Raw genomic sequence first — 115,343 nt, 5'->3', positions numbered from 1 at the left:
AGTGGTTCCCGTGGTTGTCCCCGTTGTAGTACCTGTTGTTGAAGTGGCAGGAGATGCTTGTCCACAACTTGTTGTTACACTCGTGTCTACTTCTCCATTGAAAGGGTATAAAGCAGGGGTACTATCATCTAAGATGCTGAGAGCTGCATTATTATCATTTTTGAGGCATCCCCAAAAAAAAGGAACAAGAACCAATAGAATTGAGATCAGTCGGAGCATACCATCCAATCGTCCCAGGAATTCCGAATTGGGTCAAGAGGATTCAGAATTTCCTTGGGAAAATTGGTGGAAATTCTAAGGTTGGCAAATGAGGTTTCCCATCGGTCTAAGTTCTGTGTTTTCGATCCAGGGACCACGTTCGATTTATGTCTATTCCCTACTCATTGGCTTACTTTCAGGTTTTGGAGCCTATGGATTCAACTGGGCACTCACTTGGACAGAATCCTTTACCTTTGGGAATTTGATTGGGTATGACCCAGGGACACCTGCCGGGGATTTGCATTTCCACTCTGTCGAGAAAGTAGGGGAAATTTCCGCTCTTTGGATTCTGTTTTTGCCTGCCATTGGTGGTCTCCTTGTTGGTATCATTACCAGCTTTTTCTGTCCAGAGGCACAAGGAGGAGGGACAGATTCACTCATCCATGCTTTCCATTTTAATGAAGGAAAAATTAGCACCAAAGTCCCTTTTTATAAAGCACTAGCCACCATACTTACGTTAGGCTCAGGTGGTTCAGGGGGGAAAGAAGGACCAACTGCTCAGATTGGGGCTGGTTTTGGATCGAGTTTAGCAAACCTTTTGGGTGCAGGTGCCAGAGCAAGGCGAACACTGATGTTAGCTGGAACAGCTGGCGGACTTGGAGCCATTTTCCGAGCACCGTTAGGTGGTGCCATCACAGCGGTTGAGATGGTATACCAAGAAGATATTGAAAGTGATTCACTTGTACCTTGTATTCTTTCATCCGTAACTGCTTATCTTACTTACACGAGTATCGCGGGAAGTGGTTCAATCTTTTCTGTTAAAGAATATAGTTTAAATGATTACCGTCATATTCCCCTCTACATTGTTCTTGGACTTTTGTGTTATGTTGTGGGTTATTTTTTTGTTAAGGTATACCATTGGGTACAGGATATATTTTCCAAACTCCCTTTACCAAATTTTTTAAAGCCTGCGTTTGGTGGACTCATCGTGGGATGTATCGCTTTATTATTTCCTGAGGTGTTAGGTTCTGGATTTGGACTCATCCAAAGGATGATCAATGGAGAAGTATTAACCTCAACTAGTTTTGGTTTTTCTGGACCGTTTTTTTTACTCGCAGTTGCCATCTTTAAAGTTTTTTCCACTTCCCTAACGGTAGGATCAGGAAGTTCCGGAGGATTACTTGGGCCTTCCTTTGCCATAGGAGGTATGTTAGGTGCCTTTGTTGGAACAATGGCAAGCGTATTATTTCCTGAACTCAATATCATCGTTTTCCCGTTTTTACTCGTTGGTATGGGTTCATTTTTTGCAGGTGTTGCAAGAGCTCCGATTGCCGGAATGATCATGGTTTGTGATATGATTGGAAGTTATGAATTACTCCCTGCACTTATGATTGTTGCGATGATTGCTGTGGTTTTATCGCATAAAATTTCGATTTATCGGAATCAAATTAAAAATCGTTTTTTATCTCCTTCTCACCATTGGGATATGAACCAAGATATTATGGATCGGATTCGCATTCAGGACCATTTTACGGAATTCAGAAAGTATGCAATGGTTTCGGAACATCTATCCTTAACTCAATTGCAAACCAATGCTCCTGGTATCCAAGCAAGTGATTTTATACTATTAGGATCCAACGAAGAATATAAGGGAATTGTCTCACTCAGAAAAAATAGAATACTTCCAGAATATGAAGCAGAGCTTAAAAATTTAATCACTTGCGGAGAAATTGTACAGGATGTGCCTCCAGTGTGTCAAAAAGATACATTGGGGAAAGCACTTCGAATCTTATTAGAATATGATGTCGACAAACTTGCTATAGTTGAAGAAAATAGATGTCTAGGATATTTACGTTATATTGATTTATTCAATGCCTATCAAAATGAAGTGAAAAATAAAAATAAAAAATCAAAAGCAGTATGAGTAATTTCAAAAATTCGTTTCATCATAAAATTCTAAAATTCACATCTAATTCTTACCTGATTTGTATTTATATTTTAATGATAACCTTATTTTGCAATTGTTTTGGTACTGGGCAGGTGGTAGAAAAAAAACCAGACCAACATGTGAAACCAATCGTGATTCCTCCTCAATATCTAAAACCAATTGTAGGTAGAGTGGAGTGGGTCGAGTTTCCAAATTGGAAATTGAAACTTAGAGCAAGAATTGATACAGGTGCCCTTTCTTGTTCCATCAATGCTGTGAACATTGAAAGAGTGGTTGAGAATGGTGAAACCTTTATCTTGTTTGATACCTTTGTAAATGAAAAACCAATTCGATTAAAAAGTAAGTTTGTAAAGGAAGCAAAAGTGACTAGTACTTCTGGGGTTTCTGAAAAACGGATCATGATCAGTGAAGTCATCAAAATCGGAAAATACAAAGAAGAAACTATGATCAACTTAAATGATCGCACAAATCTAAATTATCCGATCTTGATTGGTAGGAATTTTTTACGCGGTAAATTTTTAGTGGATGTGTCATTGTCACATCAATTAGGGGATTAACTTGGATCGTAAAACCTATATCACAATTGTAATCCTCATTATCTTACCCATACTTTCTATTTTATATAAGTTAAATGTTGCGGAGTTGTCTCTTTTGCCAGTAGCAGTAGATGATACCGTCAATTTACAAGTTGTTATTTCTCCAAAGGAAAATGTTGCCATCTCTGAAGTTGTATTTCCAATTCCAAAACAATTTGTTCAAGCTAAGGTATTAAAATCGAATACCAAAACCGATGATTTGGATTTTCGCGTACAAAAAAAACAGTATGGACATTTGGGAATCTGGGAAGGGGAGGATTGGAATTCACCTATAGGTTATTATGCAAAAATCAAAATGTTACCTTATGAGAACAAAGATCCCGAACCTGAAATTCCAACTCCATCTAAAAAAACTGTAACAAAAGAACCTTATTATCTTTCATTAAAACAATTTTCTACTGATGAATTGACATTAGCAAAAAAACTTTATGAACAAATTCATCCTTATGATAAAGATAATGTTGCCTCAGCAAAACAAATTTATTATTTTATCTCAGAAGAAATTATCAATTCCTATAAAGACATCACTTTATCTGATACCATTCGATTGAATAGTGGAAATGCTTATACCCAATCCTTACTTTTTTCATTACTGTGTCGTATGAGAGGGATACAAGCACGCACTGTTGCAGGATTTGATTTGAACAAACAATCCGAAAAAGACAACAAAAACAAAATCACATTTTGGAATGAAGTAAGGTTTCATGGGAAATGGTATTTTGTATCCACTTATAAAAGTATCTTTGCAAGTTCGGTAACGGGTTACCTACCACTTTGGAAATCAGTGGAAGAAAAAAGAAATTTAGGTGAAGATCCAGTAACGTTCCGTTATACGGCCTATATTACCAAATCAAATGTAAATCGATATAATTTTAAAGAATATAGTGAAGAGATAGCTTCAAGTAATAGTTTTCTAAGATATTACTCTCTATATAGTTTGCCAACACCATTACAAAACTTGTTTCGATTGGTGATATTAATTCCAATTGGAGCACTTGTGTTGTCCATTGCAAGGAATATGATTGGAATTCCCACATTTGGAATCTTTACTCCTATCTTACTTGCTATGTTTTTTTATGAAACAAATCTATGGTTTGGAATTGGGTTTTTTCTTTTGATGATTGCCCTTGGTTTCTTTGAAAGGTTTGCCCTCGACAAGTTTTACTTACTAGCCGTACCTAGATTGTCTATATTACTCACAATTACTGTTCTTACATTAATACTTTTTTCAATTATCAATGAAGAGATTTCTGTTTTTAACCAAATGAGTGTTACCTTATTTCCGATAGTGATCACTACCATATTTGTAGAAAGATTTTCAATTATGATCATTGAAGAAGGAGTGATGAATACTTTGGTTACTTTGTTAGGAACCTTGGTCATCGCGCTCATCAGTTATATGATATTTTTCTTTGGTTCCTTGCAGATAATATTTTTTACACATCCAGAGTTACTACTCATTGTCATTGCGATTCAAATTTTACTAGGTTTGTATAAAGGCTATCGTATTTCCGAACTCTTTCGATTTAAGGAAATTTTTAAATCGTGATTTCCATTTTCAAAAAATTTGAATCAGCAGGAATTCTTGGAATCAATCGAAGGATCGGCGAATTCATTTTACCAAACAATCCACGTGAGTTTTATCCACTCGTTGACGACAAATGGAAAACTGCAGAACTCACGAGGCAGTTTCACGTTCCCATGCCGAAACATTATGGTGTCATTGATACCTTTGGTGGAATCCAAAAGACAAAAGACTTAGTCAAAGACCATCCTGGATTCGTGGTCAAACCAGCAAATGGTGGGATGGGAAATGGCATTTTAGTCATCACTTCGTCTGAAACATCGGAACACGGGAAAATTTTATACCAGAAATCAGATGGAAAGTTTTTACAAGAAAAGGAATTAAACCATCATATCTCTGGAATTTTATCTGGATTGTATTCCCTTGATGGAAATTCAGATACATGTATTTTACAAGAACGTTTGGAATGCCATCCATTTTTCCAAGAGATTTCATTTCGTGGGATTCCTGATATACGAGTCATTGTATATTTAGGTTATCCTGTTATGGCAATGTTACGTTTGCCAACAAAGGAATCAGGTGGTAGAGCAAACTTACACCAGGGTGCATTGGGTGTTGGAGTAAATTTATCAAATGGTACTCTTACACATTCAGTTTGTAACGACAAACTCATTGAAATCCATCCTGACACAAAACAGACATTAAGCGGTCGTATCATTCCTCATTGGATTTCAATCTTAGAGATGTCTTCGCGGTGTTATGATCTGTCTGGTCTTGGGTATTTGGGTGTAGACATTGTTCTCGATGAAACAAGGGGTCCTTTATTGTTAGAAATGAATGCACGACCTGGGCTTGGGATACAAATTGCAAACCGAATGGGTCTTGTTGGGAGATTAAAATTAGTGGATAGGATTCGAAATTCGGCGGATGGACCAAAGGAACGAGTCCACCGAATCTTGGATGAAATGAACTAGGCTGTTTGTTTTGCTGTTTGGAAAACTGTTCGATTGAGAAGAGCCATTGCTCCGAAAAGAATTCCAGAATACGCGAAATCACCTAAAATTGAGTTTTGAAAAAATGGGATCGCCATCACAAAACATTCTCTGAGACCAGATACATTCAAACTATACATCCCACTTGTTGCCCAAACAGCAAAGTTTGTCACAACAAAGAAAACAACGGAACCAATCAAAGTGTAACCAAATGCTTTTGAAACGGAAGTTTTGATTTGTTTTCCAAACAGAACAGAGAGAACCATAAAACCGTAAACAACTGGCATTAGGTCGTGGAATCCAAGGTATAAATCAGAAACAAACATCGCAAGGATGGGAACCACTAGGGCTAACTTTCTGTCAGTCAAATAAGCACCAGAAAAAAGAGAAACAGCCAAAACAGGCGTAAAATTGGGAGGGTGCGGTAAAATACGACTTAGGACAGTGGCAATCACCATCAGGATGGCAACAGAAACTCGAGATTGGAACATAGGGATAGACTCGTAAAGGGGGGGGGCTTTCGCAAGATAAAATTTGCGTTTGCTTCCTTGGTAGATCGGGAAAAAATACAAAGAGTGAACCCTCCCAATTTTGATTCACCGATCCAAAACCTACTCAAACTTACGAGTGACCTTCGTAGCCCTGAAGGTTGTCCTTGGGACAAAGAACAAACCCATTTGTCTGTTATCCCTCATTTACTAGAAGAAACCTATGAAGTGGTTGATACCATTGAACGTGGTGATGATACCCATTTACGAGAGGAATTAGGAGACTTACTTTTCCAAATCACCTTCCACAGCCAACTGGCAATGGAACGAGGGGCATTTTCATTTGATGATGTTGCAAATGATGTCTTTCAAAAATTGGTGTACCGCCACCCTCATGTGTATGGAAACAAACAAGGAATTGGTTCGGGTGAAGAAGTTCTCACCCAATGGGACCAATTAAAACAAAAAGAAAAAGAGCAAAAAGGAATCGATAGTGCGGATACAAGTATCCTTGCAGGAATTCCGAAAGCACTCCCTGCCATCCAACGATCCGAAAAAATCCAATCTAAAGTCACCAAACATGGATTTGATTGGCCAACAGTATCAGGAGTGTTTCAAAAATTCCAAGAAGAAATTGGTGAATTAGATGTGGAACTCCAAAAACAAGGTTCTCTCCATTCTAAGAAATTAAAACATGATCCACACATTGAAGACGAGTTAGGCGACCTTTTCTTTTTACTAGTGAACTTATCTCGAAAACTCTCCATTGATCCAGAAACTTGCCTTCGCCGTGCCAATGAAAAATTTGAGTCTAGGTTTCGTACTTTGGAAGGACTTGTCGAACAAAATGGAAAAACTGTAAAGGACCATACATTAGAGGAACTGGATCGGTTTTGGGACCAAGCTAAATTGCGATTAAAAGAAGAAAAAACTAAATAGAATCTTAAATGTGGTTTCAAAAATATCTCTGACAAAATAACAAAATCGAAAATAAAAAAAACAATCCATGAACTCAATTGACTTAAACGATTTACCGATTTTAAAAGAATTTTCGATCATCGCCTATAAGTGGTTATCTGAGCAATATCCAAATTCGGATCACAAAGAAAATTTTGATCCTAGTTCTGAACTTGTTTTCCCAATTCGATGGAAAACCAACATTGAAACTGGGGTCTTTGAATGGGTAGTCTCTGATATGGGATCCATTACACTCAGGTTAGGTGGAATGGAGGGCAATCGTCGTAACCCAGCACCCATCTTTTATTTGAGCCTTCTGAAAAAAGAGGGAGTGGGATTCCAATGGGCCGATCCCGACGGGAATTTTGTATCGTTCCCTGATCCGTCTATTTTAAATGATATCAAATCTCGAGTGTTATTGTACTTAGATTCTGTATCTTAAATGAGAAAGAAAAATGGAACTGAGTGCAGTTGTATTTGGATTCAGTCTCGTAAATCTAGGAAATCAAGTGTAGTTATTTATTTTTAAATGCCAAATAAAAAAATTGATAATTTTCTTTTTGATTATAATGCACTTAGACATTCCTAGTGATATATACGCATCGATTAGTAAAAAAGAATGTGATGTTTTTCACAAGGGTGTTTTCTCTTATAGTGTCGATATAGGCGAATTGATTGTTGTGAGAAATGAATTGGAAGAGGTGAGTTATCGAGTGTATCCTGATAAATTCATCAAGTCGTCTATTAGGTGGATTTCTTCTTGTGTTGCAGAGTATAAAGTATTGGAAGTTAAAGACGAATTTTTTAATGCAAATTTCGTGAAAAAGTTATATAGTTCAAAAAGTTTCCTACATATTACGGAAGTTTTCACTGATGGTTACTCTTATAAATTATCTGATAGTAAATTACCAGAGGTGTATTATGGGAAGGCTAAATTTTACAAGAAACCTGTTGGGACTCAATGAAAACCTTTTAGGAGTTTGAAGTTCACAGCCTACAACGTAAGCTGTGATGTTTTTACTAGAAACGATTGGGCAAAGTTTTAAGATTCTTTTGCTTCGATTCCCACTTTTTTTTCAATGTTCTCGATTCGTTTGAGCCATTTGTTTAGGTTCACAATGTTTTTGATATTCACGCGGTATTTTTGGAACTCTGGGAATGTAAGTCCTAAATCCCAACCCACATATACATCTTTTGTTTTTGGAGAAGTTCGTAAACTTGATCCACCAGCGATGATGGTTCCTTCAACAAGAGTTATGTGGTCACTAATGGCACAAGCGCCACCAATGATTACATGGTTCCCTAAAGTGACACTACCAGCAAGACCTGATTGGCCAGCGATGATTACATGGTCTCCCACCTTACAGTTGTGAGCAATGTGAACCATATTATCAAACTTACATCCGTTTCCAATCGTAGTATCAGCTAGTGCACCTCTATCAATGGTACAATTACTTCCGACTTCTACATCATCACCAATGACCACACGTCCCACTTGTGGAATTTTATTGTGTTTTCCTTCTGCAAAAACGAAACCAAATCCGTCCCCGCCAAAACTAGAATTTCCAAAGACAATGAATCGTTTTCCAACAATGGTATCATCAAAGAAGACACAGTTTTTTCCAATCCTTGCACCATCACCAATTTGAACACGATCTCCAATTTTGACACCGTCTTCAATGATGCAGTCGTTTCCGATCACACTGTCTTTTCCAATGGTTACAAAATGTCCGATGTCTGTATTCGATCCTACCTTCGCAGTAGGATCAATGGCAACATTTGAACTTCGTTTTCCCGAAGGTTGTTTTTCTGGAAAAAATAACCGAATGATCTTTGCAGTTGCGAGTTCCACTTTCGGAACAACGACAATGGCTTTATCACTAAGAGAGTCTGCAGTTTCAGATGATACAACAAGTAAAGATGCTTTTGATGCTTTTGCTTCATTGACAAAGGTTTTAGAAGCAACAAAGGAGATATCAGTTGGCCCTGCAAGTGTCAACGATGTGAGGCCAGTGAAGTTAACAGCAGAGAGGGTTTCGGAATTTAAAAATTTTGCTTCTGGAAGAAGTGTTTGGAGTGTAGTTAGATTGATTTGAGTCATCTCCGATTCCTTATCATTGGATTTAAGACAAGGAATCAGAGAGGTTAAAGTTTGGCTAACACTATTAGGTAGTTTTATCCAACAAAGTTTTGGTTATCCTTCAATTTTGTGTGCAATGACATCATCTAAAGAGAACGATCCAGCTCCTTTGATGATTAATGGAATCGCAAGACCCACTGCAAGGATATGGTATTCATAACCGTAACCATTATTGTTTACAAAAAAACCATTTGGTAAGTGTACGAGCACTGCTGCTACAACCATAGTGGATGCAATTCCAAACGCTGCGAGGCGAGTGAAAAGTCCAAGGATGAGTCCAATCGCGCCAAAAAATTCTGCAACGATGGCAAGAACTCCAAAAATGTAAGGGATCCCTAAACTTCCAAAAAATCCCATCGTTCCTTCGAATCCGTATCCACCGAAAGATCCGAGAACTTTTTGAGCTCCGTGTGGGAAAATGACGAGACCGAGTGTCACACGAAGGATCGTGAGAGTGATGTCTTTGTTAGTAGCGAGCAATTTGTAAAACATAGAACCTCTTATTGCTAAATAGTTTAATATCAAACTACTTAATGATAGGGAAATGGGTCAATCTAAAATTTAGAATTTTTTCTAAGTTTTTTCGTACACGAGAAAGATCTCGTTTCCTTTGGCAAAATGTTGTTTTAAGGTCCAATTCTGTTTGTCAAAACCTGGAAGTTCGGAAGTCCGATCGGCAATCCCTGCAAGGCCTGTTTTTCCAATGATGTAAGGCACAACTGTGATATAAATGCGGTCCACAAGATCCGCTTCCAAAAAGGAAAAATTGAGTTTAGGGCCACCTTCGAGCAGGACATTTTTGTATCCTTTTCGTTTGAGGATCCCTGTCACTTTTTTCGGGTCAATGTCATCGGAATCCAAAGCAAAGATCTCAGCTTTGTTCTCTAAACTGGTTTTGATTTCTTTTAAATTGGATTTTGTACAGATGATGAGTGGGATGTGGTCGGATTCCTCAAAGACATGTTTGTCAGGAGGAAGGGTTCCTTTTCGGACAAGGATGACAGGCCGTGGGTTTAAGGCATTGGGAACTGCACGGATTTTAACGATGGGGTTGTCATTGATGATGGAGTTTTTTCCAATGAGGACTGCATCGGATTGAGAGCGGTAAACGTCCATTTGGGTTTTGTCTTCCGAAGAAGTGAGGCCATACCAACGGCCATCGGGGCGAACAACCTTTCCATCCAAGGTCATTGCCATATTAATCGATAATTTCATGAAATTTTCCTCCGAGAGAGATTCTGCAATTCGCGCTGGAGGATGTGGTAGACCTGCATTGAACAGGTCCCGCAGCCGGTAGAGGCTCTTGTTGTTTCTCTAATTTGTTCCATGGTTACGGCACCCGCATGGATGGCACGGACTAAATCTTCTTCCGTCACCATTCGACATAAACAGACCCGTTTTGGTCTCATTAGGGAATTTAAATCGAAAGGATCCATACCTGAACTAATCATTTGACAGATTTACGAAAGGGAGGGAAACTCTTTAATTACTTTCAACCAAGGAAAATTCTGAAACCCTCTATGTCCCAAGACAAAAACCCGGAAGCCAAAAAGAAAAAAAACCGTGAAATTTTCGGATGGTGTATGTTTGATTTTGCGAACTCATCCTATACCACAGTCATCATCAGTGTCGTTTATTGTGAAATTTTCACAAGACTCGTCGTACCGGCAGAAGTGGGATCGGACAATCCGTTCCGTATCGGGAATACTCTCTGGGCATGGGCACTGGCAGCATCCTATTTATTTGTAGTTGCAACAGGTCCCATTTTTGGTGCCATCACAGACTATAGTTCTAAGAAAAAATTATTCCTTTTCCTAAGTTACGTTGGTTGTGTTGTCGCAACCTTTTTACTCTATTATGTCGAACCAGGAATGATTTGGCTCGGAATGGTGCTTGTCGCTTTCTCCAATTTTTTCTTTGCTTCAGGCGAAAACTTTGCATCCAGTTTTTTACCCTTCCTTGGATCCAAAGAGGATCTAGGAAAAATATCTGGATACGCATGGGGGATTGGTTACTTCGGTGGGATTGGATCCGTTGCACTTGCTACCACACTTGGTGATTATACCTTAGATAATTTCGATAACCTAAAGTTAGTGGGTCCTTACACTGCAATTTTTTTCTTAATCGCAGCGATTCCTACATTTTTATTCTTAAAAGAACCACATCTCCCACTTGGAGTATCACATAAGGTAAATTATTTTAAAATTGGGAAAGACCGAGTGATCCAAACTTTAAAGGATGCAACTCACTTCAAAGATTTGATGATCTATCTTGTTTCCTTATTTTTTACAATGGCGGCACTTGCGATTGTCATTTCGTTTGCTTTCATTTATGGGTCTCAAGAAATTCATATTGAAGCAGAACACAAACAAGCAATGTTTATCTTCATCCAAATTTCTGCTGCAATTGGTGCACTTGCGTTTGGTGTGATCCAAGATAGTATAGGTGCTAAAAAAACCTTCAACCTTACTCTTGTTTTGTGGCTTGTGACTTGCGGATTAATTTATTACGTTCATGACCTTACAACATTTGCGAATGGTGTCCTTGGTAAAAATTGGACAGTTCAGTGGGTGTTTGTTTTTATTTCTTCTCTTGCGGGAATGGGGCTTGGATCCACACAATCTGCTTCAAGGGCACTTGTTGGTATCTTTAGTCCAGAATCAAAATCAGGAGAGTTTTTTGGGATGTGGGGACTTTCCGGTAAAATTGCGGCTGCTTTAGGACTCTTTTTGTTCGGTTATATCCAAACTTTGGTGAGTTTACGAAATGCCTTTCTCGTTGTTGCTTTCTTTTACTTTTTATCACTTCTCATTAACTTATTTGTAAATGAAGAAAGAGGAGTTGAGGCGGCCAACCGTTTCCAAGAAAAAACATGATTGTAGAAGACGAGGACGATTTTGAATTACACCAGAGCCAAAGAAATTTGGCTCTCGCTACCATCGATGAATTGATGTTAACGAAAATGGATTTGTTAGATGCCGAGAAAAAAGTCCCTCGTTTTATCAATAATGCTTTGTCTTATTTAAAAAGGAAGTATGTGACCGAGGAGCAGACGATTTCGCAGCTCCTCATGAGTCGAAGGGAAAAACAACAATCTTGAGGTTTTGTATTTAGATTTTTTTAATTTTAGTTCGTGTTATAATCCAAAATTTTTGTGATCATTTGTTTTTGATCCAATTCAATACTACGTAATTTAAAAGCAGTTTGTTTTGATATTTTACGTAACATCTTTTTGTAAGACATCATAATGTGTTTTTGTTTGTCATAAGGAAGTGGATCTTTTTCGTCATTTAACACCATTGCAATGTCAGCTTCTGAAGTTTGTACAGGATCATTTGGCCAGATGGTATCAGAAGTTAAAGATCGAAAGTACTCCAATCGAATATCAGAGTTGGTATCCAATTTTGCTTCTCCCTTTTCATCTTTCTCAGGACTTTCTGATCTTGGAGATGGGTTAATGAGGCGACGCATTTCTTTGACATGGATGGTTCCATCTGCATTCACTCTACGGAATGCTAAAATGATTTTGTCTAAGTCGCTAAAATCCTCTTTGGGATAAATATATGCAATTCCATCATATAAAAAAACAGTAGGAAAATCGATGTAGGATTGCCCTTGTGGAAGTTTGATTTCCAAATACGGTTTTCCATCTTTATCTTTTTTATATAATTCTTTGTGTTCCTGCGGAGTTTGTGCTAAGTATTGTGCTGCCGTTTTATCGACACCTAACTCCTGTAATTTTTTCATCTTACGAAGGTTTTCAATGATACTCGCATGTAGGGTATCAATTTCGTTGTCTCCAAACCCATTTTTCCTTTGTAGGTCGATTTGTTTTTGGGACTCCCTTTCCTTTAAAGTGGCGGAAGCTGGTTTTTCTGCAAAAACTGCAGTCATTCCTAAAAAGTAACAGAGAAGAATGGAAAATCGTAGCATCATGACATACCTCTAGATGTTGTCCTTTATAGTATCGAATCTTTCTGTGTCGATTCTTGAATGGAAGTGAGTTAGATTTTTATTTGAGAAAAAAATCGCAACATGGCCTGGAATAGGTCATCCTCTGCTTCTTTTGCCTTGGGGATGAGGCCAGACAATTGGATATAACCATGTACAAGGGATGGAAAATGCCTTTCTTCCACTTTGACACCAGCGGTTTGGAGGTGTTTGGCATAAGTTTCGGCCTCTTCTCGCAAAGGATCAAAACCAGCAATTCCGATGTAAGTGGGGGGCAGTCCCTTTAACTCTTTGGTTTCCGCTAAAACTGGTGAATTCTGAATGAGAAGTCTGTCCTTGGTTTGGGGTAGATAATTTTGGATGAACCACCGCATAAGGGACTTTGTTAAGACATAATTTTCACCAAAGAGTTCATAGGTATCGGATTCTTTGGAAGTATCAAGCATAGGATAGAGTAAAGCTTGGTAAATGGGAGCTTGGACGTTGTTCTTTTTGGCACGTAAACAGAGAGTAGTGGCAAGAAGGGCTCCCGCACTGTCCCCACAGACCGCAATGGCCTTAGGAGAGCCGCCAAAGATATAGGCAGAATTGCGGACATATTGGTAAGCAAGCCATGCATCTTCATGGGCAGCAGGATAAGGGTGTTCCGGTGCTAACCTGTAGTCCACAGCAATAACGATACTTTTTGTATAATGAGACAATTTGCGACAGAACGAATCATGTGTCTCCAAATTGCCGATTGTGAGTCCACCACCATGGAAAAAAAGAACGGTTGGTAAGTTTCTCTTCTGTGGATTTGCATTGTACACACGGATAGGAATAAATGAGGCACTAGGTGTTGGGATGAGTTTGTCTTCAATATGAGCGATGGGAAATTCCGCTTCTTCAAACAATTTCATTTGGTCCCTATAGTGTTTTCGCGCTTTTTCAGGACTCATTTGTTCCATTTTGGGAAGGAATTTCGCAATGTTACAAGCTAGCGCACAACGTGGATCCAAAACATTGGTTTCGTTTGTGTTGTTCTTTCGTGCGAGAGTGGATATCCAATTCTCAGGTAAGGAAAAGACAAACTGTGCGACTGATTTTTTGATACCTAACATTAAATAACCGATAATCTTTCTTGTAACATTCTATAGATTAAAAACAAACCATAACTATCTAATTTGCAGTAAGCTATCAAATCCTCCAAAACACGTTTTTTTTCTTCGGCTGTCACCTGCTTTTTTATCAATCTCAAATATTGGTAATTGGCATCTTGTCCTTCTCGGATTGTAAGTCCAAAATGGCTTTCGTCACTAAAACAAGGTAGGATTTCCTTCAGAGATGCCTTCCCATTTTGGCCAGGATGGTAAATCCAAAGTTTTTTAAATGGCAAAGCAAGGTCGATAAACATCGATTTGATTGAATCCCAAAACTCTAAGTACTCGGGGAAGACGGTTGCTGATTCTTGGATGATCAATTTTTCAAAAAAATCATTAAACGAGAAGATGGTAATGCCTTTTGGAAGGTCATTTTGTAGATGTTCCATTACATTCTTTCTAGGATCACTTCCCAAATCATCATGTAAGTACGTTTTGTGCGTTAAAGTATCAGTTTCCTGGTCCCAAATGTGAAGCGAATATAAATAGGGGATGTGTTGGAAGGGTTTTGTCACTGGATAAATCGGGAGATAAGGATTGATGGATTCAAAATCAAGGAAGGCAACAGATTTTGTCACATTAGATAGGTACAGTGAAAGTGCTTCTGTATCAAAATGAACCTTTCCTGAACGATGTGACTCTTTTTGAATTTTTTGGATGGGTGAAAGTTCTGAATCAGGGACAGACTCGTACGAACTGTACCCTAATTGAAACCATTGTTTTGCCAACTCAGAACTATCGCGGTAATCAAAAATTTCCTTCGCAGTTTCTTTTCCTTTTGCACAGTGGGAAGGTGACAAACATGTCTTTAAGGAACGGCAACTCGGTTTGTTCTCAAGAAATGAATAAGGAAAACTTCCTTCGTTTCCAGTTTGGATGGTTTGCAAAAATAGATTCCACTCTTCTTCTCTGACACCAAACTCTGATTCCATTCGGGATGTTACATCATCAATGAGTAAATATTCTTCCGATGGAATTTCACCACCTTTATACACAAATTTAGTTTGGATCCGAATGAGTTTAAATCCAAGGACGCGGTAACCTAAACCTTCTACCAATTTTTGGTAAAAGAAAAAGGACCGAAGGATGTCTTGTTTGATGGAACCAATCGGACGAAAATCCCAAAGGATCCAACCATCTCTCTCTTTTTCGTATTCCATCAATTCGACACTACCCACAAAGTTTTGGAATCGAAGTTGGGAACCAAAATGTGAAATATTTTGTTTTAAATAATCTGATGATAACTCAATCGACTCCTCTCTGTTAGTCGATTTTTCAACAGTAGGTGTGCCAGGAAATAATCCTTTGCATAATGAAAGAAAATCTCCCCATTCTAAATAACCACCAAAGGATGCGGTATTTGGTTTTTGTATGACTCCATCACGGATCAAATGGAACGCATTTTGGCATTTAAGAGCTTGTAAGTATAATGATTTTGTAATAGGAGTCAAAGGGTTATCAAACGAGTTGGTATAAATTTTCCCATTCACTTACATACTTGGCAAATGTAGATTTCCATTCGGTACTACATTCAACTAATGCTTCTGGTAAGATTACAAAAAATTGAAACAAAGCATTTTGGTTTGTTGTTATCACTTTGTATTTGTTTTCAATGTTTTCGTAATTTGCACCTTCCAAAAACGACTTCCATCTCTCTTCATAATTCTCATGGATCGTGAAATTGATTTCTGTTACTGGATGGACTTTTAGAGAAAGAGGATGAAAGTTTAAATCTTCCTTTGTGATTTTCAAATTCGAAAAAAACTCTTCTTTGGTTTCTTTTTTTACAGTGATTCTGGGAAGGATAAAACGTCGTAGAGATTTTTTACCTCGGTCATAGGCTAACACATAAAAGTCTGTTGTGTTTTTTCGGATCAAACGGTATGGCTCAATGGTTCTTTCTTTTTCATCATAACCATATACAATGGTAATTGCTCGTTTGTCTTTGATGGCTTGCAGGATTTTTTCTGTGTTGGTTGTATCAACTGCATTTTCATCAGAATCAATTGATACTACTTGTTTTGTTAGATTGGGTATCAAATCCAAGTGATGTGAAAATAGTTTTTGTGACAAACTAATGAGTTCTTTTGATAACTCAGAACTAAATAAAACTTTGGATAAATACTCTAATTCTTCTTTGGAAAATTTTAATGAGCGATCAATGGATTCTTTTTCAATGTAATAGGGAAAAAAGTCTTCAGATTGGTATCCATATTGAGCGACTTTGATATTAAATCCAAGGCTCTTTAATTGGTTAAGGTCACGGTATAATTTTTTTCGATCCGATTCGATGTCTTCGTTTTTATAAAAACGTGGCATGATGGTTCGAAATTTTTGGAAACTAATTCCCTTTGGTTCACGTAAAAGGTTGAACAACAAACTAAAAAGGCGAACCTCAGTTTCGTTCATTTTTTTTACTTCAATCATGGGAAATTCTTCAAAAGAAGCCATATCTTCCCAAAAAGTTTGTTTTTTTGATTCCGAAAAGTAGAAAATGAAAAAAATTGGAAAAGAATGCGTTTCATCGGCCCAATCATTTGCCTCGTATTGACAGTCAACTGTGCTACCTATTGGAAAAATCGGAAAAATGATCTGAAAGATATTGTGACCGTAGGAGCTGAAACTCCGATGTATGGAGCAGCTGTTAAAGTAGGACCACTTCCCATTGGATTTGTTTTCCAAGGTGGTGAATCAGAAATGGGAAAACGCGATTTAGGTCGTGGTGTTGGAATCAGAGGTGGAGAAATAGGTGGGTATCATTCCCAACAACTCGTCTTTGGTATCTTAGGTGGAGAAAGTTTCCATTCAGGTTCTCCCGTTTTAGATGCTAAAGGTAATTGGCTTGTGGATAAAAAAGGTATCCCGCTCACGAATGATGAAAGGTCCAATTTAAAAAGTTATAAAATGAGATATTATTCTTATTTTTATGATCCCGTCAAAGATAGAAAGGTAAGAAAAAAAGAACACTTTAGGCGAGAACTTACGAAAGACATAGTTGCAAGCACGGGACAAAAAGATTTTTTAATTTACCTTCCCAAAGAAGATTTAAAACCATTTGGTTATCCTCCCGGTTATTCATGGAATGTCGAAGTTGTTGGTGGTGTGTACGGAGGAGCAAGAGTAGGATTTAATATTGCCGAAGCTTTTGATTTTCTGTTAGGTTTTACAACTGTTGATTTGTTAGATGATGATGTGGAAGGAAAGGAAAAACCAAGTTTCCCTGGTTTTCCATTCCCAGCCCCAACCGACCAAGAAAACGAAGAAGAATCGGAAGGACCTTAATTCAATTATAGTTTGAAGTCTTTTGCAGTGATTTTGTTTTTAGGATCAAATGTTAACTTTAAAAACTTCTCAACTGTTTCTGGTTTTTCTTTGAGAGTGTAGTATTGTTCTGGAACATCACGGTCTTCTGCAAAGTACCAAGTCATGACAGTTCCACTTGGATCAATTGATTTTTCAGTTGGTTTGCCAAGGACTGCTTCTGTTTTCACCAATCCATCACCTACTTTGATCATATCAATTTCAAGTTTGCGAAGTGCAGTGTGTGGGTGAACTTTTGTGCTTCCTGCTTGTACTTTGTTTCCTGAGGAACAAGCAACAAGGAATAACACGGATGTAAGTGTACTAAGGATCAATAATCGTTTGAACATAAACCTTTCCTAAAATGGATTCGGAAAAATTCTACAGGATTGGATCTGGATTGGCAAGTGTAATCTTTTCTCTTTCTTCATCGATTCGGTTGATTTTACTCAAAATCTTTTTAAAAAATGGAATTGTCATAAAAACAAGTCCAATCTCTAAAAATCCAAAAAAGAAGGAAAGGGCAGAAAAACTGTATTCTTGGGGTAAGAGGGAATTAAAAACTGACTGCATTTGCACAGAAACAATGGGACCTAACATAAACCCAAGGGAACCCACTCCCGTAAATGCCGACATAGTGGTGGCTGTGAGTCCAGGTTTTGACATCTTACTTGCAAGCATCATCGAAGGTACAAACATCACACCAGCTCCAACTCCACAGATGAGTAAAAAAATGAATAAAAACCAATAATCATTAGTTGTTCCTGATAGTCCTAAAAACACACCGTATATGGTGGAGCCAACTAAAACGAGTGGCAAAACGCCTGTTTTGCGAGACAATAAGGCTGAAGGATAGGACAATAAACTCATCGGAAAAAGCACAAGTCCCAAAAACACACCTAACATCCCTGGGTGAAAAGCTAATGTTTCCCTCAAATGGATGTTAAATGAGGAAATGATAAATCCAACAGTAAATCGATCGATAAAATTAAATAAAAAGGGAACAAATAAGAATGGGTTCTCTAATATAGCCAATTTTAAATCATATAACTTAAAATCTTTTACTTTATGAATTCCTTTGTCTTTTAACATGAATAAACTCATGATTCCAACAAAGACTAATATACCAGATCCAACATAAAAAGGTAATAAAGGATTACTCCTACCTAAAATTCCAAGAGGCATTCCAAATGCTCCACCAAGGGATAAAAACATACCGGTGATTCCCATCAGAATTCCTTTGCCATAATAACGTTTATTTTTAGGATCATTCTCCTGGTCAGCAGCAGAACTTAAAAGTAATCCAATAATGAAGATGTGGGATGCTCCTTCTAAAAAACGAAGGAATAAAAATAAACCCATATCCGTAACGACAGTTAAAAGATAAAATAATCCTGCGTCCAAAAAACAGAATAAACTGATGAAGTATTTTCTGTTTTTAAAACGATCAGAAATGATTCCCGCAACAGGAGCAAATAAAAAAGAACCTAACATGGGTATGCTTGTGAAATAAGCAACTTCCCAGTTGGATCCGAGCAAACGATCTTTTACGATGTCTTTGACAACGGGCACAATCATTGTGACCGGCAACATCGATAAAAATACTAAAGTTACGAGTGTATACGGGAATCCCAAAAATTAACCTGCTGGTAGAAGAGTTTGGTAACGTTCCATTCCAATATTTTGTTTTAGATCGGAATCAAGTTCCATAAACAAAAATTTATTCAAATCAAACGTAGTTTTAGCTTCTTCTAGTAGTTCTGTTTTTTGTGAATCATTCAAAGGTAAGGTATCCAAATTTTGGCGATAAATTCCTTTAAATGCCATTAGATCTTCGATCTCTGGAAATTCATAAAAAGCAGTTCCTTCATTCCCTTCCAGACCAAAAGTTTTTGCCACTACTTTTTTAATTGCCTGACCACCAGATAAATCTCCCAAATAACGCACGTAAGCTTGTGCGACTAAAAGTTCAGGTTTGGAATTTGCAATTTTGCGAATATGATCGATGTAGTTTTGAGTCGCTTTGGAGACTTCACCACGAAGTTTTGTGCCAAACTTCTTTTGAAAACTGGAGATATCCTCTAAAAGGGCTTTTTCACGAAAAAGGGTTGGGAAGTACAATTTGGATAGGATGGGATTGTCTTTATTTTGGCGGTAGAGGTCTTCCATGACTTGGTACACTGCATGTAAACTTTCCAATTGGTAGGTGTAGGTTTGTGCGTCCAATCCCCCTCGGAAAATCGCACGGATGTAAGGTACTTTTTCCGTTTCCTCGTGTTTTTGTGCCGTCCCCTCTCGTAACATCATTGCAACTGACATAATGACTCCTTATCTCTGTATGTGAGAATCAATCTCATATATGACACTTCCCTGACAATTGAGAGAACTGTCAAAGAGATTTATAAGGAGTCTTCTTGGATTGTTGACTTCCAGAATTCGAGTGGGGTGGACTTTCTTTGTTCTGGGTAGAGGAAATAAGAGAGGAAAAAAATCAGGATCGAAACAACAATCCCGATGGTGGCAAGGACTACGTCTTTTCCCACTTTACGGAAGGTATCCAGGTAAGGGAGGTCCTTATAGGTGATGACATTTAAAATGATCTCACGTCCCGCGAGGAGGCCAAGGAAGGCCCAAGTGGTGGACATTGGGATATTGCTAATTGCTTGGAAAAAAAATAACAAACTTCCATACACCAAATCGACGATTGTTGCTGCCTTTGCCCATTGGATATCGGATTTTTCAGAAACCACTTGTTGGATGGTGCCACCATTAGTTCGGATGATCACAAGAAGGGCAAAGATTAAAATGAAAACGGCAACAAGGAACTCAATGATTCCTAATTGTCTAGGAAGGAAAACTGCGATATTGGCTGTGTCCTGGAAAAGCCATGCAACCCAAAGGTACATCGTCGATAACCATTGTAAACGTGACCAACGCCTTTCGGAAACAGGGTCAGGTGTGTGAACCTCATGGTATTCATGTGGGTCAACTTTGACAAGAATGGCCCATACTACAATGGCAACGAGGAAGGCAAGTCCATACCCAAAAAAGGATTTGGTTAACATTTGGTCGATGCTTTTGCCACCAAACAAACCTAAGACGAGAAATGTTGTGGATACAGGTGCTCTAAGCCTTGTGATGACAACGAGTAAAACAGGTGCTAGGAGTTGGAGTAAATTGAATTCTGTTGTTTCGGGGATAGAATCCAATCTGTGAAAGTGGATTTCTCCGCCATGGAAAAACCAGGCAAGTAAGTGCACAAAAAATAAAAGACCACCGAATACGAGGATCTTATGGAGCCAATGGACTGACTTTTTACTTTCGATAAAGGTCCCGATGGTTTGGACTGCATCATTTCCTGCCACAGAGAATGATGCAATCGCGAAGGAAAACCATCCGAGATAATACCGAGGAATGCCCAGGAAATAACCAGCTGTGATCCCTATCACTAAAACGAAGGTAAAAACGAAAAATCGAATTTGGTCTTGTTTTGTTGGGTGCTGGTAATCAATTTCCTGGTTTTGGCTCATGCATTCATATAGTGTTTCGCATATCTCTCCGTAATTTCCTTGCGGTCGAAAAGAATGAACACGTCTGTAGTACCAAAAACAGAATCCAGTGCAGGAATTCCACAGATTTTAGCACCCACTCGGAGGTATCCTTTCAAAAGTGGAGGGATATTTTTGGAGATTGATTTAGGATCTTCTACATGAAAATTTGCATCAAAACCTGGGAGAACGTAGTCAGGGTTTGGATACACGCGAAATTCTTCTGGTGCAATCGCATCTTTTGCTTTTAAAAATCCATAAGACTGTGATGCAACAGATGCATCAGTAGAGTGGATGGAACCACAACCCATGAGATAACGCACATTATGTTTGTTCATGAACTCTGCAAGGCCTTGCCATAATAAAGATATTACGGAACCATCTCGGTATTCAGGGTGAACACAAGAACGTCCTACTTCTGCTATTTCATCTGGTAGGTTGTAAATAGATGTGATATCAAATTCGTTTTCGCTATAAAAACCGATTCCGTTTTTAGCATTTTGACGAGTGAGGATTCGATATGTACCAACGATTTTTTTATCTTCTGTCGATTTATCGATTACGATTAAATGGTGGCAGTATAAGTCATACTCATCACGATCTTTTCTGGTTGCAGAAGATTGTGGCAGACCTTCTCCCATTTCTAGATTAAACACTTCATAACGTAACGCAAGTGCTCTTTCGATTTCAAGTTGGTTTTCTGCTAAACGAACTTCTAAGATTCGTTCTGTTTTACTGATAGTATTTGGTTTCATAGGATTTGTTTTCCTCTTTTTTATCTATCTGTTACGCTAAAGGATCTCGGTTACGAATATGTGACATTCCAATGAAATTCCAGGAAAGAATGTAGAAATGGATTCATTACAATTTGGTGACACACTTCACTCTTAAAGGAGACAACCTAATAGAATGGTTCTCTTTTTAAATAAAGTAAAGAAATTTAATTCTAATTCGGATCGAAAAAACGGGTAAACTATACTGAACAGTTTTGCGATTCTTTCTTTGCATCGTAAAATCTGAAAGAGTCTAGTAATGAATACTTCAATCTTAAGGATTCAATATTTGTTTGGATTGGAACCGCCAAATACCCGTTCCATGAACATGGCTTAGAATCTGAATTGGACACTGTAAAACCAGGATGGAATTTCTGGTTGATCACAAGGAATTGTCCTTTGGGGAGAGGGCCAAAGGTAAAACTGTCTGGTTCCCAGTTTGTGGGTTTGACTGATTGGAGGGATGGACTTAGAAAAAATTCTCCATGGTAATTTTTGGAATCATAAGTATCATTCAAAAAGTTATAAGTAAGGTTTTCATAAATGTCATTGATCGATACATTTGCTCTAAGTGCCGGTAACATCCTGGAGTCAGAGCCATAATCAGGAAGAGAACTGATTGTGATCGGATAACTTTCCTCATTATGAATGGATTCAGAAGGAGGTTGTAAGATAAAAATTTCATCCAAATACTTAGTATTCATTTTTCGTACATCGAGTGTGTGAATGAATAATAGGATTAATAGTGAAATGGAAACATAGGTTTTAAATTTTGGACGAATCAATTCCAAAATTGAATCTAAACAGTTTACCAAACACCACCCATACAAAAAAACTACGCTGAGACTCCACCTGGGATACACTCGTTCCTGGGAGTAGATAGGTAAGTGTTCTAAAAGGTTTGCGGGGGAAAAGATCGAGGTTTTACCTAACATGATCCAAATCGTAATTCCAAGTAACCCTAATACAAAATAAAACCGTCGTTTGGTGAATAATAATAGTGGAAACGCATAAAAAGGAATTTGGCCAAGATAGTTCCCGTATTCCCAATAACGGTATTGCATTTGTGATAAGGATTGGGAAAGCAGTGGGTGTTGGGAAGTTCCAAAGAAGATAGGATATAAATCAGAAATGGATAGTGGGAATTGATCGGGAACAAAATACCTTCCTACTTGGTGGACAAATAAAAACATAGGAATCCATTTAAAGGAAAGAACAACAAGAATCAATAATACTACTTTAGAAAACTGGATAAATGATTTTGTTGGATTGCTTGATTTGTAAATTTCCCAACCACTTAAGAAAAATAATAAAAAAGTAATTTGTGTGATTGTATAAATCGCACCTTCAGATAACAAAATATAGGCGATAAGGATGACAACAAAGGAAATCCACTTGCTTTTATTTTGAATGGTGTATAAAAAATAAAAAACAAACGCTGGCAAAAACAAACCTTGGACTTGGTTCATATGTCCAGCATAGAATTTTTGAAAAAAATACCCTGAGAATTGAAAAAAACAAACAAAGATTGTTGTCGTGAGTTTTGAAGATTTGTTATATAATTGGAAGGAATGGTAATTGAATCCTCCTGCGAGTACAAAATAAAATATGTAACTTAGTTTTAAAGCAGTAAGGCTTGGAAATAGAATCGCAAGAAGATGTGTGAAACTTCCTAATTTACTCGAAGGATTTTCCCAAACAGGAAAACCAGCTCCATAATACGGATTCCATAGTGGAAAACTACCAAAGTCTAAAAACGATTTCCGTAAAAACTCAACATGAAATGTATACAAGTCCCAATCAAAACGACCTAGTAAATCGTTTGATTGGAAAACAATCGAAAAGTTCCAAAGGTAGACAACAAAAAAGAATAAAAGGCCTAAACTCGACCTAATGTGCTTCATCCCAATTTCCACCAAACTTCCCTTGTGCGACAATTGGAACTTTGAGTTTCATTGCAGATTCCATTTCTTCTTTTGCCATTTGGTAAAATTCTTTTTTTTCTTTCGGATCTACCTCAAATACGAGTTCATCATGCACTTGTAATAAAAGTTTGGATCGAAAGGATTCTTTTTTGATTTTTTCATGGATCCGAATCATAGCCAATTTGATCATATCGGCCGACGTCCCTTGGATTGGGGAATTGATCGCAACTCGTTTGGCACCTTCACTTACCATTTTATGGGTAGAGTGGATATCGGGAAGGTAACGCCTACGACCAAGTAAGGTTTCTACATATCCATTTTCTTTGCAGAACTCAACAATCTCTTCCATATAAGTGGCAACACCTTTGTAAGCGGCAAAGTATTTTTCAATAAACTCTTTTGCTTCTTTTCGGCTGATTCTCAAATTATTAGATAAACCAAAAGATGTAACACCATAAATCACAGAAAAATTCACCACTTTTGCTTTGTTTCGCATATCGGGAGTTACTTGGTCTTCCGAAACTCCAAAAATACCTGCTGCTGTTCGTTTGTGAATGTCGGCTCCCGATTTGTATGCATCAATCATATTGGGATCATTAGAGAAATGAGCCATGATGCGAAGTTCAATTTGACTATAATCAAGGGAAAGGATTTCAAAACCTTTTTTCGCAATAAACCCTTTCCGTAACAACCTTCCTTCTTCATCTTTGATGGGAATGTTTTGTAAGTTTGGATTGGTAGAAGAGAGTCTTCCCGTTGCTGCAATGGTTTGGTTATAACTTGTGTGGATCCGATTGGTTTTTGGATTCACAAGTGTTGGCAATGTATCCGTATAAGTGGATTTTAATTTTGAGAATTTACGAATTGCCAATAAATCATCGATGATGGGATGAGTACCTTGTAGAGATTCTAAAACCGAATGGTCAGTTGAATACCCTGTTTGCGTTTTTTTCTCAGCAGGCAGTCGTAAGTCTTCAAATAAAACTGTTTGCAATTCTTTTGTTGAATTAACATTAAACTGTCTTCCCGCATAAAAATGAATGTTTTTTTCATGTTCTTTGATTTTGGTATCAAAGGTAACTGACAATGATTCGAAGTATTTTTTGTCTACGGCAATTCCTTCAAATTCCATATCAGCCAATGTAAGTAGTACTGGCATTTCCATTTCATAAAACAGTTTTTTATGTATGCCTTCTTCCATTTTAGGTGCAAGAGTATTATGAAGTTGTAAGGTAATGTCCGCATCTTCACAGGCATATTCGGATACTTTGTCTGGATCAATATCGTAGAGATTTTGTTTCTTTTTTCCAGTGCCAACTAACTCTTCGTAAGTGATAGTTTTGTAGTTTAGGTAATCGACTGCCATATCGTCCATATTATGGCGTCGTTCTCCTGGATTTAAGAGATAGGAAGCAAGCATTGTATCAAAGTAAATGCCTTTTAATTCAATCCCATAATTTCTAAATACAAGGAGATCGTATTTAATGTTTTGGCCTAATTTTTTCCATATTGAATCCTCTAACATCGGTTTGAGTATCTTAAGTGTTTCTTCTGCTGAAGGGAGAAGGTGGCTGTAAATAGATTCTGAATGCGAAAATGCAATGTAATAAGCAACACCTGGTTCTTCTGAAAAAGAGATACCAAGTATTTCTGCCATCATCGGGTCTTGTGAGGTTGTTTCAGTATCGATAGATAATGGTTTTTTAGGGTTAAGTTTTGAGATGATCTTTTTTAATTCATCAATGGACTGAATTCGTTTGTATGACTTTTTGGCGACAACTGCAGTCGTGGAAACAGCAGATTTTCCTTTTTTGGATCCATCTGAAGAAACTTCTGTGATTGTTTCTTTTTTTCCTTTCGATGATTTTTTGGCCGCAGGAGATTCTTCTTTTGTATCAACATCACTTACAATGGGAATCCCTGCTTGTTTTGCTAAATCACGATGGAGGACATTGTAACCTTCATCCTTAAAATACTGAACTTTTTTGGGGTCATGGTAGTTTGGTAATTTTAGATCCGACTTTTTGATGTCTAGTTTGAGATTGGTTACAATGGTTGCCAGTTTCCTGGATAAAAATGCATTTTCTTTTTCAGCAATGAGTTTATCGATAAGTGATTTGTTTTTGACCTTATCAATTTTTTTGTAAATGGTTTCTAAATCTCCAAATTCTTGGATGAGTTTTGCGGCACCTTTTTCTCCAATCCCTTTTACGCCAGGAATATTGTCAGAAGCATCACCTAGAAGTCCCATATAATCAGGAACTTGTTCTTTTGTGATCCCAATATTTGCCTTCACCCACTTGGGATCTATTTTTTCAAATTCAGATACACCCCGTTTCCCACGTAACATGTGTATGTTTTTGTCTAATACTTGGTATAAATCTTTATCACTTGAAAGGATGACAATCTCTTCAAATTCTTTCCCAAATTTTTTGCATAAGGAACCAATGATATCATCTGCTTCGATTCCATTGATTTTATACATGGGAAATTCCAACGCTTGTAACATTTCATAAATTTTATGAATTTGAGGTTTTAAATCCTCTGGCATAGGTTTTCTATGCGCTTTGTATTCTTCATAAAGATCGTTTCTTTCTAACCTTGTGCCTGGATCAAATGTGAAAGCAATATGGGTGACATGTTCATCTTGGAGCAGTTTAAATAGCATCCTCCAAAATCCAAAAATAGCACCACTGGGTAATCCAGTTTTGGAATTGGTTAGATTCGAAGCTGCAAATGCAAAATAAGCCCGAAAGGCAAGTGCATGCCCATCAATGATTAATAGTCTCCCACTCATTTGCCTTCTCCGTATAAGGAATCACCTAAAAAGGAATAATAAATCAATTTAGTTTTATCGATTGTTTTTGTAACAGAAAATCGTTTAACAGAAGTTTTATTGAAGTTTCCGAATTGCTCCCTTAGGTCTTCTGAAGAAACAAGTTTGTCTAGACCTTGGGCAATCACTTCTGAATCTCCCACAGGGCAAACAAATGCACCTTCGTTATGATCCAACATCTCTCCAATCCCACCACCATTGGTTGCGACAATAGGCAAACTACAAGCCATTGCGTCTAAAACAGCAGTCCCAAGTCCTTCTTCCTTTGACGTGAGTGTAAATATATCGAATAAGGAAAGTAAGGCGGGAATATCCTTTCTATATCCAGTGAAAATAATCTTATCATTTAGGTTTAAACTTTCGGTGAGTGTTTTTAGTTTTTTTTCTAGTTTCCCTTCGCCCACAATTAAAAGCCGAAAATCCAAATTTGTTTTCATCTTAGAGATGGCATGTATTAAGGTTTCTTGGTCTTTGTGGTCAACAAGGGCAGCCACATTTCCAATGATCACCGCTTTTTTGGGAATTTGAAACTCTTCACGTAAGTATTCATGTGCAGTGGGTTTTGAAAATCGTTTGAGATCAATCCCAGAATAAACAGTGATGATCCTTTCTGGAGCAATTTTGCTACTGATCATTACTTCTTTAATTTTTTGAGAAACGGGAAGGTAATAATCGTTAGCTGGGTGTTGGTATTTCCATCTGGAGAAAAAACTAGTTTTTGGTTTAAAATCCACTCTCCTTGATACGATGAGAGGAATATTGAGATGGTTTCGTTTGGCTAGCAATGCTAATGTATGTGCATGTGCAGTATGAGTGTGGATTAATTTGATATTTTTGGATAAACAGAGAGATCGAATATTCTTATATGCTTTTCTGTCCCATTCTCCACGCATCTCAATGGGAACAAATTCGTATCCATTGTCTTTACATTTTGTTTCGAGTGGAGAACCTGGTTGACCCACTACCATTTGTGGGATTTTGTAATTTGCCAAACCTTGAACGAGATAATAAAGCTGTTGTTCTCCACCGCGCCATTCGCGAGAAGTGTTGATATGTAGGATCAAATTATAAGTGTTTGGAACGGTCGTATTCGAGAGCGACGATGGATCCCATAACTTTGAATCCAGCAGGTGCTTCGTCTACCATTCCTTCTCCGTGAAACATTACTTTAACGGAGTCCATCATGGCATTGATTATTTTCAATCCTTTTCCCATGTTCTTATGTTTTTGGCCGGAACCATTATAAGGAAGGGTTTCTGGTTTTTTGCTTTGGTGGTTTTTGATGTGATCGAGGAAGGTTGAAAAACATTGGGATTGGTTGGAACGCAAAAGTTCTTTGTCATTGTCTGGAACGGGTGACTCACCCGATAAACCTGATCCATAATCCAAAATGTACAAAGTGAACTTTGCAGAATCAATCCGCCAACGGCAGATGATGGTCTCATCACAGTCACAAGATACATTGGCAGCAACGGCATTGGTGAGTGCTTCGTCGGCTGCGAGTTCAATTTGCATGATGTTGTCAGAACTGAACCCATTGTCTTCTAACGTTCGTCTTAATTCACAGCGGAATTGTTTGACAGAGGACATATCGGGAGGCAGGAACATGGCGTATGAACCTGGCGAAGGGCTTAACAGATAGGGAATCACTTCAGATGGTGCTGTCAATGGCCGCCTTTTCCTCTCTCTCATCATATTACACGATACGAAGTGAGAAAAAAAGTCAAAAATACCCGAAAACGGAACGTCTGAGTAAAAAATTTACCTAAGTGAAATACCTAAGGAACCTGCCAATTGTTCCATACGTTTGACCATCTTCTCTTGTCCCAGTAGGCTAAAGAGGATAGGAAGTTCCAATCCATGTGACTTACCTGTCGTGATCGCACGAATTGGCATAAAAAGAGTCCTTCCTTTTTCGCCAGTCACTTCGCCAACTTTTGCCATTATTTCTTTGTATGTATCAGGAGTGGTGAGAGAACTTCCTTTGACCATATGGTAAAAGTGAGTGACGACTTCTATTCCTTTGCCTTCGGACACCAATTGTTTGGCTTCGTCATTTTCGAAACTGACATTCTCTAAAAAGAATTCTTCAATGTAAGGAGGGGCTTGGATGAGTCTGTCCAAATACACACGAACCGAATCCAAGATGGAAAGGAGTTGTGGGTTCTCACCTGACTTATACGCGTCAGGGATTTGGCAGTCTTTTAAAAATGGTTCGAGTGCTTTGCCAAGAGTTTCAATTTTTGCATCACGGATGTACTTATTGGACATCCAATTGAGTTTTGATTTTGGGTTTAGGTATTCAGCAAGGCCAAGTAAGGAAAGTTTATTGAAGTCGACAGTTTCTTTTTCTTCTTCTTTGAGTTTTTTGAATACATCGAAGGTTGCAGGAGATTTCGAACAACGTTCCACATCAAAGACAGAACACAATTCATCATCACTCATGTATTCTTTTCCGTCGGGGGAAGTCCATCCAAGGAGTGCCATGTAGTTCCGCATCGTTTCACTTGAGTATCCTAAATCACGGAACGCAAGGACAGATGTGGCACCAGCTCGTTTGGATAGTTTTTTACCATCTGTTCCAACAATTTCGCTGGCATGTGCAAATCGTGGGAGAGGGAAGCCAAATGCTTCAAAAATTAAAATTTGTCTTGGTGTATTGGAAAGATGGCCAACACCTCGGATTACATGAGTGATGTTCATCAGTGCATCATCGATCACCACAGCATAGTTATACGAAGGGAATCCATCCGACTTTACGATGATAAAATCACCAATGAGTTTTGATTCAAACTTTACTTTGCCTTGGATCATATCATCTACGATCACAATTTTGTGAGGTGTTTTGAACCGAACTGTAAAGGGAGTTTTTTTCTCTAGTTGTGAATGAATTTCTGCGTCACTTAAATCAGAACATTTTCCATCATAGATGTAAGGAATCCCCATTGCATCTGCTTGTTTTTTTTTGCCTTCTAGTTCATCTGCCGTACAAAAACATCGATAAGCTTTTTTTTCTTGGATGAGTTTGTCTGTGTATTCTTTGTAGATATGGATTCGTTCTGATTGAGTATAAGGCCCGTTAGGTCCACCAACTCCAGGACCTTCGTCCCATTCCATTCCTAGCCATTTGAGTGATTCTAAGATGATTTTGAAGGATGCTTCTGTGGATCTGTCTTGGTCTGTGTCTTCGATCCGAAGTAAAAATTTCCCTTTTTTTGCCTTTGCATATAAATAATTAAATAGAGCAGTCCTTGCTCCACCAACGTGGAGGAATCCGGAAGGGGATGGGGCAAAACGGGTACGAACTTCTGTCATTTGATTTCCTCTTTGAGTAAAAAATCTCCCAATCGTTTGTATCCAAATGGTTCTTTGGTTTTGGTAGTGAGACCATTGGTATAGGGAGGAACAAAAAATAATTGCAGATTGTTTTCTTTATAAATGGGTTTGAAAAAAAGTTTGTCCGGTTCTGATTCATTCCATTCATAACTAAGTTGGTGGTAGTCGTAGTTTGTGGAAGTATGTTCCGTAACAATCGTTTGGTTGTTGATTTTGGTGTATGTGCTGGAAGATGTAAAAAATTGATTGGAACCAAGATTGTGAGACCAACGATTTTCTCCACCAATTTCAGAACGATTTCCTTCTTCTAAAAGGATTCCCGTATCTCCATTGAGTTCAAACACTTCCATCTCATCGATGACAAACTTATTTTCTTTATAAGCGATTTGGTTTTCGAGAAGTGTTTCGATTGTATTTCCCTTCACTTCTTTGAAAAAAGATTCCTTATAAACAAAGACAATTTTTTTCTCAAGTTTATCTCGTTGGAATTTTCCAACTTTGCGATTCCAAATAAGTTTGTAGGATTCAACAACGTCATTCCCAAATTCTGCATTGATATTGTTTGAAAAATTAGTGTCGTAAGCAATGAAACTGAACTCAATTTTTTCTGCATATCCACTGGATTTGCCTGGTTCCCATTGGATACAACGGTAATGAGAAGACCCATCTTTGAAGAAAGTGGAACTCATTTTTCGAGGTGATTTGAGGAATAAAACGGAAGCAGGAATTTCGGATTTAGGATCTCTCGAAAGGAGAGAATTGACTGTTTGGCAACTCCACCCAGAAAAAAAAATCAAGAACCAGATTAGCCAATGAAAACGGGAGTATTCTTGAGTTTGTGGGGACATAGATAGGTGCGTATCGCCAGTCTAAAAAGGGAAAACCGCTTGACAAGTCAATTCATCGCACCCCTGTGTCATTTGGAACCATGAAGAACGAAGAACAGTATCCGAAACGCCCCTTTGAAGACCAAGTTAACGATGACCAAAGGAAATACTCCCGCTATGTATGCGATTCGAGAGCCATTCCACAAGAAATTGATGGCCTAAAGCCTGTTCAACGACGCATTCTTTGGGCGATGTGGAACTCTGATGCGAGAAACCGTCATACCAAAACAGTAAAAGTAGCGGGTCTTGCGATGGGATACCATCCACATGGAGACAGATCGATCCAAGATGCCCTTTCCCAAATGGCACAAGACTTTGCATTTGCAAACAACTATCCTTTGGTTCATGGGGAAGGAACTTTTGGTGACGTACTTGATCCCAATGCAATTGCATCTCCCCGTTATACAGAAGTCAAACTTTCTGACTTTGCCAAAGACTTAGGATTTTTTGAAAGTTTACCTGACATTGATTATGTCAAAAACTACGATGAAACAGAAGATGAACCAATTCATTTTGTTGGAAAGGTTCCTGTTGTTCTCTTAAATAACATCCAAGGGATTGCAACGGGATTTCGTTGTTTTATTCCAGCACACAAACTCAGTGACGTCATTGATTCTCAAGTCACGTATTTAAAAACGGGCAAACCGAAAAAGATCACTCCATGGTACAAAGGGTACGGTGGAGAGGTAAAAATGTCCAAAAATGACAATGGAAGCACTGTCATGTCTACTACATTTGGTTTCAAAAAAGAAGATGGGAAATTGTTTTTAGTAGATTCTCCCATGAACTGGAACCGTGAAAAGGTTGTGAACTACTTAGATGATTTAATCGAAAAGAAAGACAATTGGTTAAAGGACTACATTGATCATTCCAGCCAAACGTTTAAAATCGAACTTGTTGCTAAAAAAGGCGAAGAACCTTCCGAGAAAGAAATCAAAGAACTTTTCTCCAAAGAAAACAATGAAGTATTAACCATCAATGTCATCACACATGAAGGAAAACTTCGTAATTTTGTTCCAGAAGAAATCATCAAACGTTTCTGTGATTTCCGAAAAACCCATCTCATCCGCAGATTCAAACGACTTGCTGGGTTAGAAAAAGAAAAAATTGATCGGAACTCCGAACTCATTCGATTCATCAAAGAAAAATGGAACGAAAAAGTAACAGGCATTAAATCGAAAAAAGAATTCGAAGAAAAGTTAAAAGCTGCCAAATTCGTTTACTTCGAATGGTTGAGTTCCATTCCCGTTTACCGTATGACTTTGGAAGAAGTTCGTAAATGTGAAGAAGCCATTGTAGAAGCAAAAACCAAATACACTGAGTATACGGCTTTGCAAAAAGATGATAAAAAACTCACAGGATTTATGACTGATGAGTTGGATGAACTGAAGAAAAAATGGGATCCGAAATAGATAATTATGGCTCAAAAAACTGAAAAAACCTCAGGAAATTCGCGAAATTTTAAGAAATTATCGAACGTAGAACACGTTCGTATGCGTACAGGAATGTGGCTTGGGCAAAACTCCCTTTCCACATTTGAACAACATTTTTTTACCAAAGATAACTCTGGTAAGTATGATATTGTACACGAAGAACTTTCCGACATCCCAGCCAAACTGAAATGTTTGGATGAAGCATGTATGAACTGCGTGGATGAATACAGAAAGAACTTAAACGACAAATCCATTCCCGAAAAAGATAAGATGAACAAACTCATCATCCAATTGTCAACGGATCGCAAACGTGTGACCATCCAAGACAATGGACGTGGTATCCCTGCCGACAATGCTGAAGGAGTTTACCTCCACTTGATGTATGGGGAAAACTTTGACGACAAAGTGAAAGAAGACCATGTTGCCGGACAAAACGGGGTGGGGATTTCACTTGTAAGAATGGTTTCCTCTTTTTTCCGAGTGAAAACCATTAACGGTGGAAAAGCTTACAAAAAAATGTTTAGCATCCATGATGATGTGAAAAAGGTCATCCGCAGTTTCAAACTTTCCAAAGAAGATACAGAACGTGTTCACTTGTATTATGATGAACATGGAACCTTTGTTGATTGCCCTTTATTATCCGCTGACCAAATCAAACAACTAAAAGCACCTTGTGACAAAACAGGGATGACTGCGGTTGTAGAAGCAGCGAAAAAAGAAGACCACGGAACAACAGTTGAGTTTGAACTCAATCCCGCATACTTCAACAACCTAGATACTTCTTTTAACATCAATTTGGTGAAACAATACCTCCAAGACATTGCGATGTCAAACCCTGGCCTTGAAGTTGTTTTTATCCACAAAACTGGAAAAGAAAAATATAAGTTCAAAAAAGGTTTTGATGAGATCTTTAGTAACTCCGAAATGGTGTACTACAAATTGGATTATGCAGACAAAACTTCTGCCTCACAAATCCATATGGATACCTATGTAGTGGTGGGACAAAATAAAACTCTCACTTGGGTGAACTCTATTTTCTGCCCTCAAGGTGGATCCGCGATTGAATATTTGGAAAACAGACTTTGTGATGAGATTCGTAAAAAATCACAAATTGTCAGTTTAGAAAAAAAACTCAATACACAATGTACAAGAAATGATGTGAGAAGTTGTTTTCACATGTATGTGAACCTTCGGATTCTCAACCCTCGTTTTAAATCCCAAGATAAATCTTATCTCATCAACGATTTGAATGAAGACATTCGAAAGTCCGTGGACAAACACCTCGACAAACTTTTGAAGAAAACTGGCCTCATCGAAGAAATTAAGATGGTAATGGAACGTAGAACCCAGATGAAACAGCTCGAGGATGCGCAGAAAGGCCTCCGTAAGGCGTCTCGGAACAACATCCCTAAGCTTATGCCTCCGACTGGCAAACCAAACGATCCAGGCCGAATTTTGTTTGTGGCAGAAGGGGACTCGGCGATTGCGGGACTACGCCCAGCACGGAATCCAAAATTACATGGTTTGTTCCCACTCAGAGGAAAACCACTCAACTGTAAAGGCATGTCACTAGCCAAAGCATTACAAAACGAAGAGATGAAAAACATCGTCGCCATCGTGGGACTTCCTCTCGACCAAAAGGTAAAATCCATTGATGAATTGAATTATGATAAAATCAGTATCATCACCGATGCCGATTTTGATGGGTATGCGATTCGTTCTTTGATGTTGTCTTTCTTTTATGAGTATTGGCCTGAACTGTTTGATTTAGGTTTTATCAATATTTCCGCAGCACCACTCTATGAGGTGGATGTAAAGTGGAAAGATGGTAAAAAAGAAACTGTTTTCTGTATTGATGACTCCGACTATGATAAGTTAGTTGCAAGAGTCAACAAACAAGGTGCGGAAATCACTCGTAAAAAACGAAACAAGGGTCTTGGGGAAACAGGAAAAGAAGCCATGAAGTATGCTGTAGATCATTGTATGACAACTATTACAATTGGTAATAAAAAATCTGCTAAGACCACACAAGACTTATGGTTCCATAAAGATTATGCAGAAAAACGCCGTGAAGCAATTTCTGAATACTCAATGAGTGTGATCCAAGACTAAGGGTAAGGTTCGATTTTTTAGAATATTCCCAACAAACACGGGCCATGTTGTGAAGGACAAATTGTAGTTCTTTCCATTTGGCATAGCGATCACTCCCCATTCCATAGGTTTGGGGAGTTTTGTTTTTTATAAGCTTGTTCCAATCTCCTTTCATTTTTTCCTTGGGGTATGAAATCGAAGAAAGAAAAAAAGATTCATTCCGTTCAAACGAAAGAAAACCAATCTCAAGAAAAAACTCCTTCTTTTCCCTCTCAAATCCAAAATCCAATTCATGATTTATACTTTCCGTTCCGTATTCTCTTTGTGTTTCTTTTTTTCCTTCTTCTCCAATGCCAATCCAATGGGGATTCGAAAACAATTTCGTATTTCCAAAACAAAGAAAAAACAAAAGCCGATATCCAATCAAAATGGGAAACACTGGCTCCCTCAGGGATCAAATCACTTACGTATATGGTAATGATGGGAGATGGAGAGGTCTACCAATCTCAGATCGGGGCAAGTTCCGATTCCAAAATCGAACGATTTAAAATAGGGAGCATCACAAAACTTTTTACAGGAATTGCCATCTTACAATTACAAGAATCCGGTAAACTGAAGTTAGATGACCCTGCTTCTAAGTTTTTACCTGAATTGAATTTCGTGAAACCGAAAAAAGAAGGGTATCGTGAGATCACCATTCGTGATTTACTCACCCACCAATCTGGTTTACCTTCTGATTTGGCGAATGGTTTTTTCCTTTCTCCCGATTCAAAAGAAGATGAGATTTATCGTTCCTTTCGTTCATTACCAAAAACACTTGCAGGACTGGAACGAAACGAACCTGGAAAAATCCATTCCTATTCCAATTTAAGTTTTGGGTTACTGGGAAATATCATTGAACGGGTGTCAGGTGAATCAATCGAATCTTACTTTCGTGCCCATCTATTCGAAAAAGCGGGAATGAAACATACAACCCTAATGGAAAATTTAGATGGATCAGAACTCATTACGGGTTATTCTGGTATTTTTTGGAAATCGAAGACCGTTCGGCCTGTCATCCGAGATTTGACAGCAGGATCCATTTCCACAACGGCAAACGATATGGGTCTTTTTATGAAGGCTTTTTTCCGAAGTAAGGAAAATAAAGGTCTCTTAACTTCTGTTAGCTTTGATGAGTTTCACAAAACACAAATTGGTCCTGTTGCCAATTTTGAAATGAAACTGGGATTACCTGTGATGAAAACAAGTTACCAAGCAGATGGAAAAACGATTTGGTTTTATGGGCATTCTGGTTCTCTCCCACCTTTTTTTGCCGACTTAGTCTATGATCCTAATACGGAAATTGTTTCCTTTGTCGCTGGGAACACCCTGGGTTTACAAACAGGGAAACTAAAAAGTACCAATACACAAGTGATGCAAGTGTTATGGGAAGAAAAAATGGGCATACAACCAGAACCAAGCCCCCCACCCATGTTAGGCAATAAAGGAGCTCTTCCAGAGGAAGAAGGAATTTATATTTCTCCCATGGGGATCCACGAATACAAAAAAGGGAATCCGCCAACTCTCAGTTTGATGGGATTTGATGTAGGACTCATTGAAAAGGAAAATCGTTACGGAATCGACTTACGGGTATTATTCGGACTTATCAAAATTAACGATCCTAGTATCAATGAGATACGTGTTGAATTTGAATCTTGGGAGGGAAATTCTATTTTTACCTTATATTCCAAGGATCTTCCCAAAGGTGTCGCAGGAATCGGAGTTAAATTTAAACCAGACTACCGTTATCCGGATTCAAATTTTTTTGGGACCTTCGTCACAAAAGAACCATATGCCATCATTCCCAAACTCAAATTAGAAAAGGACAAACGAGGATTCCCTCTCTTAACCATATACTATTCATTAGGTGGAATGGAAAATACAGTCCAAGTTCCTTGCCAATGGGAAGGTGACAACACTCTTCGGATCTTAGGGTATGGGCGTAATTTGGGTGAGAGGCTTACCTTGGAGAGTAAAGAAGGAAAACCGTTTATCCAATACTCAGGTGGGGAATACCAAAAGGATTAAGGCATGGAAACAATGGGAAATCGATTGTAGAGAAAATGGTAGAATCTGTATTTCTAAATTGACTTTTGAAACATGAAAATACCAATTTACTGAATCTCGTTAGTTCTGAGATCAAAAGGTACACAATGAAAATTCTCAAAATATTACCACTCTTGGCTCTTGTTATTTCCTTGAGTCAATGTATCACCTATCTTAAAAAAGATGTCCCCGCTTTTAATCCTGCAAAGATTGAGAAAAAAATCTCGAATATTGACTTTGTTTTAGATTTTAATCAATACAATGCCTTCGGTGAAAAATTCCCTGTAAGTGAAGAGACCCATAAGGCAAACAAACGGGCATTTACAGAAATCATATCTGGATGTAAATGTATTGAAAAATTTAATCTCTATGTTGTTGGATTGGATGATGTAAGTAAATTAAACAGTAAAAATCAAGTCAAGATAGAAGTAACAACGAGAGCTAAGCCGAATGCCTCGCTCTTTCTATCTTCGACATTGTTTGTTGTCACTTTGGGATTAGTTCCTTTTTTTGGTGAAATCAATGGGAAAACAGAATTTGTAGCATATAACCAAGGCAAAGAAATCAAAAGGTATACTTACGAAAATGATGTAGTTGAAGTGAGACAATTATTTTTGTTATTTGTAATGCCATTTCGACAAAAGAGCTATATAACCAACCAAAATGTGCCAGACAATTTTGTGAACGATATATACCGCGATAAACTATATCAGTAAATTTTCCTACACTGGACTTTGAAGTGAGTCACTTCAAAGTCCAATCCAGTATAAAATCACTATCACTATCGATATTTTCTTATTTGATATCTCCTATGTACACAGGTAAGGTTGTACTTTTGTCACATTCTTTATTTTGTATTTCTGAATAGAAACATGCAAACAAGTTCGCATTGATATGAGTTTCGTTTGGTTGGCACAGTCATTCGCAATTTATTTTGGATCCTTTGAAACACAAGGAAACAATGGAAGTTCCATTTGTTCTTCAACGTTTTTTACATTAGAATCTGGACATTTAGCGGGTGATATTATACATAAGATTTTAGGCTTAGGGCGAAATATTAACAAGAAGCTGAAATATGGTAATAAAATGGGAATACAAAACCTAGTCTCTTGGTATGGTAAATGTAATGGATTAGAATCCGCAGCCGAATTGATTGGCAAATCCACAAATATAAGTACATTGCATGTAAAGGTCGGAACATCTTGATGGTCTGCTACCTCCTGAAGATTGGCACGATTTATAGTAATCTAATTGAGTAATAGTACAAAGACTTTTTAAATCCTTTTCTTTTTGATCTTCTTTGGAAATATCAGGCAATTTACATAATTGCATAAAAAAACATAGGAAAACAATCGAAAGTATTATTGGAGTTTTTTTGTGCAACTTTCTCGATTTTAAATTTTTACAATTACATTGAACAGTTGTCATATGATCTGGTTAATTTTGAATAGAATATATATAGAATGTATTTTTTGAAAGAAATTTTTCAGCAGACTTCAAAATATTGAGAAGTTTGTTGATTTTTCATTTCGATTTAAGATTCTTTACAAATTAGAATTTTATGATTTCAACTTTTAGAATCAATCTCCTCTTCATTACCTCCGTTTTCCTTCTTTTTTTCAATTGTAGTCGTTATGTTTACGAATCAAGTTATACGATTCGTACAAACGATGTAAAAACAGTAGATGATCATTGGAACGAGTTAGTTTCCAAAAAAACGAATCCAAAAATATTACTCTTTGGATTTCATACGTATAAAATATCCAAATCTGAATCTACTATACTCAAAAATGCTCAGTTTGCAGAAGTTGATTATAATACTGGTACTTACAAATTTTTTAAACATGGGCAATACATTGATACACAAAAAACAAATCAAACAATACCTGTAAAAGACTTAGATCTAAAAAGATTTGTGATTGAATACTTGTCAAAAACGGAAGCCACCGGGAAAGTAGAATTAGAAAAAATATTGGTTCCAGCAAAAGGTAAAAAAGATAAATTTTTAATCAAAAAATTTGATTCTGATTATATCGTCATGGCCATCCACTTACCCTACTACCACGAAAGAACGAAAGCTGGAATTAATGCGGTGACTGGATTTTTTGGAATTGTAACACTTGGGTTGATTCCTATCTATGAAGTTTCTAAAGCTGAAACATTCTATATTGTATTTGATAAAAACTTAAAGTACCAAAATAGTTTTTATTATAATCGACCTTACACAATCATCTCAGCATTGTGGATGATTCCTAATGAAGGATTTCAAACCTTCTTTAATCAGGCAGAAGTTCCTCCTGAAAATGCATATAAAATTCACGTAGAAGAGTTTGAGAGAGAACTGCTTTATCAACTAACGTTGAAAAAATGACAGTTAGCTGAGTTATTCTTCAGCTAACTGTAAAGTAGTAATTTAACTTACTTCTTTTTTTGAGCAGGAGTTTCTTGTGCTCCTGTGCTACCAATATTCAATTTTGGATATTCTTTTTTATACATAGCAAGATCTTCTTCTTCTAAACTTCCAACGTTTTTAGAAAAAGTGCGGATAAGACCTGTTTGTCTTGACGTGTATTGAAGTCTTCTTGTTGTCGCAAAGTCATCATTCATTGGGTCATAAAGGATAATACCAGCTAGAAAATCATATATTTCAAGTGGATGATATTCAGCTTCCGCTCCAATATAGATAAAGCCAAAGTGACCTCCCAATCCCCAATAATCTCGGTAAGATTGGTAAATTGCTTCAGAAGGTTTGTGGAACCAAAGAGCGTCTGCATTGTAAGCTAGTCCGCCGGTTCCTACTTTCGCACCAAATACTCCTGCTGCAACAATGGGTCCAACTCCAAGTTCTGTATTCGCTTCTGATTTTAGACCAATCATTTTCTTTTGACCACCACCAATTGCAATTGTTGCACCAGTATATAACTCTGCTTGAACTGCTCTTGTTACGTGTGCTCCTACTCCAATTTGTGGGCCCAAGTGAACCCAAACTTCGAATTGGTCAATAAAGTCGAATATTCTGTCTGGAATGTACCAAAGTACTTTTTCTGTAGTTGTAGGCTGAACTTTTGCTCGGATTGCTTTGTTATAACCCAACATAACAGTTGGAGTCACTGATTCGATTTGTTCTGCAGTCGCTCCACTTTTAATCTCTGCAATGATAGGATCATCAGGATGTAAAACATCAATAACACTAATTACGCGGATGGCTTCTTCAGTTTTTCCATTTGCCTTTAGTTCTTTAGCTTCCTTTGCGATGGCTACTGCTGATTCGTTAATTTCTTTGATTGTCGGTGATGCACAATTTGCAATCAAAAAAGAGAAAACGAATGCGAGTATAGCGATTTTTCTATTCATAATTATCTCCTGGACGTCGAGTTCACCTTTTCTATCAAAATGTATCAAACAAAATTTTTAGATTGGCAAAAGATTTTGAACATGATTCTTTTCAGAAAAATTTGGAATGGCTATATTTTACTTGCGTTAGCAGGAGATTCTCTTTCTAAACTAGCAAAAGTTTGGCTCATTTTGTCGACTTACTTTCTCTTCCCTTTTCGCAAATTTGTTTTATCGCATATTTTTAAGGTCGTATATGACGGATCTTGTATTTAGAGAATCGTTCAACTCCCAGGTTGACTCGGAATCCAAAACTTCCATCCTTTTTTAGAATCAAAATACGAAATATAAACTTTTGCTAGGCTAGAATTTTGTCACGATAAACTGGACAAAATCTTGAGATTCTGTCTTAAAGTAATTTCTATTTTTGAGCTCTCTGTCATTTTGAATTTGGACTTTGAAATTAGGATTTCCATTTTTCTAAGGGAACGGATGGAAGTAAAAAGCATTTTTTCATTTTGAGAGGCGGGAGAATTCTGGCTTGTGCGAATGCAAAAAACGAAAATAGTGTGGGTTCTTGTCTATACACTCTATTTTAGTTTTCCGCCATTTTCCCTCTTCGGAGAACCCAATTCCCTGATTCTCCTGGATGCTGAAAAAACCAAAGAATGGGGTGCGTTTCTTCCCAAACGAGAAGTCGATCAAAATTTACTACAATCCATTTTGGATGAAATCAGTGTTAGGCGGTTTGATTTGGATCCCAAGTGGCTTCGACTCGTCCATTATGAATCAAAGGGAAAAGATAATTACCAGAGTAAAATCGTAAATTCTCGCTTTTTTTTATCTTCCGAGGGTAGAACCAATCCAAAAAGTGAATTGGAAGCAACCATTCGTAGTTTTTTTGTGGAGGAACCCATTCCAGAAGGTCTCATCCATCCTGTTTGTTCGTATCCAACGAGGCATCAGTTCATTAAACAAAAGTTTGGTGTGAATTTTTTAAAACGAAGTGGAATTCGTTGTGACCGGTACGAAGTTTGGAAAGCATCAATCCATGCCGATTCGGTTTCCATTGTATTTGCTTCTTATTATCTAATGTCACCTGCTTCTGTTTTTGGGCATACAATGCTCAAGTTCAACCAGAAGTCAAATGAAGTGAATGGATCCGAAATTTTAGATTATGCGGTGAATGTTTCGGCCGATACTCCCAATCTAGATCCCATTCGATATACCTATCATGGATTGTTTGGTGGATTCAAAGCTAAGTTTTCATTGTTCCCATATTATCTAAAAGTGAATGAATACAATGACCTCGAAAGTCGCGATTTATGGGAATACCGATTGTCGTTAAACAAAGATGAGTTGGAACTCCTTGTTTCTCATTTATGGGAATTGTCTCGGGCAGAATTTGATTATTATTTTCTGAATGCTAACTGTGGGACATTCCTTGTCGAATGGTTGGATGTCGTAAAACCAGAACTCAATCTAAAATCAAAATTAGGTGGTGTTGTGAGTCCTGTTGATACCATTAAATTGTATACCCGAACAGAAGGTCTGGTAGTGGAAACAAAATACAGACCATCGTTGTATTCCGAGATCTCATTCCTTATTGGACAAATGGAACCGGAAGAAAAAAAAGCCTTCTATCATTTATTAGACACATCTAAAAATGAATCCTTTGATTTACACATTTTAGAAAACCAAGACAAAGGAATCCGCCATTCACTCATACTCGATGCTTTTTTGTTGGCCTCTCGTTACCAAAGTTTCCAATCTCCAAAACCAAATGAGATCCAAAAATCCAATGAACAAAAAACATTGGAGTTTCGTTCTAGGTTTCCAAGTCCAACAGAACCATGGAACGAAAGAGTGATTCCGTCTCCACCTGAATTGGCACATCCCAAATCAAGGATTGTGACTGGTGGTGGTTCCTCCAATTTGGGACCATTTTTGGAATGGAAATACCGATTTGCTTACCATGATTTACTCAATGTGAGTCAGGGTTCCCCACCAAACGGAGAGTTGGTGTTTTTTGATGGAAGTGTTCGTCAGTATGAAGGGAAAAAAACAGAACTTACATCCTTTACGTTGGTTCGATTGGTTTCGTTAAGCCCTTACAATCCTATCTCAAAACATTGGTCTTATTTATTCGACTTTGGAATGCAAACCACTCTTTTCAAAAGTAAACAGAATCAATGGTGGGAAAGTTTGAATGGAAAAACGGAAACAGAATGGGAACGTAAACAAGTTGCCAATTTAGATCTTGCCGCAGGTTGGACATTTGCTGATGAATTTTCGAAAACCAAAGATCGGTTAGGTAAGATTTCCTTTTTATTGGGTTTCAAATCTCAATTCCATCCGAGATGGGAACAAGGGGGAAGGTTTGGACCCAATGTCCAAACCCTTTACCAAAAAGAGTGGGGGAATTGGAAGGTGTTAGGTGGATTTTTTATCCAACACTATTGGAACCAAACCATCAAAAACCAAATTGGATCGACTGTTACTTTGCGATACTTATGGTCACAAGAATCAGAATTCCGAGTGGAAATGAAAAGGGAACCAAACTACCAAGAAGTATCTGGTTCCTTTCATTATTTATTTTGAGCTGGTTCTTCAAATTTTTTTTGGTTTCTGTAATGAGCCAAATACGTGATGAGAACTAAAGCCCCCACAGGTACGGCAAAATAGATATGAACTTGGATGAGCCCAGCAATCATTCCCAAAATTCCACCTAAGAATTGTATTACGACCAAATTCCCACCAGTATTGTCCAAAATCATTTTTTCCAAATCATCAGTATCAAGTGCCATCACTCTTTCTTCAACAAGTGCTGTTACATTGATATTATGGACAAATTTTTCAATATTGGTTTTGAGATACGCTTTTCCTTCTTCACTATTCATAAATTCGAGAAGGCGTTTTTTCACCCAATCCACTGCACGGAAAAAGTTTTTTTCGATCTCTTCCCAGTTGTTGGGATCATCCAAATAAGATTGTAAACGTTCAATGCCCGATGGCAATAGGTTTTGTCTGGCGTAATCACCACTGGCTTCCAACCAATTGGATATTTTGCCTGTGATGAATTCTTGTGTTTCCTTGGAATTGAGTCTTTCTTGTAAACCAGCCATCATATCATCCATCATTTTCATGAACTGATCGGATGTTTCGGGGTCTTTGACAAAACGTTCTAACAGTTCGCGGATTGCATCCTCGTTGAACGAAAATATTTTTTTCACACCAATTCCGATTTTTCCCAATGTACTTCGTGTTTTTAAATATTCTTCGAGACCTTCGTTTAAAAGGTTCGCGAGTTTAGGCATCTCTTCTAATAGAATGACTCGGAGTTGTTTCCCTAATTCTTCACGATTGGTTTCTTCTGTTAGGTAATAGGTTAGGCGGTTTCTTGTGTATTCCCAAAGTTTTTGTACTTCTTCAGGACGTTCCGCCATTTTTTTCATGGTTTCTTCTGAAAAATCAAAGATCACTTCTAAAATTTCAGGACCACGTTCCTTTAACATGGAAATGATTTTGGTAACAAGTAAGGTGCGGATTTCATCGTTATGGATGGCTTCGTCAATTTCTTTGACAATTTTTTGGATTCCAGTTTCGACTAAATTCCTTTCATAGATATAAGCAATGATGATGTCGGGATGGAGTAAATTACTTTGGATACTCTCTCCTAAAGACTTTGCAATTTTAGATTTGTTTTTGGGGACAAGCCCAGACCAACCAAGCACCTTACCATGTTTTGGTTGGAATAACATTTTGATCGCAAGGAAGTTGGTGTAATAACCAACCATTCCCGCCATGAGCACAACAAAGATTGCATTGATCCAAATATTCCCTTCGTAGTAAATTTGAAACCCACCACAAATAACGGAAAATAATACGAGGAGTCTTCGATACCAAGTATCTAACTTAGCAACATCCATCTTATTCCTCTTCTAATTTTAAATATCTACCACTGAGTTTCCGTAAAAAACCTCGAGGGATAAGTTCTGAAACGGTGATCGCACCTTGGTTAAAACTTCCCGTGATACAAACTGCTTGGTTGTATTTGAGTGCACTTAACGACTCTTCGACGACCTCATCTGCATTTTGCCACATAAATGAAGGGTATTTGGACTTACTGATTCCTGCACGTTGGTGGAAATCAGAATGAGTGAGTCCAGGGCAAAGTGCTTGTACATGAATTCCGTAGTTTTTGGCTTCTTCATGAATGGATTCAGTGAAAGATTTAACAAACGCTTTTGTTGCCGCATAAATAGCACTGCCAGGTGCTGGCAAATAACCAGCGATAGATGCCACATTGATTAAATAACCTTTTTTATTCTTTTTGAATCGGTTCAGTGCTGTGTGTGAAAGGTGAACAAGAGTTTTTACATTCAAACTCACTTCATCTAATTCTTTGTCAAGAGGAAGGGCCGCAAACTCACCAACAGTTCCAAATCCTGCATTATTCACTAATAGTTCGGCATCTTTATCTTTTTCAATGATACTTGATAGTTCTTCCACATCTTTCTTTTTGGTAAGGTCTAAGACGAAATACTTCAACATTCCTCTCGACTTAGGTTCCAATTCGAGGATGACTTTTTTTAAGTCCGCTTCCGTCCGAGAAATTAAAAAAACATTATAATCTTTGCCGAGTGCTCTAACAAATTCTTTTCCGATACCTTGCGATGCGCCTGTAACATATGCATTTTTCATTCGATGGGATTCCTCTTCATTAGAACGGCAGTTGATCCGTCCGGATAGTATTTTTTACGTCTCTCAAGTTCATTAAAACCAACAGACAAATAGAGTTTGATTGCTGGTTCGTTTGATTCTTTCACTTCTAAAAAAAATTCCTTTTTTGGGAATTCTTTAAATAAGTGTTCTAACAATTGTTTTGCTAGGCCTAACTTTCTAAAGTTGGGTAATGTAGCGATTCGGAAAATTTCAATTTCCCAAGGTGTCTCACAAACTAACGCATAACATTGTATATTTTGGTCACCTATGCCAAATGCGACATGGAATTCCAAATGAGTTTGGATCATCTTATCTGTCCATTCTTCACCTGGAAAACATAGTTTTTCCCAAGTAAGGATCTCTGGCAAATGGACTTCACCCAACCTCTGAAAACTAAGAGACATAATCACATTTTTTTCTTTTCATCCAAAAGAAAGAAACTAAAATCGAACCGATGGGCACAAAAAACAACTGGTTTTCAATGGTTTTCACACTCAAGTGGGGAGTTGTTTTGGGTTCGCTCCTCTTTTTGACCCATTGTGATTACTTAAAATCCCTTACAGAATCCCGCTACCGCAAACGAATCGGTGGAGAACCCACAGAAAAAGACATCGTCAATTGGAAAGAGAAATTGGCATTGGAAGAAGCAGAAATTGAAGAAATGGACAAACGGATTCGAAAATTGGTCCAAAAGTCCAACCAATCGGCTGCACTCTCATGGAAAATTGCCCGCGCTTATATGCGTGCAGGTTCTGCAGATGTGGGTGTGCGTTATTACGAAGAAGCCGTCACAGAATCCATTCCCAATGCAAAACAAGGTGGATTTGAAATCCATTCTTACGAATCCGCTTTACCTTTTTTTGAAAAGGCCATCCAGTCGGGAAAATTAGACAAACAATTGTTATATGAGACAGCTGTTGCTTATGCAAATGCATCTAAAGATATGGGATGGGAACCTACTCGAAGGAGCCGTGCCATAAGTTTATTCAAACAATTGGCAAAATTAGACAAAGACGATACTCGCTTCCCATTTCAATTGGCACTGATCTATTTTGATTCTTCCTTGAAAGATGAAAGTTGGAATGGAAAACTAGCAAATGGTTATGATGAATTGGATTCCGCATTTTCATTGTTAGACCAAATATTGCGAAAAGAACCTTATAATGTACCCACTCGTTTTGCGAAGGCCAATTTTTTATACCAAATTGGAAAGTCTTCTCTAGCTTATGATGAATACCTTCGTATCAAATCCATTTTAGAAGAAATGAAGGGGAAAGGAAGTATCCGAGAACCTTTGGAAGAAAACTCTTCTTACCAAAATGTTTTGAAGAATTTAACTGCACTTGGGGCCCAAAACAAATCTAACTGACCTAATCCCATGTGGTACTTTCCATTTTGGGTCATCCGAAAGTTCTTTCTTTCCTACGCAAAACAAAGATTTGGCGTAATTATGATCAATTTTTACCTTTATACCAATCTTTGCCCATGTTCTTCAAAGAAGAAGATTGGAAATTTTGGTTATCTGAATGTATGGTTTGAGAACAAAACAAAGACCCTCGTTGGAACTTAGTATCCTATTTTGATTCCAATTATCCAAAACTTCTCAAAGAAATTTATGATCCCCCACTTGTGATTGTGGGAATGGGTGAACTAACTTTATTGCAGAAAGACCTTGTTGCCATTGTGGGCACTCGTAAATCTTCGCCTGTTTCTTTATCAGCAACAAAAGCACTTGTGGGTTCATTCTCTGAAAAAGAAAACATCGCCATCGTTTCTGGTATGGCGCTCGGGATTGACAGACAGGCTTTTGTCACTGCAATTGAATTAGGAATCCCTGTTGTTGGAGTTCTCGGCACCACACTTGGAATCGAATACCCACCAGGGAATCGTGACCTTTACAAACAGATTAAAAATGACCCCAAACAATTGTTAATCTCTGAATTCATACTGCATACAGAACCTGCCAAGTGGACATTTCCTAAACGAAATCGTGTGATTTCTGGTCTTTGCCAAAAGGTTTTTATCATGGAGTCAGGTAAAAAATCGGGAACCATTTCCACGGCGATGAGTGCCATGGAACAAAACAGAGAAATTTTTGTTTTTGATCACCCAAAACAATTTGATAACGAAGGGGGGAAGATGTTGTTACGGCAAGGTGCGAGTAACTTGTGTGGTGGGAGTCAAATTGTAAAAACGGAAACGGTAAAACGAAACATTTATACTTACGAAGAGTGGCAAAAACTAAAAAACACCTCCTTCCTCCAGAAAAAGGAAGAAGAGGTGTTGGATTTTCAATTTAACCTTTAAAGATAAAGCCAGCGATTGTTGCGATTACATAGATCACTAGCAAAAATACACCAAACGGACGTTTGATTTTATCTTTGGAGAATACAATTCCCAAACGGAATAAAACGAGAACAATGAGCATGGAAGGAAAATAAAAACTGAAAAAACTTACGGGTGCTTCGAGTCCATTTTTTGTGACAGCAGCAGCTGCGCCCGATACAAAGAGAACGTTTAAAATATCGGCACCTATGATATTACCCACAGCAAGTTCAGAGTGTCCACGCCTTGAGGCTTGGATGGCAGTGACAAGTTCAGGCAAACTAGTTCCAAAGGCGACAAGAGTTGCCCCAATGATGGATTCAGGAATTGATAATCGAATTGCTGTTTCTTGTACAGAAGGGATGAGCACTTTCGAGGATAAAATGACAAGAGTGATGGCAGTGACCAGTTTGATCAAAACAATCCAAAAAGGAGATTCGTCATATTCGGTTGTGTCATCGAGTCCTGCTTCAACTTCTCCAGGTTTGGATCTTGACCAACGAATGCTTAAGTAAACATAAACACCTAATAAAATTAAAAAGACAATCCCTGTCCCTTGGTCAATTCGTCCACCTGTTTTGAAAACGGAAGTCAGGTTTGACCATGGTAAGGCAGCAAACACGAGTAAAAATCCACTGAGAACTTGGATCCAACCCTGGCGGTTGACAAGGCGTTTGTCGATGTCAGGTGGGGAGATGAGAATCGCAATCCCGAGGATGAGTCCTGTATCACAGATAATCGATCCCACAGCATTTCCTAGGGCAATTCCAGGATTCCCTTCGAGGGCAGCGAGGACAGAAACAGAAACTTCAGGGAGAGTGGTTCCTAAGCTGACAATCGTTGCACCAATGATCATCTTTGGGACACCCCATCTTGTAGAGAGGGAAACGGCTTCGTCTACCAAAACATCAGCAGCTTTCCCAAGTACAAGGATAGAGCCAATGATGACAAGTATGAGGAATGGTAAGGGTAGGGTTTGAAAAGTTGCAGTCAGAAATGCATCCATGGATAAAGGTCAGAATATGGACTACTTACTTCGACTGCGACTCTTTCTTTGGCTCGGGACCCTCGGTTTTTTTTCTCCGGCCTTCGGAGAACCACGAATGCCAAAAGAACCCAGTTTACCTTCGTTACCGAACGAAGAAACGAAAGAACCAAGAAATGCCCGTGGTGAAAAAGAGTCGGGTGAAGCAAAGGTTTTAAACTTAACCCTTTGTGATGGAAGAACGGTTCGAGGGGAATCAACTAGCGGGAGTCAGTCGATATTTTTTGAACACACAAAAGATGGGATTTTATACAAAAAGAAATTAACAATCGCAGAACTTGATTCGATTAAAATTGATTCCTGGGAACTCAAATCAAAACGAGAAGAAAAAAAAGGAACCACTTACGAAGTGTTGCCCAAAAAGATCCGCATCCGTACAAAAAACGGGGAAACATTTTATAAAGAAACGGGAGTTTCGGATTTAAAACTTTTGAACATCGAAATCAAAAACAATAATGGAGAAACGACACTCTTTACCTATTGGGTGGATTTAAAATTCCCCGATGGCAAATGGTATTCTGGTCTTCCATCCGCAAAAGGGGACCAAACTTTTAGGGAAGATTGTTTGAAAGATGTTGTACGAATGATTGAATGGGAATAACTATCAAAAAAATCCAATCGAATCATTTTGAAGAAATATTGTGAATCGAAGGTAAAACTATCGAAGTTTGATCCTCGTGCAGAATGCACTGCACGAGAGATTTTTTTATAGATTTTGTTTCCTTGGTTTTATCGACTTAAGATTCGATCACACAGTCAACGAAGTATGTCAAAATTCCTGATTCTGATTTTTCTTCAACAAGGCCATGGATGTCTGTTTCGAACCCAGGGAATTTTGTATTAAACTCACGAGCAAATTGTAAGTAACGAATGATCGTTGAGTTAAATTTTTCTCCTGGGATGAGGAGTGGAATCCCTGGTGGGTACGGTGTGAGTAACACTGAAGTGATCCTTCCTTCCAATTCATCAATCGGAACTCGTTCGATGTCGCGGTGGGCCATTTTTGCAAATGCTTCTGATGGTTTCATCGCTGGGATCATCGGACTCAAATACATCTCTGTTGTTAGGTGAGAGATGTTATTGGCTCTGTATACTTCGTGCATGGATTGGCATAGGTCACGTAACCCAATCCGATCGTATTTTGGATGTGCTGCCGTAAATTTTGGCATCACTCTCCACAATGGTTGGTTGGTATCATAATCATCTTTGAACTGTTGTAATTCGGTGACCATTGTATTCCAACGGCCTTTTGTGATACCGATTGTAAACATAATAAAAAAACTATAAAGGCCTGTTTTTTCGACGATGATCCCGTGTTCGGCGAGGTACTTGGTGAGAATGAGAGCAGGGATTCCCCAATCAGCAAATTCACCTTCTACACTCATACCTGGTGTGATGACAGTTGCTTTGATCGGATCGAGCATATTAAATCCTTCTGCAATATCACCAAACCCATGCCAACGGTCATTTGCCTTGAGGATCCATTCGTCTCGTTCGCCTGCACCTTCTTCGGCAAGGGCTTCAGGTCCCCAAACGCTAAACCACCAATCTTCTTCTAGTTCCAAATCCACTTTGCGCATTGCACGTCTGAAGTCTAACGCCTCTTCGATGGATTCTTCCACAAGTGCATTTCCGCCGGGAGATTCCATCATCGCCGCGGCAACGTCGCAGGATGCAATGATCGCATACTGTGGACTTGTACTTGTATGCATTAAAAATGCTTCATTGAATAAATTTCGATCTAAGGTTTCCTTTTCACTGTTTTGGACAAGGATCTGGCTTGCTTGTGAGAGTCCCGCGAGCAATTTATGAGTGGATTGTGTTGCAAAGATCATACTTTCTTTCGGACGTGGTCTGTCAGATCCTATGGCATGCATCCCTGTATAAAAACGATGGAACGCAGCATGAGGTAACCATGCTTCATCAAAATGAAGAGTTGAAATTTTACCGTCTAACTCAGACTTGATGTCTTCTACGTTATACAGAATTCCATCATAAGTACTTTGTGTGATGGTTAAAATTCTTGGGTTCCCTTTTACATGTTTTGCAAACGGGTGTTCAGCGATCTTCTTTTTGATGTTTTCCCAAGTGAATTCGGATTTGGGAATAGGGCCAATGATACCAAAATGGTTTCTTGTTGGCATCAGGAAAACTGGGATGGCACCTGTCATGGTGATCGCATGTAAAATACTTTTGTGGCAGTTACGGTCAACAATCACAACGTCACCAGGAGCAACGGTACTATGCCAAACAATTTTATTGGAAGTGGATGTTCCGTTTGTTACAAAATACAAACTATCACATTGGAAAATCCGTGCAGCATTTCGTTCACTGGCAGAAATGGGACCCGTGTGATCCAAAAGTTGTCCGAGTTCATCTACCGCATTACATACGTCAGCTCGTAACATGTTCTCACCAAAAAACTGATGGAACATTTGACCCACTGGGCTTTTTAAAAAAGCAACACCACCTGAGTGACCAGGGCAGTGCCAACTATAACTTCCATCATGTGCATATTGAGTGAGTGCTCGGAAAAACGGAGGAGGTAAACTATCTAAATACGATTTTACTTCTCTGTGGATAGCCCTTGCCATAAACTCAGGTGTGTCTTCAAACATATGAATGAAGCCGTGGAGTTCTTTTAAGATGCTGTTTGGAATATGGCGGCTTGTTCTTGTTTCTCCGTATAAAAAGAGAGGGATATCTGCGTTTCTATGACGCACTTGGGTCACAAAGTCTTTGAGTTGGCGAAGAGCGTCTGGCACCTCACCTTCTGTCTCAGGTGTGAACTCTTCATCATCAATGGAGAGAATGAATCCACAAGCCCGGCTTTGTTGTTGTACAAAACTCGTGAGATCTCCATAACTGGTCACACCCAAAACTTCGATTCCTTCGCCTTCTAAGGCCTTTGCAATAGCTCGAATGCCAAGACCACTGGCATTTTCGGAACGAAAATCTTCATCAATGATGATGATAGGAAATTGTACGATACCGTTTTGATACATCAACTCCATAGGAGGTATGTCCCACAGAGAATCAAATGATTTTAGTTTCTAAACTCGTTTTTTCGGAAGGTATTTGTAATACTCCATCTCAACTGTATTGATGAGATAGGTGTAGTATTTGACTAATTTTTTATCGAACTTCTTTTTGTTCATCTCTTCGCGGTAAAAATCTGCCAATTGGGTTCGGAAAAGCGCAGATTTCATATCATTTCGATTGATGAGAATTGTGTTCGGAAGGTCACGCACGGCTACATCATCGGGTATGACAATTGTCGACACAGATTGTAAAACCGCATATTCAACGGTGGAAGCAACTTTATCCTCATCTTTTTCTTTGGCGAGAGTCATGTTGTTTCGTTTGATATTGTCCAAATTTTCGTAGATGCGGGAACGTAAGGATTTTGGATCTAACACTTTGTCGGTGATTTTATTAAATCGTTTTGGAAACACAAAATTGTCAGCAGCTTTGTAAATGTGAGAAAGTTTTTCTTCTTTTTTGTTTGTCTCTTGTTCTTCTTCATAACTCGTTGAGGAACCGGAAGAATAACTTGGTTTTCCCCAGTCACCCACACCTGAAAACTTCCCTGAATTTTTAATGTCTTCTCGGATTTCTTCTGTTGTTTTTTCTCTAAAATAAATTGCTGCTAAAAATCCAAGAACCACAGAAAAAGGGACACCAAAAAAGATTGGCATCGCTGAACGTAAGTAATACGCTCCTGTGATAAAAATCATCGTACTCACAACGAAGGTTAAAATCCCTGGAATGACATTAAAACGTGAGCGGATTTCATTGGACCTTTCTTTTTCCAATTCCTCCACTTCCATATTTTTGACATCTGCATTGAGTTTTGCAATTAACTCGGGTTTGAGTTTGCTATTGAGTCCTGGGTGTTTGGGATTGGAAAGTTTATGATTGATGATTTTTGCATAACCCAATTGTTTTTTGTATTCTGGGTTAGTTCTTCCTTCGAATGCTAGTTTGTGGATGACTGCTGCCATATACCCATGATCAACAACATAATAAACGGCCCGACCATCTGGAGTTTTTTCTTCATAGTAAGAATGTTCGGAAAATACATCGTCTTTTAATCGTTTGATGTATTCAGACACCTTGGCGGGATCTGTGATCCCGGCATTGGCAACTTCCTCTTCGAAGTTAATTCGTAGTAGTGTATTATGATTTTTTGTATGTTCCGGAATTTTGCTGATGACTGCATTTTTGACAGTACCGTATATACTATCATCTTTTCTGGTTAAAACAGATCCTTTTTCTTCAGCGAGTCGTTTTAATATTTTAATGCTGAGATCGATGGTTTCTTTGATGGAAAGTGCTCTGTTGTTTTTTTCTGCAGGGACAGGAAAGTTTTCGATGATGGATAAAAACTTTTTTACTTCTTCTTCTGGGTTCATCTTTGCTTCTAAAGAAGAAAACTTTGGAACAGAAGTGTATTCATTAAATTGTGATAAGAACGATTCGTATTTTGCATCCTTTGCAAGTTTTGTGAGTTGTTCCTTTGCAAAATGTTCCAATCCATTTAAGTGTGCGAGGATTTGGTTTACTACTTCTGGTAATCGTTTGAAACTTCCATCTGGTAAAATATTCAGTTCATCAATGACAATATGATAATCCGTTAAGATAGGAAGTGCCAAATTTTGTTCTCTCGCAAAGAGGGTGAAGTCTTGTAAAAAATCTGGCATCGGGATGTAAGGTAAGTTCCCAAAACCTTTGCGAACCAGGGAAGAAATTTCTGCTTCCAGAGAACCTAACTTGGGATAAAGCCAAGTATTCCCATCTTTGTTTTTTTGTAAAAGCAGTGAACCTGGGTTGTCTTCGTCCCAGTTCCTTCCTTTTTTGGCTCTGTTTTCTAATAGAACTTTGATGAGTTCTTGTGAGAATCGAAAACAAGCTTGCCTGTATGGTTGGGTGTCCGTCTTGTTCTCGTTTTGTGGTGCAATGAGGGCAATTTTGGAAGAGATTTTACTTCCCGTACGAATGAGATATGGGTATGCATAAGCGGCCCTGTTTTGGCCACGGTGGTCTATGTCTAAAATTTGACGGAGTGCATGGTGGATGGCGTTTTCCGATCTACCTTGTGCACCTAGGTTTGTATACTTTCCAAGTGCCTCAGGAAGTTTGTCCACTGTCATGAGATAAGATGCGTGTTTTTCTTTACTCCCGTGTTTTTCTACACGTTTGTGCCAGTCTTTCAATTCATCTAAGATACAACGTGCTGTGGGAGTTAGGCTACCAACAGAATCAGACAAAAAAATATAAGATTGAGCAGATGGTCTCTCAGAAGAACTCTCCTCTTTGGATGAGGGATTTTCTAAGACTGTGTCTGATAAATCGATACTATCTTCACTCATTTGGATTTCGCCTGGTGAGAGACCACAATTTCTGCAAGGATTCGGGCTCCCCTGGCTAATTCTTCTTCCTTACGGCAATATGTCAAACGTATGCATTCTTTCTTATGCGAAAAATCAGTGTTTAATCCAGGAAAGAAATAATGTCCTGAAACAATGAAGAGCCGTTTATCTTTACAAAGGTGATACAATTCATGATTGGATATGGAGAGTGATGGAAATCGAATCCAGAGGAAAAAACCTCCCATTGGTTCATGGATTTCATACTCAACTCCCATTTTTTCAAATGCCTCTGTGAACAAGTTGAGTGCAAGTTTAGCTTTTGCTTCATAAAACGGACGTAAGATGTTTTCAGATAACTTGGGTAATACATTTTCTTGGAAAAGGATCTGCATCATAAACACTCCCAAATTTCCAACCGCAAGGTTTGAGACAGCGGCGAATGAGGAGAGGGTATCAATTGTCTCTACATCTGAGACTACGATTCCAAATCTGACTCCAGGTAATCCGATTTTGGAAAAACTAAGGGATAAGGTTCGTCCTTCTTTGTATTGGATCGCTGGTTCCCTTCCGATTAAATTTGGAAATGGATTTCCATAAGCAAGGTCGATGAGGATGGGAATGTTTTGTTTTGTGGTACTTTTTTCCATCCACTCCAAATGTTCCAGAGAAAGGACATTTCCAGTTGGATTGGTTGGCCTGGAAATTGCTAAAACACCTACATCGGTTAAATCAAAAGTAGATTGGTTTAACTCATAACGAAAACGGTTTTTCCCAGTCACTACTACGTTTGGTGGTTTTGCTAAAAAAACATTATCTGCAATGGATTGGTCCGCATAACCAATGTATTCTGGAACAACCGGCAAAAGTATTTTTTTAAAACTCCCATCTGCCATAGGACCTGAATGGAGGTTTAGAAGGAAGGAATAGGCATTTTGGCTTCCATTAAAAAATGCAATGTTCTCTTTTTTGAATTTTGATTGGAGGAGGGGAGACAAATAGTCAGCAGCCAATTCACGAAAGGAGTCATTTCCAATCGGTGCTTGGTAATCTCCCAGTAGAGAGCGAAGGATGGGGTCTCTTGCCAATTTGCTAAACGTTTCTTCAAAAATCGCCTCGGCTTCTCTGATATGAGCGGGGTTACCTCCACCCAGTAGGATTTCATTTGGGTGGCCAGTGGCCTTGCCTAAGTCTTCCATAAGTGATCGAATCCCTTGGTTCTTTCGCAGTCGATCGGCCCATAAAGAGTAAATTTGGTCCATGGTTTCGGTCATATTTTGGGAACTTTGTCTACTCAGAACCAATTTTCCTTGGATTTTCTAAAATTATGTTCGCATTTCGAAAAATGAAGTGACATAATTCGTAAATCGAGTATTTAAGTGACATAATAAAGAGGAGTGCTGTTGGATGAGCACCGAAACAATACAAAGACCGATTCGAAAAGAAAAAAACATCGAATTCTTCAAACCTACCCTTTCGAGAGAAGATCTGAAAGGTGTTTTAGAATGTCTCGTGGAAGAACATCTTTCCACTGGTGAAATTGTAGAACGTTTTGAAAAAACATTTTGCCATACATTCAAAATCAAATACGCCATTTCCTCCAATTCCTTAACTTCTGCTTATCATCTCGCTTTACTTGGGTTAGGTGTAAAAGCGGGTGATTCTGTTTTGTTATCAAGTTATGCACCAATTTCTGCTTTGGATGCGATTTTTTTAATCCAAGCAAAACCGGTGATTTTGGATTTAAAACGAAATTCATTTCACCCATGCCCAGAAGAATTTTTACGCAAAAAAAATGAATCGGGTGCAAAGTTTGCTTTGTTCGATCATAGTTTTGGTTCCCTTATCCGAATCACTGATTATTCCATCGAAGGGTTGGAAGTGATTGAAGACTTCACCGAAGCGATTGGTGCAACTTCCGAAACCATCACTGTTGGAAAACAAACCAAAATCGCAATCTGCGGACTCAGTGCTGAGAATATCATCACAACAGGTAATGGTGCGATGATCATTACAGCAGAGAGTCAATTAGCGAATGTTGTGAAATCTTATAAGTCTGGATCATCCGCCAAACGTAACTTTGGTGAACCAAAATATGATTATAATTTGGTGGATTACCAAGCTGCACTTGGAATCGAACAATTGTCAAAACTTGGTGTGATTTTAGAACGTAAGAAAAAAATTGCTTCCGCGTACTTGCAAGCTGTACAGAACTCAAGACTCGAAACTTTTTTCCAAAATCCAAACGAAGATACATTCCAAAGGTTTCCAATTGTTGTCTCTGGCCAAAATTATGAAGAAATCCAAAGATACTTCAAATCAATTCATATTGGAACTCAAAGGACAGTAGAAGAACCGCTTCACCGTGTATTGGAAGAGAACCACTTAGAATACCCAAATGCTGAAAGGTTATTCCAAAGAGGGCATTGTATCCCGATTTATCCTAACCTAACAAAAGATAATGTGCAAAGGATTGCAACCGCCATCCGACGTATCTATTGATTGGTGCCAAAGTTATATTACTTAGACTCATTATTTGAGTATAAACTCCATTCACCTCCTCTCAATTTAGATTCCTCGCTTAAGAGGAGGAATCGTTGTTTGGAGAAACTATTTTTCCCCATCTCAAACGAAGAGGACTATATCCTTGTTGAAGAACTTCCTTCTGATGAATTGTATTCACATTGGAAAGAAAAAGGATTCACTCCAGGTGTGCCAACGCAAGTTGGGTCTTTGTTACAAGAAGTAACACTTGTCGAATGGGGTAGGCGTCATGTTTGGGAAGATGGTGAACTTGTAGTTGATCCGATTCAATTGGAAATGGTTAGGTATCTAAATTCTAAGGTCACCCAACTTGACTTTCGCAAAAACCACTCCCCACTTCCTGCCAAATTGATTTCATCCGAAGAACATCTGTTTGCCGATTTGGAAGAGGCAAAATTACCTGTGGTTTTAAAAAGCGAATTTGGACTTGCAGGTCGCAATCATATCATTTTCAAAACACAATCTGATTCCTGGAAACTCTCTCAAGTCAATAAACGTTTATTTGGTTATCCGATCGTATGTGAAGAGTGGGTGGGAGAGTCTCGTTTTTTTGATTTTTCCACACTTTGGGATGTGAAAGAGAGTGAGTTCTTTTATCTAACAGCCACAAACATGTGGATAGATCCTGATGGTGGTTTCAGAGGGATTCGTATTGGTGGCAATCCTAGTGGATATGAATCCTTGTTCCTTCCGAAAGTATATGATCTAATCAAAGACTTGAAGAATCTCATCCCTAGTGAATATACAGGGCCTTGTGCAATTGATGGTTTTTTGTATAGAGATGATGGACTTACTGTTGTGCAACCTGTCTCAGAATTTAATTTTCGTTATTCGATAGGGCGCATTTTATGGGAAGTTCGCAAAAAAAGAAATGTGAAATCGGAAACAGTCAGTGGACTACTCATCTTACCTTATCCGAAACAAGGAAAACTTAAAGAATGGGAATTACTGAAGAAATTAGAAACTGATCTAAATTGTGATTTGGTTCTACTCACACCTGTTCGAGATTTAACTGGAAAAGCTTACCAAAATGCTGTCTTGTATTTTGAAACCACAGCAGATAAAGAATCTACTGTGGTTGAATCCATTTGGTCTACATGGACCGAAGGAAGTTTGGGAGATTCTGTTTAAACTTCATCTCTGTTGAGAACAAATTCATGTTTACCATTGATTTCAATTACTGGGTCAGTGGCATTCCCTCTACGTTTGATTTCCAAAATATCAGTATTGGTTAGAGGTAAAGTTGCTTCTAGGCTAACAATGACTTTGTCACCTTTTTCTGTCCAAGTACATAACATTTTTGCAGTTTCATATCCCATTTCACAAGTTCCATCATTATGAAGTTGGATTCTTGCTATGTTGGATTTCGTTTTCCATTTTCCAATTGCCCATGTATTCTTAGGTGGCACTAATGCTGATCCAGCTTGTTCTGAATCAAACATCACTTCTGCAATGGCTGTGTTTTCTGCGTTGGTTCCTTTGTATACTTCTTGGATCGTTAAGGAAATTTCTTTGGCTCGAATCTCGTTTTTGAATTCTACCACTTGTCTTGAGAGTGAATCTTTTAAGGTGACCACTTCTTCGATTCCACTTTCCGTCGTAACTTTTAATTTTTTGATTCGGTTGTTGGCAGCCCATAGTTTCGGATCACCAAACCCATTATAAATGGAAAGTGATCTGAAATTGATTGGAGTTTTGTATTTGAATTGGAGGGATTCACCTAATCCCTCTCCTTCTGCTCCTTCTACCCAACTTGTTTTTAGTTTTCCATCCATGGCAAAGACCGGGATGTACTTTTTGGTTTTGGGTTGGAGTTGGCTTGTGGATGTGATAACAGGTGGATTTAATGATTCGGAAAATAGTGGGAGACAAATGCTTAGGATGAGTAATGTGGATTTGAAATTGCGAAGATTCATAAAGCAAAATCATAAGCATTGGATAGAAAGGGCAAGTAGGAAATATTATTTATGGAAATTGAAATTGAATATGTAACAGTTTATACCACTTTTCCCTCTAAAGTGGAAGCAAAAGAGACGGCAAAGATTCTTGTAACTGAAAAACTAGCAGCATGCGCAAATCTCATTGATCAAATGGAATCGATTTATGTCTGGAATGAACAACTAGAGGAATCAACAGAAGTAGTCTGTTTATTGAAAACAACTATGGAAAAATCAGAACCACTGATGCAGAGGATAAGAGAATTACATTCTTATGAAACACCCTGCATTGTTGGTTGGCCGATTCTAAAAGGGAATCCAAATTATTTGGACTGGATCCGAAAGTCTTTGTAAAATTCCTTAATCTTATCAAACAAAAAATCATATCCAAGGTCTTTTTTCCACTGTATGTACGCATCTGGCATTGTAACTGAAGTAAACCATGGATAAGCAGGGGATTCTTTCGGCTCCACGAGCATTCCCATTAAACTAGCAATTGTTAAGTCAACTCTGCCAAATGATTTTCCATTAAAAAACTTTTTTGTTTTATAAACTCCGATGAGTTCTTTCGCACATTCATCTAAGGCAAGTTTTACGGCATCAATATTTTTAGGAGTAATTTTATATCTGCGTTTCAGTGATAATGCAATCAATTCAAAATGTTCGGGTGGTGGGACAGTATCAGAAAGTTGTGCTGGTTTGAGTAAAAAAAGTTTCCCAACAATTTCTGGATAATCTAGGATAAAATGGTATAAGAGAGTCTGAAGGCTTTTTCCAATTTTTGTATCGATTGATTCTTCCATCTGTTTTTCTTCTTCAGATGATTTGGAGCCAAAGGCTTTTTCTTCGACTAGATCTAAAATATGTCCCGAACCTTGGACAATACCAGAATCAGTTTCTAAAACGGGAACATACAAATCATTCACAAGTGGTTTTAAGGTTTGGATGTGTTGTCCAGGAACTAATGGGTTTAACAAATAGGGATAGTTTGCTAAGTCGAGACCCCATCTTGCTTTTTCGGAGAAGTGAGAGATCGGAAACGTATAAAGCTTTGCACTCATCTGTCGACTTTCATAAAAAATAATTCTTTATGCAACTATGTTTTTAACTCGGAAAATAGATTGTCGAAACTGTTCTTTTCTATAATCTGATTCCATCATTATGAGATTCGGCTTATTTTCGATAGTGGTTTTGTTACCCTTAGGATTGTTATTTGCCAATGAACCACTTTCCTATTGTTCTATGAATCGAGTATGTGTAGACTTTGAGCCGAATCGAAGTGGTGTTGATGTTTATTTTCAAAATAAGATTGCAACTAACGTTACCGAAACATCAATCTCTGTGAATGCTTTATACAAAAATATGAAAAGTTCAGTCCCTTTGCCTCTGGTCACAATTTTGAAAGGGAAAAAGAGAGTTAAATTATTCCATTTAAAAACGATTAATCGGCGAAAAAAGATTTCCTATAAAATACATTATAAGTGGATTTTGGGAAATTTTCATGTAACACATAATTCAAGTTATATTTATGAACTCCCTTTTGACTCAAAACTAAAGGTTCGAGTTTTCCAAGCCTATCATGGGAAAAAAAGCCATTCGGGAGATAATCGGTATTCTATTGATTTTGGACTAAAAGAAGATGATATGGTTATGGCTGCAAGACCTGGAACGGTAATTGATACCGAAGAAAAAAATAATGAAGGTGGATTTGATCCAAAATACAAACAATCTGCAAATTTTGTAAAGATTCTTCATGATGACGGAACCATTGCCGAGTATGCCCATTTACGATATATGGGTGTGGTTGTCAAACGAGGACAACATGTGGATATAGGAACTTTCCTTGGTTATGCGGGGAGTACAGGATACAGTGAAGGACCACACCTTCATTTTGAAGTATACCAACCAACAAATACATTGAGAAAAAAGACAATCCCAACAAAATTTAAAACCCAGATATCAGATGGAGAAATCCTTTCGGAGGGATCTCTTGTTTGGCGACGGGAATCTGGTACCCCACTTGAAAAGAAGTTAGTTGACCCAGAAGGGATTTATTTATGTGAAAATTCAGAGGTAATCGAAGATAGTCTTTGTAACCAAAACGTATTTTCGAAACTGAAACCTATCTTGATAACACTCCCAATTTTAAGACCCGATCTTTATACTTTTCAATTGTATTTGCGTAAAAAAGATAGTAACATAGTTTACGAATATACTTGGGATTCTAAAAAAGAAGAATGGTGGACCTCATTCATGATTCCCATCCAAGAGTTTCAGGAACCTTTAGATGGTGAATGGAACCTCACTGTATCGGTAAACCATATTACCCAAAAGAAAATGGAATTTCAGGTAACGAGTTTAAAGTGAAAAAGTTAATATTATTATTTTGTTTGATTACAATGCCAATTGTTTCTGCGCCTGAAATGATTGGAGAAGAATCTTGTATCGTTGAAAATACATGTACAATCCTTGTTCCAACTGAATATGGTTATGAACTGTATTTAAAAAATAAAGATCCGAACCTTTCCGCAATAAAGTCAGTCACAATCAATATTTCTCTCAAAAATATGAGTTCGGATCAAGTGTTCCCCAAATTTTTTGTCCTTAGAGGTGCAGATCCAATTTTTGTGACAAACCTAAAGATCGAAGATGTAACAAAGTCTTTCTTTTATTCCTATTCTATCACGGTGAATGTGGGAGATTGGGATGCCAAACATGATGATGCATATTCTTATTCTTTGCCATTTCCAAGTGGAATTCGTGCAAGAATTGGACAAGGATACAACGGAGGATTCACTCATTCGGGTAATTTAAAGTATTCATTAGATTTTTCTTTGCCCATTGGCACTCCAATTCATGCAGCAAGAAAAGGTATTGTTGTATCTCTTGTGAAAAAATATTCAGAAGGAGGAGTTAGAAAAGATTTATTGTCAAAAGCAAATTATGTAATGATCCAACATGATGATGGGACCATCGGTAACTATGCTCATTTAAAGAAAGACGGAGTGATTGTAAATGTTGGAGACCAAGTGGATGAAGGACAATTGATTGGTTATTCGGGTAATACTGGTTATTCGCAAGGACCTCATTTGCATTTTGAAGTTCATAAACCAACAAAAGATTCTCAAATTATAACACTCCCCACCTCTTTTCGAACCCAATATAACGATCACGAAACATTATCTCCGTATTATCTGTATTGGAAACCTAGACAAGGGATTGACCCACCAAAAACGGATTTATTGGAAGAAGATATCTTGTTATGTAAATCTAACGGAAAAGAATTGTTAACTCAATGTAATGATACGAATTTCCGGTTGGGTGACCGTTATGCATTACAATTGGAATTTTTAAAACCAACTCGAAATCAAATAGAATTTTTACTGACAATCGAAGGTGATAAAGTCGAACCATATTATTTGAAATGGTTCTCACAGAATGAAGGCGCGGTTGAATTTCGTTATTTCGAAATCCCAAGGCACCCAAATTTTATTGGAAAATGGAAGATGGTTGTGAAAGTAAATGGTGTCGAAAAAAAAGTATTTTTCTTTCAAGTTAGTGCGTAATCGTTTGACAAGTAAATAGATGTATAGTAGTATGGCTATGGGCTTTCCAAGACCTTTTGGTCGTACTGTGGGGGTGCAAACCCCCTTCTTTTTTCCGATCTTAGTGATAGAAACAACTTTCCTCACCTGTCTTCTATAGATTCCTATACATTTGGTATCAAAATGGATGAATCTCTCAATGTACTCGGCGGACCTCTTTTACCATGTTCTACAGATCCTTTGACTGGATTTTTTAGGGATGGGTGTTGTAATACTTCCGATGAGGACTTTGGTTCTCATACCGTTTGTGTATTGGCAACGGAAGACTTTTTAATTTCTCAAAAAGAATCTGGAAATGATCTCATCACTCCCTGGCCTGAATACGCATTCCCTGGTGTGAAACCCGGGGAAAGGTGGTGTTTATGTGCCTCTAGGTGGCTCGAGGCATATCGAAACGGAGTAGCTCCTAAGGTTTTTTTAGAATCAACCCACAAACGAGCATTAGAAATCATTCCTTTGGAACTTCTGGAAAGATTTGCTGTGGAACCTATCGATTAACGTTTCACATTAAGTGAATCCAAATAGGCTCTTGTGTGTTTGGATGTATTTCTCAAAAGAGTTGCTAAGATTGTATGAATAGGATGGTTTTCATCATATAAAGTTTCATACTTTGGTATGTTTAGGTTTTCCAATTGTTCGTCTGTTGGTTCCCCTGCATCATAAGCTTCTTTACAAACATTCACACGGAGATCATCTAAACTTTTCCATTCTGTTAAATCATTCGGACCAAAATTCATAATCGAAGTTACAACTGGATGTTTCCAGTTTTTGGAAGAGATTACATTTTTAATGAGATAGTATTGGTATTCTTCAATCAAAGTGTGTCGACCAGATACAAATTGAATCATATTGTCTTTCGGAGTTTGGTAACCAACAATTGAAACCAATTGTACTCCAATTTGTTTGGAAGCACTCACTCTTGGCAAGACAGATGAGTGATAAGGTTGTGTTAGATCTTGGATGTAATGTAATGCCCAACCTGCAAATCGATAACCCCAATAAGGATGTCCTTTTCTAAAGGCTAATTTTGATAATTCCGTAAATTGATGGATTCTAAGTTCTGGATACGTACGTTTTAAGAATCCAGCTAAGGTAAAAATGATTTTTGGTTCGTAAAAGAAACCCATATGGAATGGTGCTTGGGAAGAAAACTCAACTGCAGGATTTCCAAAAGGTTGGTAACCAAAACCATATAACTTACCTACATCACTTACATTATCTTCGAAAAGGTACAAGTCTAAATCATAATCAGGTTCATCAGTTGCAGAAACAATGACTTCATCTGCACCAATCATCTGTCCTTCTTTGAGGGAGAGAAACGTTTCGTTTACGAGTTTACCCTTTTCATTTAGTGTTGTGAGTTCGGAAAGTGGTAGATTTTTCCCGTTTTTTCTTGGAACCGATTGGATGTACAATGTTGCTTTATGTTTGGGATTCACACGAAGTGCATGGTAAAATTTGGTAACAATATCCGCATCTTTTGTATTAGGCGAAAACTTCAATTCATCCTTTGTTTTGGATAAATGAGGTAAACGATTGATTGCCCAATCCTCTGAAAGAGATAATGTTTCTTGGATTGAATCTTTTTCTTTAGTTAAAAATGTTTTTAAGGATTCCACTTTGACATTGGGAACGTTTTGATTTTTCCAATGGTCTTTTAATATAAGATAGGTAATACCTGCATGATTATTCCAAGCAAAACATGGAATGGAAAATAATATAAGAATACTGTAGATGATTTGTTTTTTCATTGGTGTTTATTTTTCCTTTTTCTGAAACTGAGATCCATTCCACACATATTCAGTTTGGTAAAAATCGTGTAGGTTTGTCTCATCTAAATCGAAACTATGCATAAGTTCAATGATTGTGTTTTCTTTTCCCTTAGTGAGTTTCCGGTTCATTTTTCTATCTTCTGGTAAGGTTTCTTTTGGGAAAACTAACCATGTTTCCGCACATGCTGGTGGATCACAAGAACCTGGATTCCACGAAAACTGCGGTGTAATTTTAAATTCTCGATTCAAAGTGAATACTTGTTCATTTGAATAACCATACTCAATTTCTGAAAAGATTAAAAATTTGATAGCAAATATTGCATTCGGGCTAGGTGAAAAAAGACTCGGATTGTATATCGTGTGGTCCCATGATTCATTACTCAATGGTCCAACTTCAAAGTTTCCTTGGCTTAGAATTTTAGATCCTTGGATGATCTTTAATTCCAATTTTTTTGTTTTTGTTCCTAGATTCTTACAAAGGACAATCGTGTCGTTCAGGGGAAATGAATAATCTGAGATAAGACCTCCCCAAAGATAACCTGTGTCCTCTCCAACTTGGACTTGATACCAATATTCTTTCAATGAATTCTGTTCTAAGATTTGGTTCGTTTTTGTCAGAATCTTAATTTCACTTCCCAGGGACAGTTTTCGAATTATTTTCCCATTGAGATGATCGGCTTCTCTCAAGTTTACATTGTCACCAAATATATAGTAGGTGGATTTAATGTTTTTTTCAGCGATATAATCATCCCAATGATTTTGAGAGAGTATTGGTGAAATGAGGCTCGCTAAAAGAAGAGATAAGAAAAATACAATACCTGACATAGTGTAAAAAATAGGGAAGTCCATAACTTGAGTCGATCTCTTTTCCTATCAAAGGGTATTTTTCTGAATCAAAGAAGTCGATATTCAAAGTAAGATTTTTTTGAAAAATCAAAACACAATACGAACTTATATGAAACCATATTCATTAGAACAAATTCGAATCTTAGAAGAGAAAATGATCACTTATGAGATATGGGTGTTTGCTTTGGTTTTGATTGTTGCCGTACTTCTACTAATTGTTGTCATGCAGAAACTAACATTGGCAAAATTTAAATCCTCTGAACTTTTCAAATTGAAACAAAATTTAAAAACCGCTGATAAAGGTTCCATTGAGAGTCAGATAGAAGATACTAATATCATCGATGTCCATACGATCACACAAACTCCAGTTCATAATGAACGAACAGTAACTGGAAGAGATTTACCGGAATCGGGAATGATCTACAAGTACTCTATTCCAAATGAAGGAAAAAGAATCATTGTGATTGGGCAAAGAGAAGGAAATATCATCACCCATTCAACTGAAATATTAGATCATCACCTTAGAATCGATATTTTTCCTGTAGATGTTGAAAATACAGAGTATTTATCTTACCAGATAGAATTTCGTCGTGAAGGCAAAGTCCTTTGCCAATTGCCAAACCAGAGAGATTTTTTGGAAATGGAAATGAAAGAAACCATCCTGATCACAAAATCAGATTTAGAAAATGGATTACCAGTTTATCCAAATATCAATATCGAAACACCGTTGCGATTGCGGTTAGGTGGTAGACTTAGCATAGATGGAAAATTTAAAATTGGTTTTTTTGAATTTCATTTTTACACAAAAGATATTTTGGAACGAACGAGTGGTGGTACCAAACGTGTCGAAAAACAATTTTATTTAAAATTATATAAGATATTCCCTGGTTACGATACGGCGAGACAGTCCCGAGATGGAGTTGTCCCGATGCTTGAGCGGTTTGGGGGGAAGGTGTGAATCTAGTATCCCCGCCCTGAATTGGGTGGGGTTAACCACCCGCCACTCAATACTTCCTCTCTACCATATCTCTTCTTTATTTACAAATCCCTTCTCGAATACAGAAAATTCTTTTTAAAAAAGTTCATCCTTTGACTGATTCCTTCCAAAAAAAAAGCCAAGGTTTCCCTTGGCTTTTCTATCGATCTTTCGAACGAACTTAATTGAATCTTAGATTCGAATTATGGTCTTTCTACGATCATCGATCCTGCGATTCCACCGTGTGCACAAGCAGTCACAAGAACTTTCTTTGCATCTTTGTTTTCATGGAAGTCCATGATGGCGTTGTGAAGTAATCTCACTCCAGTCGCACCAAACGGGTGTCCAATGGCAATTGATCCACCATTAGGATTGATTTTCTTTGCATCAAAGTTCTTTTCCCAATCAAAACCAGTTCTGATTTTGATTTCTTCAAGAGCTGCTACTGCAGTTGCTGCAAATGCTTCATGGATTTCGATCACATCGATGTTTTCCACTTTTTCACCAACTTCTTCAAGTAGGCCAAGAGTTGCTTCCGCTTGTCCAAGTCCCATAAGGTTTGGTGCAACACCTTTCATTTTGAAACCAGAAACAACTGCTTCTGCTTTGAGTCCGAGTCTTTTTGCCGCTGCTTCAGAAGCGACGATAATTCCAGCAGCTCCATCGGAACGTGGACTTGCATTGAAGATGGAAACAGTAGGGCCATGAGATTTTTTCAAATCTTTGCCGTATTTTTCTTTCCAAGCATCAAATTTCATCGCTGGGTTATCAAACATAAGCATAGCGCGACCCATACGAGTTGGGTTTTTCACAAGACCTTCACGAAGGAGTACCGCTTCGTCCGCTTGGAGTGGGTTACCTTCATCGTCTTTTACTTCCATGATATATGGTTTGTAACGACCTTCTTGTGTTGCTTCGAAAGCTCTTTTGAAAGATTCGTAAGCTACTTTATCTTGTGTTTCACGTGGAAGTGCATAGTTTTGTGCGAGGATTTCTGCCGTTACTTGCATTCCGTAAGAAGTTTCACCATCACCAAGACCATCTTCTAATGTATCACGAAGTTCCACACCTTCAGGAAGGTCATTTGGAAGGAGTTTTACAAGTGAATCTAAGCTGTTTGTTTTTTTGTTAAGGCGAGCATTTTTCACAACGAATGGCATAGAAGTTTGAGATTCTTCACCAATTACAAGGAATACTTCACCTTCACCTAACATGATTCGGCGAGATGCTTCTGCTACTGCTTCTAGTCCTGATACACAGTTGTTTGCAACTGTTAAACAAGGAATTTCTAAAGGTAGGTTCATTAGGTTTGCAATCACACGAGCAGAGTTTGGTGCATTTGCAAAACCTTCTCCAACGATCACTCCGTCAATGTCAGTTGGTTTCAAACCACTGCGTTTCATTACTTCTTCACCCACTATTTTACCTAAGTGGTGGCCTGGATACTGTGCGAGCGCCTTACCAATTTGTGCAAAAGGAGTTCGAGCAGGTGCTGCGAGTATTATCTTTTGTGTTACTTTCATATAAAATCCTTCTTCCTTTCTTTCTTCTAACTTTCGTTACCTAAACAATTACTTTGCAAGCCACTTCATCATGGAGCGTAGTTTTGATCCTACTGCTTCAATGGGGTGAGCCGCATTTTTTTCTTTGAGTTTTTTGTATTCAGGGTATCCAGCTTTTGTATCAGCCATCCAACGTTTTGCAAACGCGGCTCCCTTGTCTTTTTGGATGTCTGTGAGAACATCTTTCATACGAGCTTTGACACCAGCATCAATCACACGTGGGCCACTGATGTAATCACCATACTCTGCTGTATCAGAAATGGAAAAACGCATACGAGCAAGCCCACCTTCATAAATGAGGTCAGTGATGAGTTTTACTTCATGTAAACATTCGAAGTAAGCGATTTCTGGATCGTATCCTGCTTCTGTTAATGTTTCAAATCCACTCATTATGAGGTTTGCCACACCACCACAAAGAACAGCTTGTTCACCAAAAAGGTCTGTTTCTGTTTCTTCACGGAAAGATGTTTCTAAAATTCCTGCTCTTCCTCCACCTACTCCACTTGCGTGTGCGAGGGCACGAGCTTTTGCTTGTCCTGTTGCATCTTGGTGAATCGCGATGAGACATGGAACTCCACCACCTTCTGTGTAAACACGGCGAACGAGGTGTCCTGGTCCTTTCGGAGCCACCATATACACGTCTACGTTTTTAGGAGGAGTGATGAGGTCATAGTGGATGTTAAAGCCGTGAGAGAAAACAAGAGCTTTTCCTTCACTCAGGTTTGGTTCAATGTCCGCCTTATACATGTCAGCTTGGATGGTATCGGGAGCAAGGATTTGGATGATGTCTGCTTTTTTGGATGCTTCCGCAACATTATAAACTTCAAAGCCAGCTTCTTTTGCTTCTTTCACTGATTTGGATCCATCGCGAAGTCCAATAATGACTTTCAAACCAGAATCTTTCATGTTTTGAGCTTGGGCGTGACCTTGGCTTCCGTAGCCAATCACTGCAATGGTTTTACCTTTAAGGAGATTGAGATCGCAACTGTCGTCGTAATAGATATTTGCCATGGATGGGGCACACTTCCTGCGGAAAATTTAACTTATTTTTCCATCATTTTGAACTATAACGAGGGAAACAAGAACGAATTAGGGCGCCTTTCCTTGCTCGCTACGGACTTCCGCGTTCGCTTCGGTCCTTCGGACGGCTAACGCCTCCTCCGCATCAAGGGCGCAAAGTGACATAATATTTCATCTCCTTGTTTTGTACTCAGGATGATGTCTTCCGATTATACTCCAAACCACCATAGATTCTATGCGTCAGTTCCATAATAGTAGGAAACGGCTAATCTTCATCTGTATCAGTCATTTCCATTGTGAATCCAATCCAAAAGAGTTTGCGTAGGTGAAACCCGCAAATGCGGAAACCCTCCATTGGAGAATGAGCACCTCGCTCTTATAATCGAACCATGATGAATCAAATCAATTTTGTATCGATTGAAAGACTTAGCCAGCAAAGACTAGTTAGGTTTTTCTATACTCTGATCTTGGTGAGTGGACTCACTATTTTTACAGGTGGTTGTATTGAGACTAGTGATTCCAGTGAGGTTTTAGCACGGGGTGGTCATGAAGGACGAGGTAGAGACCTTCACCACTCTCCAAATCCCAATGGAGCAGGTAATCACCACCACCCAAGGAATGGTTATTCTCACTCAGGAGGAGGTCCTACTTTTCACTCTCCTCATCAAAGTGGTGGTCATAATGCACAATATGGTCCATCTGATCGCAACCATAACTTAGGCCGTCCTCACAATGGGAGGAGATAAACTTGGTCAAAACAATCACTTCGAGACCCGTTTCGGATTTACTTTTGGCTTACCTTACAATTTGTCCTAAGAGATCAAGGTCTCTTCACCGAATTACAATTTTTTCCAGAATGAAAATTCGCAGCATCTTTATACTTTTCATATTTGTATTTCTCTCGATCAGTTGTGCGAGTTTACTCCCAACTGAGAGGCGAGTGTATCCGAGAAATCCAATTACATTTCCAGAAAGTATGAACATACATGATTGGATCGATACAAAAACTAAACAGTATCCGAATCGACTAAAGATTCTGGTTATCAGTGATTCAGAATATAAAATCACTTACTATCGAAAAGAACATACTTCTTTGGGTTCTTATGTTGCTTGTTCGGCATTGGTGAAAACGATCGAGCCAAGAAAATTAGAAATATATAATATGATCTCTATCGTAAACTATGCGGATTATTCAAAAGGGTATATGCGGAAAAGTGGAGATTTGGGTCCTATGAATGAAAAAGAAAGGACTGATATCCTTTTGCCTTGCATCGAAGAATTTTTAATCCCTCCCCAGTCCAAGGAATGATCTGTCTGTGAAATATTTTTTAATCTGTAGTATCTTATGTTTAACTCAATGTGCCTTTGCAAATTTAGACCACCAAATAAAACCATTTCCAAAAGAATTGGAAAGAAACAAAATAGGTGAGTCCATTACTATCTTAAACCAGAACCGAGTATTTTTTCAGAAAGGTCATAAACGTTTTGTTGAAATCAATCCAATGTTCGGAATGCATTGGAGTGAATACTTTCCCAAAAAACAAAAAGAAATTGGCCAGTCTCGTTATCATTGGAAGGAAATTTACATTCATAACATTGATGATGGTAATTTTCAACTAACAGACGTAAGAACGGACTATGTTTTTTTTGTCACAGCAAGTCATCCCCGCAGTGATTGGGAGGAAGGACGGTTTAGCCAAGTACTTCAATTGATAACTCATTGTATTATCCCTTGCAAACAAAAATTCATCCAGGAAGTTAAGGTAAAGTTATTTTATAAGAACAGCTTATTGTCGGAAAAAGTAAGCTCAGTTTCTGGAACTAGTTATTTAAGCCCTTGGTATATACCATTTCCCTTTCTTTTTCAAATGCGGGATTATGGGAATTTAACAAATGAACCCAGTCTTGTTTCTGCTTTGTACTTACAAGGTTTCCAGGAAGCCATTGATGAGATTTATTTGAATCTGCCGGACGAATTGGCAAAAGAGACGAAGGGTGTGCCTTAAATGAAAGTAAACCATAAATACGAATTTGTAAGGGGAATATTAAGAGAAATGGATTCTAAAATGGCTCAATTGAAAATAAGAAAACAAATGAGACAGAGATTGGGCCGATTTAGAATTGGTCCTCTTGGTCTTTTGATTTGTATCTCCACATTTTTTTTGGTCAGTTGTGCAAGTTTACTTCCACCAGAGCGAAGGGTGTATCCCAAAAATCCCGTTTCCCTTCCGAAGGGTATGGACATCCATGATTGGATGGATACAAAAAAGAAACAATTTCCGAATCAATTACTAGTCCACACCCCGTATGGAGTTGTTTATAAAATGATGTTCTTTCGAAAACAGAAAACCTTTCTCGGATCCTACATCTCTTGTAGTGCCTATATCAGACAAATTGACGGTAAGTTCATTGAGCTAATCGAAATGGCATCCATTATCAACTACTCCGATTATACCAAATCCGTTGGCAGATACAATAAAGGGGGAGACTTGGGTCCTATGAGTGAAAATGAAAGAACGGAGATTCTACTTCCCTGTATCGAAGAATTTTTGGAACCACCAGGGAATCAGCAATGATTTGCCAAAAGAATCAATTTATAATCCAACCATAACCTTTTCTTCGTTATTCCCTGTATAACGAATGAGTCCAAGGGTTAAGTCATCTTGGATGGCACGTATTCCACCAGAAAGTTGAATAACGGATTGGAATACTTCATCACGAATTGTAAGCAATGGTTTACTTCTCAGGTCTGTCACTAGCCGGAGAAGTTTATCTTCACCAAACATTTGCAATGTGGATGGTTCTCTTGCTTCTGTGAGTCCATCTGTTAACATCACAAGCAAATCACCTCTTTCTAACTGAAATTTTTCTTCTTCCGCAAGGATGTCAAATATAGGTGTGATGATCCTTCCCATTGGTTTTAAACTAACAAGGGCTCCCGATTTTCGGATGATAAAAAGAGGGAAATGACCAGCACGGGCAAAGGTCAAAATACCCGTGTCTGTATGCAAATGAAGTAAACTTGCTGTGACAAAATGTTCACGTAAATTTGGTATGATTTGGTTTCGGATGGATTCCAAGTTTTCTTTTAAGTCACTTGGGTCTTCCTTCCATTTTTCGAGTGATGTTTTTACGAGTGCACTGAGTAGCGCAGCAGGGATTCCATGGCCAGATACATCACAAATAAAAACACCTAATTCCTGTTTATCTGGTCTCCAGACGATGTCATACAAATCACCTCCCACTTTCATCATGGGAATGTTTTTGAATTCGATTTCGACTCCATTTGGTAAAATTTCTTTTTGAGGGAACAGAGACTCTTGGATCCGTTTTGCCATATCCAATTGTTTTTCAATTTCAATTCTTTGTTCTTCAATGACAGCAGTCCGTTCCAATACCTTAAGTTCCAATTCTTCATTGGCTTTTTCTTTCAGTTCATTTAATACTTGTAAGGATTTTAATGAAGTTTCTTGGGCACGTTCCCTTTCTCGTGTAGCTGTCACAAGAAAGTATGCAATCCCACTGATACAAAATAAAAATGCATCTAGAAAAATGAGTGAATCATTGATGGAAAGCCCACTGGCATCTCTCCTTGCGAATACACCTTTCCCTTCTATGGTAAGTGTGACAGCTATATAAGAAAGAACGACGGTTGAAAGTGTAGCACCAAATTGGCGAAATCGAATGCTTGTTACAATCACAAAGGGTATTGGTACAAATAAAAGGGGCCATTCATCACTGAAAGCAATAGAACCCGAGATATAAACAATGATGAGCCATACAAAAAGTTCTAATTGTTTGGAAAGGTCTAAGTTTAATTTTGATTTGGGATAAAACCAAACATAGAGTAATGGGGCAACAATGAGAAAACCCAACATCTCACCAGAAAACCAAGTGAAAAATACATTGAAGTACAATTCAGAAGATAAAAAATCCCAATACCATAAACTAGTAACACCCATCACTGCACTAAGAAAGGATCCAGGAAAAGTTCCAATGCTTAGGAAATAAATTAAATCTTTTGTGGAATAAAGTGGATCTGTTTTTTCCGTTACTCGTTTGATGATACGGTAATTGACATAACTACTGAGTGTGTTCCCAATTCCTATAATAAACGCCGTTTGGAAATGAGGGTTATTATAGAAGTTAGCAAGAGTCGCTCCTAAGTAAATTCCAGGTAAAGCAGCAGGGCCTAAAAGTAGAAGGGAAGAGAGTCCAACACCTTCAGGTGGCCAAACAGGAGAAACTTGGCTATTGAGAAAGGCAATATTAAATCCAATTTGTGCGGAAATGAAATATCCAATCAGGATGATGGGTGTCCAAAGCAGAATTCTTGTCGTGTGGACCGTTTTCATTCGGTATGAAACTTTTCCCATTCCTCCATTTTGTAAAGAATTTCCGCTTCGATCGTTTGGATTTCTTTGGTTATTTTACTCAATTCCATATGATCATTTGCGAATGTACTCAAATTTGATTCCAATTTGTTTTTTTTCTCTTCTAAGGATGCGATTTCTTTCTCTAAGGTTTGAATTTTCTTTTGGTCTTGTTTTGACTTTTTTGGTTTTTCTTCAGTGGCAACCACTTTCTTTGGTATCGTATTTTCTTTAGAAGAACTTGGTTCGTTTTCAATCTCTAAAGAATCTTCTTCTAAAAAGGAGGAGAAGGTTCCGATGTAATGGTCTAGTTTACCTTCTTTGCGAAAGATGAGTAAACTTTCCGCTGTACGATCTAGAAAGTAACGATCATGGGAAACAATGACAACTGTTCCTGGAAATTCATCCAAAAAAGATTCCAAAACAGAAAGTGTTTGGATATCGAGATCATTGGTTGGTTCATCTAAGATGAGGAAGTTTGGACCCGTCATCAAAATTTGAACAAGAAAAAGTCGACGTCTTTCACCTCCAGATAGTTTGGCGATCGGAGTGTATTGTAACTTTCCATCAAAGAGAAATCGTTCTAACATCTTTGCTGCTGAAATTTTTTCCCCAGATTCTGTTTCGATCATCTCCCCAGCAACATCTTTGATATATTCCAATACATTCCGTTCTAACGGAAGTTCAGAACTTGTTTGGTCAAAATAACCTACTTTTGTATTGAGGCCTGGTTTTAAGTATCCACTATCGGGTGTCAGTCGGCCAGCGATAAGATTGAGAAGGGTAGATTTTCCGATTCCATTTGGTCCAATGATACCAAGTCTTTCTTTTGCTTTGAAGGTATAAGTAAAATCATTGATTAATACTTTTTCGCCAATGGATTTTTTTAGATTATGGATCTCTAATATAGTTTTCCCTTGGCGTTTGGCTGCCACACTCAGTTCCAAATCCTTTTGGATCTCTCGTTTTTCTCTGCCTTGTAATTCGTTTGCTCGGTCAATCCTTGCTTTTTGTTTGGTGGTGCGGGCTTTTGGTTGGCGTTTTAGCCACTTGACTTCTTGTTTTAAAAACTGTTTGATTTTATCTTCTTGTTTTTGAAGGGTTTCTTCTCGTTCCACTTTTCTTTCTAAGTAAATCGAATAATTCCCTTCATACAGAAAATAGTTTCCACGATCGAGTTCCAAAATTTTGTTCACAATTCGATCTAAAAAATAACGGTCGTGGGTGATGAGTAAGATGGCTTTGTCTAAATTCGCAAGGTAATCTTCTAACCATAAGATGGATTTAACATCCAAATGGTTTGTTGGTTCATCTAAAATGAGTAAATTGCTTTCATCAATGAGTGCCTTAGCAAGTTCTACTTTTTTGAGCATCCCACCTGACAACTCAGACATCTTGCGCTCTAGCTTTTCAACACCTAATTCTCGTAATATGGATTTGATTTGTTGTTCGTAATCCCAAGCTGATAATCTGTCCATTTCTTGGGAAACATTTGTAAATTCATCATCCAGTCCTTCTTCCCCTTCACCCATACGTTCACAAATATCTTCATACTTACGAATGGTTTTTACGAGTTTGTTTTCTCCTTTGTAGATATGGTCTAGGATTGTTTCATTGGAATCAAATACGGGGTTTTGGTCTAATATCGAAATTTTAAGATTATTGTTTTTGATGATCTGGCCTGAATCCGTTTCTTCCTTTCCTAAAATGGCGCGGAGTAGGGTGGACTTACCGGATCCATTGATTCCGACTATGGCAAGTTTTTCGCCTTCGCTAATGGAGAAGTCTAGGTTTGAAAAAAGTTTTTTTTCGCCGATGGTTTTGGAAAGTTTAGATACAGAAACTAGCACAATGTCCATGAGATGGAACAAGGGTCAATCGGACAATCGTAATCAATCTCTAATTTTTCAAAAGCCAGTGTTTCATTTTTTCTGCGATGGTATTCAAAACAACAGGTTTGGATATATAATCATTCATTCCACTTTCCAAACATCGGTTTTCTTCATCTGACAGAGTACCTGCAGTCAGCGCAATAATGGGAACATTTTGGCCAATCTGTAGGTTTCTAATTTCTCTCGTGGCGTCATAACCATTCATTTCAGGCATTTGGATGTCCATGAGGATGAGATCAGGTTCTGTTTTTTTGAAATGTTCCACTGCTTCCCTACCATTTGTTGCTTCGATGATAATGGCAGATTGTAAAATTTTTAATACGATTGTTTTTGTTAACATCATATTCACAGGATTATCTTCTACGATCATCACTTTTGTTTTTTCGTTGGTAACAATTGGTTTGAACTTTTCTTTTTGATTCGTACCTTTTTCCGAATGCCTTCCTGAAACTAAGTCGTATAAACTCTCATATAAAATATTGGTTTGGATTGGTTTTAATAAAATAACACCGATTCCAATTTCTTTCCCTTTTTCGTACAAGGATTCTTCATTGGAAGAGGAATGAATTGTAAAGTTTGGTAATTTTGACTTTGATGTGAGTGCATGTGATTTGAGTAAAGAAATGAATTCCAATCCATTCATTTCTGGCATATTGTAATCTGAGATGACAATGTCATACTCATTCCCTTCTTGGAAATGTTTTAGCGCTAATTTAGGAGAATTGAATGTAATGGTTTCAATTTTTTTATAAGCCAACATTTCTCTGATCACAGAAAGATTGGTTTCGTTATCATCAACAACCATAACTCTTTTAATTGATTCCAAATTTGGTTCAATGTTTCTTTCGTTATCAGCAATTGTTATAAACTTAAAATAAAATCGGGATCCTTTGTTCACTTCGGATTCTAATTCGATTTTACTTCCGAATAATTGTAGTAATTTGGAAGAGATAGAAAGGCCAAGTCCTGTTCCACCAAATTGTCGTGTAGTGGAACTATCTGCCTGCGCAAATACTTCAAAAATTTTGTTTTGGTTTTCTTTGCTGATCCCAATACCAGTATCAATGACTTCAAATAAAAATTCGTATTCATTTTGATTCACTGGGTTTGCTGTTATTTTGATTTGGATTTCCCCTTTGAGAGTGAACTTAAGGGCATTGCCAATCAAATTCAAAAGGATTTGCCGAAGTCGAAGTGAATCAACAAACACATTTCTTGGAACTTTTGGAGAAATATTTAAAATGAGTTCCAAACCTTTTTCGTAAGCTTTGTGTTTTACGATTTCAGCAATTTGGTGTAATAGATCAAAAATATTGACTCTTTCTTTATAGAGTTCCATTTTGCCTGATTCTATTTTGGAAAAATCAAGGATGTCGTTGATCAAATCAAGTAACGAAAGTGCAGACAAATGCACAGTTTCCATATACTTTCTTTGGACTTGGTTTAGGTCGGTTCGCATCAGTAAGTCTGCAAAACCAATCACTCCATTGAGTGGTGTACGAATTTCATGACTCATATTTGCCAAAAAATTAGATTTGGCAATGGAAGCTTTTTCTGCTTTTTCCCGTGCAATGATCAAATCTTGTTCTAATATCTTTCTGTGAGTGATGTCTGTATGGGTTCCAATCACACGTAAAGGTCTGCCATCTTCTGTACGTTCAATGACTTTCCCTCTGTCAAGGATCCATTTATAAGTGCCATCTTTGCATAACATTCTATGTTCACTCATATACACATTGGTCTCACCTCGGTAGTGTTTCTCCAATGCCTCTAAACAATGATTTAAATCTTCAGGATGAACTCGTTTTTCCCATTCTGAGATATCGGTTCCAATTTCTGATTCCGAAAAACCTAACATTGCTTTCCATTGATTAGAAAAGTAAACTTGGTCAGTTTCTGCGTTCCAATCCCAAATCCCATCACCAGAACCTTCCAGAGCAAACTGCCATCTCCTTTCACTTTCACGTAACGCTTCTTCGGTGGCTTTTTGAGCTGAAATATCGATTCCAATTCCTAAAAATCCAGTGATTTCTCCTTTTGGGTTTTTACTTGCAGTGATCACCAATTGGATTGGAAATTCAGTACCATCTTTGCGTATGTAGGTCCATTCATGTGAATCAAAGGCACCTAATCGTGCTTTGTGGACAAATGTTTCAAATCCTGAAATGGGAACACCAAACTCTTGTGAGAGAGATTCTGCACGAAATAAAACTTCCTCTTCTTTGTGTAAGATGGAAGGTGTATTTTTCCCTATCATTTCTTCAGCGGTATATTGCAAATGGTACTCGGCACCTTTGTTGAAATGAGTGATGATTCCATTCTCATCAGTACCAATAATTGTCACATGTGTGGTTGCATCTAAAATTGTTTCCAATTTCGATAATGCTTCTTCTTTTTGTTTGTCTAAGTTTACACTATTTGTGATGTCTTGGAAACTTCCATACACACGAATGCATTTTCCGTTTTCAAAAACTCCGTGGCCTATCGTTCTTACCCATTTGAGTTTTCCTGTATTGGTTTTAATTTGTAATATCAGTTCATAAGATGATCCATTTTCAATGGTATCTTCAAATGCTTTTCGTAACAAAACTTGTTCTGATTCAATCGGATAAAATTGAAACGCATTTTCCAAATTGGGTGAATAATCATCATCAACTTCATGGATTCGTTTTGTTTCTTTTGCCCAAAAAATGGTATTATGAATTAAGTCAACTTCCCAAGCACCTACGTTGGCTGCCGCATTTGTTTCTTCAAACAAAACTCGAATTCGTTTTAATTCATCCCTTTGGTTTTTGATTTCTAATTCTTTTTCCTTTCGTTCACTGATGTCAGAAAAATAAGAAATTTTTTCGGTAGGGTAAGAGTCGTAATAACTGACAACACTATATTCGGATAAATAGATGTAACTTCCATCAGGTTTTTTGAAACGAAATTCCCTTTGGTAAGTTCTTTGTTTACTTTTGATGTATTCCTTTTCTTCGGTATCGATTTGTTTTTTGTCATCTGGGTGGACCAAATCTTGGATTTTTAAATTCCCTTTTTTGAAATCACCTGTTTGGTAACCTAGGTTAAGTGAAACATTGGGTGATACATAAGTGATCAAAAATTCAGAATCAAATTTATATCGAAAAATGACATAGGGTCCACTATCTAAAATCACACCTTCTATATTAAAATTTGGTTCTCCACGTAAAACCACACAAGGTCCAGATTTGGTTTCGAGAAACCTTCCTAAAATCCGGTATTGGTTCCCAAGAAGTGAGGTAAAAAACTGGAATGGAATCCTTCGGCTCAATGTTTCTTGGCACAAATTGGATAAAATAAGCCCGTCCCTTGGGATAATGGGGAGTTCCTTCAGGTGTTTTCCAATACCAATGGAATCTTTTGGGAGGTAAAGATTGGGAGATGTTTGGGAAAATTGGATTTCTAAATTTCCATCCATGATGAGGATGAATTCGTCAAAACTTTCTACAATCGTTTGGTAATCGAAACTTTCTGCCATTTCCCTTTATGTCACTTGACCAAATCCCTTGGTCCTAGAGAATCAAAGATACGATGAAGAGTCGACTGTCACTTTCTATTTTTTTCAGTTTCATCATCCTGATTTCTCATACTACTATATACGCACAAAATCAAAGAAATCATGGCTGGATTGTGTCTGGTGCACAAGGAAAATTACTCATCCAAGGAAAAGAACAACTCACCATTCGCGATGATTTTCGATTCAAGTCTCCTGAATCTCTCACTACCAATCAGGAAATTGATTTTTACCTCATGCTAGGTGAATACTACCTGAGGAAAAAAGACAAGGTTGGGATTGCGAATATATTATATGACTTAAGGACTAAAAAAGGAGAGTATTCGTTTGCTGATTTTTTACTCACTTCTTTGTGGAAACATTCACAAGGTGATGAAGTCCAAGCCATCAAAACATTAGATACTTACATTCAAAAAGAACCAAATACCTATTTTCGTAATCTAGCAAAGAATATGCGAACGAATCTTTTCCAAACAGGGGAAGATGAGAAAAAAACAATGGTACGTATGGATTGTCAAAAAACAAAACCATACTATTCTCTTTGCCGGGTTTTCCGTTTGCAATACTATATCGATCTTCCTACGGGAAAAGATAAAGATATGCACAAACATTTTGTGAACATCATGAGGGTGAGTTCACCATTTTTTGAAGATACCAATTTAGAATGGATTCCACTTCTGGATCGGATTGATGAAGACCTACCAGCCAAATTGTCATTTTTAGGGTTTGTGAGAGAAGGGATTCATTTCCAGAGAATGATCATGGATTTAGAACGAATCACTGATGGTGCCTATAACGAAAACTCGATCGAAAGATTGGCATTTTTCCAGATTTTATCAGGTGATTATAATGGAGCAGAAGAATCATTTCAGAATTTTTTAAAGTCAGCACGTGGTAAAAAAACATCCATCTTGAATCGCATTTATGTAAAGTTAGGTGCGCTTGCCTATTTCCAAAAAGATTATAAAAAGTCCTTAGATTATTATATCAAATTAGATCTAAACAATTGGTCTCCAGACATTCATCATCCTTTTTTAAACGAACCAATGAGTTTGGCAGAAGTAAAAGATTTGATTTCAGTTTCATTGTACAAAGTGAACGGTGCAGAATCAGCTCTAAAAGCATTACAAAAAATCAAAGATCCAGAGAAGTTAACAGAAGCAGACATTTGGCCCAAACTTCGTATTTCACAGATGTTGATGGATCAAAATCCAGAATTGTCTTCTCGGATGACAGATGAGATCATTTATATGGCTCAGGAAAAAAAATGGAGACGATTAGAATATGCGGCTACCATTTTACAAGGTTATAATCAAATTTATCGAAAGGAATATCGTAAATCAACCATTGAACTCACAAAAAGCCGTGGGATTTTAGATGAAGAAAATGCATTTTATGCGGCTGAGTTCCTACGTAATTTTGGATTTATTTTTGCTCATACCGCTTCTGGAAAAAAAAGTCCTGTGAATGGAAATATCAAAGATGGACTCGGTGATTATTTATTAAACCATCCATACGAAGATTTGTATTACATTCGTAACTACAGGCCACTTGCTTTTTCGACGGATTTGTTTTTTGAATATGCTCTCAGCCATTTACGTGATGATAATGATGTATGGGGCCTTTTTGATACATTGTTTAAATACAATTCAGTCAAAACACAACGGAATACAAAGGGGAGTCCTCATTCTTTATTCCAAATTCCATATGTGAACCAACAGTTTAAATTTTTATCTGGATTTTCCACCGCAAGAGAATCTAAGTTTTTCGATTCCACATATGCCGAGAGTAGAGAAACGGAAAATTTAATCCAGAGGAAAAATGAAGAAGAAAACACACGTTCATTAGAATCAGTTAAACTTCCTACCATATTCCTCCTTCCATATAAAGACGAGTTTTATGTTTTCACATTCAATCCCAAAGATTTCAAACGAAACCAATTGAATTGGAAAATGGTACGAACTCAAAGACCCGATGCTTCTGATATTATAGATGTTGTGAGAGAACTTGTTTCAGCAAATAAGGACCATGATAAAATCCAAATTTATTTAAATGATTCTGGGTTGGGATTGTTTCGTTCTCTAAAAAAAGAAATGAAAGAACAGTCCTTTGTCTTTTTCTTTAGTTTGTATCCCAACACAGACACTCAAAAACCTCTCAATTTGTATTCTTGGAAATGCCCGACAAATATGCGTTCGCTGGATGGAAAAGGAATCACACTTGTAGATACTGCTTATTTTGAAGGATCGAGGATATTAAAAGACAAAGAACGTTTGCACCTATGGGACTTCCCAACAAATGCAAATGTTTCCAATTTAGGTCCAGTCCTCAGTTGGTCATGCCGATCCGAGACTGGTTCTACAGAGGAAATTTCGTTACTCAAATTGTACCGCAGGATCGATTACCGAACGGTTCCTAAAATGATAGTCTACACCGAACGAGTGTTAGGGAAGTCATGGAACGACCCTGGTCTCCACCAAGAGTGGTTACATTTTTGGTTTCGTTCTGGCACAAAAAAAATTGGTTACCTTCCAACACTTCCTGTCCTCGACCAAATCTCATTACAAAGCCTAACAGAACAAACGGCTTACAAAGAAGATGGAGTTTGGATTTATTCCACGGCCCAATAAATGTGACATAAAGGTAGTATCGGATCGCAAAATTCTGAATTGGGTGATGGGCGAAGGAAGCATTTGATCGGGTTTTCACATGTGATTTCCTGGAAAATATCCTCAAATTGTAGGCGACACTAGAAGTTCGGTCCAAAATACTTAATTCTGTTCCTCATTATACAATGGACCCTGATTTTAAAACTTTAGTGGTGTTCGAGTTTCTATGGAAATAATCGGCATCTTTCTCATCTTCCTCCTTGTCTTTGTCAATGGTTTCTTCGTCGCTGCAGAGTTTGCGATGGTATCTATCCGCCCCTCACGCTTAGAGGAACTAGTCAAAGAAAACCGGGCCATGTCCCATATCACCAAAAAAGCGGTCTCCAAAATCGATGATATGTTATCGGTTTGCCAAGTGGGGATCACGATCGCCAGTTTACTCCTTGGTTGGATCGGCGAGGCTTTATTTGCGAGTGTTGTCTCTGGATTCCTTCACATGTTCCAAATTGAATTGGATCTCGTGACTATCCACAGTATCTCGATTGGTGTATCCTTCACACTCATCACTTTACTACATGTCATCTTAGGAGAGTTAGTTCCTAAAACATTGGCAATCCAGAATACCGAAGCAATTGCTCTTGGTGTTTCTGCTCCCATGTGGCTTTTTTATTATTTGTTTTTTCCTGTAACATTTGTCATGAACCGATTAGCTGGTGGGATTCTCACTCTCTTCCGTTTGCAACGAACAGGTGATAAATATGTCCATTCTGCTGAAGAACTCATGATCATCATCGAGGAACAACGAAAACAAGGTCGTATCGATAATGCAGAAATGCAACTCATCCAAAAGACTTTTGATTTTTCGGAACATACTGCCAAGGATGTAATGACGCATCGTCTTTCCATCATTGGAATTCCACAAGAATCAACGATTGATAAATTACTTCCCCTCATTGCAGAACATAGTTTTTCTAGATACCCAGTTTACAACCAAACACTCGATAAAATTGTTGGGATTGTCCATGTTCAAAAATTTCTAAAATGGCAAGCGGCCCATCTTTCTGCCAAAGGCAAAAAAGAAAAAATCACTGTCATCATGGAAAAGGATTTTGTAAAAGTTCCTGAATCAATGTCCATCGAACGAGTGATGACAAAACTCCGAGAGAAAAAACAACATATGGCGATCGTGATAGATGAATATGGTGGAGTCTCAGGTTTACTTACGTTAGAGGATATTATTGAAGAATTTTTTGGTGAGATTCGGGATGAAACAGACACCGATGAAGTAGATGTTACATCCAAAAATAAAAAAACCAAAACCATCACACTTGATGGAGAAACCGAACTTTCTAGTTTAACTGATATTTTAGAAGGCGAAGAACCATCTGATATGGAAGAGGTTCGAACCATCGCTGGTTACTTTATGGAAAAAAATGAAGATATGCCAAAAGAAGGTAGTATCGTTCAAATCAAAAAGGGCAGCCTCAAAGTGAAAAAAATGGAAGGAAACAAAATCATTTCCATCCTATTCACACCGAAATTAGAAGAAGACCACGATTCCGAAATGGAACGGGAATTATCTTACGAGGATCGGTAAATGAAAGAAATCATCATCGCAGTCTCAGGTTCCATTGCATCTTACAAAGCTTGTGATTTGGTTAGAGGTCTTACTAAAAACGGATACCCTGTGCGAGTGATTATGACGGCTAACGCCACTAAGTTTGTGGGCAAAATTACCTTTGAAGCCCTAACCAGTAAACCTGTTCGAATTGATGAATTTGATACAGGGATGGCACATATTGAAATCAAAAATATTTCATCCGTTTTTGCAGTTGTACCAGCTTCCGCTAACATCATAGGAAAAATGGCAAATGGAATCGCTGATGATTTGGTGACTTCGACTTACCTCGCTTGTACTTCACCTGTGCTTGTGGCACCTTCCATGAATCCTGGGATGTACCTCCATCCTGCTGTTCAAAGGAATTTAAAAACATTAGAAGCCGATGGTGTACACATTGTATCTCCTGACAAAGGCATTGTTGTTTGTGGTGATGAAGGGTATGGAAAATTAGCAACCGTCGAAACCATCATGGAACAAATCATCGAACTTCATAAAAAAAATTCATGAATTTAAAATTCAAACGTGTTGTCATTACATCTGGTCCCACACGCGAGTGGATTGATCCAGTTCGTTATATCTCCAATGCTTCTTCTGGAAAAATGGGATACGAAATTGCAAAGTGTTTTTTGCAATACCCAGTGGATGTGATTTATATCCATGGGAATACCTTGGAACGTTATGCCAATGTTCCTGGCGCCAAACAGAACTTAGAAGTGGAAACAACAATGCAACTTCGAGATACAGTTTTATCTCAAATGTTGGATGATACTTTACTTGTGATGGCAGCGGCTCCGGCAGATTTTCGTCCGATCATGATGGCAGAACATAAAATCAAAAAGGAAAGAACTTCTGAAGGAAGTAAGGGATTATTACTCGAATTAGAAGAAAATCCAGATGTCTTAAAACAAGTGGATGAGTACATCAAAGAAAACCAAATCAATAATTCGATCCGCGTTGGGTTTGCAGCAGAAACAAATGATTTGGAAAAACATGCCAGAGAAAAACTCGTTCGCAAGGGTTTACAATACATCGTAGGAAATGTAGTTGGACATGGAAAAGGATTCGGTGAAGTAGAATCGATATTACGTATTTTTGGTCCGAATGGTCTCGTGAAAGAGATTGGACCTTTGCCAAAAGAGGAATTGGCAAAGTCCCTTGTCCAATTTTTAGTGACTGTTTGAATTGTTCCCAAATCCAAACGCAAAAAAACCAGCAAGTAAGATCAATCCAAAACTAACGATATAATTCCATTTGATTTTTTCACCTAAAAACAAGGTGGCAAAAAGGATAAACACAAAGATTGTGATGATCTCTTGGATGATCTTTAATTGGAATCCTTCAAATTTGTAAACCGTATACCCAATACGATTGGCAGGTACCATCAGTACATATTCAAAAAATGCAATGCCCCATGAAAACAAAATCACATAAAACATTTGGTTTGATTTTGCATATTTTAAATGGCCATACCAGGCAAAAGTCATAAAGATATTGGATAAAACAAGTAAAACAACTGTTAGCATAATTTGGGATCCTTTAGTCTAATGGTTCGTTTGGAAATACTTCATTCCAAATTTTGGGTAATACTTCACCTGATTTTCCACCAAAATGGTGTTTCATGGAAGGTGTAAGATTTGTTTCCGCTGGATTGATTTCAATCCCAATTGCTCCATTCCGAATCGCTGTGAGCGCTAATTGGGCGGGGACAGATACGTTGGCACTCGTTCCAATCACAAAAACGATTTGTGATTGTTTAGATAGTTCCCAACTTTTTGTAAGATGTGTTTGGTCATACTCTTCTCCAAACCAAACAATGTCGGGCCTAAGTAGGGATTCACAATGTTTACAAAATTTAAGTCCAGGATGGTCTAAACCATCTTGTTCCAAATGAAATTTTGCCGAACAATTTGTACACCTGACACGAAAAATATTCCCATGAAGTTCGATGATGGATTCACTTCCTGCACGCGGATGAAGGCCGTCTACATTTTGAGTGATGAGGGAAACAGAACTTGATTTTCTTTGCCATTTGGCAATTGTTATATGGCCTGGATTGGGTTTTGCATTTTTACAAATATTCCTTCGCCAATCGTACCATTCCCAAACGAGTTCTGGATTTTTTTGGAAAGCTTCTGGAGTTGCTAAATCCTCTGCTCGAAAGTTTTTCCAAAGTCCACCTTCTCCACGAAACGTTGGGATTCCACTTTCGTTTGAAATACCAGCCCCTGTCAGAAAGATGATACTCTTTGCTCTCCGAATTATTTCCAAAGATTCTTGTGGTAACACGTCCATTTCTTTGGTTCATTCTAACAAATTCTTAGAAAAATTAAATCGGAAAAAATTTTAGGCCAGAAAATCTGGTGATTGTGAGCTATCATTGGGAAGAAATTCAAAAAAAACTGGAGTCCATCAAGGAAAAACAATTATTCCGCGAAACTAAAACCTATCATGGGATTGATTTTTGTTCCAATGATTATATGGGCCTTGCCACTAACTCTCGTATGTTGGAATACTACAGGTCTTTAACAGATTTGTATCCCTTTGGTTCCACAGCTTCACGGCTTGTTCGTGGAAATTATGATTCCATGGATTTGTTCGAAACGGAATTTGCAAACTTTGTGGATGGAGAGGCAGCCTTACTTGTTTCCAATGGTTTTGTCGCAAACTTGGGGCTCATAGATTCCATTGCTGCGCCAAATTGTTATGTTTTTACAGACCGTTTGAATCATGCCTCGATTTTGGATGGGATTCGAATTTCTGGTGCCAAAAAAAAATACTACAACCACTTGGATTTACAACATTTACAAACGTTACTAGACAAGGCAAATGCCGAAGATCCAAACCAAAAACACAAACGAATCGTTGTTACCGAATCTTTGTTTAGTATGGATGGAGATAGCCCCGATTTTTCCAAACTACTCACATTAAAAAAACAATATGGGTTTGTCCTCGTTGTAGATGAGGCACATGCACTCGGAGTGTATGGTAAGGAAGGAAAGGGGATTTTGTTTCGAGATTTGTCTATCGAAGACATTCAATCGATTGATTACCGAGTGTATACACTCGGTAAATCGTTTGGATTGGAAGGTGGGATCATCGTAACAAAACAAATGGGTAGAGACCATTTGGTCAATGTTATGCGACCATTTATATTTTCTACGGCACCACTTCCCATCATTTCTAAATTGGCAATGTATGCTTTAGACTTATTACGATCTATGGAGTCTGAGAGGTTTCGTTTACTCGAACTCACTAGAGAATTAAAACAATCGTTACAAACGAATGGTTTTATGATCACAAATACAGAATCTCATATCATCCCTTTATTACTTTTAACTGAAAAAGAATCTTTATATTATGCCAAACGATTACAGGAGATGGGTCTCGATGTTCGCGCCATCCGTCCACCGACAGTTCCCACGCCAAGATTGCGGATCAGTTTGAATGCAAAATTAACAAGGGAGGATACAAATTCCTTAGTTTCTGCGTTGGTTCAAATTCGGAAAGATTGTGAAACGGTATCCTTTACTTAATTAAGATTTGTATTCTTTTGAATCTATCCTTGGTCCGAAAGAAAATTTCTTAACTTCAGTATCTCTTAAGACTCTTCAAATTTGCGAATTTTTTCTTTGATGGCTTCTGTTGTAGAAGTTGATGGAGTTTTGGAGTTTGATTGGGAAAGAGCAGATTTTTCACGCGATTTTTTAGTTCCATATCGATAAATCCCAAATAACCCAAGAACACCTAATCCAAGTAATGTGGCATTGATCCAAGTATCATCAGGTTTTGCTAAGATTTTAGGACCAAAACCATACACGATCGAATCTACCATACCTTGGTTTCCATTTTCTTGGAACATGATTACAATGGGGTCTTGTAATACAGAAGTACCAAATCCGTTTTCCATTTTGGAAATGATTTCTCCTTCTCCCATTCCTTCTTTGATTCGATTTTCAATAAAACTTTTGAGATAACTGGAAGCAGCACACATGTTAAAGGAACACGACTGGATAGGAAGGCTTGGTAAACAGATACATCGGATTTTTTCTGTGACCTTAAGGAAGGTTTGGATCTGAGTTTCTTCTTTTAAATTGGTAGTTGTTTTTTGAGCGAATACACCACTCGTGATTCCCATAAAGAGTACAATCGAAAGTAACCCACGTAATAAAATACCCATCGAAACATACCGATTGCCTATTGGGAACAATGGCATTCGAAACGAACTTTCATATCCTATTTGTTTCATATTGGATTCCCTTTGGTTTGTTTTTTCCTTTCGCCTATGGGGAGTAACAAAAAGATTCCAGACATAAAATAGAGTAAGGATCCAATCCAAATCAATTTTACAAGTGGGTTGATCCAAACTTCTAAATTTGCTACAATTTGCCTCGGGAAATTGAGGAAAAGTTTGAGTTTGTCTGTTTCACTTCCTGGTGTGAAGTAATACTGCATGAACATGAGTGGTAAGTCAGGGTTTTCTGATTTTAGATCCGAAGTTTCAATTGCACCCAGTTGGATGTAAAAATCTTCTTTTGCCATGGAGTGGATGGCTGGTTCACTTGTTGGGATATGGGTTTCGAAATCTCCCGTTAGGTGGGAGATCTGTGGATAAAACCTACGTTCAGTATCAAGTGTCGCAATTTTTTCCAATCCACGATAAATTCCGTAACTGGCTTCTTGGGACACAATCACATTTTGGATGTTAGGTTCCCCACCAAGCCCAGAGATAAGAACAGGTTTGATTTTGAGTGTGTTTGCTTCGATTTGATAACCACCAATCATTGCTTTGTCGATAGATTGGTAGATGATTTCTTCTGAAGTTGGCGGTTGGAGTTCATAAAAGAAACGAACAGATGTATTGATTTTAAAGGCATTCCCAGCATAACCAATAAAGATAAGAACAAGGGAGAAGTGTACTAAATACCCACCATATCGTCTTTTGTTTTTAAGAAGTAAGTTTATCCCAGCTCGTAACAAAGATTCATCTTTGTGTTCCTCTCGTCTAGCTTTGATTCCTCGGTAGTATTCTTGGATAATCCCTGCAATGGTAAATACACCAATTCCAACTGTGAGAACAGAATACACTTCTGCTAAAACATCCCCGTACTTAGAATCGGGTTTTGTAAAGTTTTGTGAATAAAATAGGATGTAGAGTCCACCACCCAAAATTCCAAACAGGAATGGTTTAAGTAAGGTAGAAAAAAATACTGCTCCAGCACCTTTTCGCCAAGCAAGTAGTGGTGCCGAACCCATCAGTAATAATAAAAATATCCCTGCAGGAACACCCCAAGAATTAAACCAAGGAGCTTTAAATTCTTTACCATAGAGGAGAGGGGAAAATACACCTAACAAAATAGCTGCGGTCGAAAGTACCAAAAGAAAGTTGTTTAATAAAAAACTTCCTTCTTTGGAGGTGATAGCTTCTAAGTTTCGTTCTGGTGTGAGGTTTTTCCTTCGGTAGATCACAAACCCTGTGAAAAACAAAAAACTTGCGATGATATAAACGATAAACGGAGTCCCGATTGTCGATTTGGAAAAACTATGAGGTCCTTCGAGGACACCCGAACGAGTGATCCATGTACCAAGTAAACTAAAGTGAAAGGCAAGGATCACAAGTAACATATTCCAAAACTTTAACATTCCTCGACGTTCTTGGATGACAACAGAATGGACAAAGGCACTTGTGAGTAACCAAGGCATTAACGATGCGTTTTCGACTGGGTCCCATGCCCAATACCCACCCCAACCTAACTCTTCGTAGGCCCATTTGGATCCGAGTAAAATTCCTGTTCCTAGAAAAAACCAAGAAAACAGAGTCCATTTGCGAATGAACTTCATCCAATCTTCTGAAAGTTGACCCGATACAAGAGCAGACATCGCAATTGCAAATGGTATGGAGATACTCACATAACCAATGTAAAGAATGGGAGGGTGGATGATCATGGCCCAGTGTTGGAGCAGGGGATTGAGTCCTCTTCCTGCCGCTGCTTCGGGAACAAATTCGCGGAAAGGTTGAGCGTCTCCATAAAACACGGCTAGGAAACTAAAAAAACCAGATAAAACCGCAAGGATGAGATTCATCATTGGGATTCGGTCTTCTATGGACTTACGAGTTTGCCATAACACGATGAAGGTGAAAACATTTAATATTAAATTCCAAAATAATAAACTTCCCGATGACCCAGACCAAATGGAAGTCATTTTGTAAAATAAAGGGAGATGTTCGCTGGAATGCATCACCACATAATAGTTGCTATAGTCTGATCTGACAAGTTGTGTGAGTAAAACGACAAAGGTTAATACAATGACAAAGGGATTTGTCATAAGGGCCAATCGGCCTAGTTCCACAGCTTTTCGTTCTTTTGAAATGATTCCGTAGATGGTTTGGATGGCAGAAAAAATTAAAATGGCGAGAGATGCAGAAAGTAAGATGGTTCCTAAATTATTCATTTTTCCTCAGCATACCCTGCTTCATATTTGGAAGCACATTTCGCTTCGACATGACTTGCGACAAGGATTCCCTTTTCTAATTTTCCATCCACTCGTGCCCTTGCTCCTTCTTTAAAAGCATCTGGCAAAAGAGTTTCTCCTGTAAAAAAAACAGGGATGATTTGGTCATTGAGTTCCAAATCAAATTTTGCTTTTTTTCCTTCACGGACCAAACTCCCTACGCGAACAAATCCTCTCACTCGTAAGTTTTGTTCCGAGTATTTTGTGGGATTAGCAGCAAGTTCTGAAGCATCGAGGAGAAGATACGATGTTTCTTGTGAGGAAAAGTAAGCAATGCCTCCAAGAGAGATTGCAATGAGGAATAAAAGGGTTAAAAACTTACGATTCATAGTCCATTCTTTAGACGAAATCACGTCTTTCCTCTAAGCTCTCTGATTGGTAGTTTCGGTCAAACAAAAAGGTTGTAAAGAATCAATCAGAAAAACCCGATTTAAAGGTAGGATTTGGCACGGTAAACAAAATACCCAACCCATTCCTTGATCGCAAATGTAGTCGTATCAAGATAACCAGCTGATGGTAAATACAATTCAAAGGCACCCGAATCCATTTGAAACGATCTATAATCGGTAGGGAAGAGGAACACATTTAAATTTTGTTTTTGGAAACAACCGAATGCACGTTTCATATGAAAGGCTGATGTGATTAGGATATAAGATTTAAAATTTAATTTCTCCACTATTTTTTTCGTTTCAACTGCATTTTCATAAGTATTTCTGGAATTGTTTTCTAAGATGATGTCGGATTCTCTTACACCTAAATCGATTAACAAAGATTTGGCTAAGTTTGCCTCTCGGAATTCGTCAGACAATAACAAACCGGACCCACCAGTAAATAGGATTTTTTTGACTTTGCCCGCTTTGTAAAGGCGAACGGCATCTGTGATCCGGTCTGCAGAATCTGTGAGTTCGGGCCTTGCCTTCACGGAAGAAATGGTTTGGATCATTCCCCCGAGAACAATGGCTAGATCCGCATTGGGAGTATCCTGAATGGAAATGGGAGGATAATCTTTTTCCAGACTAGATACAAGTGAATTGGCAACAAAGGAACTAGATGCCAGATATAAAAACAAACAAACGAGAAAAAAAAGAAACTTCGTATTCTTTGGTTTGATGCGAAGCAATAGATACAAACAAAGGAGGAAAAAAACTGGTAAGGGGTAGAGAAATATGGTGAGGACTTTTGAGAAAATGAAAAATAAGGAATCCATAATCTAAGGATTGGAAACACTGCCAGTTTTACCAGTCCAAATCAGGACCAAGTACTCCTATCCCACTGCCCCAATACTGAGAAGGGTGAGGGTAACGAACAGAGACACCAAGTGGAGAACGAGAGTATTTCCAATCCCTTGCGATTTGTTTTCTCAATTGTATTTGTTCTTCTGGAACTCCCATTTCAGGTTCATTTAAGAACTGTTTGGTGAGCTCTACCCATTCTTTGATTGCTGCTGGATTTTGTTTTTTTAAATCTTGGATGAGGATTCGTAGTTCGAACTCAGCGTCTTCCCTGAGATCCCTTGCAATTTCTGAAATTTCGGCATTGGAACCAAAAACAGTTTCGTTTCCTTCGGTACGATCGACTGCATCTCTCCATTTTGCATAAGCGATGAACAAATTCTTTGTTTCGTCAAATCGATACATTGTACTATGAGATTCTGCTTTGGATTCAGAAAAAGGCAATCGAAAAATGAAGCATTCCATTTTTGCTTCTTAACAGTCTAAAATCCGTGAAATGGAAAACCGTAATCTCCCTTCTTTTGTCAATTGGATTGTCTGCAAACGTCCTTGCTGATTCCAAAATCCTAAAAACTCACCATACCGAATCCGGATTCCAGAACCCAAATCCTGATTTCAAACGAAAAGGTTTTTGGGATGTTTTTGCATGGCAATGGGATCGGTTTTTTTTACCGTACAGTTTGGACGCTAAAACCTATCCAGAATTTCCCGTCCTAAAAAATGATGGAAGTCTCTTACAAAAGAATCAATCCAAACTATCTGTGACTTGGGTTGGACATGCGACAACTCTTGTCCAAATTGATGGAGTGAATATCCTCACAGATCCCATTTGGAGTGAAAGATGTTCTCCGCTCAGTTTTGCTGGACCAAAACGATACACACCACCTGGAATTTCGATCACCAATTTACCTAAAATCGATATTATCATTTTATCTCATAATCATTATGATCATACTGATATCCCCACTTTAAAAACTTTAGAAGAAACATTCCATCCCTTGGTTCTCACTGGACTCGGGAATCGAAAATTATTGTTAGGTGCTGGTTTGAAACATGTAAAAGAAATGGATTGGTGGGAAGAAGTTACATTTCGTTCGCTAAAACTTACTTTCACTCCGACACAACATTTTAGTGGCAGAAGTCTTTTTGACCGTGATGAAACTTTATGGGGGAGTTTTATGGTCGTTGGCGCAAAAGAAAAAGTGTATTTTGCAGGTGATACTGGGTATTACACTCATTTTAAAGAAATCGCAAACCATTTTGGTCCCATTGATATTGCCATTTTACCCATTGGTGCCACAGAACCGAGATGGCTTATGGAACCAGTCCACATTGATCCAAACCAAGCAGTTCTCAGTTTTTTAGACTTGAAGGCAAAATACCTGGTTCCCATGCATTATATGACCTTTGTTTTATCGGACGAACCTCTTGATTCTCCTGTGCCCCGCACAAAAGAGGCATTGAAACAATCGGGGATCTCCGAATCGGCTTTGGTTCCTTTAAAAATTGGAGAATCACGCTTTTTTTAGTTCCAAGCGATTTCTCTTTCGGGTATGCTGTCCTAAAAAAAATAGGATGGTGAGCACGTTGAAGAAGCTTCTCACATTGATGGTTTTCCTGGTATGTTTGTCTGTGACAACTTCCGGGATATTTGCCGAAGAACCAACTCCGGTTCCAACCGAGACAACAACACAAGAGGAAACTGGGCATTCCTCACATGGTGAATCCGTTCACGAAGAACTCCCGTATTGGACAGTATTACCTTTTGTGGCAATTCTTCTTTCCATAGCGATTTTGCCTGTTGCCTCTCACAAAACAGCACATTGGTGGGAAGACAATAATAACAAACTCATTTTAGCTGTTGGGCTTGGAGCAATCTCTTTTGTTGTGTTACTTGTTTATGGGTATAGCCATAACATAGTACACACTGTATTCTTTGATTATATCCCCTTTATCATTTTACTCGGTTCCTTGTTTTATATTTCCGGTGGGATTGTGATTAAAGGTGATATCCATGCAACTCCACTGAACAACACTTTGTATCTCTTAATTGGTGCGGCACTTGCCTCTTTTATTGGAACAACTGGGGCATCAATGTTACTCATTCGCCCTTTGTTGAAAACAAATAGCGAAAGAAAACATGTTGTCCATACTGTTGTGTTTTTTATTTTCCTTGTTTCCAATATTGGTGGTTCCTTAACTCCACTCGGAGATCCTCCACTGTTTTTAGGATACCTCAAAGGTGTTCCATTCACTTGGACATTTAAATTATTGCCTGAGATGTTAGTGGCAATTGCGATCCTACTCACTGTTTACTTTGTTTGGGATACAATGGCATATAGAAAAGAAACCAAAAAAGATCTCAAACGTGATGATAAACTAGCAACTCCTTTTTCCATTGGTGGGCAAGTGAACTTCATTTGGTTACTTGGTGTGATCTTAGCAGTTGCTTTTTTAAACAGTAACTACATTCCACAAATCAGTGAAACTCCGACACTTGGATTCATTCGTGAAGCGGTTTTGATTATTCTTATCGTTCTGTCTATGTACACATCGAAAGAAGAACATAGAAAGTTTAATAACTTTACGCTTCACCCTATCCAAGAAGTTGCCTATCTCTTCATTGGAATTTTCATCACCATGATTCCTGCTCTTGTATTACTCGAAGCACATGGAAAAGAACTTGGGATCACTGAAAATTGGCAATTTTTCTGGGCAACTGGTGCATTTTCTTCCGTATTAGACAATGCTCCTACTTACCTAACGTTTGGTTCCCTTGCATCAGGTCTTCTCACTCCAGCAGGATCTGCTCCTCTCACTCTTGGCCAATTCATTGGAAACGTCCAAGCAGAAGAGATCTTAAAAGCAATTTCAGTAGGTGCTGTGTTTATGGGTGCCAATACATATATAGGTAACGCTCCTAACTTTATGGTGAAGTCCGTTGCAGAAGAAAACAAAGTGAAGATGCCTTCCTTTGGTGGGTACTTAGCATATTCAATGGGAATTTTAGTTCCTGTTTTTATCCTCCTCACTTTTATTTTCTTCGTCTAAGTTGTAACAACACCAGGGAAACTTTCCCTGGTGTTCTATCATTTCATGTTTCTCCAATTATCTGAATTATATTCTTTATCTCACTCTGGTTCGTTCACACATCTTTCGGAAAAGAAGGAAAGATTAGAAAAAGAACGTAAAACACTTGAATCCATTTTGTCCTCTTCCAAAGAGAAACTCATTTATGGAATCCATACAGGTTTTGGCCCACATGCATTCACTTCCAATGAAGAATTGGAGCTCATTCAAAAATCACTAATCTATCATTTAACCGTAGAGCCAGTGTTAACTGGTGATGGACTTCCTCATTCTCATTTACACCACAAAGAAGCAAGGGTTGTACTGGCAGCAAGACTCTTTAGTTTATCACTTGGTGGTTCTGGGATTCGGTATGAAACTTTGGAAATTTTAAACCAACTTCTCGAATTGGATTGTATTCCCATCATACCAGAAAGAGGTTCTCTCTCGGCGTCAGGAGATTTAATCCCACTCAGTTATATTCCATTGGCACTTCTAGGCGAATCAGGATTCACTGGCAAAGGAAAAGAGTTAGGCCCCACAAAGTTAAACGGAAAACGTTCCGAAATCAAAGGCATTCCTTGGACCCCACATCCTAAAGAAGCCATCTCACTTACCAATGGGACTAGTTTTACAACAGCCCTTCTAGGTTACCAAGTGATGGAATTTCGGAATATGTTTTTGTTAACCATTGAGATTTTACAATATCTTTTCCATTACCATTCTGTTTTCCCAGATGCCTTCCATCCAGAATACCACAAACACAAACAATTTAAGGGACCTAAGTTCCTCTCTAGTTTACTCCATCCCATTGTGTCCCAAAACCCAAAAACGAAAGTGGAAGGAAAACGAATCCAAGACATTTATTCAGTTCGATGTATCCCACAAATTTTAGGTTCCATTTGGGATGAAATAGAATCGATAAAAAAAATCGTAGAACAAGAGTTAAATTCATTGTCTGATAATCCAGTTTTGATACCTACTTCCGAGAATGAAAAGACAGAATTTCGATTTGCAGAAGGTGGAGGTTTTTATGCCTCTCAAGTTAGTTTTGCAGCAGACCGACTTCAAAATGCCATGGCAGTTTGGTTTACATGGGTTGATCGTTTTTTGAATTATCTGATGGAACCAAAGGAAAACGATGAATTCCCTTTGATGTTGTCTGCAAAACCTGGAACTTATGCTGGTTTGTCTGGATTAGGACTCATGTCAGCTCATCTAACAGCAGAAGTACGACGAGATAGTATGCCAGGTTCGATACAATCAATCCCAACCAATGGTAATAACCAAGACATCGTTCCTATGGGAGCGATCTCTGTTTTACGAAATCGTAGGACTGTCCTAAGTGCAACCAAACTTCTTTCTATCTTTGGTTATGCGGTATACCAAACATCTTTATTTGCGAAACGGAAAGAATTGGTGCCAGATTTTAAATTGTTTTCTGGAATGCAGACGATGGAAAAAGACAGAAGCCTGGATTTTGAAATCCAGACTTTGGTGGAACGAATCCAAAATACTACTTCTTCTCTTGCAACGACTCCAATCGATTGAGTCCCAATCCCAATACCAAACCAAACACTAGAGAGGCGAGTGGGATTTGTGTTTCTTCAAAATCTTTTGGGAGTATGTTTTTGGCAGTGGCAATTTGGATATCACGTTTCACTTCACCTGATCTACCTACAATTGCCTGTCCATTTGCATAATCTTTAAATGGCCAAAGGATAAAAAAGGATCCTAGGATCAGTCCAAGTAAAAATGTCATCGTATGAGATTTGTATTTCACAAATAACCATTTAACAATATGAGTGAAAATCAAAAGTCCAAGTAAACATCCAATCCCAAACGCACCTAAAAATAGAATCGAACCTGGTTCTAAGATGGTAGAAAGTTTACCAATGACAATTTGGTATTCACCTAACACGAGCATGATGTATGATCCGGAAATTCCAGGAAGGATCATCGCTGAAATGGCAATCATACCAGTGGCAAATGCAAAAATTGGATTTTCGGATCCGGTGTTTTCTCCCATAAAAAAACTAGGAACGATGGTTAATAAAATTCCTGGGACTAAGAATAGCCAAACGACAAGGCTATGTTTTTCAATGAGTTTGTAGGGAACGACTAGTGATGGAATGATGAGACCTATGAAAAGGGCAAGAGTTGCTTGTGGGTGGTTTTGTAATAAGTATTGGATCAGTTTTGCTCCAGAGATTACGGAAAGTAAAAGACCAAAACCAAGGAATACCAAAAACCAAAAATCGATTCGTTTCATTTCCAATGCAAAACGATTTCTCACCTCTTCTTTCCAAAAGCCTACAAGTAAGGAAAGGGAAACTTTGATGGTTTCCAAATTTAAGGAAGTGATGGCAGTGATGAGTCTGTCATACAAACCCAAGATAAGAGCAAAGGTTCCACCAGATACACCTGGGATTAAATTGGCAATTCCAATGAGAAACCCATTGAGGATGCAAAAGAGAATTTCTTTTTTTGTAAGAGGCATATCGGAAAGGATGAATTTTTACAAACTTTAGGCAAGGTTTTTTCTAGTTACTGATAACCATACGATACCATAAGATAAAATCGAAACTAGAAACAAAATCAGGAAAATTGTAATTTTTCCATATCTAAATTCTGTTAATAGAAAGTGGAAACAAACCACCATTACATTCAAAAGGGAAAATACAACGAGAGAACCAATTTTACCCAATTTGGTTTCGGTGAGTTTTTGGTACAAATGTTCTCTATGTGCTTGGAATAGGTGTTTTTTCTGAAAGAATCGTTTGATGAGGATCGTGACACCATCAATCCAAAAAAAAGGAAAAAGATAAAAGTAATCTGTCACATCCCAATGGATGCCATTTGATTTGTTTTGGTAAAGTAAGGGGAGGACCAATCCAAAAAATCCAAGTGCCAGTGATCCGCTATCTCCCATAAATAATTTTGCTTTTGGGAAATTGTAAAAGATAAAGCCAAACATGGAAACGAAGAGCATCGCGTACAAACTGTATCCTAAGTTTGGTTTGGTGTAAAAATCGGGTAAAATAAATCCTAGGGAAACAAAACAAATGGTGAATGTGGTCACCAAATACCAATCCATCCCATCCATAAAATTAACCAAGTTGATTCCAAATACCAAGAAGATTGTGAGAAATACAATTTGAACTAAACTGTTAATAGAAGTAATTCCCAAAAAACTTACATTAGGTTGTATGCCCCATAAACAGAAAAAAACAATTCCTAATTCTAAAACGAGTCGGAGTTTTGGTGTTAAATGGTATACGTCGTCTACAAATCCTAGAATCGAAAATACAAATATACCAACTAACAATAGATAAAGATCCATGGGTTCACTTAAAATGGGTAAAGGATCACTTCCGATGGATTCTAACGGAAACAGTAAAAAAACTAGGGTCGAAAGGAGAAAAACAGGGATAAAAAACATTCCTCCCGATTTTTTTGTGACCGTGTCATGCAAACTCCGTTCATTGGGCACATCTTTCACCCCAAAACGGGAATACACATAAAATGTGTGCAAAATTAGGCTCAAGATGCCCAGAATGAGGAAGGAAATGGGAAAAAAAGGAACCATTTTCGCAAAGTTTCTCAGATCGGGGTCTTTTGGCAGTTTTTTATTGCAAAAATCAGTCCCTCTTCGATGTTTAATTTATGTTTCAGGGCGTTTATACTGCGGTCATCACCCCCTTCCGCCAGGGGAAAATCGATTACGATCAATACTTTAAAATCCTAGAAAACCAGATCCGATCCGGAGTTGCTGGTGTGGTTCCTTGTGGGACAACGGGAGAATCCCCCACTTTATCCTACGAAGAACATAAGGAACTCATCCAAAAAACGGTGCAGATCGTAGCTGGCAAAATCCAAGTGATCGCGGGTACTGGTTCTAACTCCACAAAAGAGGCAATTGAACTCACTGAGTCTGCTTGTGCAGATGGAGTGGATGGAATTTTGTCTGTAAATCCGTATTATAACAAACCTACGCAAGAAGGGATGTTCCAACATTTTACGGCCATTGCAAATGTATCATCGAAACCTGTGATGTTGTACAACATTCCAGGTAGAACCAATGTAAACCTTTTGCCAGAAACGGTTAGTCGTTTGGCGGCTCATCCTAAAATTGCAGCAATCAAAGAAGCAACAGGGGATCTCGGACAAATGGCAAAAGTGATTTCGCTCTGTCCACCCGACTTTGATTTGTTATCTGGTGATGACAACTTAACTCTTCCTGTACTTTCCATCGGTGGAAGAGGAGTTGTATCTGTAGTTTCTAATTTATTCCCTCGAGCATGTGTGGATATGGTTTCCCTTTACCTTCGTGGTGATCTGGAAGCTTCCAAAAAAATTTACTACAAACTGCTCCCAGTATTTGTGAATGCTTTTATCGAAACAAATCCAATCCCAATCAAAGCAGCTATGAGTTGGTTCGGTTATTGCAGTAATGAACTAAGATTGCCAATGACTTCGTTGTCGGAAGGGCAACCAGCCGAATCATTTAAAAAAATCGTATTCCAGTTAAAAGAGGAAGGCATTGTCTAAAATCAAAGTAGGTGTGATTGGTGCTGGTGGTAGGATGGGGAAAGCCATCATCCAAGTCTTATCTCTTTCCAAAAAATCGGTGTTAAGCGCAGCCGTTGTGAGAGAAGGGGCGATATATGCTGGTTTTGATTCTGGAAACCATGCAGGGATCAAAGAAACTGGTATACTTTTATCTTCCGACTTACAAAAAGCAAACGAAGATTCTGATGTGTTAATTGATTTTAGTACCCACACTGGATTTGAATCCACTCTCAACACGGCATTAAAAAATCATAAACCATTGGTGATTGGAACAACCGGCCTTACTGATTCAGATAAAACTCTAATCAAATCCGCATCTGAAACCATCCCGATTGTATTTTCTCCCAATATGTCTGTTGGTGTGAATTTACTCTTTAAACTCACTGAAATTGCAGCGAAAGTTTTACATGAAGATTTTGATATCGAAGTTTTAGACATCCACCATAGGCATAAAAAAGACTCTCCTTCTGGTACAGCAATGTATTTAAAAGAAGTGTTACTAGAGGCTAGTAATCGGAATGAAGAAAATGTGATTTATGGTCGTCATGGTATGTACCCTGAACGAGACCAAAAAGAAATCGCAATGCATACGATGCGTGCCGGTGAAGTCGTTGGCGAACACACAGTTTATTTTTTTAGTCCAGAAGAGAGGATTGAAATTACCCATCGTGCTCAAGATCGCAAAACATTCGCTAGTGGGGCTGTGAAAGCCGCTGAATTTTTACATGGCAAATCGAAAGGTTTGTACAATATGTTTGATGTTTTAGGAATATAAATTGGATTTTTTTCGAGGATTATATATCATTCCATGGAGTAAAAATTATATCTCCATTAGTTTGGATGTACTCATCGTCGCATTTTTAATTTATAAAACCTATACAACCTTACGTAGAACACGTGGGATTCAACTTTTATTTGGGGTAGGGATCATTTGGATCTCGGGAAGTTTAGCTGAATACTTAGGTTTTGAGTTGCTTGAATGGATCTTAACCAATATTCGCCCTGCACTTGTTTTTGCCATCATTGTTCTCTTGCAACCTGAGTTACGCCGTTTAACAGGTGATTTAGCAAGGATACGTCTCCTACGTTTGTTTTTTCTAAAACCTACTTTTGATTTGGATCCAATTGTGGAAGCCGTTAGAGCCATGTCCCAAGAAAAAATTGGCTCTATCATTGTGCTTGTGAAAGACATTAGCCTTAAGGATATATCAGAAAACGCAGTCCCGATGGATTCCATTGTGACCTCTGAAATTTTACAAACTATCTTCTTTAAGAATTCACCACTCCATGATGGTGCCGTCATCATAGAACAAAACCGAATCGTTTGTGCTGCTTCTTATTTGCCTATGAGTAGTTCCGTAGAAATTTCAACTTTGGGTGCAAGGCATAGATCTGCCCTTGGACTTTCAGAAGAAACAGATTCAATCATCATCGTTACTTCTGAAGAAACTGGAGACATTACAATTTGTTACGAAGGGGAAATGATCCATCCAGTGAAACCCTTGGAGTTAAAAGCTCTTGTGAGTGGTTTGATGTCAGGGAATAAAAAGTCAAAAGACGAATCACAAAGAAAATCCAAAGAAAAAGATTCCGGTGTCATCATATGATTTTGAAATTATTTGGAAAAATGGTACGGAATTGGAAAGCAAAACTCATATCACTGATCATTGCTAGTATCTTCTATGTAAATTTGCAAAACTCTAAAGTTTTGATCAAAACAGTGAATGTCCCAATCGACTATCCAAAGTTATCTGGTAATTTGAGTTATTCAAAAAACCCAGAAAAAACCATTCCAGTTCGCGTGGAAGGTTTAAAAGATGTAGTGAACTATTATTCTCAATTCATGAAGGCTGTGATTGATCCGGAAGATGTTCAACTAGGTGTCACTGAAGTTCCTATCAAAAAAATTGTTGGTGTTCCGAGTGGAGTTAAGGTAACAAAACTTAAAAAAACAGTTCCAGTGGAAATAGAATCCAGAGGACTCAAAGTGGTTCCACTTGAAGTTGTTTTTGAAGGGAACCCACCAGCTAACTTTGAAAAGTTGACTCAGATTTTAAGCCCTCAAAAAATCACACTCAGTGGTAAACCACAAGACCTTGAAAAAATCAATAAAGTAGTTTTGCCAGAAATCTCACTTGTTGATCGTAAGGAACCTTTTGCAAAAACTGTCAAAATTCCAGAATTGCCGAAAGGTGTAAATGTCCTTGGTTCTCGTGATGTAACTGTGAATGTAAATATCATTCCACTTTCGTATAAAACGGGAGAACAAACTGCCGCAGGGATTCCTATCATTTGTTCTGGGTTAGATCCAAAACTTGATGCAGAACTTTCGGAAGAACAAGTTGCAATTCGTTATTTTTCACTAAAACCAATTCGATCTGCACAAATCCTAACGGGCATTACAGCTCAAGTTCCTTGTAATTATATCTTTGATCCAATTAAAAATAAAATTGTTCCAGAGTTACAACCTCAGGTAGCAAAAGTTAGGATCATCAAAAACAAAGATCTAAAAGGGATCGAAATATTGCAGATCAGCCCTGAAAAAATCGAAATTCGATACAAAGTCAAAGAACAAAATATCGATCCAGATAATATAGATGATGGAACAGGGATGGAAGGAATCTCCCCTCATCCTTCCGATCGATCCTAAAGACCACTCATCATTTTATAGTAAGTGGCCTTTCAGAATCTACGGCGATATAATCTAACAACTATTAATTGTTATTTATTTTAGAAACTCATAAATTTCTTTAAAACTTTCCTCTGGGTTTTCCCACATTGGGTAGTGTCCAATATTTGGCCAACGAATCAGTTTTTTGTGTTTGATAGGCAGTTTTTCAATCTCATCTGCTAAATGACTTCCACTAACAGGATCTTCTCCTCCATTGATAAATAACAATGGTACTTCCGTTTGTAAGAGGGCATTTTTCCAACGTTCACCATGGTATCGTCTCTCTTTAATGTACTTTAAAAGTTTATGAGGGATAAGCACTTTATTTGGATAGGTGATGAGTTTCCAAAGGACAGAGATTTCTTTTTCTGTGGGTTTTGTATTTTTACCAAAAACATCGCTAAATGCTACGCCGAATTTTTTTTCGTCGTAAAATTTTGCGAGTATTGCACCTAATATAGGTGTTGCGAGCAGTTTTTGTTTGAAAGTAGGTCTATGCAAATGAGGGAATAATCCACCGTTAAAAAACACCGCACCATCTATTTCATACTTACGTTCTTTAGATTCTAAGTGACGAGCTAGGATTTCTTGGCCAACACTGACAGCATAGTCATGGAATACAAATTTAACTCGTTTGAGAGCGTTTTTTTCAATAAAGGATTCGATGATATCAGTCTGTTCGACTAATGTATATTCGTGATTAACTGGTTTTGAAGAATATCCGAAGCCTAAAAAATCTATCGCAATGGTATTAAAGTATCTAGTTAACCCATTATAAATTTTAGAATAATCCCATGAAGAAGTTGGGAAACCATGTAACAAGATTAAGTTTTGACCTCTTCCTTCTTGGATATAGAAGATTTGGAATTTTTTATATTCAAAAAATTTACCTGAGGCCAACCATTCTGTAGCGTTCTTTTTTGGAAAATTAAGATCTAACATATCCGACATAGCACAAAATTTTAGGAAGTGAGTCAAATAGAAGAAATGACTCTTTTCTCAATATTTCATAGCCGATCTTATATAAGATGGATTCATATTCTCTAATTTATTTTGTAAAACCGGAGGGAGTCATCTCCAATTGGGAATATTTTTGGTACCAAATTCCATATGGCGCTCCTGGGATTTTAACATTTGTTGTGGGTTTATTTCTTAGTTATTTTGCGTTTCAAAAATTTCGAAAATCAAAAGAGGAGAATCGCTATTTTCATCTCAATTTGACCATTTCATTTATCAGTTTTGGATGTGTAGGCCTTGTATTAACAACAAGAGCATGGATCCAAGATGTTGAAACACTTGTATTGTGGAATGATTTATTGTATTTTTTTGTAGCCCCACTTGCACCCACTGCCTTTTACCTAGCATTTCACATGACAGGGAAACAAAGTAAACTTCTGTTATACTATTCTTATGTTTGTTGGTTTGCAAGTTTTGTATTATATTTGGGAGTAATTTTAGGAAAAGGATTTGAAACAACCGTGTTTGAATTCCCATTTGGAAAATACCCTCGTGGCAGTGCCTTTGTAAGGCCTTGGGGAATCCTTGCACCATTAGGATACTTTTTACTCATTCTTCCTTCGTTTATCAAACATTACCTTTACATACGTAAGCATTACCATTTAACACTCTTTCATGGTGTTAATTTACTATTTTTACTCACTACCTTAAATGCTCCCAGTATTTTGGGATTCAAAGTATATCCTGGTGGATTCTTTTTATTCATTCCGATGTTACTAGTCGCCTATGGAGTGTTTCGTTCCGATTTTTTTGATGTGAATGAACTATTATTCCAAAAGAATGGAATGTTCTATTTTTTATTCGCCTTACTTTCTTTTGTTTTGATTTTTATCTCTTTTGGAGTTTCCTTTGGGCTTTCACCTAATGCATATGAATCTGCAAAATGGTATCCTTGGGGGATACCTCCCGTCATTTCAGTGTTTGGTGCAGTTTTTTTATCAATCATCGTTGCTGGGGCTAATCCATCGGCAAGGATCAACCAACTTTGTGCGTTCGCTCTCATTCTCACTGGTTTTTATGTAATCCAATCTGTTCCATTAAAATTAAACATATCCTATGTTGTACAACTTCGGATTTCGCAGATGACCTTTGTGGCATTTGCGTTTGCTCCGAGTATCATGGTGAGACTTGTTTTTGAAGCGATTGGTCAAAAATCACCAGGGTGGCTTAAATGGATCGATTTACTTTGTATCACAGCAGCCATTTTAGCTCCTTCCCCCTACTTGTTTGTAGGGTATTATGATTACCCTTGGTCTCGAGTCCATCATGGTGGTCCTGCGGAACTTCTTGTTGGTGCCAATGGAGCCATCGCATTAGTATTAGTTTTAATTACCTTCCTTCGGAACAAAGGGTATATCAACTTTGCCTCCAAGTGGATCATTGGTTCTTTTTTATTATCAGCATTATTACTGTTAGCAGCTTTACTTCCAAGCCATGGAATTCCGATTTATCCCATTGCAGATTTTCAATTCATACCTGCATTTTTACTAGGTTATGCGGTTCTAAGACATGGTGCATTATCATTGGAAGGAAGGACGATCCAATTGAGTCAACGTTTGGCAAACCTTGGACTCATCACAATGGCAATTGCTGCTATTTTGTATTTTCCATTGATACGAGAACAATATGGAGTGGGGGAGTCGGCATTTCATCTCACAATGATTGTTTTACCGCTGGTTCTATTTAATTACCTTGTGGTCTACATCATGTCAAGGCCACTTGCTGAAGAACTTGATATTAGCTATTTTTTGTTAGATTTAGAAAAACAAAAAGCAGATGAAGAAAGAGAAAAGGCTCTTATAGCACAAGATAAAGCTGAAGAAGCACGCGAAGAATCCGAAAAACTTTTATTAAACATCTTACCTTACAAAGTTGCCCAAGAATTAAAATTGAAGGGGAGTGTGAATCCAGTCCGCTTTGAAAACGCTACCGTATTATTCACAGACTTCAAAGGTTTTACCAAAGTAGCAGAAGGAATGGATGAACAAAGCCTAATCGAAGAACTGGATGCTTGTTTCACTCAGTTTGATGAGATTATCCTCAGGAATAATTTAGAAAAATTAAAAACCATTGGGGACAGTTATATGTGTGCCGGTGGTTTACCTGTGGAAAATCGAACAAGTGCCATTGACGCTTGTTTGGCGGCACTCGAGATCCAAAGTTTTATGAACCAATTGAAGGAAATCAAAACTGCTTTAGACCTTCCCTATTGGGAATTACGTCTTGGGATTCATACAGGTCCCGTTGTGGCAGGGGTAGTGGGTCGGTTTAAGTTTGCCTATGACATCTGGGGTGATACAGTGAATACCGCATCCCGAATGGAATCAGGTGGTGAAACTGGAAAAATCAATGTCTCTAAGGAAACGTATGAATTAGTGAAGTATTTTTTTGTGACAGAGTATCGAGGGAAAGTGCATGGGAAAAATAAGGGTGATTTGGATATGTACTTTGTCCACCGCCTAAGGCCTCGTTATTCGCAAGACCCAGATGGAAAGGCACCTAACCAATACTTCCGAGAAGTGTATTCTCGGATTTCTCGTGGTGCCAATATCCGCTGGAAAAAAGAATCCTAATAGTTGCTGGATAACGTATCAGTTACCTTACGTTTGTTCCTCTTCGGCAAGCCAAGTGCGGAGTAACTGTGCCACGTCTTCTGGTTTTTCTTTTGCCAGGTTGATCGCGTTTTCGAGAAGTTCTCGTCTGAGTTTTTCGTCGAGGGAGAGTTCGACTTCCGCTCCCCCTTCGTCCATCACACGGAGAGCTGCTTCTCTCATCATTTGTTGTTGGGCAGCAAGTTCTTCTTCTCTGAGTCTTCTTCTTCTTGCGATTTCTTTTTTGATCGCACGATACACTAAGATAGCTAGGATGAGTAAGATGAGAATGACAAGTGATGCGATCACCATGTTTCGTATCGCACGTTGTCTTTGGAATTCTTCATCTTCAGCGCGGAACTGTTCTGTCCTATCTTTAGGAATGGTGATAACACTGATTTGATCCCCGCGTGATCTTGTGTAACCAATGGCTGCTTCTAAGTTTTTACGAATGAGTTTTAAGTCTTGTTCGGCGACAGGAATGTATTTGCGATCATAACCCATCCCGTCTTCTCGTTCTTTACGTTCCCAAACTCCATCCACAACCACAGACAATCCAATCTTTTCGATTTTCCAAGGTTGGCGTTTGATGTCTTTGACTCGTTTGTTAAATTCGTAGTTATTGATGTTTTCGTCTTTGGAATACTCAGCCTTTTGGTAGTCTGTATCTTTGTATCCAGGAGGAAGGTTTGGTTCTGTTCCTGCTGGTCCATCAGGAGTAAAACCTCTTCCTTTAAAGGATTCTTTTGTTTCTTTGGAAGATACTTTTAAGGAATAACCATCAACAAGCTTACGTTCATTATATGGTGTATCAGGGTTATCTTCTTCCGCAACTACAGGTAAGACTTCGTTTTCCGTTAAGGATTCTTGGTCCCAATTAAAGGAATATTCAAATCGAGTGATGTCCACTCGGTCTTCCCCACCTAAGTACCAACGTAGAGTGTTTCGAATGTCGATAAGACGTTTGACACGTTCTTCTTCTTCGATTCGGAGTTTTTCTTGGACAATTCGTAATTCTAATCTTTCTTTTTCTAAGTCTTCTTCAAAATCAGAAATGATTTTTCCATCTGGATCGGCAACACTTACGTTTTCTGGTTTGAGTTTGGGAACAGCTCTTGCAACTAAGTTCACAATCCCTTTAATTTCTTTTTTGCTAATACCTTCCACTCCAGGGCGGAAGTGTAAAATCACACTGGCTTTGACTGGATAGGAGTTGGATTCAAACAAATCCCCTTCTGGGATCGCAATGTTGACATCTGCTTTTTCAATTGGGCGTAAGGTGTTAAGCGACTTTTCAATCGCACCCTTTAACGCTCTGTACTTTTTGATGTCTTTATCAAATTGTGTTTCGGTGAATTTTTCTATATCAAAAAGTTCCCAACCTGTCACACCTGCTGGGATCAAATTTTCTTGTGCAAGTTTCGTTACGATTTCTTGCCTTTGTTCTGGATCCACTGTGATGACACTGGTTTCGCTTGAACCATACGAATACCCAAGGGCATCTAATTTTTTTGTGACTTCTGAGAAGTCTTTGGAATCCAAATCTTTGAAGAGAACCACTCGGTTTCTTTGGGAAGAGACATTGGAGAGGATGATGATGGCCACCACTACCACTGCAAGCACCCCAGCCAAAATCATTTTTTTGGTTTTGTCGAGTTTGTTGAATAACTCTTTTAGATTATCGATGATCTTTTGCAGTGGTTCAGGCATAGTTCGGGCCTCGTAGAGATTTGAGACATAATGCCATGAATTCCCCTAAATGTACAAGTACTTTTCGGGGGATGAGTGGGAATTGAAGTGGTGAGAGGGAAATTGCAAGGATGGTATCCTACTTTTCGTTGACGGTTGGTTTCATATGTGACTACAATGTAATTACATATGAAAGTGGCTGTGATTCAAATTGGAAATTCCAGGGGGATTCGTATCCCGAAGACAGTATTAGAGGAATGTCATATTGATGATATAGTAGATTTGAAAGTCGATGGAGATAAAATCATCATCTCTCCTGATAAAGAAAGACCAAGGAAAGCTTGGGCGACCCAATTCCAAGAGATGGCAAAGCAAAATGATGATTCATTGATCCTGCCTGATGCACTCGACTTGGAGGCTGAGGACTGGGAATGGTGATCACTCAGTATGATATTTTTTTAGTCAATTTAGATACAACTATCGGGCATGAGATCCAAAAATCAAGACCATGTATTGTAATTTCTCCTAATGAGATGAACCAATTTATTCGTACGGTGATGGTTGCACCAATGACTACCATGATGCGAAATTACCCAACCAGAGTATCCATCACCTTCAAAGGAAAAATAGGTTCCATTGTTTTGGACCAGATAAGAACTGTAGATCGATCTAGATTGATAAAAAAACTTGGTTCATCCGATCCAAAAACAAATCAGAAAATCAAAAAAGTCATTAAAGAAATGTTAGTCGACTAATTGAATATCATCGAAAAATGATATTACAGTCAAAAGTTTCCCTATACCCCTTCCACTTTTTGGAAAACTCGGTCAAACCGTTTGAGTGCATCATCAATCACTGCATCCGTATCAGCAGCACTTGTATACAACCTACTTCCCGCAAGGGTCACAAGACCTTCTGACATGTAAGCTGCTCCCATTTCTTCCATCGCATGTTTGCGTTTGTGGGCTTCTGCAATGGTTTTTTTGATGGTCCAAAATTTCTTGATATCGATATCAAGTAACATCGTACCAACGGTTTCCAGATGACAGATAGAACCTTGGTTGAAGGCAACAAAGGGTAGGTTGTATTTTTGGATGAGTTTTTGTAATCCCTTAGTGAGGCGGTCACCAGCTCTCCCAGATTTTTCACAGGCATTGGTTTTTTCCATTTCACAAAGTGTAAAGTAACCAGCTAGGGAACTGAGTGGATTTGCTGCCATCGTTCCACCGATTAACGCCTTTTTGGTGCCCGTTTGTAGTCCAGCAGATACATACTTCATGTATTCTCTTTTACCACCAAGTCCACCGGCAGAAGGATAACCACCAGCGACAACTTTTCCAAAGACAGTGAGATCAGGTTCCACACCAAAGTACCCTTGTGCTCCACTAAGACCAATGCGAAATGCGGTTACCACTTCATCAAAAATAAGTAAGGCACCATATTTGTTACAAAGTTCTCTGACACCTTTGTTAAAATCTTTATCAAGAGGTCTTGTTCCACTTTCAGGGCCAACAGGTTCAATCAGAACAGCTGCGGTTCCACCAAAAAAACGATTCCGTTTGAGGACTGATTCGAGTGAGTTCAAATCATTCGGATAAAATTCTTGTGTGTATTTGAAAATCGATCTTGGGACACCATTGGCTTCAAAATGCCTTGTGCCTGGGATCCGAAGGCCATAAGCAAGTTGGTCACTCCATCCATGGTAAGCTCCACCCATCTTCACGATGTTTTTCTTCTTTGTTGCAAGCCTTGCCACTCGGATAGAAGCCATACATGCTTCGGTTCCAGAACCTAACATGCGAAACATTTCCACAGAAGGAACAAGTTCGACAATTTTTTCAGCGAGTTTGTATTCGTATTCATGGAAAAGACCAGTGACTGGTCCTGTGGAATCTAAGAGTTCGATTACTTTTTTACGAACACTTGTGGGGTTACTGCCGAGGACTGTAGGTCCACCAGCTTGCAAAAAGTCGATGTATTTGTTTCCATCCAAATCATATAAATAGGCACCGGCTGCTTTGGTAAAAACAAGGGGGAAAGGAAAATTGAAAGACAAGTTGTGTTGGACACCACCTGGGATGTATTCCGAAGCCTTTGTGATCATGGCCTTGGACTTACTACATTTTGTTTCAAAGTAGTTTTGGATGATGTTTTCCATTTCGTTTTTGCGAATGGAACGGATCGGCAGGGAAATTAATTTCCGCAAGTCTTTGTAAACTTGGTCTACATTAGGGTATTCATTGATGGAAAAGCCTGTGGCCATACGATGTTTCCTCGTCCGTGTTCTTTTACTTGACAATGAGTGAGTCATCACTCATTGTCAAGAAGGAAATGGAAAATTTAGAAAGTTTCTGAGATTCTTTTGGAATTGCGCTCAATTTCCTTGAGAAATCCAGCCTTTTTTCATTCATAGGTAGGAAGATGCATATGGCTGATACAAAACACTTTAATGAAAGTTTCGAACGGATTTCGGAAGAAAAACGGAATCGAATTTTATCCATAGCCATCTCAGAATTTGCCAACCGTGGTTTCACAAGCGCCAATACCAATACCATCGCCCAAAAAGCGGGGATTAGTGTAGGTTCTCTCTACAAATACTTCGAAACCAAAGAGGATTTTTTCTTAACCGTGGTCGATTATGGGATCACCCAATTGGAAAAAACCTTAGAAACCGTATTGTCTATGGATTTGGATTTTTTTGGGAAGGTGGAAAAGATTGTAAGGATCATCCAAAACCATTCTCGCATGAACCAAGACATCATCCGATTGTACAATGAAATGACAACGGAAAGTAATTATGAACTCATCACACGCCTGTCAGGTGAATTGGAATCCTTATCAGCAAAATGTTATATCGATATGATTAGCGCAGCCAAACAAGAAGGAACCATTGCCAGTGATGTGGATAGTAACCTGTCGGCTTTTTTACTCGATAATATCTTTATGACCTTACAGTTTTCTTATGCCACCGTGTATTACAAAGAACGCATGAAAATTTATTTGGGGGAAGGCGTATTTGAAGATGATGAAGCAGTTGTCAAAGCTGTCATGAAATTCATCAGACGTGCCTTAGGCGGTTAGGGTTCCATAAACGGACTTTCTTTCAATTGGAAGACAAGTGCCAGTGTTAGTACTGTTAACGCAAGTAACACATATAAAAACGATACCATTCCAAAAAAATTAAGCCCTAAGATAAACACAATCCCTGAGACTTGGCCTACAAGGAGAAGTAACCCTTGTGAGGTGGACTCTGGGGCAGGGGATGTGATCTCTGCACAGTATTGGAATCCAATGGGTGCGCCAATCCCCAGTAAAAAAAATCCAATCACTACCGATCCAATGAGTAACGGGATAAACCCTTGGAACAAAACAAAAACAGAGAGTCCTACTAAAAAACCAACCATTGCGATGACTAAAAAAAGTTTTCGTTTTTGGAATTTGTCAGAGAGGGGAGGAACAAAAATGCCACCAAAGATCCCTGCGATGAGCATCACACCACCCACAAGTCCTGACTCTTCTGTGTTTAAACCTTTGATTTCACAAATCTGATCGATACAAGTACTCACAGCATTAAACACACCAAGACCTATGAGAAACAAAAATAGAATCTTTTTCATGTCAGCTTGTTTCCATAAAAAACGAATCCCATCGAGAAAGGAGAGTTCATGGTCTTCGCCGTGTGTACTTGGTGAGGTGGGAGGTTTTTCTCTTACGAGGAGTAAAAAAAGAATCGCACTCGCCATAGAAACAAACCCATACAACATCATCACTTCAGGGATCGTGTTTCCACTGTGTAAGAGGATGGGAGTTAGGATCATCACAAGGATGATTCCGAGGAACTGGGCGAGAGTTCCTAAGGCAACGGAAGTGGCACGTTCGTGGATAGGAAACCACAATACACTAATTTTTGTCACTGCATTGAGTAAGAAAGGTTGGGCAATGGCAAGACCCAATTGGCAAATGAGGACCACTGCATACTCCGAAGCATACATCCCTTTCAGTAACCCACAAACGCCTGTTAAAATTGCGCCGAAGCCAACACCAATTTTGATTCCATAGGTATCAATCACATACGAGGCAGGGATGGCGATGAAAACAAAAACAGCTAAAAACACCAAAGACAAAAGATCAATTTGCAGAGGGGACACCATATAAAACTCTTTTGCTTCTCTGGCAATGGGAGCAAAAGACAACCATTGCAAGCAGATGGTCGCTGTGATCACCACGTAGGCAAATAATACCACCCAACGGTATCCATACACTTTTACTGGCATTTGGCTCATACGTCTTTCTCCCTTAATCCCGATGGCAACACTAAGTTTCAAAAACCCTGTTCCCCCGATTGGGACTCTCCTGTCGGAAAAGAACTCGGGGGATCAAAAATCGATTGCCAACGGAGCTGATCCTACTAAATCCTTGTGAGTGATCACTCACTTTTTTGCTTTCTTGCCATAAAAACTCCAAAAAATGGCAACCATGGCCTGAAATTGGTGAAAACTGGGACAATGTTTCCCAAGAGCGACGGAGATTCCATGGATTCAGACTGTATCTTAGCCTATGACATTGGCACCACAGGGGTGAAAACCTGCCTATTTCAGATGACCTCGTCCCTCACTCTTTTGGCATCAGCCTCAAAAGAATACCCCATCCAACTTTTGCCAAATGGAGGAGCCGAACAAAATCCAGAGGATTTTTGGCAGGCAATGCGCTTCACAACAGAACTTGTGTTAAACGAAGCGAAAGTATCCAACCAAAACATCCAAGGCATTTCCTTTTGTTCACAAATGCAAGGCCTAGTGCTTGTAGACGAAAGATTTCGCCCTGTCCGAAATGTGATGAGTTATATGGACCAAAGGGCGACAAAAGAAATGAAAGCAGGGATAGAACATGGATTGAAAGTGGAAGGTATTAACGCGTTTAAACTATTGGTGTCTCTCTGGATTACGGGTGCAGTTGCAGCAAGTGTAAAAGATCCAATTTGGAAATACAAATGGGTGGAAAAAAATGAACCAGATAACTTTAGTAAGGTGAGATGGTGGTTTGATGTCAAAGAATATTTGATCGCTAGGTGTACAAACCAAGCAGTGATGACAAGAGATTCTGCTTTTGCTACATTTTTATATAATTCTAGAAAAGGTAAAGGGAACTGGAGTCCATTCCTTTGTAAGTTATTTGGTGTCCGCAAGGAACATTTGCCAAAACTCATCAATGCCGAAGAAAAAGTGGGAGGACTCACAAACGAAGCAGCAGAGTTTTTAGGACTAAAGACCGGTACACCTGTGTTTGGTGGTGGAGGGGATGCATCTCTCATTGGAGTGGGAGCAGGTGCTGTTTCAGAGGGAGACACCCATATTTACGCAGGGACATCTGGATGGATTGGTACTGTTACAAAAAAAAGGACAGTTGATATCAATGCTAGAATTGCTTCGATTGTCGGAAGTCGTGAAGGGTATTATAATTATTTCGGAGAACAAGAAACATCAGGCAAATGTTTACAATGGGTGAAAGACCATTTGGCATTGGATGAAATCGATTTGTACTTAGAAAAAAAGAAAATCACCGATGGCCCTGATGCCATTTACGCGAGTTTATTTGAGTTTATGTTTGATTCCATAAGAGATACAGAACCTGGTTCGCAGGGTGTGATCTTTACACCTTGGTTACATGGAAATCGATGTCCGTTTGAAGATCCAAAGGCAAGAGGGATCTTTTTTAATATCAGTTTGCATACAGGAAAACGAATTTTGATCCGAGCTGTGATTGAAGGGATATTGTTCCACAAACGATGGATTTTGGAGTTATCCGATACAAAAGTTCCTACTTCAAAAACCATTCGATTTGTGGGAGGAGTTGCTCGTTCAGATTTCATCTGTCAAATGTTAGCTGATATCACAGGGAAAACCATCGAACGTGTTGTCCATCCGGAAAACGTAGGCGCAATTGGAGCAGCAGCAATCGTTGCCTTGGGACTTGGGAAAATCAAAACATACGAGGACATCAAACGAATGATCCCTGTCGATAAAACTTGGTTTCCCAATCCAGATTTAAAACCTGTGTATGATAAAAACTTTTCTGTGTTTAAAAATTTATACAAAACGAATCAAAAACATTTTGCGATTCTCAATTCTTAAGTCAAAGCAGGTATTGAAATGAACTCATTTATAGAACTAAACAAAGAAAATTTGGGTGTTCCCTTTGCAATCGGTAGGTCAGCCGATTTATACTCATTACCCAACAACCAAGTCTTAAAACTTTTTTTCCCTGCGGCAAATCCAAAAGAAATTGAAGCTGAATATGAAAACACATTAGAAGTGAGTCGTTTGCAGGTCACAAAAATGCAATGTTATGGAAAGGTAAAAGTCGGAGAACGATTGGGAATTATCTTTGATCGTTTGGAAGGTATCTCTCTCACAAAATTGCCTGACAAAAATCCAATCGAACTTTTCCGCATTGCAAAGACATTAGCGAACTTACACTTCCAAATCCACCAAACAAAAACAGAAAAACTAATAGATATCAAAGATATTTTAAACGATTGTTTGGCGGCAAAACCTTTGGAGTTTCTCAGTGAAGAAGAGAAAAAAAACATTCGTGAATACATCAAAAACTTACCAGATGGAGAATCTGTTCTCCATTTGGATTTTCACCCAGAAAATGTCATCGTAAAGGGTAAGGATCGGATTGTCATCGATTGGATGACTGCTGCAAAAGGGAATCCTTGTGCGGATGTTTCCTTCACGAATCTTTTATTTACAGATGCAGAGTTATGGCCAGGAACTCCAAAACTTAAAATACTTTTTTATACTCTCATTCGAAAGTTCATCTTAAGTGGGTATCTTAAAGCTTACAAACGTTTGAGTGGCATTACCGATACGGATCTAAACCGTTGGAGGTTATCTTCCCTTGTTTTACGACTCGGACTTTGGGACATCGTTAGCGAAAGGGAGAATTTAAAACACCAAATCAAAGTTTGGCTCGCGAAGGGAGGGAACATTTGACTCTGAAGTTAAATCGATTCATTGAAACTTATGATGGAGAGTCCTTTGATGTTACCATTATCGGTGGTGGGATTACTGGGGCGACACTCGCTTATGAGGTGGCTAGCCGAGGTTATACTGTTTGTTTATTAGAAAAAAAAGACTTTGGTGGCGCCACTTCTGCCGCAACAGGAAAACTCATCCATGGTGGTCTTCGGTATTTAAAACAATTTGAAATTGGACTTGTCAGAGAAGCATTAAAAGAAAGAAGGAATTTATCAAACATTGCACCTAACTTGGTGTATCCGTATGCCATGGTCCTTCCAAAACCAGGATTCATTGCAAGACTTGGTTTGTTTGTCTACGACCTTTTGTCTTTTGATAAAACTTGGACTTGGGATAAGTCTAAAAAAATTCCGAATCATAAATACCTAAAACGAGAAAAACTCCTCAAACAAAATTTAGGTGATTATGAAGACGCCGCTTATTTTTACGATGCCATTTGCCTAAGTCCAGAACGATTAACTCTTAGTTTTCTGAAATCTGCTGTTTTGTATGGGGGGAAAATATCCAATTATACAGAAGTGAAAGAATTGTTATGGGAAGGAAGTCGTGTAGTAGGTGTGACCGCTATGGACATGATCACAAAAAAGGAAGTTACGATCCATTCCCAAGTTACGATCAATGCATCCGGACCATGGAGCCAAGATGTATTGGCTAAATCAAAAAAAACAGAAACAGGTTTCCCAAAACAACGTTCCGAAGGGATTTACCTCATCACAAAACAAGTTACACCCATTATGACTTTGTTTGTAGGTGACAAAGGTCATTTTAGTTTTGCTCCATGGCGAGGCCATTCTATGATCGGGCCAACAGAAAAGTCTTACTTTGGTAAGGTGGAAGATTGGAAACTCACTAGGGAAAGTATCTTGGAATTTCTTGATTATATCAATCAAACATCTCATTTAAAGGAAAAACTAACACTTGATGATGTTTTATTTGCCTATGGTGGGTTACGGCCACTTGCCGAGTCCAGTGATGATACCTATTCTGCTTCAAGGAGATCAGAATTGTATGACCATGTAAGAGATGGAATTGATGGACTCATCACAGCAGCAGGAGGCAAATACACAACAAGCCGTCAGTTTGCTGAAACGATCTTTCGTTCCATCCAGAAAAAAATAAAAAAACAATCAGGTATAAGTATATCCGCCAAACAACATTTATATGGGAGTCATATCCTCGATATTGAATCTTTTATTGCTGAAGCAAAAGAAAAACACAAAAGATTTTTGCCACAAACGATTGATTACCTCATTCGCCATTATGGTTTAGAATACGAAACAATTTTATCCATTGTGAAAGTGGATCCAAATTTAAGCACAGTTTTAAATGAAGATGGAGAGATCCTTGCTGAAGTTGTGTATGCGATTCGATTTGAAATGGCCAAAACCTTATCTGACATTTTTTTGCGTCGTACGGGGCTTGGAACACTTGGTCTCCTTCCCAAGGAATCTATGGAGAAAATTTTACAAGTTGTTGCCAAGGAATGGGGTTGGTCAAAGTCACAAATTGAAGAAGAAACAAAATCGATTGAAGACAGGTTACGACTTCCCGTTTGAAGGGTTTGCGAATAGAAATTAAGCTGACAAAGTGGTTCTTTTGATCATACTGTACGAGTATGGGCACTTTTACCACCATTGATACAGAATACGCTGATCTAAAACAAGTTGCTTCTGCTTATCTCATCGAAGAAGAAGGGCATGGGATTGTTGTTGAAACCAATACAACCCATGCGATTCCAAAAATCCTTTCTGTGATGGACAAACAAAAAGTCAGTCCATCAAACTTAGATTATATCATTGTCACACATGTCCATTTGGACCATGCGGGTGGGGCTTGGGCACTACTTGAATCTTGTCCAAATGCAGTGTTACTGGCACATCCCAAAACTGCTAAACATTTGATCGACCCAAGCCTTCTCATCAAAAGTGCAACCTCTGTTTATGGAAAAGAAAATTTTCATAAATTATATGGTGAGATCAAACCCATTCCCAAAGAAAGAGTGCGTGTGATGGAAGATGGTGAATTTTTGGATTGGAAAGGCCATAGTTTCGAGTTCATTTATACCAAGGGTCATGCCAATCACCACTTTTGTATTTATGACAAAAAACTAAATGGTGTTTTTACAGGAGATTCGTTTGGAATCTCTTACCCACACTTGGAAAACGGAAAATCATTTATTTTTCCTACCACAACCCCAACAGACTTTGATGCCAAAGAAGCCATTCATTCCATTGATTTAATTTTAGGAACTGGAGCTAGCGTTTGTTATCTGACACATTTTGGTGAGATCCAAAATCTAAAACAATGCGCCGAAGATTTAAAAATTGGCTTACATCTCTGCCAGAATGCCATCCTCGAACTCAAACAAGTGCCAAAAGAAAATCGACTTCCCTTTATGGAAAAACAGGTGGAAATGATGATCCAATCTTTGGCCAATCGAAATTCTGTCACCCTCACTGAGAAAGACTGGTCCCTCTTACGATTGGATGTGAATTTGAATGCACAAGGATTGGTATATGCTTTTGAGAGAAATGAAAAGAAGTGATTCGTTCTAAAACAATGACCAAACATTTTGCGCATTCGTTTCAACTCAGTGTATTACTGGGATTGTTTGTATTCTCAATTGGAAATTGTAAACTCACTCGTTCTTCCCATAAATCAAAAGAACCAGAAATCCAAATTCAATTTTTGTCAAAGGACTATGAAGAAACCAAGTCCATACCATCGTCTTTATTTGATCGAAAGGATTTATTATTCCTTCTTGCAGAATTGTCCAAAAACGAAGATCCTTCCATGAGGTTTATCTCTACCAATCGTACAGAAGAAATTATGGAAGTGAATGGAATCCGAAATTCTTGGGATGCAGGTTGGGTGGTGTATGTGAATGGGGAACGAATTGATTCCGCGCAGATGAAAAAAGGGGTAAAGGTAGGACCTAACGACCAAATCCAAATTCGATTCGAAACCGTCGAACGAGTGTTTGGTCGCCCTATCAACTGAAGGATAGGACAACAAACATTAGTTCTCAACTGTTTAGTTTATCGTAACGTAGTGAGTTCTCTGTAAGCTCTTACAAATCCGTCTGACATGGTTTTGGCGAAAGTAAGAGAGATCCTTGCTTTTTCTGCGGCAATCATCACGTCATGGAGTTCCACTGAGTTTGGATCAAACACGATTTTTTGAGTGAGTTCGTCTGCTTCCACTTGCTGGTCATTCACTTGCTCAAAGGCTTTTTTCAAAGCATCTGCAAATGTGCCCGCCACTTCGTCAGGAGATTTGGCTTCATTGGTTTTTCCATAATGGCGGTCATCTGAACGAAGGATACCCACTTTGTCTCCTTGGGGGAGAAGGGAATGTGGTTTGTATGTTTGGGAGGAAAGTGATGTGATGCGGTCAATGGACATGGTGGTTTCTCCTTCCTATCATCGGGTTTCGATGGATATCCTAAAGTAAAAAATTATGTCTCTTTAAAAAAAGGGGCAAAATCGGCCCGAGCTTAAGCCCTGCCGATCTCCATGGCTTTGTTCATCATGGCTTTGGAACCATTGATGAGTTGGACATTGGCCTCGTAAGAACGGGAAGCAGAGATCATATCCGTCATTTCTGTGACGATGTTGATATTCGGCAGTTCCACGTATCCTTTTTTTGGTCCTGTTTGGATGGCATCAGGGTGAGTAGGGTCGTAAGTCAAACGAAGAGGGCTCATGTC

General features: G+C 38.3%; 103 protein-coding genes and 1 pseudogene (2 of these 104 only partly in view). 51 read left to right on the top strand and 53 right to left on the bottom strand.

What is annotated here, in order from left to right:
• Positions 1 to 219, bottom strand: partial view of an LIC10920 family plasminogen-binding lipoprotein gene (locus ND855_RS13345; protein WP_265358731.1) — the start only. Its footprint begins 495 nt before the window's first position; 219 of the gene's 714 nt are visible here — the first part of the coding sequence; it begins with the start codon at positions 217 to 219; its stop codon lies beyond the left edge, outside the window.
• A gap of 88 nt (positions 220 to 307) precedes the next feature.
• Between ND855_RS13345 and ND855_RS13340 the strand changes: the two genes are divergently transcribed.
• From ND855_RS13340 to ND855_RS13325, 4 genes are read left to right on the top strand one after another with little or no spacing between them, the layout of a single operon-like run.
• Positions 308 to 2,122, top strand: coding sequence for a chloride channel protein (locus tag ND855_RS13340; RefSeq protein WP_265358730.1), 1,815 nt, complete (start codon positions 308 to 310; stop codon positions 2,120 to 2,122).
• On the top strand, positions 2,119 to 2,703 hold the full coding sequence (locus ND855_RS13335) for an ATP-dependent zinc protease family protein (RefSeq protein WP_265358729.1): 585 nt from the start codon (positions 2,119 to 2,121) through the stop codon (positions 2,701 to 2,703). Before ND855_RS13340 ends, ND855_RS13335 begins: the two co-directional genes overlap by 4 nt.
• Before the next feature lies 1 nt (position 2,704).
• Entirely contained in the window at positions 2,705 to 4,291 is a 1,587-nt protein-coding gene (locus ND855_RS13330) for a 7TM domain-containing protein (protein WP_265358728.1), read from the top strand.
• Positions 4,288 to 5,241: an alpha-L-glutamate ligase-like protein gene (locus tag ND855_RS13325; protein WP_265358727.1), complete on the top strand. Its 954-nt coding sequence runs from the start codon at positions 4,288 to 4,290 to the stop codon at positions 5,239 to 5,241. Before ND855_RS13330 ends, ND855_RS13325 begins: the two co-directional genes overlap by 4 nt.
• Here the strand turns inward: ND855_RS13325 and ND855_RS13320 are convergent.
• Positions 5,238 to 5,750 carry a DUF6580 family putative transport protein gene (locus ND855_RS13320; protein WP_265358726.1) on the bottom strand — a complete coding sequence of 171 codons (513 nt, stop codon included), beginning with the start codon at positions 5,748 to 5,750 and terminating at the stop codon, positions 5,238 to 5,240. The genes ND855_RS13325 and ND855_RS13320 overlap by 4 nt on opposite strands.
• Positions 5,751 to 5,834: 84 nt before the next feature.
• Here ND855_RS13320 and mazG point away from each other — a divergent pair, with 84 nt between their 5' ends.
• From mazG to ND855_RS13305, 3 genes are all read left to right on the top strand, one after another.
• A complete protein-coding gene (gene mazG, locus ND855_RS13315; RefSeq protein ID WP_265358725.1) occupies positions 5,835 to 6,686 on the top strand; it encodes a nucleoside triphosphate pyrophosphohydrolase in 852 nt (283 codons plus the stop codon).
• Positions 6,687 to 6,753: 67 nt separating this feature from the next.
• Positions 6,754 to 7,146 (top strand): LIC_13241 domain-containing protein, encoded by a 393-nt coding sequence (locus ND855_RS13310; RefSeq protein WP_265358724.1) that lies wholly within the window; start codon positions 6,754 to 6,756, stop codon positions 7,144 to 7,146.
• A gap of 127 nt (positions 7,147 to 7,273) precedes the next feature.
• Complete coding sequence (locus ND855_RS13305; RefSeq protein WP_265358723.1) at positions 7,274 to 7,669, top strand: hypothetical protein; 396 nt, start codon at positions 7,274 to 7,276, stop codon at positions 7,667 to 7,669.
• A gap of 77 nt (positions 7,670 to 7,746) precedes the next feature.
• Here the strand turns inward: ND855_RS13305 and lpxD are convergent, their stop codons facing one another.
• From lpxD to ND855_RS13285, 4 genes are all read right to left on the bottom strand, one after another.
• Positions 7,747 to 8,805 (bottom strand): UDP-3-O-(3-hydroxymyristoyl)glucosamine N-acyltransferase, encoded by a 1,059-nt coding sequence (gene lpxD, locus ND855_RS13300; protein WP_265358722.1) that lies wholly within the window; start codon positions 8,803 to 8,805, stop codon positions 7,747 to 7,749.
• A 93-nt stretch (positions 8,806 to 8,898) separates the two neighbouring features.
• Positions 8,899 to 9,336, bottom strand: a complete 438-nt coding sequence (locus ND855_RS13295; RefSeq protein ID WP_100715645.1) for a DoxX family protein — start codon at positions 9,334 to 9,336, stop codon at positions 8,899 to 8,901.
• An 81-nt stretch (positions 9,337 to 9,417) separates the two neighbouring features.
• Positions 9,418 to 10,059 (bottom strand): RibD family protein, encoded by a 642-nt coding sequence (locus ND855_RS13290; RefSeq protein WP_100715644.1) that lies wholly within the window; start codon positions 10,057 to 10,059, stop codon positions 9,418 to 9,420.
• A complete protein-coding gene (locus ND855_RS13285; protein WP_265355909.1) occupies positions 10,056 to 10,253 on the bottom strand; it encodes a (2Fe-2S)-binding protein in 198 nt (65 codons plus the stop codon). Before ND855_RS13285 ends, ND855_RS13290 begins: the two co-directional genes overlap by 4 nt.
• 111 nt (positions 10,254 to 10,364) lie before the next feature.
• Between ND855_RS13285 and ND855_RS13280 the strand changes: the two genes are divergently transcribed.
• Together ND855_RS13280 and ND855_RS13275 are read left to right on the top strand one after the other, a co-directional pair.
• Positions 10,365 to 11,720, top strand: a complete 1,356-nt coding sequence (locus ND855_RS13280) for an MFS transporter (protein ID WP_265358721.1) — start codon at positions 10,365 to 10,367, stop codon at positions 11,718 to 11,720.
• Positions 11,717 to 11,944, top strand: a complete 228-nt coding sequence (locus ND855_RS13275) for a hypothetical protein (RefSeq protein ID WP_015677408.1) — start codon at positions 11,717 to 11,719, stop codon at positions 11,942 to 11,944. The genes ND855_RS13280 and ND855_RS13275 overlap by 4 nt, the downstream gene beginning before the upstream one ends.
• A gap of 26 nt (positions 11,945 to 11,970) precedes the next feature.
• On the opposite strand, the gene ND855_RS13270 is transcribed toward ND855_RS13275, so the two are convergent.
• From ND855_RS13270 to ND855_RS13255, 4 genes are all read right to left on the bottom strand, one after another.
• Positions 11,971 to 12,780 (bottom strand): LIC13212 family protein, encoded by an 810-nt coding sequence (locus ND855_RS13270; RefSeq protein WP_265358720.1) that lies wholly within the window; start codon positions 12,778 to 12,780, stop codon positions 11,971 to 11,973.
• Positions 12,781 to 12,848: 68 nt separating this feature from the next.
• Entirely contained in the window at positions 12,849 to 13,895 is a 1,047-nt protein-coding gene (locus ND855_RS13265; RefSeq protein WP_265358719.1) for an alpha/beta hydrolase, read from the bottom strand.
• Complete coding sequence (locus tag ND855_RS13260; RefSeq protein ID WP_265358718.1) at positions 13,895 to 15,385, bottom strand: DUF2779 domain-containing protein; 1,491 nt, start codon at positions 15,383 to 15,385, stop codon at positions 13,895 to 13,897. Before ND855_RS13260 ends, ND855_RS13265 begins: the two co-directional genes overlap by 1 nt.
• A 7-nt stretch (positions 15,386 to 15,392) precedes the next feature.
• Entirely contained in the window at positions 15,393 to 16,385 is a 993-nt protein-coding gene (locus ND855_RS13255) for a helix-turn-helix transcriptional regulator (protein ID WP_265358717.1), read from the bottom strand.
• A 63-nt stretch (positions 16,386 to 16,448) separates the two neighbouring features.
• Here ND855_RS13255 and ND855_RS13250 point away from each other — a divergent pair, with 63 nt between their 5' ends.
• The gene (locus ND855_RS13250) at positions 16,449 to 17,216 is read left to right on the top strand and encodes an LIC13411 family adhesin (RefSeq protein WP_265358716.1); all 768 of its coding nucleotides are present in this window, start codon (positions 16,449 to 16,451) and stop codon (positions 17,214 to 17,216) included.
• A gap of 5 nt (positions 17,217 to 17,221) precedes the next feature.
• Here ND855_RS13250 and ND855_RS13245 read toward each other — a convergent pair whose 3' ends face one another.
• The 11 genes from ND855_RS13245 to ND855_RS13195 all read right to left on the bottom strand — a co-directional run bounded on the left by ND855_RS13245 (position 17,222) and on the right by ND855_RS13195 (position 30,500).
• A complete protein-coding gene (locus ND855_RS13245) occupies positions 17,222 to 17,584 on the bottom strand; it encodes an LIC13410 family lipoprotein (protein ID WP_100715639.1) in 363 nt (120 codons plus the stop codon).
• A 31-nt stretch (positions 17,585 to 17,615) separates the two neighbouring features.
• Complete coding sequence (locus ND855_RS13240) at positions 17,616 to 18,869, bottom strand: MFS transporter (protein ID WP_265358715.1); 1,254 nt, start codon at positions 18,867 to 18,869, stop codon at positions 17,616 to 17,618.
• Positions 18,870 to 18,872: 3 nt separating this feature from the next.
• Positions 18,873 to 19,553, bottom strand: a complete 681-nt coding sequence (locus tag ND855_RS13235) for a biliverdin-producing heme oxygenase (RefSeq protein WP_265358714.1) — start codon at positions 19,551 to 19,553, stop codon at positions 18,873 to 18,875.
• A gap of 80 nt (positions 19,554 to 19,633) precedes the next feature.
• Positions 19,634 to 20,764, bottom strand: coding sequence for a hypothetical protein (locus ND855_RS13230; protein ID WP_265358713.1), 1,131 nt, complete (start codon positions 20,762 to 20,764; stop codon positions 19,634 to 19,636).
• A complete protein-coding gene (locus ND855_RS13225; protein WP_100715635.1) occupies positions 20,761 to 21,537 on the bottom strand; it encodes a GNAT family N-acetyltransferase in 777 nt (258 codons plus the stop codon). The genes ND855_RS13230 and ND855_RS13225 overlap by 4 nt, the downstream gene beginning before the upstream one ends.
• 218 nt (positions 21,538 to 21,755) lie before the next feature.
• The gene (locus ND855_RS13220) at positions 21,756 to 23,459 is read right to left on the bottom strand and encodes a glycosyltransferase family protein (protein ID WP_265358712.1); all 1,704 of its coding nucleotides are present in this window, start codon (positions 23,457 to 23,459) and stop codon (positions 21,756 to 21,758) included.
• Positions 23,446 to 26,277: a DNA polymerase I gene (gene polA, locus ND855_RS13215; protein ID WP_265358711.1), complete on the bottom strand. Its 2,832-nt coding sequence runs from the start codon at positions 26,275 to 26,277 to the stop codon at positions 23,446 to 23,448. Before polA ends, ND855_RS13220 begins: the two co-directional genes overlap by 14 nt.
• Positions 26,274 to 27,380 (bottom strand): glycosyltransferase, encoded by a 1,107-nt coding sequence (locus tag ND855_RS13210; protein WP_265358710.1) that lies wholly within the window; start codon positions 27,378 to 27,380, stop codon positions 26,274 to 26,276. Before ND855_RS13210 ends, polA begins: the two co-directional genes overlap by 4 nt.
• A gap of 1 nt (position 27,381) precedes the next feature.
• The gene (locus tag ND855_RS13205) at positions 27,382 to 27,984 is read right to left on the bottom strand and encodes an ATP-binding protein (RefSeq protein WP_238760516.1); all 603 of its coding nucleotides are present in this window, start codon (positions 27,982 to 27,984) and stop codon (positions 27,382 to 27,384) included.
• Between the two features lie 93 nt (positions 27,985 to 28,077).
• On the bottom strand, positions 28,078 to 29,631 hold the full coding sequence (gltX, locus tag ND855_RS13200) for a glutamate--tRNA ligase (RefSeq protein WP_265358709.1): 1,554 nt from the start codon (positions 29,629 to 29,631) through the stop codon (positions 28,078 to 28,080).
• Entirely contained in the window at positions 29,628 to 30,500 is an 873-nt protein-coding gene (locus ND855_RS13195; RefSeq protein ID WP_265358708.1) for a hypothetical protein, read from the bottom strand. The genes gltX and ND855_RS13195 overlap by 4 nt, the downstream gene beginning before the upstream one ends.
• An 80-nt stretch (positions 30,501 to 30,580) precedes the next feature.
• On the opposite strand from ND855_RS13195, the gene ND855_RS13190 reads away from it, so the two are divergent.
• The 5 genes from ND855_RS13190 (at position 30,581) to ND855_RS13170 (ending at position 38,519) form a co-directional block, all read left to right on the top strand.
• Complete coding sequence (locus ND855_RS13190) at positions 30,581 to 31,951, top strand: DNA gyrase subunit A (protein ID WP_100715629.1); 1,371 nt, start codon at positions 30,581 to 30,583, stop codon at positions 31,949 to 31,951.
• 6 nt (positions 31,952 to 31,957) lie between these two features.
• Positions 31,958 to 34,084: a toprim domain-containing protein gene (locus tag ND855_RS13185; protein WP_265358707.1), complete on the top strand. Its 2,127-nt coding sequence runs from the start codon at positions 31,958 to 31,960 to the stop codon at positions 34,082 to 34,084.
• A 168-nt stretch (positions 34,085 to 34,252) separates the two neighbouring features.
• Positions 34,253 to 36,130, top strand: a complete 1,878-nt coding sequence (locus ND855_RS13180) for a serine hydrolase domain-containing protein (protein ID WP_265358706.1) — start codon at positions 34,253 to 34,255, stop codon at positions 36,128 to 36,130.
• A gap of 125 nt (positions 36,131 to 36,255) precedes the next feature.
• Complete coding sequence (locus ND855_RS13175; protein ID WP_265358705.1) at positions 36,256 to 36,864, top strand: hypothetical protein; 609 nt, start codon at positions 36,256 to 36,258, stop codon at positions 36,862 to 36,864.
• Positions 36,865 to 37,709: 845 nt separating this feature from the next.
• Complete coding sequence (locus ND855_RS13170; RefSeq protein WP_265358704.1) at positions 37,710 to 38,519, top strand: Lp29 family lipoprotein; 810 nt, start codon at positions 37,710 to 37,712, stop codon at positions 38,517 to 38,519.
• A gap of 47 nt (positions 38,520 to 38,566) precedes the next feature.
• On the opposite strand, the gene ND855_RS13165 is transcribed toward ND855_RS13170, so the two are convergent.
• Complete coding sequence (locus ND855_RS13165) at positions 38,567 to 39,502, bottom strand: hypothetical protein (RefSeq protein WP_265358703.1); 936 nt, start codon at positions 39,500 to 39,502, stop codon at positions 38,567 to 38,569.
• Between the two features lie 528 nt (positions 39,503 to 40,030).
• On the opposite strand from ND855_RS13165, the gene ND855_RS13160 reads away from it, so the two are divergent.
• Positions 40,031 to 42,082 (top strand): Lnb N-terminal periplasmic domain-containing protein, encoded by a 2,052-nt coding sequence (locus tag ND855_RS13160; RefSeq protein ID WP_265358702.1) that lies wholly within the window; start codon positions 40,031 to 40,033, stop codon positions 42,080 to 42,082.
• Here ND855_RS13160 and ND855_RS13155 read toward each other — a convergent pair.
• The 3 genes from ND855_RS13155 to ND855_RS13145 are packed head-to-tail and all read right to left on the bottom strand — an operon-like array spanning position 42,070 to position 44,610.
• On the bottom strand, positions 42,070 to 43,410 hold the full coding sequence (locus tag ND855_RS13155) for a DUF445 family protein (protein WP_265358701.1): 1,341 nt from the start codon (positions 43,408 to 43,410) through the stop codon (positions 42,070 to 42,072). The two genes, ND855_RS13160 and ND855_RS13155, sit on opposite strands and share 13 nt — an antisense overlap.
• Position 43,411: 1 nt before the next feature.
• Positions 43,412 to 44,185, bottom strand: coding sequence for an SDR family NAD(P)-dependent oxidoreductase (locus ND855_RS13150; RefSeq protein ID WP_135639334.1), 774 nt, complete (start codon positions 44,183 to 44,185; stop codon positions 43,412 to 43,414).
• On the bottom strand, positions 44,182 to 44,610 hold the full coding sequence (locus ND855_RS13145) for a GNAT family N-acetyltransferase (RefSeq protein ID WP_135639333.1): 429 nt from the start codon (positions 44,608 to 44,610) through the stop codon (positions 44,182 to 44,184). The genes ND855_RS13150 and ND855_RS13145 overlap by 4 nt, the downstream gene beginning before the upstream one ends.
• A gap of 50 nt (positions 44,611 to 44,660) precedes the next feature.
• Here ND855_RS13145 and ND855_RS13140 point away from each other — a divergent pair, with 50 nt between their 5' ends.
• Positions 44,661 to 45,575 carry a tetratricopeptide repeat protein gene (locus tag ND855_RS13140; protein WP_265358700.1) on the top strand — a complete coding sequence of 305 codons (915 nt, stop codon included), beginning with the start codon at positions 44,661 to 44,663 and terminating at the stop codon, positions 45,573 to 45,575.
• Between the two features lie 200 nt (positions 45,576 to 45,775).
• A pseudogene (locus ND855_RS13135) lies at positions 45,776 to 46,513 on the top strand (DNA-processing protein DprA); the annotation flags it as partial.
• Here the strand turns inward: ND855_RS13135 and ND855_RS13130 are convergent.
• Positions 46,503 to 47,537 (bottom strand): calcium/sodium antiporter, encoded by a 1,035-nt coding sequence (locus tag ND855_RS13130; protein ID WP_135639330.1) that lies wholly within the window; start codon positions 47,535 to 47,537, stop codon positions 46,503 to 46,505. The pseudogene ND855_RS13135 and the gene ND855_RS13130 overlap by 11 nt on opposite strands.
• Here ND855_RS13130 and ND855_RS13125 point away from each other — a divergent pair.
• Positions 47,536 to 48,177: a hypothetical protein gene (locus ND855_RS13125; protein WP_135639329.1), complete on the top strand. Its 642-nt coding sequence runs from the start codon at positions 47,536 to 47,538 to the stop codon at positions 48,175 to 48,177. The genes ND855_RS13130 and ND855_RS13125 overlap by 2 nt on opposite strands.
• Before the next feature lie 136 nt (positions 48,178 to 48,313).
• Here ND855_RS13125 and ND855_RS13120 read toward each other — a convergent pair whose 3' ends face one another.
• The 3 genes from ND855_RS13120 to ND855_RS13110 are packed head-to-tail and all read right to left on the bottom strand — an operon-like array spanning position 48,314 to position 54,219.
• The gene (locus tag ND855_RS13120; protein ID WP_135639328.1) at positions 48,314 to 50,581 is read right to left on the bottom strand and encodes an arginine/lysine/ornithine decarboxylase; all 2,268 of its coding nucleotides are present in this window, start codon (positions 50,579 to 50,581) and stop codon (positions 48,314 to 48,316) included.
• A 48-nt stretch (positions 50,582 to 50,629) separates the two neighbouring features.
• Positions 50,630 to 52,948: a hypothetical protein gene (locus ND855_RS13115; protein WP_265358698.1), complete on the bottom strand. Its 2,319-nt coding sequence runs from the start codon at positions 52,946 to 52,948 to the stop codon at positions 50,630 to 50,632.
• Positions 52,945 to 54,219 carry a valine--pyruvate transaminase gene (locus ND855_RS13110; RefSeq protein WP_265358697.1) on the bottom strand — a complete coding sequence of 425 codons (1,275 nt, stop codon included), beginning with the start codon at positions 54,217 to 54,219 and terminating at the stop codon, positions 52,945 to 52,947. The genes ND855_RS13115 and ND855_RS13110 overlap by 4 nt, the downstream gene beginning before the upstream one ends.
• A gap of 133 nt (positions 54,220 to 54,352) precedes the next feature.
• Here ND855_RS13110 and ND855_RS13105 point away from each other — a divergent pair, with 133 nt between their 5' ends.
• Entirely contained in the window at positions 54,353 to 55,447 is a 1,095-nt protein-coding gene (locus tag ND855_RS13105) for a DegT/DnrJ/EryC1/StrS family aminotransferase (protein WP_265358696.1), read from the top strand.
• A 99-nt stretch (positions 55,448 to 55,546) separates the two neighbouring features.
• Positions 55,547 to 56,620, top strand: a complete 1,074-nt coding sequence (locus tag ND855_RS13100; RefSeq protein WP_265358695.1) for a hypothetical protein — start codon at positions 55,547 to 55,549, stop codon at positions 56,618 to 56,620.
• On the opposite strand, the gene ND855_RS13095 is transcribed toward ND855_RS13100, so the two are convergent.
• A complete protein-coding gene (locus ND855_RS13095; RefSeq protein WP_100715611.1) occupies positions 56,617 to 57,405 on the bottom strand; it encodes an NADase-type glycan-binding domain-containing protein in 789 nt (262 codons plus the stop codon). The genes ND855_RS13100 and ND855_RS13095 overlap by 4 nt on opposite strands.
• Positions 57,406 to 57,456: 51 nt before the next feature.
• Here ND855_RS13095 and cutA point away from each other — a divergent pair, with 51 nt between their 5' ends.
• Complete coding sequence (gene cutA / locus ND855_RS13090) at positions 57,457 to 57,780, top strand: divalent-cation tolerance protein CutA (RefSeq protein ID WP_265358694.1); 324 nt, start codon at positions 57,457 to 57,459, stop codon at positions 57,778 to 57,780.
• On the opposite strand, the gene ND855_RS13085 is transcribed toward cutA, so the two are convergent.
• Positions 57,750 to 58,487: a glutathione S-transferase N-terminal domain-containing protein gene (locus ND855_RS13085; protein WP_265358693.1), complete on the bottom strand. Its 738-nt coding sequence runs from the start codon at positions 58,485 to 58,487 to the stop codon at positions 57,750 to 57,752. The two genes, cutA and ND855_RS13085, sit on opposite strands and share 31 nt — an antisense overlap.
• A gap of 100 nt (positions 58,488 to 58,587) precedes the next feature.
• Between ND855_RS13085 and ND855_RS13080 the strand changes: the two genes are divergently transcribed.
• From ND855_RS13080 to ND855_RS13070, 3 genes are all read left to right on the top strand, one after another.
• On the top strand, positions 58,588 to 59,793 hold the full coding sequence (locus tag ND855_RS13080) for a M23 family metallopeptidase (protein ID WP_265358692.1): 1,206 nt from the start codon (positions 58,588 to 58,590) through the stop codon (positions 59,791 to 59,793).
• Positions 59,721 to 60,992 (top strand): M23 family metallopeptidase, encoded by a 1,272-nt coding sequence (locus ND855_RS13075; protein ID WP_265358691.1) that lies wholly within the window; start codon positions 59,721 to 59,723, stop codon positions 60,990 to 60,992. The genes ND855_RS13080 and ND855_RS13075 overlap by 73 nt, the downstream gene beginning before the upstream one ends.
• Before the next feature lie 156 nt (positions 60,993 to 61,148).
• Entirely contained in the window at positions 61,149 to 61,529 is a 381-nt protein-coding gene (locus tag ND855_RS13070; protein WP_322113573.1) for a DUF2237 family protein, read from the top strand.
• Here the strand turns inward: ND855_RS13070 and ND855_RS13065 are convergent.
• Together ND855_RS13065 and ND855_RS13060 are read right to left on the bottom strand one after the other, a co-directional pair.
• Positions 61,526 to 62,782 (bottom strand): phospholipase C/P1 nuclease family protein, encoded by a 1,257-nt coding sequence (locus ND855_RS13065; RefSeq protein ID WP_265358689.1) that lies wholly within the window; start codon positions 62,780 to 62,782, stop codon positions 61,526 to 61,528. The two genes, ND855_RS13070 and ND855_RS13065, sit on opposite strands and share 4 nt — an antisense overlap.
• A gap of 6 nt (positions 62,783 to 62,788) precedes the next feature.
• Positions 62,789 to 63,652, bottom strand: coding sequence for an SH3 domain-containing protein (locus ND855_RS13060; RefSeq protein WP_265358688.1), 864 nt, complete (start codon positions 63,650 to 63,652; stop codon positions 62,789 to 62,791).
• A gap of 106 nt (positions 63,653 to 63,758) precedes the next feature.
• On the opposite strand from ND855_RS13060, the gene ND855_RS13055 reads away from it, so the two are divergent.
• Complete coding sequence (locus tag ND855_RS13055) at positions 63,759 to 64,607, top strand: hypothetical protein (RefSeq protein ID WP_265358687.1); 849 nt, start codon at positions 63,759 to 63,761, stop codon at positions 64,605 to 64,607.
• Between the two features lie 221 nt (positions 64,608 to 64,828).
• Here the strand turns inward: ND855_RS13055 and ND855_RS13050 are convergent, their stop codons facing one another.
• Both ND855_RS13050 and ilvC read right to left on the bottom strand, forming a co-directional pair.
• The gene (locus ND855_RS13050; RefSeq protein ID WP_135617426.1) at positions 64,829 to 66,148 is read right to left on the bottom strand and encodes a thiolase family protein; all 1,320 of its coding nucleotides are present in this window, start codon (positions 66,146 to 66,148) and stop codon (positions 64,829 to 64,831) included.
• Positions 66,149 to 66,196: 48 nt separating this feature from the next.
• Positions 66,197 to 67,198, bottom strand: a complete 1,002-nt coding sequence (ilvC, locus tag ND855_RS13045; RefSeq protein WP_265358686.1) for a ketol-acid reductoisomerase — start codon at positions 67,196 to 67,198, stop codon at positions 66,197 to 66,199.
• A gap of 398 nt (positions 67,199 to 67,596) precedes the next feature.
• On the opposite strand from ilvC, the gene ND855_RS13040 reads away from it, so the two are divergent.
• From ND855_RS13040 to ND855_RS13025, 4 genes are all read left to right on the top strand, one after another.
• Positions 67,597 to 67,953, top strand: coding sequence for a hypothetical protein (locus ND855_RS13040; protein WP_265358685.1), 357 nt, complete (start codon positions 67,597 to 67,599; stop codon positions 67,951 to 67,953).
• Between the two features lie 110 nt (positions 67,954 to 68,063).
• Positions 68,064 to 68,516, top strand: a complete 453-nt coding sequence (locus ND855_RS13035; protein WP_265358684.1) for a hypothetical protein — start codon at positions 68,064 to 68,066, stop codon at positions 68,514 to 68,516.
• Between the two features lie 7 nt (positions 68,517 to 68,523).
• Complete coding sequence (locus ND855_RS13030) at positions 68,524 to 69,213, top strand: hypothetical protein (RefSeq protein WP_265358683.1); 690 nt, start codon at positions 68,524 to 68,526, stop codon at positions 69,211 to 69,213.
• The gene (locus tag ND855_RS13025) at positions 69,214 to 69,783 is read left to right on the top strand and encodes a hypothetical protein (RefSeq protein WP_265358682.1); all 570 of its coding nucleotides are present in this window, start codon (positions 69,214 to 69,216) and stop codon (positions 69,781 to 69,783) included.
• Between the two features lie 18 nt (positions 69,784 to 69,801).
• Here the strand turns inward: ND855_RS13025 and ND855_RS13020 are convergent, their stop codons facing one another.
• From ND855_RS13020 to ND855_RS13005, 3 genes are read right to left on the bottom strand one after another with little or no spacing between them, the layout of a single operon-like run.
• Positions 69,802 to 71,562: a PP2C family protein-serine/threonine phosphatase gene (locus tag ND855_RS13020; protein ID WP_265358681.1), complete on the bottom strand. Its 1,761-nt coding sequence runs from the start codon at positions 71,560 to 71,562 to the stop codon at positions 69,802 to 69,804.
• Positions 71,559 to 73,439 (bottom strand): ABC-F family ATP-binding cassette domain-containing protein, encoded by a 1,881-nt coding sequence (locus ND855_RS13015; RefSeq protein ID WP_265359405.1) that lies wholly within the window; start codon positions 73,437 to 73,439, stop codon positions 71,559 to 71,561. Before ND855_RS13015 ends, ND855_RS13020 begins: the two co-directional genes overlap by 4 nt.
• Positions 73,440 to 73,479: 40 nt before the next feature.
• Positions 73,480 to 76,974 carry a PAS domain-containing hybrid sensor histidine kinase/response regulator gene (locus ND855_RS13005; protein WP_322113542.1) on the bottom strand — a complete coding sequence of 1,165 codons (3,495 nt, stop codon included), beginning with the start codon at positions 76,972 to 76,974 and terminating at the stop codon, positions 73,480 to 73,482.
• A gap of 53 nt (positions 76,975 to 77,027) precedes the next feature.
• Here ND855_RS13005 and ND855_RS13000 point away from each other — a divergent pair, with 53 nt between their 5' ends.
• The 4 genes from ND855_RS13000 (at position 77,028) to ND855_RS12985 (ending at position 82,421) form a co-directional block, all read left to right on the top strand.
• Positions 77,028 to 79,640: a tol-pal system YbgF family protein gene (locus ND855_RS13000; RefSeq protein WP_265358680.1), complete on the top strand. Its 2,613-nt coding sequence runs from the start codon at positions 77,028 to 77,030 to the stop codon at positions 79,638 to 79,640.
• 205 nt (positions 79,641 to 79,845) lie between these two features.
• Positions 79,846 to 81,216: a hemolysin family protein gene (locus tag ND855_RS12995; protein ID WP_135605005.1), complete on the top strand. Its 1,371-nt coding sequence runs from the start codon at positions 79,846 to 79,848 to the stop codon at positions 81,214 to 81,216.
• Entirely contained in the window at positions 81,217 to 81,747 is a 531-nt protein-coding gene (locus ND855_RS12990) for a phosphopantothenoylcysteine decarboxylase (RefSeq protein WP_265358679.1), read from the top strand.
• Entirely contained in the window at positions 81,744 to 82,421 is a 678-nt protein-coding gene (locus ND855_RS12985; protein WP_265358678.1) for a phosphopantothenoylcysteine decarboxylase domain-containing protein, read from the top strand. Before ND855_RS12990 ends, ND855_RS12985 begins: the two co-directional genes overlap by 4 nt.
• On the opposite strand, the gene ND855_RS12980 is transcribed toward ND855_RS12985, so the two are convergent.
• Both ND855_RS12980 and ND855_RS12975 read right to left on the bottom strand, forming a co-directional pair.
• Positions 82,407 to 82,763: a DMT family protein gene (locus ND855_RS12980; protein ID WP_265358677.1), complete on the bottom strand. Its 357-nt coding sequence runs from the start codon at positions 82,761 to 82,763 to the stop codon at positions 82,407 to 82,409. The two genes, ND855_RS12985 and ND855_RS12980, sit on opposite strands and share 15 nt — an antisense overlap.
• Before the next feature lie 13 nt (positions 82,764 to 82,776).
• Positions 82,777 to 83,532, bottom strand: a complete 756-nt coding sequence (locus ND855_RS12975; protein ID WP_265358676.1) for an SIR2 family NAD-dependent protein deacylase — start codon at positions 83,530 to 83,532, stop codon at positions 82,777 to 82,779.
• Positions 83,533 to 83,606: 74 nt separating this feature from the next.
• Between ND855_RS12975 and ND855_RS12970 the strand changes: the two genes are divergently transcribed.
• On the top strand, positions 83,607 to 84,773 hold the full coding sequence (locus ND855_RS12970; RefSeq protein WP_265358675.1) for an aminotransferase class I/II-fold pyridoxal phosphate-dependent enzyme: 1,167 nt from the start codon (positions 83,607 to 83,609) through the stop codon (positions 84,771 to 84,773).
• A 65-nt stretch (positions 84,774 to 84,838) separates the two neighbouring features.
• On the opposite strand, the gene ND855_RS12965 is transcribed toward ND855_RS12970, so the two are convergent.
• The 5 genes from ND855_RS12965 to ND855_RS12945 form a co-directional block, all read right to left on the bottom strand.
• Positions 84,839 to 85,417 (bottom strand): cytochrome c-type biogenesis protein CcmH, encoded by a 579-nt coding sequence (locus tag ND855_RS12965; RefSeq protein ID WP_407658755.1) that lies wholly within the window; start codon positions 85,415 to 85,417, stop codon positions 84,839 to 84,841.
• A 65-nt stretch (positions 85,418 to 85,482) separates the two neighbouring features.
• Positions 85,483 to 87,690, bottom strand: coding sequence for a heme lyase CcmF/NrfE family subunit (locus tag ND855_RS12960; protein WP_265358674.1), 2,208 nt, complete (start codon positions 87,688 to 87,690; stop codon positions 85,483 to 85,485).
• Positions 87,687 to 88,079 (bottom strand): cytochrome c maturation protein CcmE domain-containing protein, encoded by a 393-nt coding sequence (locus ND855_RS12955; protein WP_265358673.1) that lies wholly within the window; start codon positions 88,077 to 88,079, stop codon positions 87,687 to 87,689. Before ND855_RS12955 ends, ND855_RS12960 begins: the two co-directional genes overlap by 4 nt.
• A 101-nt stretch (positions 88,080 to 88,180) precedes the next feature.
• Positions 88,181 to 88,957 carry a YdcF family protein gene (locus ND855_RS12950; RefSeq protein ID WP_265358672.1) on the bottom strand — a complete coding sequence of 259 codons (777 nt, stop codon included), beginning with the start codon at positions 88,955 to 88,957 and terminating at the stop codon, positions 88,181 to 88,183.
• 28 nt (positions 88,958 to 88,985) lie between these two features.
• Complete coding sequence (locus ND855_RS12945; RefSeq protein ID WP_322113572.1) at positions 88,986 to 89,387, bottom strand: hypothetical protein; 402 nt, start codon at positions 89,385 to 89,387, stop codon at positions 88,986 to 88,988.
• An 86-nt stretch (positions 89,388 to 89,473) separates the two neighbouring features.
• On the opposite strand from ND855_RS12945, the gene ND855_RS12940 reads away from it, so the two are divergent.
• The 3 genes from ND855_RS12940 to ND855_RS12930 are packed head-to-tail and all read left to right on the top strand — an operon-like array spanning position 89,474 to position 93,602.
• Positions 89,474 to 90,511 carry an MBL fold metallo-hydrolase gene (locus ND855_RS12940; RefSeq protein ID WP_265358670.1) on the top strand — a complete coding sequence of 346 codons (1,038 nt, stop codon included), beginning with the start codon at positions 89,474 to 89,476 and terminating at the stop codon, positions 90,509 to 90,511.
• A 58-nt stretch (positions 90,512 to 90,569) separates the two neighbouring features.
• The gene (locus ND855_RS12935) at positions 90,570 to 92,033 is read left to right on the top strand and encodes a sodium:proton antiporter (protein WP_407658716.1); all 1,464 of its coding nucleotides are present in this window, start codon (positions 90,570 to 90,572) and stop codon (positions 92,031 to 92,033) included.
• A 45-nt stretch (positions 92,034 to 92,078) separates the two neighbouring features.
• Positions 92,079 to 93,602: an aromatic amino acid ammonia-lyase gene (locus ND855_RS12930; RefSeq protein ID WP_265358668.1), complete on the top strand. Its 1,524-nt coding sequence runs from the start codon at positions 92,079 to 92,081 to the stop codon at positions 93,600 to 93,602.
• Here the strand turns inward: ND855_RS12930 and ND855_RS12925 are convergent.
• Both ND855_RS12925 and ND855_RS12920 read right to left on the bottom strand, forming a co-directional pair.
• Entirely contained in the window at positions 93,568 to 94,551 is a 984-nt protein-coding gene (locus ND855_RS12925) for a DUF368 domain-containing protein (protein WP_265358667.1), read from the bottom strand. The genes ND855_RS12930 and ND855_RS12925 overlap by 35 nt on opposite strands.
• A gap of 27 nt (positions 94,552 to 94,578) precedes the next feature.
• On the bottom strand, positions 94,579 to 95,640 hold the full coding sequence (locus ND855_RS12920; RefSeq protein ID WP_265358666.1) for an MraY family glycosyltransferase: 1,062 nt from the start codon (positions 95,638 to 95,640) through the stop codon (positions 94,579 to 94,581).
• A 77-nt stretch (positions 95,641 to 95,717) separates the two neighbouring features.
• Here ND855_RS12920 and dapA point away from each other — a divergent pair, with 77 nt between their 5' ends.
• From dapA to ND855_RS12900, 4 genes are read left to right on the top strand one after another with little or no spacing between them, the layout of a single operon-like run.
• On the top strand, positions 95,718 to 96,602 hold the full coding sequence (gene dapA, locus ND855_RS12915) for a 4-hydroxy-tetrahydrodipicolinate synthase (RefSeq protein WP_265358665.1): 885 nt from the start codon (positions 95,718 to 95,720) through the stop codon (positions 96,600 to 96,602).
• Entirely contained in the window at positions 96,595 to 97,398 is an 804-nt protein-coding gene (dapB, locus tag ND855_RS12910) for a 4-hydroxy-tetrahydrodipicolinate reductase (RefSeq protein WP_265358664.1), read from the top strand. Before dapA ends, dapB begins: the two co-directional genes overlap by 8 nt.
• Before the next feature lies 1 nt (position 97,399).
• Positions 97,400 to 98,230: a diadenylate cyclase CdaA gene (gene cdaA / locus ND855_RS12905; protein ID WP_265358663.1), complete on the top strand. Its 831-nt coding sequence runs from the start codon at positions 97,400 to 97,402 to the stop codon at positions 98,228 to 98,230.
• Positions 98,227 to 99,273 carry a CdaR family protein gene (locus tag ND855_RS12900; RefSeq protein WP_322113541.1) on the top strand — a complete coding sequence of 349 codons (1,047 nt, stop codon included), beginning with the start codon at positions 98,227 to 98,229 and terminating at the stop codon, positions 99,271 to 99,273. The genes cdaA and ND855_RS12900 overlap by 4 nt, the downstream gene beginning before the upstream one ends.
• Positions 99,274 to 99,348: 75 nt before the next feature.
• Here the strand turns inward: ND855_RS12900 and ND855_RS12895 are convergent, their stop codons facing one another.
• Positions 99,349 to 100,236 carry an alpha/beta fold hydrolase gene (locus tag ND855_RS12895; protein WP_265358661.1) on the bottom strand — a complete coding sequence of 296 codons (888 nt, stop codon included), beginning with the start codon at positions 100,234 to 100,236 and terminating at the stop codon, positions 99,349 to 99,351.
• Between the two features lie 86 nt (positions 100,237 to 100,322).
• Between ND855_RS12895 and ND855_RS12890 the strand changes: the two genes are divergently transcribed.
• A complete protein-coding gene (locus tag ND855_RS12890) occupies positions 100,323 to 102,884 on the top strand; it encodes an adenylate/guanylate cyclase domain-containing protein (RefSeq protein WP_265358660.1) in 2,562 nt (853 codons plus the stop codon).
• A 27-nt stretch (positions 102,885 to 102,911) separates the two neighbouring features.
• Here ND855_RS12890 and fliF read toward each other — a convergent pair whose 3' ends face one another.
• Positions 102,912 to 104,612, bottom strand: a complete 1,701-nt coding sequence (fliF, locus tag ND855_RS12885; RefSeq protein ID WP_100726229.1) for a flagellar basal-body MS-ring/collar protein FliF — start codon at positions 104,610 to 104,612, stop codon at positions 102,912 to 102,914.
• A 168-nt stretch (positions 104,613 to 104,780) separates the two neighbouring features.
• Between fliF and ND855_RS12880 the strand changes: the two genes are divergently transcribed.
• Both ND855_RS12880 and ND855_RS12875 read left to right on the top strand, forming a co-directional pair.
• Positions 104,781 to 105,029 (top strand): AbrB/MazE/SpoVT family DNA-binding domain-containing protein, encoded by a 249-nt coding sequence (locus ND855_RS12880; protein ID WP_265358659.1) that lies wholly within the window; start codon positions 104,781 to 104,783, stop codon positions 105,027 to 105,029.
• Positions 105,023 to 105,346, top strand: coding sequence for a type II toxin-antitoxin system PemK/MazF family toxin (locus ND855_RS12875; RefSeq protein WP_265358658.1), 324 nt, complete (start codon positions 105,023 to 105,025; stop codon positions 105,344 to 105,346). Before ND855_RS12880 ends, ND855_RS12875 begins: the two co-directional genes overlap by 7 nt.
• 41 nt (positions 105,347 to 105,387) lie before the next feature.
• Here the strand turns inward: ND855_RS12875 and ND855_RS12870 are convergent, their stop codons facing one another.
• Positions 105,388 to 106,854 carry an aspartate aminotransferase family protein gene (locus ND855_RS12870; protein WP_265358657.1) on the bottom strand — a complete coding sequence of 489 codons (1,467 nt, stop codon included), beginning with the start codon at positions 106,852 to 106,854 and terminating at the stop codon, positions 105,388 to 105,390.
• Between the two features lie 164 nt (positions 106,855 to 107,018).
• Between ND855_RS12870 and ND855_RS12865 the strand changes: the two genes are divergently transcribed.
• Positions 107,019 to 107,672: a TetR/AcrR family transcriptional regulator gene (locus ND855_RS12865; protein WP_265358656.1), complete on the top strand. Its 654-nt coding sequence runs from the start codon at positions 107,019 to 107,021 to the stop codon at positions 107,670 to 107,672.
• Here the strand turns inward: ND855_RS12865 and ND855_RS12860 are convergent.
• Positions 107,669 to 108,874: an MFS transporter gene (locus ND855_RS12860; RefSeq protein ID WP_265359402.1), complete on the bottom strand. Its 1,206-nt coding sequence runs from the start codon at positions 108,872 to 108,874 to the stop codon at positions 107,669 to 107,671. The genes ND855_RS12865 and ND855_RS12860 overlap by 4 nt on opposite strands.
• A gap of 249 nt (positions 108,875 to 109,123) precedes the next feature.
• Between ND855_RS12860 and ND855_RS12855 the strand changes: the two genes are divergently transcribed.
• The 5 genes from ND855_RS12855 to ND855_RS12835 are packed head-to-tail and all read left to right on the top strand — an operon-like array spanning position 109,124 to position 114,634.
• Positions 109,124 to 110,722, top strand: a complete 1,599-nt coding sequence (locus ND855_RS12855; RefSeq protein WP_265358655.1) for a xylulokinase — start codon at positions 109,124 to 109,126, stop codon at positions 110,720 to 110,722.
• 18 nt (positions 110,723 to 110,740) lie between these two features.
• Positions 110,741 to 111,589, top strand: a complete 849-nt coding sequence (locus tag ND855_RS12850) for an aminoglycoside phosphotransferase family protein (RefSeq protein WP_265358654.1) — start codon at positions 110,741 to 110,743, stop codon at positions 111,587 to 111,589.
• Entirely contained in the window at positions 111,586 to 113,190 is a 1,605-nt protein-coding gene (locus ND855_RS12845) for a glycerol-3-phosphate dehydrogenase/oxidase (protein WP_265358653.1), read from the top strand. The genes ND855_RS12850 and ND855_RS12845 overlap by 4 nt, the downstream gene beginning before the upstream one ends.
• 59 nt (positions 113,191 to 113,249) lie before the next feature.
• Positions 113,250 to 114,179 carry an MBL fold metallo-hydrolase gene (locus ND855_RS12840; protein WP_265358652.1) on the top strand — a complete coding sequence of 310 codons (930 nt, stop codon included), beginning with the start codon at positions 113,250 to 113,252 and terminating at the stop codon, positions 114,177 to 114,179.
• The gene (locus tag ND855_RS12835; RefSeq protein ID WP_265358651.1) at positions 114,176 to 114,634 is read left to right on the top strand and encodes a hypothetical protein; all 459 of its coding nucleotides are present in this window, start codon (positions 114,176 to 114,178) and stop codon (positions 114,632 to 114,634) included. Before ND855_RS12840 ends, ND855_RS12835 begins: the two co-directional genes overlap by 4 nt.
• A 38-nt stretch (positions 114,635 to 114,672) precedes the next feature.
• Here ND855_RS12835 and fliE read toward each other — a convergent pair whose 3' ends face one another.
• Entirely contained in the window at positions 114,673 to 115,038 is a 366-nt protein-coding gene (gene fliE / locus ND855_RS12830) for a flagellar hook-basal body complex protein FliE (protein WP_265358650.1), read from the bottom strand.
• A gap of 92 nt (positions 115,039 to 115,130) precedes the next feature.
• Positions 115,131 to 115,343, bottom strand: partial view of a flagellar basal body rod protein FlgC gene (gene flgC / locus ND855_RS12825; RefSeq protein WP_012387770.1) — the end only. It continues 249 nt past the right edge of the window; only the last 213 of its 462 coding nucleotides appear in the window; the start codon falls outside the window, past its right edge; its stop codon occupies positions 115,131 to 115,133.

Source organism: Leptospira paudalimensis, from assembly GCF_026151345.1.
Lineage (GTDB): Bacteria > Spirochaetota > Leptospiria > Leptospirales > Leptospiraceae > Leptospira_A > Leptospira_A paudalimensis.
This window is presented reverse-complemented; position numbering and strand designations above follow the sequence as displayed.

What these genes read in the sequence shown, in the direction of transcription:
- ND855_RS13340 (WP_265358730.1), top strand. Translation starts at nt 308, where the DNA reads ATGAGGTTTCCCATCGGTCTAAGTTCTGTGTTTTCGATCCAGGGACCA.
- ND855_RS13335 (WP_265358729.1), top strand. Translation starts at nt 2,119, where the DNA reads ATGAGTAATTTCAAAAATTCGTTTCATCATAAAATTCTAAAATTCACA.
- ND855_RS13320 (WP_265358726.1), bottom strand. Translation starts at nt 5,750, where the DNA reads ATGTTCCAATCTCGAGTTTCTGTTGCCATCCTGATGGTGATTGCCACT.
- ND855_RS13310 (WP_265358724.1), top strand. Translation starts at nt 6,754, where the DNA reads ATGAACTCAATTGACTTAAACGATTTACCGATTTTAAAAGAATTTTCG.
- ND855_RS13305 (WP_265358723.1), top strand. Translation starts at nt 7,274, where the DNA reads ATGCACTTAGACATTCCTAGTGATATATACGCATCGATTAGTAAAAAA.
- lpxD (WP_265358722.1), bottom strand. Translation starts at nt 8,805, where the DNA reads ATGACTCAAATCAATCTAACTACACTCCAAACACTTCTTCCAGAAGCA.
- ND855_RS13295 (WP_100715645.1), bottom strand. Translation starts at nt 9,336, where the DNA reads ATGTTTTACAAATTGCTCGCTACTAACAAAGACATCACTCTCACGATC.
- ND855_RS13290 (WP_100715644.1), bottom strand. Translation starts at nt 10,059, where the DNA reads ATGAAATTATCGATTAATATGGCAATGACCTTGGATGGAAAGGTTGTT.
- ND855_RS13285 (WP_265355909.1), bottom strand. Translation starts at nt 10,253, where the DNA reads ATGAGACCAAAACGGGTCTGTTTATGTCGAATGGTGACGGAAGAAGAT.
- ND855_RS13280 (WP_265358721.1), top strand. Translation starts at nt 10,365, where the DNA reads ATGTCCCAAGACAAAAACCCGGAAGCCAAAAAGAAAAAAAACCGTGAA.
- ND855_RS13275 (WP_015677408.1), top strand. Translation starts at nt 11,717, where the DNA reads ATGATTGTAGAAGACGAGGACGATTTTGAATTACACCAGAGCCAAAGA.
- ND855_RS13270 (WP_265358720.1), bottom strand. Translation starts at nt 12,780, where the DNA reads ATGATGCTACGATTTTCCATTCTTCTCTGTTACTTTTTAGGAATGACT.
- ND855_RS13265 (WP_265358719.1), bottom strand. Translation starts at nt 13,895, where the DNA reads ATGTTAGGTATCAAAAAATCAGTCGCACAGTTTGTCTTTTCCTTACCT.
- ND855_RS13255 (WP_265358717.1), bottom strand. Translation starts at nt 16,385, where the DNA reads ATGGCTTCTTTTGAAGAATTTCCCATGATTGAAGTAAAAAAAATGAAC.
- ND855_RS13250 (WP_265358716.1), top strand. Translation starts at nt 16,449, where the DNA reads ATGCGTTTCATCGGCCCAATCATTTGCCTCGTATTGACAGTCAACTGT.
- ND855_RS13245 (WP_100715639.1), bottom strand. Translation starts at nt 17,584, where the DNA reads ATGTTCAAACGATTATTGATCCTTAGTACACTTACATCCGTGTTATTC.
- ND855_RS13235 (WP_265358714.1), bottom strand. Translation starts at nt 19,553, where the DNA reads ATGTCAGTTGCAATGATGTTACGAGAGGGGACGGCACAAAAACACGAG.
- ND855_RS13230 (WP_265358713.1), bottom strand. Translation starts at nt 20,764, where the DNA reads ATGAGCCAAAACCAGGAAATTGATTACCAGCACCCAACAAAACAAGAC.
- ND855_RS13225 (WP_100715635.1), bottom strand. Translation starts at nt 21,537, where the DNA reads ATGAAACCAAATACTATCAGTAAAACAGAACGAATCTTAGAAGTTCGT.
- ND855_RS13220 (WP_265358712.1), bottom strand. Translation starts at nt 23,459, where the DNA reads ATGAAGCACATTAGGTCGAGTTTAGGCCTTTTATTCTTTTTTGTTGTC.
- polA (WP_265358711.1), bottom strand. Translation starts at nt 26,277, where the DNA reads ATGAGTGGGAGACTATTAATCATTGATGGGCATGCACTTGCCTTTCGG.
- gltX (WP_265358709.1), bottom strand. Translation starts at nt 29,631, where the DNA reads ATGACAGAAGTTCGTACCCGTTTTGCCCCATCCCCTTCCGGATTCCTC.
- ND855_RS13195 (WP_265358708.1), bottom strand. Translation starts at nt 30,500, where the DNA reads ATGTCCCCACAAACTCAAGAATACTCCCGTTTTCATTGGCTAATCTGG.
- ND855_RS13190 (WP_100715629.1), top strand. Translation starts at nt 30,581, where the DNA reads ATGAAGAACGAAGAACAGTATCCGAAACGCCCCTTTGAAGACCAAGTT.
- ND855_RS13185 (WP_265358707.1), top strand. Translation starts at nt 31,958, where the DNA reads ATGGCTCAAAAAACTGAAAAAACCTCAGGAAATTCGCGAAATTTTAAG.
- ND855_RS13180 (WP_265358706.1), top strand. Translation starts at nt 34,253, where the DNA reads ATGAAATCGAAGAAAGAAAAAAAGATTCATTCCGTTCAAACGAAAGAA.
- ND855_RS13175 (WP_265358705.1), top strand. Translation starts at nt 36,256, where the DNA reads ATGAAAATTCTCAAAATATTACCACTCTTGGCTCTTGTTATTTCCTTG.
- ND855_RS13170 (WP_265358704.1), top strand. Translation starts at nt 37,710, where the DNA reads ATGATTTCAACTTTTAGAATCAATCTCCTCTTCATTACCTCCGTTTTC.
- ND855_RS13165 (WP_265358703.1), bottom strand. Translation starts at nt 39,502, where the DNA reads ATGAATAGAAAAATCGCTATACTCGCATTCGTTTTCTCTTTTTTGATT.
- ND855_RS13160 (WP_265358702.1), top strand. Translation starts at nt 40,031, where the DNA reads ATGCAAAAAACGAAAATAGTGTGGGTTCTTGTCTATACACTCTATTTT.
- ND855_RS13155 (WP_265358701.1), bottom strand. Translation starts at nt 43,410, where the DNA reads ATGGATGTTGCTAAGTTAGATACTTGGTATCGAAGACTCCTCGTATTA.
- ND855_RS13150 (WP_135639334.1), bottom strand. Translation starts at nt 44,185, where the DNA reads ATGAAAAATGCATATGTTACAGGCGCATCGCAAGGTATCGGAAAAGAA.
- ND855_RS13145 (WP_135639333.1), bottom strand. Translation starts at nt 44,610, where the DNA reads ATGTCTCTTAGTTTTCAGAGGTTGGGTGAAGTCCATTTGCCAGAGATC.
- ND855_RS13140 (WP_265358700.1), top strand. Translation starts at nt 44,661, where the DNA reads ATGGGCACAAAAAACAACTGGTTTTCAATGGTTTTCACACTCAAGTGG.
- ND855_RS13125 (WP_135639329.1), top strand. Translation starts at nt 47,536, where the DNA reads ATGGATAAAGGTCAGAATATGGACTACTTACTTCGACTGCGACTCTTT.
- ND855_RS13130 (WP_135639330.1), bottom strand. Translation starts at nt 47,537, where the DNA reads ATGGATGCATTTCTGACTGCAACTTTTCAAACCCTACCCTTACCATTC.
- ND855_RS13120 (WP_135639328.1), bottom strand. Translation starts at nt 50,581, where the DNA reads ATGTATCAAAACGGTATCGTACAATTTCCTATCATCATCATTGATGAA.
- ND855_RS13115 (WP_265358698.1), bottom strand. Translation starts at nt 52,948, where the DNA reads ATGAGTGAAGATAGTATCGATTTATCAGACACAGTCTTAGAAAATCCC.
- ND855_RS13110 (WP_265358697.1), bottom strand. Translation starts at nt 54,219, where the DNA reads ATGACCGAAACCATGGACCAAATTTACTCTTTATGGGCCGATCGACTG.
- ND855_RS13105 (WP_265358696.1), top strand. Translation starts at nt 54,353, where the DNA reads ATGAGCACCGAAACAATACAAAGACCGATTCGAAAAGAAAAAAACATC.
- ND855_RS13095 (WP_100715611.1), bottom strand. Translation starts at nt 57,405, where the DNA reads ATGAATCTTCGCAATTTCAAATCCACATTACTCATCCTAAGCATTTGT.
- cutA (WP_265358694.1), top strand. Translation starts at nt 57,457, where the DNA reads ATGGAAATTGAAATTGAATATGTAACAGTTTATACCACTTTTCCCTCT.
- ND855_RS13085 (WP_265358693.1), bottom strand. Translation starts at nt 58,487, where the DNA reads ATGAGTGCAAAGCTTTATACGTTTCCGATCTCTCACTTCTCCGAAAAA.
- ND855_RS13080 (WP_265358692.1), top strand. Translation starts at nt 58,588, where the DNA reads ATGAGATTCGGCTTATTTTCGATAGTGGTTTTGTTACCCTTAGGATTG.
- ND855_RS13075 (WP_265358691.1), top strand. Translation starts at nt 59,721, where the DNA reads ATGGAACCTCACTGTATCGGTAAACCATATTACCCAAAAGAAAATGGA.
- ND855_RS13065 (WP_265358689.1), bottom strand. Translation starts at nt 62,782, where the DNA reads ATGAAAAAACAAATCATCTACAGTATTCTTATATTATTTTCCATTCCA.
- ND855_RS13060 (WP_265358688.1), bottom strand. Translation starts at nt 63,652, where the DNA reads ATGGACTTCCCTATTTTTTACACTATGTCAGGTATTGTATTTTTCTTA.
- ND855_RS13055 (WP_265358687.1), top strand. Translation starts at nt 63,759, where the DNA reads ATGAAACCATATTCATTAGAACAAATTCGAATCTTAGAAGAGAAAATG.
- ND855_RS13050 (WP_135617426.1), bottom strand. Translation starts at nt 66,148, where the DNA reads ATGAAAGTAACACAAAAGATAATACTCGCAGCACCTGCTCGAACTCCT.
- ilvC (WP_265358686.1), bottom strand. Translation starts at nt 67,198, where the DNA reads ATGGCAAATATCTATTACGACGACAGTTGCGATCTCAATCTCCTTAAA.
- ND855_RS13040 (WP_265358685.1), top strand. Translation starts at nt 67,597, where the DNA reads ATGATGAATCAAATCAATTTTGTATCGATTGAAAGACTTAGCCAGCAA.
- ND855_RS13035 (WP_265358684.1), top strand. Translation starts at nt 68,064, where the DNA reads ATGAAAATTCGCAGCATCTTTATACTTTTCATATTTGTATTTCTCTCG.
- ND855_RS13025 (WP_265358682.1), top strand. Translation starts at nt 69,214, where the DNA reads ATGAAAGTAAACCATAAATACGAATTTGTAAGGGGAATATTAAGAGAA.
- ND855_RS13020 (WP_265358681.1), bottom strand. Translation starts at nt 71,562, where the DNA reads ATGAAAACGGTCCACACGACAAGAATTCTGCTTTGGACACCCATCATC.
- ND855_RS13015 (WP_265359405.1), bottom strand. Translation starts at nt 73,439, where the DNA reads ATGGACATTGTGCTAGTTTCTGTATCTAAACTTTCCAAAACCATCGGC.
- ND855_RS13005 (WP_322113542.1), bottom strand. Translation starts at nt 76,974, where the DNA reads ATGGCAGAAAGTTTCGATTACCAAACGATTGTAGAAAGTTTTGACGAA.
- ND855_RS13000 (WP_265358680.1), top strand. Translation starts at nt 77,028, where the DNA reads ATGAAGAGTCGACTGTCACTTTCTATTTTTTTCAGTTTCATCATCCTG.
- ND855_RS12995 (WP_135605005.1), top strand. Translation starts at nt 79,846, where the DNA reads ATGGAAATAATCGGCATCTTTCTCATCTTCCTCCTTGTCTTTGTCAAT.
- ND855_RS12990 (WP_265358679.1), top strand. Translation starts at nt 81,217, where the DNA reads ATGAAAGAAATCATCATCGCAGTCTCAGGTTCCATTGCATCTTACAAA.
- ND855_RS12985 (WP_265358678.1), top strand. Translation starts at nt 81,744, where the DNA reads ATGAATTTAAAATTCAAACGTGTTGTCATTACATCTGGTCCCACACGC.
- ND855_RS12980 (WP_265358677.1), bottom strand. Translation starts at nt 82,763, where the DNA reads ATGCTAACAGTTGTTTTACTTGTTTTATCCAATATCTTTATGACTTTT.
- ND855_RS12975 (WP_265358676.1), bottom strand. Translation starts at nt 83,532, where the DNA reads ATGGACGTGTTACCACAAGAATCTTTGGAAATAATTCGGAGAGCAAAG.
- ND855_RS12965 (WP_407658755.1), bottom strand. Translation starts at nt 85,417, where the DNA reads ATGGGTATTTTATTACGTGGGTTACTTTCGATTGTACTCTTTATGGGA.
- ND855_RS12960 (WP_265358674.1), bottom strand. Translation starts at nt 87,690, where the DNA reads ATGAATAATTTAGGAACCATCTTACTTTCTGCATCTCTCGCCATTTTA.
- ND855_RS12955 (WP_265358673.1), bottom strand. Translation starts at nt 88,079, where the DNA reads ATGAATCGTAAGTTTTTAACCCTTTTATTCCTCATTGCAATCTCTCTT.
- ND855_RS12950 (WP_265358672.1), bottom strand. Translation starts at nt 88,957, where the DNA reads ATGGATTCCTTATTTTTCATTTTCTCAAAAGTCCTCACCATATTTCTC.
- ND855_RS12945 (WP_322113572.1), bottom strand. Translation starts at nt 89,387, where the DNA reads ATGTATCGATTTGACGAAACAAAGAATTTGTTCATCGCTTATGCAAAA.
- ND855_RS12930 (WP_265358668.1), top strand. Translation starts at nt 92,079, where the DNA reads ATGTTTCTCCAATTATCTGAATTATATTCTTTATCTCACTCTGGTTCG.
- ND855_RS12925 (WP_265358667.1), bottom strand. Translation starts at nt 94,551, where the DNA reads ATGCCTCTTACAAAAAAAGAAATTCTCTTTTGCATCCTCAATGGGTTT.
- ND855_RS12920 (WP_265358666.1), bottom strand. Translation starts at nt 95,640, where the DNA reads ATGGTTCCTTTTTTTCCCATTTCCTTCCTCATTCTGGGCATCTTGAGC.
- dapA (WP_265358665.1), top strand. Translation starts at nt 95,718, where the DNA reads ATGTTTCAGGGCGTTTATACTGCGGTCATCACCCCCTTCCGCCAGGGG.
- ND855_RS12900 (WP_322113541.1), top strand. Translation starts at nt 98,227, where the DNA reads ATGATTTTGAAATTATTTGGAAAAATGGTACGGAATTGGAAAGCAAAA.
- ND855_RS12895 (WP_265358661.1), bottom strand. Translation starts at nt 100,236, where the DNA reads ATGTTAGATCTTAATTTTCCAAAAAAGAACGCTACAGAATGGTTGGCC.
- ND855_RS12890 (WP_265358660.1), top strand. Translation starts at nt 100,323, where the DNA reads ATGGATTCATATTCTCTAATTTATTTTGTAAAACCGGAGGGAGTCATC.
- fliF (WP_100726229.1), bottom strand. Translation starts at nt 104,612, where the DNA reads ATGCCTGAACCACTGCAAAAGATCATCGATAATCTAAAAGAGTTATTC.
- ND855_RS12880 (WP_265358659.1), top strand. Translation starts at nt 104,781, where the DNA reads ATGAAAGTGGCTGTGATTCAAATTGGAAATTCCAGGGGGATTCGTATC.
- ND855_RS12875 (WP_265358658.1), top strand. Translation starts at nt 105,023, where the DNA reads ATGGTGATCACTCAGTATGATATTTTTTTAGTCAATTTAGATACAACT.
- ND855_RS12870 (WP_265358657.1), bottom strand. Translation starts at nt 106,854, where the DNA reads ATGGCCACAGGCTTTTCCATCAATGAATACCCTAATGTAGACCAAGTT.
- ND855_RS12865 (WP_265358656.1), top strand. Translation starts at nt 107,019, where the DNA reads ATGGCTGATACAAAACACTTTAATGAAAGTTTCGAACGGATTTCGGAA.
- ND855_RS12860 (WP_265359402.1), bottom strand. Translation starts at nt 108,874, where the DNA reads ATGAGCCAAATGCCAGTAAAAGTGTATGGATACCGTTGGGTGGTATTA.
- ND855_RS12855 (WP_265358655.1), top strand. Translation starts at nt 109,124, where the DNA reads ATGGATTCAGACTGTATCTTAGCCTATGACATTGGCACCACAGGGGTG.
- ND855_RS12850 (WP_265358654.1), top strand. Translation starts at nt 110,741, where the DNA reads ATGAACTCATTTATAGAACTAAACAAAGAAAATTTGGGTGTTCCCTTT.
- ND855_RS12840 (WP_265358652.1), top strand. Translation starts at nt 113,250, where the DNA reads ATGGGCACTTTTACCACCATTGATACAGAATACGCTGATCTAAAACAA.
- fliE (WP_265358650.1), bottom strand. Translation starts at nt 115,038, where the DNA reads ATGTCCATTGACCGCATCACATCACTTTCCTCCCAAACATACAAACCA.